Source organism: Kitasatospora sp. NPDC029312 (assembly GCF_055569215.1).
Genome location: NZ_JBVHXY010000007.1, coordinates 1 through 113516, shown reverse-complemented (window position 1 = coordinate 113516; position 113516 = coordinate 1). Strand labels below are relative to the sequence as shown.

At 73.0% G+C, this 113516-nt stretch carries 94 protein-coding genes, 2 tRNA genes, 1 rRNA gene, 1 other RNA gene, 2 pseudogenes and 1 riboswitch (1 of these 101 running past the window's edge); of the genes and pseudogenes, 29 read left to right on the top strand and 71 right to left on the bottom strand.

Translation table 11 applies throughout. The features are described from left to right. From ACZ4WV_RS08745 to ACZ4WV_RS08730, 4 genes are all read right to left on the bottom strand, one after another. Positions 1-789 carry the 5' portion of a DUF445 domain-containing protein gene (locus ACZ4WV_RS08745; RefSeq protein ID WP_465744401.1) on the bottom strand. Its footprint begins 582 nt before the window's first position, so the window shows 789 of its 1371 coding nt (coding positions 1-789); the start codon lies at positions 787-789; its stop codon lies off the left edge, out of view. A 62-nt stretch (positions 790-851) separates the two neighbouring features. Then, on the bottom strand, positions 852-1811 hold the full coding sequence (locus tag ACZ4WV_RS08740) for an ABC transporter ATP-binding protein (protein ID WP_465744229.1): 960 nt from the start codon (positions 1809-1811) through the stop codon (positions 852-854). An 86-nt stretch (positions 1812-1897) separates the two neighbouring features. Continuing rightward, a complete protein-coding gene (locus ACZ4WV_RS08735; RefSeq protein ID WP_465744227.1) occupies positions 1898-2725 on the bottom strand; it encodes an ABC transporter permease in 828 nt (275 codons plus the stop codon). Beyond that, a complete protein-coding gene (locus tag ACZ4WV_RS08730; protein WP_465744225.1) occupies positions 2718-3575 on the bottom strand; it encodes an ABC transporter permease in 858 nt (285 codons plus the stop codon). Before ACZ4WV_RS08730 ends, ACZ4WV_RS08735 begins: the two co-directional genes overlap by 8 nt. Before the next feature lie 283 nt (positions 3576-3858). Between ACZ4WV_RS08730 and ACZ4WV_RS08725 the strand changes: the two genes are divergently transcribed. Continuing rightward, positions 3859-6186 carry a transglycosylase domain-containing protein gene (locus ACZ4WV_RS08725; protein WP_465744223.1) on the top strand — a complete coding sequence of 776 codons (2328 nt, stop codon included), beginning with the start codon at positions 3859-3861 and terminating at the stop codon, positions 6184-6186. A 1-nt stretch (position 6187) separates the two neighbouring features. Here ACZ4WV_RS08725 and ACZ4WV_RS08720 read toward each other — a convergent pair whose 3' ends face one another. The 3 genes from ACZ4WV_RS08720 to ACZ4WV_RS08710 all read right to left on the bottom strand — a co-directional run bounded on the left by ACZ4WV_RS08720 (position 6188) and on the right by ACZ4WV_RS08710 (position 8307). Continuing rightward, positions 6188-7369 (bottom strand): winged helix DNA-binding domain-containing protein, encoded by a 1182-nt coding sequence (locus tag ACZ4WV_RS08720; RefSeq protein ID WP_465744221.1) that lies wholly within the window; start codon positions 7367-7369, stop codon positions 6188-6190. Positions 7370-7477: 108 nt separating this feature from the next. Continuing rightward, positions 7478-7780, bottom strand: a complete 303-nt coding sequence (locus ACZ4WV_RS08715; RefSeq protein ID WP_196952357.1) for a GroES family chaperonin — start codon at positions 7778-7780, stop codon at positions 7478-7480. 185 nt (positions 7781-7965) lie between these two features. Next, complete coding sequence (locus ACZ4WV_RS08710) at positions 7966-8307, bottom strand: DUF3618 domain-containing protein (RefSeq protein ID WP_465744219.1); 342 nt, start codon at positions 8305-8307, stop codon at positions 7966-7968. Between the two features lie 164 nt (positions 8308-8471). On the opposite strand from ACZ4WV_RS08710, the gene bcp reads away from it, so the two are divergent. Together bcp and ACZ4WV_RS08700 are read left to right on the top strand one after the other, a co-directional pair. Then, positions 8472-8945 (top strand): thioredoxin-dependent thiol peroxidase, encoded by a 474-nt coding sequence (bcp, locus tag ACZ4WV_RS08705; protein ID WP_465744217.1) that lies wholly within the window; start codon positions 8472-8474, stop codon positions 8943-8945. A 203-nt stretch (positions 8946-9148) separates the two neighbouring features. After that, a tRNA-Leu gene (locus tag ACZ4WV_RS08700) sits at positions 9149-9230 on the top strand. Between the two features lie 63 nt (positions 9231-9293). On the opposite strand, the gene rdgB is transcribed toward ACZ4WV_RS08700, so the two are convergent. From rdgB to ACZ4WV_RS08680, 4 genes and pseudogenes are all read right to left on the bottom strand, one after another. Beyond that, positions 9294-9899 (bottom strand): RdgB/HAM1 family non-canonical purine NTP pyrophosphatase, encoded by a 606-nt coding sequence (rdgB, locus tag ACZ4WV_RS08695; protein WP_465744215.1) that lies wholly within the window; start codon positions 9897-9899, stop codon positions 9294-9296. A 30-nt stretch (positions 9900-9929) separates the two neighbouring features. Beyond that, the gene (locus ACZ4WV_RS08690) at positions 9930-10319 is read right to left on the bottom strand and encodes a hypothetical protein (RefSeq protein WP_465744213.1); all 390 of its coding nucleotides are present in this window, start codon (positions 10317-10319) and stop codon (positions 9930-9932) included. Between the two features lie 199 nt (positions 10320-10518). Next, positions 10519-11244, bottom strand: coding sequence for a ribonuclease PH (gene rph / locus ACZ4WV_RS08685; protein WP_465744211.1), 726 nt, complete (start codon positions 11242-11244; stop codon positions 10519-10521). A 107-nt stretch (positions 11245-11351) separates the two neighbouring features. Then, positions 11352-11609 (bottom strand): annotated as a pseudogene (locus ACZ4WV_RS08680) (PTS sugar transporter subunit IIB); the annotation flags it as partial. A gap of 375 nt (positions 11610-11984) precedes the next feature. Here ACZ4WV_RS08680 and ACZ4WV_RS08675 point away from each other — a divergent pair. Both ACZ4WV_RS08675 and ACZ4WV_RS08670 read left to right on the top strand, forming a co-directional pair. Continuing rightward, positions 11985-13274, top strand: coding sequence for a PTS transporter subunit EIIC (locus ACZ4WV_RS08675; RefSeq protein WP_465744209.1), 1290 nt, complete (start codon positions 11985-11987; stop codon positions 13272-13274). A 542-nt stretch (positions 13275-13816) separates the two neighbouring features. After that, a complete protein-coding gene (locus ACZ4WV_RS08670) occupies positions 13817-15094 on the top strand; it encodes a PTS transporter subunit EIIC (protein WP_465744207.1) in 1278 nt (425 codons plus the stop codon). A gap of 114 nt (positions 15095-15208) precedes the next feature. Here the strand turns inward: ACZ4WV_RS08670 and ACZ4WV_RS08665 are convergent, their stop codons facing one another. Then, positions 15209-15955: an MBL fold metallo-hydrolase gene (locus tag ACZ4WV_RS08665; RefSeq protein ID WP_465744205.1), complete on the bottom strand. Its 747-nt coding sequence runs from the start codon at positions 15953-15955 to the stop codon at positions 15209-15211. Positions 15956-16176: 221 nt separating this feature from the next. Beyond that, a complete protein-coding gene (locus tag ACZ4WV_RS08660; RefSeq protein WP_465744203.1) occupies positions 16177-16365 on the bottom strand; it encodes a MerR family transcriptional regulator in 189 nt (62 codons plus the stop codon). A gap of 215 nt (positions 16366-16580) precedes the next feature. Here ACZ4WV_RS08660 and ACZ4WV_RS08655 point away from each other — a divergent pair, with 215 nt between their 5' ends. Then, a complete protein-coding gene (locus ACZ4WV_RS08655; protein ID WP_465744201.1) occupies positions 16581-17048 on the top strand; it encodes a type II toxin-antitoxin system PemK/MazF family toxin in 468 nt (155 codons plus the stop codon). 32 nt (positions 17049-17080) lie between these two features. Here ACZ4WV_RS08655 and ACZ4WV_RS08650 read toward each other — a convergent pair whose 3' ends face one another. The 7 genes from ACZ4WV_RS08650 to clpS all read right to left on the bottom strand — a co-directional run bounded on the left by ACZ4WV_RS08650 (position 17081) and on the right by clpS (position 22041). Beyond that, on the bottom strand, positions 17081-18049 hold the full coding sequence (locus ACZ4WV_RS08650; RefSeq protein WP_465744200.1) for a PLP-dependent cysteine synthase family protein: 969 nt from the start codon (positions 18047-18049) through the stop codon (positions 17081-17083). A 70-nt stretch (positions 18050-18119) separates the two neighbouring features. Further along, positions 18120-18398: a MoaD/ThiS family protein gene (locus ACZ4WV_RS08645; protein WP_465744198.1), complete on the bottom strand. Its 279-nt coding sequence runs from the start codon at positions 18396-18398 to the stop codon at positions 18120-18122. A gap of 121 nt (positions 18399-18519) precedes the next feature. After that, a complete protein-coding gene (locus tag ACZ4WV_RS08640) occupies positions 18520-18639 on the bottom strand; it encodes a putative leader peptide (RefSeq protein WP_317621128.1) in 120 nt (39 codons plus the stop codon). A 149-nt stretch (positions 18640-18788) separates the two neighbouring features. Next, entirely contained in the window at positions 18789-19220 is a 432-nt protein-coding gene (locus ACZ4WV_RS08635; RefSeq protein WP_465744196.1) for a M67 family metallopeptidase, read from the bottom strand. Positions 19221-19320: 100 nt separating this feature from the next. Continuing rightward, positions 19321-20763 (bottom strand): amino acid permease, encoded by a 1443-nt coding sequence (locus ACZ4WV_RS08630; protein ID WP_465744194.1) that lies wholly within the window; start codon positions 20761-20763, stop codon positions 19321-19323. 270 nt (positions 20764-21033) lie between these two features. Next, positions 21034-21606: a DUF2017 domain-containing protein gene (locus ACZ4WV_RS08625; RefSeq protein ID WP_465744192.1), complete on the bottom strand. Its 573-nt coding sequence runs from the start codon at positions 21604-21606 to the stop codon at positions 21034-21036. Between the two features lie 141 nt (positions 21607-21747). After that, on the bottom strand, positions 21748-22041 hold the full coding sequence (gene clpS / locus ACZ4WV_RS08620; protein WP_363434112.1) for an ATP-dependent Clp protease adapter ClpS: 294 nt from the start codon (positions 22039-22041) through the stop codon (positions 21748-21750). 141 nt (positions 22042-22182) lie between these two features. Here clpS and ACZ4WV_RS08615 point away from each other — a divergent pair, with 141 nt between their 5' ends. Continuing rightward, positions 22183-23499, top strand: coding sequence for a nicotinate phosphoribosyltransferase (locus ACZ4WV_RS08615; protein WP_465744187.1), 1317 nt, complete (start codon positions 22183-22185; stop codon positions 23497-23499). Positions 23500-23698: 199 nt separating this feature from the next. After that, the gene (locus tag ACZ4WV_RS08610; RefSeq protein WP_465744185.1) at positions 23699-24289 is read left to right on the top strand and encodes an isochorismatase family protein; all 591 of its coding nucleotides are present in this window, start codon (positions 23699-23701) and stop codon (positions 24287-24289) included. A 98-nt stretch (positions 24290-24387) separates the two neighbouring features. Here ACZ4WV_RS08610 and ACZ4WV_RS08605 read toward each other — a convergent pair whose 3' ends face one another. Then, complete coding sequence (locus ACZ4WV_RS08605; protein ID WP_465744183.1) at positions 24388-25392, bottom strand: hypothetical protein; 1005 nt, start codon at positions 25390-25392, stop codon at positions 24388-24390. A 256-nt stretch (positions 25393-25648) separates the two neighbouring features. Here ACZ4WV_RS08605 and ACZ4WV_RS08600 point away from each other — a divergent pair, with 256 nt between their 5' ends. Next, positions 25649-26389 carry a hypothetical protein gene (locus ACZ4WV_RS08600; protein ID WP_465744182.1) on the top strand — a complete coding sequence of 247 codons (741 nt, stop codon included), beginning with the start codon at positions 25649-25651 and terminating at the stop codon, positions 26387-26389. A gap of 541 nt (positions 26390-26930) precedes the next feature. Next, positions 26931-27374: an RNA polymerase sigma factor gene (locus tag ACZ4WV_RS08595; protein ID WP_465744180.1), complete on the top strand. Its 444-nt coding sequence runs from the start codon at positions 26931-26933 to the stop codon at positions 27372-27374. A gap of 21 nt (positions 27375-27395) precedes the next feature. Here the strand turns inward: ACZ4WV_RS08595 and ACZ4WV_RS08590 are convergent, their stop codons facing one another. The 5 genes from ACZ4WV_RS08590 to ACZ4WV_RS08570 all read right to left on the bottom strand — a co-directional run bounded on the left by ACZ4WV_RS08590 (position 27396) and on the right by ACZ4WV_RS08570 (position 32064). Beyond that, the gene (locus ACZ4WV_RS08590) at positions 27396-27962 is read right to left on the bottom strand and encodes a DinB family protein (RefSeq protein WP_465744178.1); all 567 of its coding nucleotides are present in this window, start codon (positions 27960-27962) and stop codon (positions 27396-27398) included. A gap of 130 nt (positions 27963-28092) precedes the next feature. After that, positions 28093-29355, bottom strand: coding sequence for a type VII secretion-associated serine protease mycosin (gene mycP, locus ACZ4WV_RS08585; RefSeq protein ID WP_465744176.1), 1263 nt, complete (start codon positions 29353-29355; stop codon positions 28093-28095). 85 nt (positions 29356-29440) lie between these two features. After that, on the bottom strand, positions 29441-30790 hold the full coding sequence (locus ACZ4WV_RS08580; protein ID WP_465744174.1) for a WXG100 family type VII secretion target: 1350 nt from the start codon (positions 30788-30790) through the stop codon (positions 29441-29443). A 36-nt stretch (positions 30791-30826) separates the two neighbouring features. Continuing rightward, positions 30827-31267: a hypothetical protein gene (locus ACZ4WV_RS08575; protein WP_465744172.1), complete on the bottom strand. Its 441-nt coding sequence runs from the start codon at positions 31265-31267 to the stop codon at positions 30827-30829. Between the two features lie 98 nt (positions 31268-31365). After that, positions 31366-32064, bottom strand: a complete 699-nt coding sequence (locus tag ACZ4WV_RS08570; protein ID WP_465744170.1) for an endonuclease V — start codon at positions 32062-32064, stop codon at positions 31366-31368. A 200-nt stretch (positions 32065-32264) separates the two neighbouring features. Here ACZ4WV_RS08570 and ACZ4WV_RS08565 point away from each other — a divergent pair, with 200 nt between their 5' ends. Beyond that, entirely contained in the window at positions 32265-32513 is a 249-nt protein-coding gene (locus ACZ4WV_RS08565) for a hypothetical protein (protein WP_465744168.1), read from the top strand. A gap of 31 nt (positions 32514-32544) precedes the next feature. On the opposite strand, the gene ACZ4WV_RS08560 is transcribed toward ACZ4WV_RS08565, so the two are convergent. Both ACZ4WV_RS08560 and ACZ4WV_RS08555 read right to left on the bottom strand, forming a co-directional pair. Continuing rightward, positions 32545-33270, bottom strand: a complete 726-nt coding sequence (locus tag ACZ4WV_RS08560; RefSeq protein ID WP_465744166.1) for an RDD family protein — start codon at positions 33268-33270, stop codon at positions 32545-32547. Between the two features lie 88 nt (positions 33271-33358). Then, on the bottom strand, positions 33359-34972 hold the full coding sequence (locus ACZ4WV_RS08555; RefSeq protein WP_465744164.1) for an RDD family protein: 1614 nt from the start codon (positions 34970-34972) through the stop codon (positions 33359-33361). 445 nt (positions 34973-35417) lie between these two features. On the opposite strand from ACZ4WV_RS08555, the gene ACZ4WV_RS08550 reads away from it, so the two are divergent. Continuing rightward, on the top strand, positions 35418-35834 hold the full coding sequence (locus ACZ4WV_RS08550) for an SsgA family sporulation/cell division regulator (RefSeq protein ID WP_465744162.1): 417 nt from the start codon (positions 35418-35420) through the stop codon (positions 35832-35834). A gap of 98 nt (positions 35835-35932) precedes the next feature. Here ACZ4WV_RS08550 and ACZ4WV_RS08545 read toward each other — a convergent pair whose 3' ends face one another. The 4 genes from ACZ4WV_RS08545 to ACZ4WV_RS08530 form a co-directional block, all read right to left on the bottom strand. Next, positions 35933-37336, bottom strand: a complete 1404-nt coding sequence (locus tag ACZ4WV_RS08545) for a glycosyltransferase 87 family protein (protein ID WP_465744160.1) — start codon at positions 37334-37336, stop codon at positions 35933-35935. Positions 37337-37540: 204 nt separating this feature from the next. Then, on the bottom strand, positions 37541-39142 hold the full coding sequence (locus ACZ4WV_RS08540; protein ID WP_465744158.1) for a glycoside hydrolase family 18 protein: 1602 nt from the start codon (positions 39140-39142) through the stop codon (positions 37541-37543). 208 nt (positions 39143-39350) lie between these two features. Next, positions 39351-40760: a sensor histidine kinase gene (locus tag ACZ4WV_RS08535; RefSeq protein WP_465744399.1), complete on the bottom strand. Its 1410-nt coding sequence runs from the start codon at positions 40758-40760 to the stop codon at positions 39351-39353. A gap of 17 nt (positions 40761-40777) precedes the next feature. Continuing rightward, entirely contained in the window at positions 40778-41482 is a 705-nt protein-coding gene (locus ACZ4WV_RS08530) for a response regulator transcription factor (protein WP_465744156.1), read from the bottom strand. Between the two features lie 144 nt (positions 41483-41626). Here ACZ4WV_RS08530 and ACZ4WV_RS08525 point away from each other — a divergent pair, with 144 nt between their 5' ends. Together ACZ4WV_RS08525 and ACZ4WV_RS08520 are read left to right on the top strand one after the other, a co-directional pair. Then, positions 41627-42172, top strand: coding sequence for a hypothetical protein (locus tag ACZ4WV_RS08525; protein ID WP_465744154.1), 546 nt, complete (start codon positions 41627-41629; stop codon positions 42170-42172). Positions 42173-42338: 166 nt separating this feature from the next. After that, positions 42339-42896 carry an Lrp/AsnC family transcriptional regulator gene (locus tag ACZ4WV_RS08520; protein ID WP_465744152.1) on the top strand — a complete coding sequence of 186 codons (558 nt, stop codon included), beginning with the start codon at positions 42339-42341 and terminating at the stop codon, positions 42894-42896. A gap of 36 nt (positions 42897-42932) precedes the next feature. Here the strand turns inward: ACZ4WV_RS08520 and ACZ4WV_RS08515 are convergent, their stop codons facing one another. The 3 genes from ACZ4WV_RS08515 to ACZ4WV_RS08505 all read right to left on the bottom strand — a co-directional run bounded on the left by ACZ4WV_RS08515 (position 42933) and on the right by ACZ4WV_RS08505 (position 46696). Next, entirely contained in the window at positions 42933-43739 is an 807-nt protein-coding gene (locus tag ACZ4WV_RS08515; RefSeq protein WP_465744151.1) for a S16 family serine protease, read from the bottom strand. Between the two features lie 77 nt (positions 43740-43816). Further along, complete coding sequence (locus tag ACZ4WV_RS08510; protein WP_465744149.1) at positions 43817-44467, bottom strand: IclR family transcriptional regulator; 651 nt, start codon at positions 44465-44467, stop codon at positions 43817-43819. A gap of 396 nt (positions 44468-44863) precedes the next feature. Next, positions 44864-46696 carry a DEAD/DEAH box helicase gene (locus tag ACZ4WV_RS08505; RefSeq protein WP_465744397.1) on the bottom strand — a complete coding sequence of 611 codons (1833 nt, stop codon included), beginning with the start codon at positions 46694-46696 and terminating at the stop codon, positions 44864-44866. A gap of 288 nt (positions 46697-46984) precedes the next feature. Between ACZ4WV_RS08505 and ACZ4WV_RS08500 the strand changes: the two genes are divergently transcribed. After that, entirely contained in the window at positions 46985-47413 is a 429-nt protein-coding gene (locus tag ACZ4WV_RS08500; protein ID WP_465744147.1) for an SsgA family sporulation/cell division regulator, read from the top strand. A 117-nt stretch (positions 47414-47530) separates the two neighbouring features. Here ACZ4WV_RS08500 and ACZ4WV_RS08495 read toward each other — a convergent pair whose 3' ends face one another. From ACZ4WV_RS08495 to ACZ4WV_RS08485, 3 genes are read right to left on the bottom strand one after another with little or no spacing between them, the layout of a single operon-like run. Further along, positions 47531-50164 carry a bifunctional lysylphosphatidylglycerol flippase/synthetase MprF gene (locus ACZ4WV_RS08495; RefSeq protein ID WP_465744145.1) on the bottom strand — a complete coding sequence of 878 codons (2634 nt, stop codon included), beginning with the start codon at positions 50162-50164 and terminating at the stop codon, positions 47531-47533. After that, positions 50161-51477: an alpha/beta hydrolase gene (locus ACZ4WV_RS08490; protein ID WP_465744143.1), complete on the bottom strand. Its 1317-nt coding sequence runs from the start codon at positions 51475-51477 to the stop codon at positions 50161-50163. The genes ACZ4WV_RS08495 and ACZ4WV_RS08490 overlap by 4 nt, the downstream gene beginning before the upstream one ends. Next, entirely contained in the window at positions 51474-52112 is a 639-nt protein-coding gene (locus ACZ4WV_RS08485; RefSeq protein ID WP_465744141.1) for a class F sortase, read from the bottom strand. The genes ACZ4WV_RS08490 and ACZ4WV_RS08485 overlap by 4 nt, the downstream gene beginning before the upstream one ends. Before the next feature lie 427 nt (positions 52113-52539). On the opposite strand from ACZ4WV_RS08485, the gene ACZ4WV_RS08480 reads away from it, so the two are divergent. Beyond that, positions 52540-53892 carry a polysaccharide deacetylase family protein gene (locus ACZ4WV_RS08480; RefSeq protein ID WP_465744139.1) on the top strand — a complete coding sequence of 451 codons (1353 nt, stop codon included), beginning with the start codon at positions 52540-52542 and terminating at the stop codon, positions 53890-53892. 3 nt (positions 53893-53895) lie between these two features. On the opposite strand, the gene ACZ4WV_RS08475 is transcribed toward ACZ4WV_RS08480, so the two are convergent. Then, entirely contained in the window at positions 53896-55332 is a 1437-nt protein-coding gene (locus tag ACZ4WV_RS08475) for an MFS transporter (RefSeq protein WP_465744137.1), read from the bottom strand. 94 nt (positions 55333-55426) lie between these two features. Next, positions 55427-55741 carry a DMT family transporter gene (locus ACZ4WV_RS08470; protein WP_465744135.1) on the bottom strand — a complete coding sequence of 105 codons (315 nt, stop codon included), beginning with the start codon at positions 55739-55741 and terminating at the stop codon, positions 55427-55429. Positions 55742-55785: 44 nt separating this feature from the next. Continuing rightward, positions 55786-55852: riboswitch (guanidine-III (ykkC-III) riboswitch) on the bottom strand. Positions 55853-55935: 83 nt separating this feature from the next. On the opposite strand from ACZ4WV_RS08470, the gene ACZ4WV_RS08465 reads away from it, so the two are divergent. Then, positions 55936-56007, top strand: a tRNA-Cys gene (locus ACZ4WV_RS08465). A gap of 65 nt (positions 56008-56072) precedes the next feature. On the opposite strand, the gene ACZ4WV_RS08460 is transcribed toward ACZ4WV_RS08465, so the two are convergent. The 6 genes and pseudogenes from ACZ4WV_RS08460 to ACZ4WV_RS08435 all read right to left on the bottom strand — a co-directional run bounded on the left by ACZ4WV_RS08460 (position 56073) and on the right by ACZ4WV_RS08435 (position 63467). Further along, the gene (locus ACZ4WV_RS08460; RefSeq protein ID WP_465744133.1) at positions 56073-58400 is read right to left on the bottom strand and encodes a xanthine dehydrogenase family protein molybdopterin-binding subunit; all 2328 of its coding nucleotides are present in this window, start codon (positions 58398-58400) and stop codon (positions 56073-56075) included. A gap of 557 nt (positions 58401-58957) precedes the next feature. Continuing rightward, positions 58958-59518, bottom strand: a pseudogene (locus tag ACZ4WV_RS08455) ((2Fe-2S)-binding protein); the annotation flags it as partial. Positions 59519-59589: 71 nt separating this feature from the next. Continuing rightward, positions 59590-60456: an FAD binding domain-containing protein gene (locus ACZ4WV_RS08450; protein WP_465744395.1), complete on the bottom strand. Its 867-nt coding sequence runs from the start codon at positions 60454-60456 to the stop codon at positions 59590-59592. A 330-nt stretch (positions 60457-60786) separates the two neighbouring features. Then, complete coding sequence (locus tag ACZ4WV_RS08445; RefSeq protein ID WP_465744131.1) at positions 60787-62397, bottom strand: beta-N-acetylhexosaminidase; 1611 nt, start codon at positions 62395-62397, stop codon at positions 60787-60789. A 133-nt stretch (positions 62398-62530) separates the two neighbouring features. Continuing rightward, positions 62531-62809, bottom strand: coding sequence for a DUF3039 domain-containing protein (locus ACZ4WV_RS08440; RefSeq protein WP_196947467.1), 279 nt, complete (start codon positions 62807-62809; stop codon positions 62531-62533). A 73-nt stretch (positions 62810-62882) separates the two neighbouring features. After that, positions 62883-63467 carry a YqgE/AlgH family protein gene (locus ACZ4WV_RS08435; protein WP_465744129.1) on the bottom strand — a complete coding sequence of 195 codons (585 nt, stop codon included), beginning with the start codon at positions 63465-63467 and terminating at the stop codon, positions 62883-62885. Between the two features lie 309 nt (positions 63468-63776). Here ACZ4WV_RS08435 and murA point away from each other — a divergent pair, with 309 nt between their 5' ends. Continuing rightward, complete coding sequence (gene murA / locus ACZ4WV_RS08430; RefSeq protein ID WP_030283988.1) at positions 63777-65117, top strand: UDP-N-acetylglucosamine 1-carboxyvinyltransferase; 1341 nt, start codon at positions 63777-63779, stop codon at positions 65115-65117. Between the two features lie 72 nt (positions 65118-65189). Here the strand turns inward: murA and ACZ4WV_RS08425 are convergent, their stop codons facing one another. From ACZ4WV_RS08425 to ftsE, 8 genes are all read right to left on the bottom strand, one after another. Then, entirely contained in the window at positions 65190-65471 is a 282-nt protein-coding gene (locus tag ACZ4WV_RS08425; protein ID WP_030059737.1) for an HU family DNA-binding protein, read from the bottom strand. A 510-nt stretch (positions 65472-65981) separates the two neighbouring features. Continuing rightward, on the bottom strand, positions 65982-67454 hold the full coding sequence (locus ACZ4WV_RS08420) for an NAD-dependent malic enzyme (protein ID WP_465744127.1): 1473 nt from the start codon (positions 67452-67454) through the stop codon (positions 65982-65984). A 366-nt stretch (positions 67455-67820) separates the two neighbouring features. Further along, a complete protein-coding gene (locus tag ACZ4WV_RS08415) occupies positions 67821-70124 on the bottom strand; it encodes a HelD family protein (RefSeq protein WP_465744125.1) in 2304 nt (767 codons plus the stop codon). 153 nt (positions 70125-70277) lie between these two features. Continuing rightward, positions 70278-70660: a transfer-messenger RNA gene (gene ssrA, locus ACZ4WV_RS08410) on the bottom strand. Positions 70661-70746: 86 nt separating this feature from the next. Continuing rightward, positions 70747-71223: an SsrA-binding protein SmpB gene (smpB, locus tag ACZ4WV_RS08405; RefSeq protein WP_465744123.1), complete on the bottom strand. Its 477-nt coding sequence runs from the start codon at positions 71221-71223 to the stop codon at positions 70747-70749. A 108-nt stretch (positions 71224-71331) separates the two neighbouring features. After that, a complete protein-coding gene (locus ACZ4WV_RS08400) occupies positions 71332-72471 on the bottom strand; it encodes a S41 family peptidase (RefSeq protein WP_465744121.1) in 1140 nt (379 codons plus the stop codon). A 112-nt stretch (positions 72472-72583) separates the two neighbouring features. Further along, positions 72584-73495: a permease-like cell division protein FtsX gene (ftsX, locus tag ACZ4WV_RS08395; RefSeq protein WP_465744119.1), complete on the bottom strand. Its 912-nt coding sequence runs from the start codon at positions 73493-73495 to the stop codon at positions 72584-72586. A 77-nt stretch (positions 73496-73572) separates the two neighbouring features. Then, positions 73573-74262 carry a cell division ATP-binding protein FtsE gene (gene ftsE / locus ACZ4WV_RS08390; RefSeq protein WP_465744117.1) on the bottom strand — a complete coding sequence of 230 codons (690 nt, stop codon included), beginning with the start codon at positions 74260-74262 and terminating at the stop codon, positions 73573-73575. A 349-nt stretch (positions 74263-74611) separates the two neighbouring features. Between ftsE and ACZ4WV_RS08385 the strand changes: the two genes are divergently transcribed. Then, positions 74612-74806, top strand: coding sequence for a hypothetical protein (locus ACZ4WV_RS08385; RefSeq protein WP_030059729.1), 195 nt, complete (start codon positions 74612-74614; stop codon positions 74804-74806). A 74-nt stretch (positions 74807-74880) separates the two neighbouring features. Here the strand turns inward: ACZ4WV_RS08385 and prfB are convergent, their stop codons facing one another. The 3 genes from prfB to ACZ4WV_RS08370 form a co-directional block, all read right to left on the bottom strand. Beyond that, positions 74881-75993 carry a peptide chain release factor 2 gene (gene prfB / locus ACZ4WV_RS08380; RefSeq protein ID WP_465744116.1) on the bottom strand — a complete coding sequence of 371 codons (1113 nt, stop codon included), beginning with the start codon at positions 75991-75993 and terminating at the stop codon, positions 74881-74883. Between the two features lie 57 nt (positions 75994-76050). Further along, positions 76051-77304 carry a serine/threonine-protein kinase gene (locus tag ACZ4WV_RS08375; protein WP_465744113.1) on the bottom strand — a complete coding sequence of 418 codons (1254 nt, stop codon included), beginning with the start codon at positions 77302-77304 and terminating at the stop codon, positions 76051-76053. A gap of 206 nt (positions 77305-77510) precedes the next feature. Further along, complete coding sequence (locus ACZ4WV_RS08370) at positions 77511-79370, bottom strand: serine/threonine-protein kinase (RefSeq protein ID WP_465744111.1); 1860 nt, start codon at positions 79368-79370, stop codon at positions 77511-77513. 437 nt (positions 79371-79807) lie between these two features. Between ACZ4WV_RS08370 and ACZ4WV_RS08365 the strand changes: the two genes are divergently transcribed. Beyond that, positions 79808-82684, top strand: coding sequence for an FtsK/SpoIIIE domain-containing protein (locus ACZ4WV_RS08365; protein WP_465744107.1), 2877 nt, complete (start codon positions 79808-79810; stop codon positions 82682-82684). A 149-nt stretch (positions 82685-82833) separates the two neighbouring features. Here ACZ4WV_RS08365 and ACZ4WV_RS08360 read toward each other — a convergent pair whose 3' ends face one another. The 5 genes from ACZ4WV_RS08360 to ACZ4WV_RS08340 form a co-directional block, all read right to left on the bottom strand. Further along, positions 82834-87780: an NAD-glutamate dehydrogenase gene (locus ACZ4WV_RS08360; protein ID WP_465744105.1), complete on the bottom strand. Its 4947-nt coding sequence runs from the start codon at positions 87778-87780 to the stop codon at positions 82834-82836. Between the two features lie 285 nt (positions 87781-88065). Next, positions 88066-89691 carry an L-glutamate gamma-semialdehyde dehydrogenase gene (gene pruA, locus ACZ4WV_RS08355; RefSeq protein WP_465744393.1) on the bottom strand — a complete coding sequence of 542 codons (1626 nt, stop codon included), beginning with the start codon at positions 89689-89691 and terminating at the stop codon, positions 88066-88068. Between the two features lie 146 nt (positions 89692-89837). Then, the gene (locus ACZ4WV_RS08350) at positions 89838-90494 is read right to left on the bottom strand and encodes an HAD family hydrolase (protein ID WP_465744103.1); all 657 of its coding nucleotides are present in this window, start codon (positions 90492-90494) and stop codon (positions 89838-89840) included. 51 nt (positions 90495-90545) lie between these two features. Continuing rightward, positions 90546-91055: a DUF6912 family protein gene (locus ACZ4WV_RS08345; protein WP_465744101.1), complete on the bottom strand. Its 510-nt coding sequence runs from the start codon at positions 91053-91055 to the stop codon at positions 90546-90548. Between the two features lie 164 nt (positions 91056-91219). After that, on the bottom strand, positions 91220-92359 hold the full coding sequence (locus ACZ4WV_RS08340) for a patatin-like phospholipase family protein (RefSeq protein WP_465744099.1): 1140 nt from the start codon (positions 92357-92359) through the stop codon (positions 91220-91222). Between the two features lie 324 nt (positions 92360-92683). Between ACZ4WV_RS08340 and ACZ4WV_RS08335 the strand changes: the two genes are divergently transcribed. After that, positions 92684-93181: an Rv3235 family protein gene (locus ACZ4WV_RS08335; protein ID WP_465744097.1), complete on the top strand. Its 498-nt coding sequence runs from the start codon at positions 92684-92686 to the stop codon at positions 93179-93181. A gap of 86 nt (positions 93182-93267) precedes the next feature. Here ACZ4WV_RS08335 and secA read toward each other — a convergent pair whose 3' ends face one another. Continuing rightward, positions 93268-96030: a preprotein translocase subunit SecA gene (gene secA / locus ACZ4WV_RS08330; protein WP_465744095.1), complete on the bottom strand. Its 2763-nt coding sequence runs from the start codon at positions 96028-96030 to the stop codon at positions 93268-93270. Between the two features lie 206 nt (positions 96031-96236). Between secA and ACZ4WV_RS08325 the strand changes: the two genes are divergently transcribed. Beyond that, positions 96237-96830, top strand: a complete 594-nt coding sequence (locus tag ACZ4WV_RS08325) for a GNAT family N-acetyltransferase (RefSeq protein WP_465744093.1) — start codon at positions 96237-96239, stop codon at positions 96828-96830. A 118-nt stretch (positions 96831-96948) separates the two neighbouring features. Then, positions 96949-98157 carry a winged helix-turn-helix domain-containing protein gene (locus ACZ4WV_RS08320; RefSeq protein ID WP_465744091.1) on the top strand — a complete coding sequence of 403 codons (1209 nt, stop codon included), beginning with the start codon at positions 96949-96951 and terminating at the stop codon, positions 98155-98157. 11 nt (positions 98158-98168) lie between these two features. Here the strand turns inward: ACZ4WV_RS08320 and ACZ4WV_RS08315 are convergent, their stop codons facing one another. After that, on the bottom strand, positions 98169-98927 hold the full coding sequence (locus ACZ4WV_RS08315) for a response regulator (RefSeq protein ID WP_465744089.1): 759 nt from the start codon (positions 98925-98927) through the stop codon (positions 98169-98171). Positions 98928-99225: 298 nt separating this feature from the next. Continuing rightward, on the bottom strand, positions 99226-99921 hold the full coding sequence (gene hpf / locus ACZ4WV_RS08310) for a ribosome hibernation-promoting factor, HPF/YfiA family (protein WP_465744087.1): 696 nt from the start codon (positions 99919-99921) through the stop codon (positions 99226-99228). 367 nt (positions 99922-100288) lie between these two features. On the opposite strand from hpf, the gene ACZ4WV_RS08305 reads away from it, so the two are divergent. After that, positions 100289-101011, top strand: a complete 723-nt coding sequence (locus ACZ4WV_RS08305) for a ComF family protein (protein WP_465744085.1) — start codon at positions 100289-100291, stop codon at positions 101009-101011. A gap of 63 nt (positions 101012-101074) precedes the next feature. Here ACZ4WV_RS08305 and ACZ4WV_RS08300 read toward each other — a convergent pair whose 3' ends face one another. The 3 genes from ACZ4WV_RS08300 to mtrA all read right to left on the bottom strand — a co-directional run bounded on the left by ACZ4WV_RS08300 (position 101075) and on the right by mtrA (position 105693). Beyond that, complete coding sequence (locus tag ACZ4WV_RS08300) at positions 101075-102934, bottom strand: LpqB family beta-propeller domain-containing protein (protein WP_465744082.1); 1860 nt, start codon at positions 102932-102934, stop codon at positions 101075-101077. Next, the gene (gene mtrB, locus ACZ4WV_RS08295) at positions 102909-104891 is read right to left on the bottom strand and encodes an MtrAB system histidine kinase MtrB (protein ID WP_465744391.1); all 1983 of its coding nucleotides are present in this window, start codon (positions 104889-104891) and stop codon (positions 102909-102911) included. Before mtrB ends, ACZ4WV_RS08300 begins: the two co-directional genes overlap by 26 nt. 124 nt (positions 104892-105015) lie before the next feature. Further along, complete coding sequence (gene mtrA, locus ACZ4WV_RS08290; RefSeq protein WP_350746044.1) at positions 105016-105693, bottom strand: MtrAB system response regulator MtrA; 678 nt, start codon at positions 105691-105693, stop codon at positions 105016-105018. A gap of 288 nt (positions 105694-105981) precedes the next feature. On the opposite strand from mtrA, the gene ACZ4WV_RS08285 reads away from it, so the two are divergent. From ACZ4WV_RS08285 to ACZ4WV_RS08265, 5 genes are all read left to right on the top strand, one after another. Continuing rightward, on the top strand, positions 105982-107172 hold the full coding sequence (locus tag ACZ4WV_RS08285; protein WP_465744080.1) for a DUF7847 domain-containing protein: 1191 nt from the start codon (positions 105982-105984) through the stop codon (positions 107170-107172). A gap of 5 nt (positions 107173-107177) precedes the next feature. After that, entirely contained in the window at positions 107178-107906 is a 729-nt protein-coding gene (locus ACZ4WV_RS08280) for a DUF4129 domain-containing protein (protein WP_465744078.1), read from the top strand. Continuing rightward, positions 107903-109123, top strand: coding sequence for a DUF4350 domain-containing protein (locus ACZ4WV_RS08275; RefSeq protein ID WP_465744076.1), 1221 nt, complete (start codon positions 107903-107905; stop codon positions 109121-109123). Before ACZ4WV_RS08280 ends, ACZ4WV_RS08275 begins: the two co-directional genes overlap by 4 nt. A gap of 26 nt (positions 109124-109149) precedes the next feature. Then, positions 109150-110130 (top strand): AAA family ATPase, encoded by a 981-nt coding sequence (locus ACZ4WV_RS08270; RefSeq protein WP_465744389.1) that lies wholly within the window; start codon positions 109150-109152, stop codon positions 110128-110130. A 125-nt stretch (positions 110131-110255) separates the two neighbouring features. Then, positions 110256-111566: a DUF58 domain-containing protein gene (locus ACZ4WV_RS08265; RefSeq protein ID WP_465744074.1), complete on the top strand. Its 1311-nt coding sequence runs from the start codon at positions 110256-110258 to the stop codon at positions 111564-111566. Positions 111567-111615: 49 nt separating this feature from the next. Here ACZ4WV_RS08265 and ACZ4WV_RS08260 read toward each other — a convergent pair whose 3' ends face one another. The 3 genes from ACZ4WV_RS08260 to rrf form a co-directional block, all read right to left on the bottom strand. Next, positions 111616-112761 carry an RNA polymerase sigma factor gene (locus ACZ4WV_RS08260; RefSeq protein WP_465744387.1) on the bottom strand — a complete coding sequence of 382 codons (1146 nt, stop codon included), beginning with the start codon at positions 112759-112761 and terminating at the stop codon, positions 111616-111618. Between the two features lie 8 nt (positions 112762-112769). Beyond that, positions 112770-113177: a YciI family protein gene (locus tag ACZ4WV_RS08255; RefSeq protein WP_465744072.1), complete on the bottom strand. Its 408-nt coding sequence runs from the start codon at positions 113175-113177 to the stop codon at positions 112770-112772. Between the two features lie 256 nt (positions 113178-113433). Further along, positions 113434-113516, bottom strand: a 5S ribosomal RNA gene (rrf, locus tag ACZ4WV_RS08250); the annotation flags it as partial.

Genomic DNA, 113516 nt, shown 5'->3' with positions numbered 1-113516 from the left:
CGGCGTCCAGCCCGGGGTCTTCTGGGTGACCTTCCGGACCACGTCCTCGTGATTGGCGGTCAGCCAGCCGTGCGCCCGCACGGCCACCAGGTCCACCACGCCATGGTGGCCGCCGTCCGCCACCACCTTGCCCAGCATCCGGCCCATCGGCTCGGCCACCGAGGTGGCGGCCGCCCGCCGGGTGACCGCCTCGGCGACCACCGCCCGCACGTCGTCGTCGTGGAGCACCGCGAGCAGCCCGCGCAGCGCCGCCGACGCCTCCTTGGTGACGCGTTCGGCGCTGCCCGGCGCGGCCAGCCACTCCCCCAGCCGGCGGCCGATGCCGAGTGCCGCGAGCCGGCCGCGCACCACGTGGCCGGAGAGGAAGTTCTCGCCGACGAAGTCGCCGAGCGAGCGCCCGAAGGCGTCCTTCTTGGTCGGGATGATGGCGGTGTGCGGGATCGGCAGGCCGAACGGGCGGCGGAACAGCGCCGTCACCGCGAACCAGTCCGCCAGCGCGCCGACCATGCCCGCCTCGGCGGCGGCCGCCAGGTACCCGGCCCAGGCGCCGGCGCCGGCCGCCTTGGCCCAGGTGGAGAGGGCGAAGACCAGGGTCGCGAAGGCCAGCAGGCCGGTCGCGATGGTCTTCATCCGGCGGACGCCGCGTCTCTTCTGCTCGTCGGCCGCGGTGAACCGGACCCCGGGGCCCGTCCCGCTGAAGGCTTCGTCACTCACCCCGCCAGTCTGCCCGTTGCCCTCCCCGGACGGGTGACGAGCCCCGGATGCACGCCCGACGGCGCGCCCGACCAGGCACCCGACAACGCGCCCGACCAGGCGCCCGGGCCGGTTCCGGGGCCGGGCCGCGCCCGCCGCTAGCCGATCGCGACCTTCGCGTACATCCGCGCGATCACGTCCTCGATGGCCGGTTCGCGCACCGACAGGTCCACCAGCGGGTACCGCGCCGCGACCGCCGCCACGATCGGCGCCGCGCTCTCCCGCGCTGGGAAGGCGAGCCACTGCCGCGGCCCGTCGACCTTCACCACCCGCGCCCCGGCCACCTCGATCGGCGGCCGGGCCTCGGCGAGGTCGACCACCAGCGTGCGCTCGCTGCGCCCGGCGGTGTGCAGCCCGTCCAGCCCGCCGTCGTGGACCACCCGGCCGTGGTCGATCACCATCACCCGGCCGCAGAGTTGCTCGATGTCGGTCAGGTCGTGGGTGGTGAGGAGCACCGTGGTGCCCCGGTCGCGGTTGACCTCGCGCAGGAACTCGCGCACCTTCCCCTTGCTGATCACGTCCAGGCCGATGGTCGGTTCGTCCAGGTAGAGCACCTGGGGGTCGTGCAGCAGCGCCGCCGCGAGGTCGCCGCGCATCCGCTGGCCGAGCGAGAGCTGCCGTACGGGGGTGTCCAACAAGCCCGCCAGGTCCAGGAGTTCGACGCAGCGGGCGAGGTTCTCCCGGTACCGCTGGTCGGGGATGCGGTAGATCCGGCGGGCGAGTTCGAAGGAGTCGCGCAGCGGGAGGTCCCACCACAGGGTGGTGCGCTGGCCGAAGACGACGCCGATCCGGCGGGCCAGCGCCACGCGTTCGCGGGCCGGGTCGACCCCGGCGACGCGCAACCGCCCGGCGCTGGGGACGAGGATGCCGGTGAGCATCTTGATGGTGGTCGACTTTCCGGCGCCGTTGGGCCCGATGTAGCCGACGCACTCGCCGGCCTCGACGGTGAAGCTCAGCCCGTCCACCGCGCGCACCTCACGCTTGGTCCGGCTGAACCGGCCGGTGCGGGCCCGCACGGTGAACGTGCGGTGGACGTCCTGCAGTTCGATCAGTGCCATGGTGCTTCCTTCCGGGGGGAGCTACGGCCTTGCGGGCGGTGCGGCCGGGCCGCGGAGGGCGGTGCGGCCGCAGCAGGGCGCGGGGGTCAGCTGCCGGTACCGCGGTAGGCCCGCAGTCCGGCCCGCCAGGCGAGCCCGGCAGCGGTGACGCACAGCGCGGCGGCGATCGGGGAGGCGTACTGGAAGGCGGTGGGCAGGCCGAGCGGGTCGGGCCGGCCGAGGATGTGCAGGGCGGGCAGCCAGTTGACGAAGGCGAGCGGAACGCCGAAGACCGCCCCGGCGACCAGTTCCTTGGCGAAGACGGTCGGCGGGTAGTGCAGCAGGGTCGCGCCGCCGTAGGTGAAGGAGTTCTGGATCTCCTTGGAGTCGCCCCACCAGAACTGGACGGTGGCGCCGCCGACGTAGATCGCGCCGAAGATGACGCTGCCGCACACCAGCAGGACGGGCACCAGCAGCACTCGGTCCCAGGTCCAGGGCACGTCCAGGGCGCCGAGCGACCAGACGAGCACCGCCGTGGCCTGGAGCGGGCGCCCGAGCCGGCGCAGCGTGAAGCGTTCGGCGCACAGCTGGGAGAGCGCGGGTGCCGGCCGGATCAGCATGGTGTCCAGCGTGCCGCTCGTGATCCGCACGCCGAGGCCGTCGGCCGAGCCGACCAGCAGGTTGGCCGTGCCGAGGGCGAAGGCCGCGGTGGCGTAGAGGAAGGCGATCTCCGGGAGGTGCCAGCCGCCGAGTTCGTCGGTGTGCTGGAACATGATCACCAACACCACGAAGTCCAGGGACTGGGTGACCAGACTGGCCACGAGGTTCAGCGCGAAGGAGGCCCGGTAGGCCATCATCGAGCGCATCCACATCCGGGCGCAGAACCACCAGGAGCGCAGGGCCCAGGACGTGCGCGCGGCGAGGGGTTCAGCCACCCTGCACCACCACCCGGCGGGTCGCCAGCCACTGGGCGCCCCGCCCGGCGGCGAGCAGCGCGGCCGCCCAGCCGAGCTGGAAGCCGAGTTCGGGGAGCAGCCCGGTGCCGCTCGCACGCTCCAGGAAGACGTCGGTCGGCACCTTGACCAGCGCCGCCCAGGGCAGCACCCGGCCGACGTCGCCGAGCCAGCCGGGGAAGAGCGCGAGCGGCAGCAGCATGCCGGAGAAGAACATCGAGACCACCAGCATCACCGCGCGCACCCCCTCCGAGTCGTGCAGCCAGAAGCCGGTGATCGAGACCAGGAACCGCAGGCCGAAGCTGACCAGCAGCGCGAGCAGCGCGGAGAGCAGGAAGAACGCCCAGGTCAGCGGCTGCTCGGGCATCCGGGTGCGGAAGACCAGGGCGCCGACCAGCATCGGCACGGTGCCGCGGATCAGTGCCTGAAAGCCGGCCCGGCCGAGGTCGGTGGCCAGCCACCAGCCCTGGAAGTCGACCGGCCGGTAGAGGTCGACGGCGATGTCGCCGGAGCGGAAGCGGTCCTGGACGTCGTCCTGGAAGCCGCCGCCCCACACGGCGAGGGTGACCAGCAGGCCCTGGCTGACCCAGATGTAGGTGACGGCCTGCCCCTGGTCGTAGCCGCCGAGTCCGGGACGGGCCTGCCAGAGGGCGAGGAAGGAGGAGGCGAGGATGATGCCGAAGACGGTGTTGGTGAAGGTGCCGGCCAGGGTGGCGGCCCGGTAGGTGGAGTAGCGGCGGAAGGCGCCGCGGGCCACCGCGGCGTACAGCCCGAGGGCGGAGCCGGCGGCGGCATCGGGGGGCTTCGCAGCCAGGGCGGCCACATTCTGCATATTGTCTCCTTGTCGACAAATACGGGCAGACAGGTGTCCGCACGCGCGCCGACGCACGACCCAGCGGCCCCGACCGGCCGCACCCGGGGGTACCGGGCTCGGACGGGCGGAGCTGCCGAAGTGAGCGCGCTATGCGGTTGGCACCTTTCACCGTACCGACGGCCATCCCCGCCCGCACCCGGATTTCCGACGCACCCCGGGGCGCACGACCCGACGCGCGCAACCGCGCAGTTCAAGCAGCCGACCGCAACTGATCGCACGTCAAATAGCAGATAATCTCGGCATGACCTTGAGCACCCGCCGCCAGGCCAAACGGGCCGCCCGCCGCGAGGCCCGCCGCGCCCTCCCCCTCTGGCGCCGGCTCCTGCCCACCTGGCGGATCACCCTCGGCACCCTCACGGCGCTGCTCCTGCTCGCCGTCGGTGCCTTCGCCGTGCTCTACGTCATCGTCCCGGTGCCCGACCCCAACGCCCACGCCGTCGCCCAGAACAACATCTACCTCTACTCCGACGGCACCACCGAGATCGCCCGCACCGGAGCCGTCAACCGCACCGACGTCACCATCGAGCAGATCCCGCTGCAGACCCAGCAGGCCGTCGTCTCCGCCGAGGACCGCACCTTCTACCAGAACCGCGGCATCGACCTGAAGGGCATGCTCCGCGCCGGCTGGAACACCCTGCTCGGCAAGGGCATGCAGGGCGGCTCCACCATCACCCAGCAGTACGTCAAGAACTACTACCTCACCCAGGACCAGACCTTCGAACGCAAGGGCCGCGAACTCTTCATCGCCCTCAAGGTCGACCAGCAGCGCGACAAGAAGGACATCCTCGCCGGCTACCTCAACAGCAGCTACTTCGGCCGCGGCGCCTATGGCATCCAGAGCGCCGCCCACGCCTACTACGGCGAGGACGTCTCCCGGCTCACCCTCGGCCAGGGCGCCTACCTCGCCTCCCTGCTCCAGGCCCCCAGCCTCTACGACGTCAAGACCGCCACCCCCGCCAACCGCGAGAAAGCCCTCGCCCGCTGGAACTACACCCTCGACGGCATGGTCCAACTCGGCTTCCTCACCACCGCCGACCGCGCCGCCACCACCTTCCCCGAACCGACCGACCCCCAGCCCGCCACCGGTCTCGCCGGCCAGGCCGGCTACCTCGTCGGTGTCGCCGACGACTACCTCATCTCCTCCGGCACCATCGACGCCCCCACCCTCAAAGCCGGCGGCTGGCGGATCACCACCACCTTCGAGAAGCCCAAGCAGGACGCCCTCGCCCAAGCCGTCCAGGACGAACTCACCGACGAACTCGACCCCAAGGCCCGCCCCACCACCGACACCGACGTCCGCGTCGCCGGCGCCTCCGTCGACCCCGCCACCGGCCGCGTCCTCGCGGTCTACGGCGGCCCCGACTACGCCAAGCAGCCCTACAACGACGCCCTGCGCCAGGACAACCAGATCGGCTCCACCTTCAAACCGATCGACCTCGCCGCCGGCCTGATCGCCCAACACACCGCCGACGGCCGCCCCATCACCACCGAAACCCGCTACGACGGCACCAGCGAACGCCCCGTCACCGGCGGCCCCACCCGCTACGCACCGCCCAACGAGGACGACGTCAACTACGGCAACATCACCCTCCGCTACGCCATGGTCAAGTCCGTCAACTCCGTGTACGCCCAGGAAGGCGTCGACGCCGGACTCGCCCGCGTCCGCGAGACCGCCGTCAAACTCGGCATCCCCGACAGCGTCCGGGGCATGGACCCCGCCAACACCTCCATGACCCTCGGCACCGCCACCCCCAGCGCCCTCGACCTGGCCGGCGCCTACTCCACCTTCGCCAACCACGGCGAAGCCCACACCCCCTGGTCCGTCCTCAAACTCGAACGCGTCAACCCCGGCGGCGCCGTCGACGTCCCCAAGACGCCCGACCACAAGGCCACCACCGCCATGGACCGCACCATCGCCGACACCGTCACCGACGTGCTCCGCGACGTCGTCAGCCCCCGCGGCACCGGCGCCGCAGCCCTCGACCTCGGCCGCCCCGCCGCCGGCAAGACCGGCACCACCGACTCCAACCTCTCCGCCTGGTTCGCCGGCTTCACCCCCGAACTCACCACCACCATCGGCCTGTTCCGGGAGAACCCGAAGACCCACGCCAAGGAGCCGCTGTCCGGCACCGCCGGCCTCACCCGGGTCAACGGCGGCGCCTTCCCCACCAAGATCTGGACCACCTACATGACCGCCGCCCTGAACGGCAGCCCCACCCGGCAGTTCGACCTGCAGACCGGCCACGGCACCCCGGACACCGGCACCTGGACCGCCACCGCCGCCCCCAGCAGTACCGCCCCCAGCCCCGGCGCCACCCCCACCAACGGCGACACGCCCAGTGGCGCGGCCACCGCACCCACCACCCGCCCCCAGTCCCCCAGCACACCCGCCGCCACCGACGCCCCCGAACCCCGCCCGGCCGGCCCCAGCCCCCAGGACCCCCAACCCACCCCCAGCCAGGAGCAACCCTCCCCCGCCGCCCGGCCCACCCAGACCCGACCGCCCCGGCCCACCACCCAGCCCACCACCGCCGGCCCCACCGACCCCGCCACGGCGCCCGCCGGGTGAGCTACACCCCCGCCGCCAACTCCCGCTCCAGCGGCGTACGGAAGCGCGGTGTCACCCGCACGCCCCCCAGCCAACCCGCCAACCGCCGCGCCGCCGCCGCGACGGCCCGCTCGGCGTCCACCCCGACGTCCCGGAACAGCCGCCACACCAGCTCACCGTCCGCCCGCTGCGCCCAGCCGCCCACCACCTCACCGCACCACCACACCGTCGGCCCGGCATTGCCCGCCCGGTCGAACAGCGCCGGCACGTCCTCCGGCCGCAGGTACCAGTCCCGCCCGCGCCAGCCCATCACCGCCGGATCCAGGGCCGGCAGCAGCGCCGCCCAGGGCTCGGGCGACGCGACCGCCCCGGCGTCCCCCGGCAGCACCAGCGCGGCCGAACCGTCCGCCAGCGCCACGTCCAGCGCCCCGACGTCCGCCAGCGCCCTCCGGACGTCCCCCAGAGTCCAGCCCGTCCACCACTTCACGTCCTCGACCGTCCCCGGCCCGTACGCCGCCAGCCAGCGCCGCACCACCTCCGCCTTCGCCTCCCGCACCGGCACGTCCGGCCACTGCGGCACCGGCGCCCAGGGATAGCTGCTGCTCAGCCAGGAGCCGCGCGGACGGCAGCGGCGGACGTGCCCGTCCGAGGCCAGCAGCCGCAGCAGCCGACTGCCCACGCTCTGCCGGTTCTCGTACGGCTTGCCCGCCGCCATCAGCATGGTCTCGCCCAACTGCGGGACGTCCTCGGCCAGTTGCCTGGTCGTCGCCTCACCGCGGCGCGCCAGCGCGGCCAGCACCTCGCGCTCCGTGGCCGCCAGCCGCGCCGCGTCCCAGCCCTCGGCGTGGTCCCGCAGGTGCTTGAGCAGCGTCGCCCGCTCCTTCAGCGCGATCGCCCGGGCCGCCCCCGAACTCACGTACGGGGCGAAGTCCTCCGTCACCGCGAAGATCGTCCGCCGCATCGACAGCAGCTTCACCAGCGTGACGTCCTCGTACAGCGCCCGGTCCACCTCGGCCGCCGAGGGCTCGGCCAACCGCGCGCACGCCGACAGGTACACCGTGGCCGCGTCCGTCGCGTGCAACCCGACCACCGCGTCGGCCACGTCCTCCACCCGCGCCGCCCGGACCGATGGCACCAACAACTGCCGCCACCCCAGCCGGGCCCGCCGCTCCGCATCACCGATCACCGGCACCGCCTTGGTCATGCCCGGACCCTAGCGCCCGCCACCGACGAACCGGCCCATCTGCGGACCGGCTCTACCCGGGGGCCGGCTCCGCCGCGGACGGCAGCAGGCCCGGCGGGCCGGACGGCCTCAGAGGTACAGCCCGGTCGAGCCCTCCGTGTCGCCGAAGCGCGTCGCGGCCACCGCGTGCAGGTCACGCTCGCGCAGCAGCACGTACGTCGCGCCCCGCACCTCGACCTCCAGCTTGTCCTCGGGGTCGTACAGCACCCGGTCACCCGGCTCCACCGAACGCACGCTCTGGCCGACCGCGACGGCCTCCGCCCAGGTGCACCTCTTACTCAGCTCGGCGGTCGCCGGGATCAGGATGCCGCCGGTCGAGCGGCGCTCACCCTCACTGCCCTCCGTGCGCACCAGCACGCGGTCGTGCAGCATCCGGATCGGCAGCTTCTCGCCCAGCCGGTCGTGCCGCGCGGGCTCGGTGTCGTGCTCGGAGCGGGTCGGTTCGTCGTTCGTACTCACGACCCCGAAGGTACCGCCCCCGGGCGCGGCGCGTGACGCCAGCCCGGCATGCGGAAGGCCCGGCCGCCATGGGCGCCCGGCCTCTCCACCACCACCGCTCAGTCCTTGCGGCGCTTGCGCGCGGAGGCGATCAGCAGCACCACGCCCAGGCCGACCAGCGCGGCCGGGACGACCCGCTCCTTGCGCGGCTGCCCCTTCTCGTCCACGAACTGCGCCCGGGCCTTCTCCACCAGACCGTTCGCGGCCACGTACGCCCGGGCCGCCTTCTCCTCGACGGTGGCCATCGCGCGGGCCTTGACCTGGGCGGAGATGGTGCTCGGGTGGACGCGCACGGCCAGCTCGTCCAGGGTCCCCGCCAGCCGGTCGCGGGTGCGCTCGATGTCCGCCTCGATCTGGGCGGTCGTCCGCCCCGGCTTGTCCTTCGTGCTCGCCTCGCCCACTCGGGCCACCCCATTCACTTGCCGATGTAGTCCTGGTCGTCCTGTGCGACCGCCCCAGTTTGTCAGCTGGCGAGCACCGCCGCGCGGCCCCACCCACCAACGGAGGTAAGTTTGCCGTGGTACGACCGCCCGCCCCAGCCGCACGCACCAGGAGAGTCCACCCCATGACTGAGCGTCTCCAGCCCGGCGACACCGCGCCCGCCTTCAGTCTGTCCGACGCCGACGGCAACCAGGTCTCGCTCGCCGACCACCTGGGCCGCAAGGTCATCGTCTACTTCTACCCCAAGGCCCTCACCCCGGGGTGCACCAAGCAGGCCTGCGACTTCACCGACAACCTGGACGTCCTGGCGGGCGCCGGCTACGACGTCATCGGCATCTCCCCGGACCAGCCGGCGAAGCTCGGCGCGTTCCGCGAGACCGAGAACCTGAAGGTCACGCTGCTGTCCGACCCGGACCACACCGTCCTCGAGGCGTACGGCGCCTACGGCGAGAAGCAGAACTACGGCCGCACCTACCAGGGCGTGATCCGCTCCACCGTGATCGTCGACGAGCAGGGCAAGGTCGAGCGCGCCCTGTACAACGTGAAGGCCACCGGCCACGTCGCCAAGCTGCTGCGCGACCTCAAGGTCGAAGCCTGAGCCTCTACCCACCGAGAGCGCGAAGCGCGGTGGCGGCACACCCCGACGGTCAGCCCTGCAATCTCCGAGAGGGCTACCCGAACTGTCATGCCGTCACGTCGATCCACCGCCGAAGGGAAGAGGCGGTCGCGGCATCCGGTGACCGGCGAAACAGAGGTGCCGGCCGTTCCGCGCGCCCAGTAACATGTTGGCCAGCAGGACAGGCGGCCGTGGCGCAGAGGCGACGCAGACGGTTTAGGTCCGTTGGCCCGTGAGGGCTTGAGGGTTCGAATCCCTTCGGCCGCACAGAGAAATTCTTCAAAACAAAGGGCCCGACCGGTTTGATTCCGGTCGGGCCCTTCGTCCTTCTCAGCCGATGAGCTCCTTCACCACCGGCGCCAGGGCCCGGAAGGCCTGGCCGCGGTGGCTGATGGCGTTCTTCTCGTCCGCCGTCAGCTCGGCGCAGGTGCGGGTCTCGCCGAGGGGCTGGAGGATCGGGTCGTAGCCGAAGCCGTTGGTGCCGGCCGGGGTGGTGCGCAGGGTGCCGAGGAGGCGGCCCTCGACGACGCGCTCGGTGCCGTCGGGCAGGGCGAGGGCGGCGGCGCAGAAGAAGTGGGCGCCGCGGTGCGGTTCGGCGATGTCGGAGAGCTGGGCGAGCAGCAGGTCGAGGTTGGCGCGGTCGTCGCCGTGCTTGCCGGACCAGCGGGCGGAGAAGATGCCGGGCGCGCCGTTCAGCACGTCGACGCAGAGGCCGGAGTCGTCGGCGATCGCGGGCAGGCCGGTGGCGGTGGCCAGGGCGTTGGCCTTGAGCAGGGCGTTCTCGGCGAAGGTGACGCCGGTCTCGGGGACGTCGGGGATCTCGGGATAGGCGTCGGCGCCGACGAGTTCGACGTCGAGGTCGGCGTCGGCGAGGATGGCGCGCAGCTCGGCGACCTTGTGCTGGTTGCGGGTGGCGAGGATCAGGCGGGTGGACATATCGCCCACCTTATCCAGGGCCCGGAGGGGTCAGCCGGTGCAGACGGAGGTGAGGTTGCCCGCGGCGTCGCCGAGCGGCTTGAGGTCGGGGGCTTCCTTGCGGTCGACGGCCTGCTGGACCTTGTCGGTCTGTTTCTGCAGGTCGCTCACGGCTTTGGCGACGTCGGTGTTCTTGGAGTTCTTCCCGACCTGGTCGAGGTCGCCCTTGAGCTTCTGGAGCGCCTTCCCGGCGGCGGCCGAGTCGTTGCTGGCGTTGTCGTACGCCTGGGTGAGGTCGGCGAGGTCACCGGTGATCTTCACGGCGGTGTTGCCGCAGTCGATCGCCTTCTGGGCGGCGGAGCAGCTCACCATGCTGAGCGGGAGGATCGCGATGAGTCCGGCCACGGCGAGGGCGGCGGGGCGGGCGACGCTCGACGGCATCCGGTCCTCCTGGGTGGGCGCGGGTTCCGTGGGAGGGACGCGCGTGGCGGGGTGCGCGGTTCCCGCAGCGGGTGGTGCTGCGGGAACCGTACGGTCTGCGGGCCCGCCTGTACAGCGGGCTGCTCCGGGTGCGCGTCGCGCGGCGCGTCCGTGAGGATCGACGGCCGTGGGGCCGCGCCGGTTCAGCCCTGAGGGGGGTTCAGCCTTCAAGGGCCTTGCGCTGGATGGCGTCCAGCTCCGCGCAGCCGAGGGTGCCGAGGTCGAGCAGCCGGTCGAGCAGGTCGCGGTCGAAGGGGGCGCCTTCGGCGGTGCCCTGGACCTCGACGAAGCGGCCGTCGGAGGTGCAGACGATGTTCATGTCGGTCTCGGCGCGCACGTCCTCCTCGTACTGGAGGTCGAGCATCGGGACGCCGTCGATGATGCCGACGCTGACGGCGCTGACGCCGCCGGTGATGGGCTGGCCCTTGGCGCGGAGCAGTTTGCGTTCGCGGGCCCAGGAGACGGCGTCGACCAGGGCGACGTAGGCGCCGGTGATCGCGGCGGTGCGGGTGCCGCCGTCGGCCTGGAGGACATCGCAGTCGAGGACGATGGTGTTCTCGGCGAGGGCGCGGTGGTCGATGACGGCGCGCAGCGAGCGGCCGATGAGCCGGCTGATCTCGTGGGTGCGGCCGCCGATGCGGCCCTTGACGGCTTCGCGGTCGCCGCGGGTGTTGGTGGCGCGCGGGAGCATGGAGTATTCGGCGGTGACCCAGCCTTCGCCGCTGCCCTTGCGCCAGCGCGGGACGCCTTCGGTGACGCTGGCGGTGCAGAGCACCTTGGTGTCGCCGTAGGAGATGAGGACGGAGCCTTCGGCGTGCTTGCTCCAGCCCCGCTCGATGGTGATGGGGCGGAGCTGTTCGGGGGTGCGGCCGTCGATGCGTGACATAGGCACTGAGCGTAGTCGCTCGGGGTGCGGGTTCCGGATGTGCCTCGGCCCGCCGTCCTCCTGTGCGGGCCGGCGGGCCGGGAGTGGGTGAGCCCGGGTGGCTCAGCTCACATCATGTCCTCGATGTCGGCGGCGATGGGGTCGGCGTCGGTGCCGATGACGACCTGGATGGCGGTGCCCATCTTGACGACGCCGTGGGCGCCGGCGGCCTTGAGGGCGGCCTCGTCGACGAGGGTGGCGTCCTTGACTTCGGTGCGCAGGCGGGTGATGCAGCCCTCGACCTCTTCGATGTTCTCGATGCCGCCCAGACCGGCGACGATCTTCTCAGCCTTGCTGGCCATCTGCTTCTCTCCCTCTGTTTCCGGCTCGTCGGCGGCTCCGCCGGGTGCCGTCCTGCGCTGTGCTGGGGCCTCGACCGTTCGGGTGGTGAGGTCCGTCCGGTGGCTGACGCGGGTTCAGCTGTCCTCGTGCTGCCGGGCAGCGCGACAAGCATGACCCGAGCTCGTCCGGTATGCCACGTTAGACCACTTTTGGACCATTCCGGCGCGCGGGCTCCCGACCGCCGTCCGAGGATGACGATCAGCGGGGCCAGCGTCCCGGTGTGCGGCCTGCGACCCATGTGGTCTACACCAATATATGTGTACTCCGATGAACGCAGGAAGGACCCGGGGGGTTCCTGAATCCCGCCCGAGGGTCCCGCACAGGGCCTCCCGACGGCAACTGCTCCCGGAGGGCGGATGATGAGTTCGGCCGGAGCCACGGCCCCGCGGACCACGTGGTGGCACACCTTCTACGGCGGCATGCAGAAGATGGGCCGGTCGCTGCAACTGCCGGTCGCGGTGCTGCCGGCGGCCGGCATCCTGAACCGGCTCGGCCAGCCGGACGTCTTCGGCAAGGACGGCCTGGGCTGGAACAACGTCGCCAAGGTCTTCGCGGCGGCCGGCGGCGCCCTGCTCGACTCCTCGCTGGGCCTGCCGATGCTGTTCTGCATCGGGGTGGCGATCGGCATGGCCAAGAAGGCGGACGGCTCGACGGCCCTGGCGGCGGTGGTCGGCTTCCTCGTCTACTACAAGGTCCTGCACGCCTTCCCGGAGAGCTGCAAGCCGCCGACGGTGCTGGTCAGCGACCAGTGCGTGGACTACTCCTCGGCGAAGGCGGCCAACGCGACCTACCAGAACCCGGGGGTGCTCGGCGGCATCCTGCTCGGTCTGATGTCGGCCTGGCTGTGGGTGCGGTTCCACCGCACCAAGCTGGTCGACTGGCTGGGCTTCTTCAACGGCCGCCGACTGGTCCCGATGATCACCGCGCTGGTCGGGATGCTGCTCGCCGTGCTCGCGGTGTGGGCGTGGCCGCCGATCGGCCGCGGCCTGAACGACTTCTCGCAGAACCTCGCCGATCTCGGCGCGGGGGGCGCCGGCATCTTCGGCGTCTTCAACCGCGCACTGCTGCTGATCGGCATGCACCAGTTGCTGAACACCTTCGTCTGGTTCCAGTTCGGCGAGTTCACCAAGGCCGATGCCACCGTCGTGCACGGCGATATCCCGCGATTCCTGGCGGGGGACCCGACGGCCGGCCAGTTCCAGACCGGTTTCTTCCCCATCATGATGTTCGCGCTGCCCGCCGCCGCGCTCGCGATCGCCCACTCGGCCAAGCCGCACCGCCGCAAGGAGATCTACGGGCTGATGCTCTCGGTCGCCCTGACCTCCTTCGTCACCGGTGTCACCGAGCCGATCGAGTACTCGTTCGCCTACATCGCCCCGGCCCTGTACGGCGTGCACGCGCTGCTGACCGGCGCCTCGATGGCGATCACCTGGGGGCTCGGGGTGCACGACGGCTTCAGCTTCTCGGCCGGCCTGATCGACTACGTGATCAACTGGGGGCTGGCCACCAAGCCGTGGCTGATCCTGATCATCGGGCCCTGCTTCGCCGTGGTGTACTACGCGCTCTTCCGGTTCATCATCGTGAAATTCGACCTGAAAACCCCGGGCCGCGAGGAGGAGACCGAGGTGGAGGACGTCACCAAAGCCTGATTCCGACCGCCCGGACATCGCCCGCGAATGCCCTCGGACCCGCCGGTCCGGGGGCATTCGGCATTTCGGGAAAGGAGGGAATTCGCCACTCGGCGGCGGCCGGGCGGGTAATTCGGCCGCGATCCGGCCGGCCGGGCGCCGCCCCGCGCCGCGACGAGGCCGGGCCGACCGGGAGTAGGGATGCCGCATCGGGGCGGGGTCTGCGACGCCCCGGTCACTCTCAGCAGCCACGGCGCACGCCCCGGAGCGGCGGCCTCGCCTCGCACGACCTCCGGAGACCCGCCCGGCCGGGCGCCGCACGGCGGCGGCGCTTTTTGTTGCGCAAATAGCCAAAATCAGAATCGCAACTGAAATCATGATCGTCGTTCCGCGACTAGGTTTCGATTTCATAGCGCTTCCCGGCACCGGCGCTTTCCGGGGTTCCCCGGCTTGTCCGCCCGTGCTACAAAACTGGTCTACACCACACGTGGTGTAGACCAGTTCGCGGTTCGGCCCCCGTGCCTCCCCCCGACCGACCGCCATGCCGTTAGGAACCCACCCCCATGAGTCAGTCCGCGCAGGCACCGGCGCCCGCCACGGCACCGGCCACGCCAAGCCCCGCCAAGAAGTTCGGCCAGAACCTCCTCCAGGGTCTGCAGAAGATCGGTCGCAGCCTCCAGCTGCCGATCGCCGTGCTGCCCGCCGCCGGTCTGCTGATGCGCCTCGGCCAGGACGACGTGTTCGGCAAGGACGGCCTCGGCTGGGACAAGGTCGCTGCGGTCTTCAACACCGCGGGCAGCGGGGTCTTCGACAACCTGCCGCTGCTGTTCGCGGTGGGCATCGCGATCGGCTTCGCCAAGAAGGCGGACGGCTCCACCGCCCTCGCCGCACTGGTCGGCTTCCTGGTCTACAAGAACGTCCTCACCGCGTTCCCGATCACCGAGGGTCACATCGACGCCGGCAAGTGGGTCGCCCCGACGTACCAGAACCCGGGCGTGCTCGGTGGCATCGTGATCGGCCTGCTGGCCGCGGTGCTGTGGCAGAAGTACCACCGCACCAAGCTGGTCGACTGGCTGGGCTTCTTCAACGGCCGCCGTCTGGTGCCGATCCTGATGGCCTTCGTGGGCACCGGCGTCGGCGTGCTCTTCGCCCTGACCTGGGGCCCGGTCGGCGACGCGATCAAGAGCCTGAACGACACCCTGATCGGCGCGGGCGCGTTCGGCGCGGGCGCCTTCGGCCTGGTCAACCGCGGCCTGCTGCCGGTCGGCATGCACCAGTTCGTGAACTCCTACGCCTGGTTCCAGACCGGTGACCTCACCAAGGCCGACGGCACCATCGTGCACGGCGACATCCCGCGCTTCTTCGCCGGCGACCCGACCGCCGGGCAGTTCATGTCGGGCTTCTTCCCGATCATGATGTTCGCGCTGCCCGCCGCCGCGCTGGCCATCGCCCACGCCGCCAAGCCGCACCGCCGCAAGGCCGTCACCGGCATGATGCTCTCGCTGGCCCTGACCTCCTTCGTCACCGGTGTCACCGAGCCGATCGAGTTCGCCTTCGTCTTCATCGCCCCCGCGCTCTACGTCATCCACGCGGTGCTCACCGCCGCCTCGATGACCATCACCTGGGCCCTCGGCGTGCACGACGGCTTCACCTTCTCCGGCGGCCTGATCGACTACGCGCTGGCCTGGAGCAAGGCCACCGACCCGTGGATGATCATCCCGATCGGTCTGGTCTTCGCGGCGCTGTACTACTTCCTGTTCCGCTTCGCGATCACCAGGTTCGACTTCAAGACTCCGGGTCGCGAGGACGACGACGAGATCGAGGACGTGACCAAGGCCTGACGGCCCCTGCGTCCCGCCTACTCCGAAGGCCCCGCCCGCCCGCTGTTCCCCCAGCGGCCGGGCGGGGCCTCGCGCGTGCCCGGGGGCTCCGGCCGCCGGAACCGAGCGGGCCGGTCAGATCTCGTAGACGGCGCCCGCCCGGGCCACTTCCACCGGGCCGGCGTACGCGGCGGCGGCGTCGCGGCGGTTGCGCTCGGCGTCGGTCCACGGCGGGATGTGGGTGAGGACGAGCCGGCCGGCCCGGGCGGCGGTGGCGTGCTCGCCGGCCTCCCGGCCGTTGAGGTGGACGGCCTGGTAGGTGTCGCGGCCGTCCAGGTACGCGGCCTCGCAGAGGAAGAGATCGGTGTCGCGGGCGAGTTCCACCAGTTCGGGACTCTCGCCGGTGTCGCCGGAGTAGACCAGCGACCGGCCGCCGTGCTCCAGCCGGAAGGCGAAGGTGTCGACGGGGTGGTTGACCCGGACGGCGGAGATCCGGAAGGGGCCGAGCTCGAAGCTGCCGGGGGTGATGGTGCGGAACTCGAACACCTCCTTCATCCCGGGGTTCTCCGGCATGTCGTACGCGCGGGCGAGCCGCTCGGCGGTGCCCGCCGGGCCGTACACGGGCAGCAGGTCGGGGCAGCCCCCGGCCCGGTAGTTGCGGGCGACCCAGTAGGCGCACAGGTCGACGCAGTGGTCCGCGTGCAGGTGGCTGAGCAGGACGGCGTCGATCTCGTAGAGGCTGGTGTACTTCTGCAGGGCGCCGAGCGCGCCGTTGCCGAGGTCCATCACGACCCGGTAGCCGTCGGCCTCGACCAGGTAGCTGGAACAGGGCGAGTCGGCGGACGGGAAGCTCCCCGAGCACCCCACCACGGTCAGTTTCATCCGAGCCCCTCCGCCCCGACACGTCCTGGCTGCTGCTGGAAAACGGCTTCGAAAACAGCATGGAAAACAGCATGAAAACGGCAGGCCGGGCCGGTGGGCCGGCCGGGGGCACTGCGTTGGTGTGTCGAGGGTAAGGGCGGACCGGCACTTTGCCCCCGTCCCCGTGCCGGGCTGTGGCTGGAATCACCCAGAACGCCGGGGCGGGGGACGGGGGGCGCGGATCAGCGGTGCCGGGGACGGTTGCGGGCCCAGCTGCGAATGGTGTCGGGGTACCAGCGGGGGTGTCCGCTGCCGTCGGTGGCGTCCGGGTCGGGCAGCAGGCCGTGACGGCGGTAGTTGCGGACGGTCTCGGGCTGGACGTTGATGTGCCGGGCGATCTCGGCGTACGACCAGAGTTCGGTTCTGCTCACGAGGGCACCTCCGGGGGGACGGGGGCGGACGGTCGTGAGGGCAGCCTTTCCGGGCGGCACCGGCTCTTCGCGACGGAACGGGCACCGTGGCGGATCCGTGACGAACCGGGAGCAACGTACGGACAAATGCTCAAGTGTCACAGCCGTCACGGTGGTGGCGTTCACCACCCGCCCGGTACGGTTCGCCGCGTGGGCGAGCGGAGCGAGGTGGGCGCATGAGCGGCATGACGGGAATCTGGCCGGTCCTGGCGGTGGCGGCGTTCGCCGTGCTGACGGCGGTGGTGGCGGCGGTGCTGGTGAGGCGCACCCGCCCCGCCCCCCGCCCGGCCGGGCCGACCGGCCCGCGGCCGCGGCCGAGCACCAGGGCCCGCCCGGAGCCGCAGGAGATCTGGTGGGCGGAGGTGCCGTTCGAGGACGGCCCCGGCGCCAAGGACCGCCCGTGCCTGGTGCTGCGGGTGCAGGGGCGGACGGCCACCGTCGCGAAGATCACCAGCAAGCATCACGCCGAGCGCCCGGGCGTGCTGCCGCTGCCGCCCGGTTCGGTGGGCGACCGGCAGGGCCGGACCAGTTGGCTGGAGACCGACGAACTGCGCGAGGTGCCGCTGTCGGCCTTCCGCCGGCGGGCCGGCACGGTGGACCGGCAGGTCTGGGCCCGGGCGCAGCGGGCGTTCCAGAACGGCTGAGGCCCGCCCGGCGGGATGTCGCCGGGTCGGAGTCAGGCCCAGAGCTGGCCGTGCAGCGCCTCGACCGCCGCCTCGGTGGACTCGGCGGTGTAGATGCCGGTGGACAGGTACTTCCAGCCGCCGTCGGCGACCACGAAGACGATGTCCGCTCGTTCCCCGGCGGCCGCGGCCTTGCGGCCGACGCCGATCGCGGCGTGCAGGATGGCGCCGGTGGAGACACCCGCGAAGATGCCTTCCTGCTGCAGGAGTTCGCGGGTGCGGCGGACGGCGTCCGCGGAGCCGACGGAGAAGCGGGTGGTGAGCACCTCGGCGTCGTACAGTTCGGGGACGAAGCCCTCGTCGAGGTTGCGCAGCCCGTACACCAGGTCGTCGTAGCGCGGTTCGGCGGCGACGATGCTGACGCCGGCGACCTTCTCGCGCAGGAAGCGGCCGACGCCCATCAGGGTGCCGGTGGTGCCGAGGCCGGCGACGAAGTGGGTGACGGTCGGTAGGTCGGCGAGGATCTCGGGGCCGGTGGTGGCGTAGTGGGCGCCCGCGTTGTCGGGGTTGCCGTACTGGTAGAGCATGACCCAGTCGGGGTGCTGGGCGGCGGTCTCCTTGGCGATCCGCACGGCGGTGTTGGAGCCGCCGGCGGCTGGGGAGGAGATGATCTCGGCGCCCCACATGCGGAGGAGTTCGCGCCGTTCCTCGCTGGTGTTCTCGGGCATCACGCAGACCATCCGGTAGCCCTTGAGCTTGGCGGCCATGGCGAGGGAGATGCCGGTGTTGCCGCTGGTGGGCTCGAGGATGGTGCAGCCCGGGGTGAGCCGTCCGTCGGCCTCGGCGCGCTCGATCATGTGCAGGGCCGGGCGGTCCTTGATCGAGCCGGTGGGGTTGCGGTCCTCCAGCTTGGCCCAGAGGCTCACCAGGCCGTCGGCGTTGCCGGGGACGGCGGCGGACAGCCGCGGCAGGCGCACCAGCGGGGTGTTGCCGACGGCTTCGAGCGGGCTGTCGTAACGCAAGGGGGCCTCCGGCCACGGCGGTGGGGTGAGCAGGGCGGCTCCCCCACCCCGGGGTGAGGGAGCCGGGCAGTCAGTGGGCGCCGCCGGCCACGGCGGGGAGGATGGTGACGCTGTCGCCGTCGGCGACGGCGGTGGAGATGCCCTCCAGGAACCGGACGTCCTCGTCGTTGAGGTAGACGTTGACGAAGCGGCGCAGTTCGCCGCCCTCGAGGAGGCGGGCGGCGATGCCCGGGTGGCGGGCGTCGAGGTCGGTGAAGAGTTCCCCGAGGTTGCTGCCGTTGCCCTCGACGGCCTTGGCGCCGTCGGTGTAGGTGCGGAGGATGGTCGGGATGCGGACCTCGATGGCCATGGGTGCGCTCCTGTGCGAGTCGTGTGGGTGGGTGGGCCGCAGCGGGCGCGGCAGGGCGGGCAGTGCCCGGGGCTCGGCGTCGCCGGTCCGGCGGCGGGCCCGGGGTGGGGCGAGGCGGCTCTCAGCGCGAGCGCGCGGGCGTGCCGGGACAGATCGCGCCGGCGTGCCGGCACAGGTCGATGTGCAGGCGCGCCACGAGGCGGGTGCCCGGGGCCTGGTTGCTCACATCGACGGAACGCATGGGCTCATCGTATAGATTCCCGGGCCCGCTCCGACATGCCCGTCTCGGGATCCGGATGTTCCGGTATCCGATGCTGAGATGCTTCGGAGACGGCACGGGCCCGCCGACCACGCGCGGGGGTCGGCGGGCCTCGTCCGGGGGGGTGGCGGTCAGGCCGGGTAGACCTCGACGACCTGGACGTCTTCCTCCGTGATCTCGCCGTCCACGATGCGGAACGACCGGAACTGGTAGGGGTCGTCCTCCCCGTTGCCGTCGGCGGTGGACACCAGCACGTAGTGGGCGAACGGCTCGGAGGCGTAGCTCACGTCGGTGCGCGAGGGGTAGGCCTCGGTGGCGGTGTGCGAGTGGTAGACGACGACGGGCTCCTCGTCACGGTCGTCCATCTCGCGGTAGAGCTTGAGCAGGTCGCCCGAGTCGAACTCGTAGAAGGTGGGCGAGCGGGCGGCGTTGAGCATCGGGATGAACCGCTCGGGGCGGCCGCTGCCGGCCGGTCCGGCGACCACGCCGCAGGCCTCGTCCGGGTGGTCGGCGCGGGCGTGGGCCACGATCCGGTCACGCAGTTCTCGGGTGATGGTCAGCATGCGGTCAGGATGCCATGCCCCGGCGGCTGTCCGCCGGGGCGTCCGATGCCCGGTCACCGGGCGTCCGCCACCCGGTCGCGGGGCGGCGGACGGGGTCCGGTCAGGCGTTGTCGGCGGCGTGCACGTGGTCGTGCGGGAGGGTGTGGACGGCCTGCGGGTTGCGGCGCTTGAGCAGCTGGTAGCCGATCACCAGCACCAGGGCCCAGCCGGGGAAGACGTACAGCGAGATCCGGTTGTCCTCGTCGAGGCCGATCAGCACCACGACCAGGACGAGGAAGGCGAGCGCGGCCCAGCTGACCCAGGCGCCGCCGGGCGCCTTGAAGGTGGGCGCGGGCAGGTGGCCCTCCTTCCAGGCCCTGCGGTAGCGGATCTGGGAGATCAGGATCATCGCCCAGGTCCACAGGCCGCAGACCGTGGCGACCGAGGTGATGTACTCGAACGCCCGTGCCGGCACGAGGTAGTTGAGGACCACGCCGGCGCCCATCAGCAGGCAGGACAGGGTGATCGCGAAGGCCGGGGTGCGTCGGCTGTTGAGCTTGGTGAGCTGCCCGGGGGCCTGGCCGCGCAGGGCGAGGTCGCGCAGCATGCGGCCGGTGGAGTACATCCCGGAGTTGCAGGAGGAGAGCGCGGCGGTGAGCACCACGAAGTTGATGATGCCGGCCGCCGCCGGGATGCCGATCTTGCCGAAGGCGGCGACGAACGGGCTGACGCCGGGCTGGAACTCCCGCCAGGGCACGAGCGAGAGGATGACCACCAGGGCGCCGATGTAGAACAGCGCGATGCGCCAGGGCAGGGTGTTGATGGCGCGCGGCAGCGTCTTCTCGGGGTTCTCGCTCTCGCCGGCGGTGACGCCGACGAGTTCGACGCCCAGGTAGGCGAACATGACGATCTGCAGGGTCATCACGGTGGCGCCGATGCCCTTGGGGAAGAAGCCGCCGTCCTGCCACAGGTGGGTGATCGACGCGGTGTCGCCGGCCTTGCTGAACCCGAGGGTCAGGACGCCGATGCCGATCAGGATCATGCCGATGATGGCGGTGACCTTGACCATGGAGAACCAGAACTCGATCTCGCCGAACAGCTTCACCGAGATCAGGTTGGCCGCGTAGAGGATGACCAGGAAGGTCAGCGCGCTGGCCCACTGCGGGATGTCCGGCGCCCAGAACTTGACGTACACGGCGGCGGCGGTGGTCTCCGCCATGCCCGTGACGACCCAGAACAGCCAGTACGTCCAGCCGGTGACGTAACCGGCGAAGGGGCCGAGGAACTCCCGGGCGTACTCGGCGAAGCTGCCGGAGACCGGGCGGTAGGTGAGCAGCTCACCCAGGGCCCGCATGATCACGAAGATCACCAGGCCGGCCACGGCGTAGGAGAGGATCAGGCTCGGCCCCGACTTGGAGATCGCGGTGCCGGCGCCGAGGAAGAGGCCGGTGCCGATCGCGCCGCCGATCGCGATCATCTGGATCTGGCGGCTGCCGAGTCCCCGCTCGTAGCCCTCCTCGTCCGGTTTCGCGTCGACCACCTGGTCGTATATCTGCTCGGCCATGGTCACCGTCCTGGTGGGTCGTGGGTGGGGAGAAGTCGTACCACGCAGGCTCCGGATAGCGGTGTTCATCTGAGCGATATTTGAGCATGACCTGATAGGGTTCGCCCGATTTGGACAGAAATATTCCGGTTGATCGTCCGCATGCTGGACATAGCGGTCAGGACTTGCCCGAAAGCGGGCAAGATCGCCCGGAACGGCGAACGGAACGGGGTCACTCCCGGCCCGTGGCGGAACGGGCCGCCGTCAGTCGGTGGCGGCACGGGGCCGCCGTCAGTCGGTGATCGCCTCGAGCAGCGACTCCTGGAGCGCGCCCAGCCACAGGTAGGCCATCACCAGCGGCTTGCGCTCGTCCCCGTCCGGCAGCTCGTAGAGGCCACGCTCGTCCTCCTCGGTGACCTCCAGCCACACTCCGAGGGTCAGCCGCAGGTCGTTCAGCGCTCCCAGCCAGCGCGGGCACTCCGCGGCGGGCAGCTTGAGCACCCCGGAGTCGCCGAGGCCGTCCAGCGTCCGCACCACCTGCAGCGCGTCGTCCCGCTTGCGGGCCCGCAGGTCGAGCTCGGTGTAGCGGCGGAACTCGTTGGAGGCGGCCAGCGCTTCGGCGTCGTCCGGCTTCGCCGGATCACCGTAGGCGTTCGGGAACAGCCGGGCCAGCGCCGGATCGGCCGGGGCCTCGGACGGCCCCTCGGCGAACAGCGCGGCCAGCGGGTCACCCCCGTCGCCGCCCGGGCCGGGCCCGATCAGCTCCAGCATCTGCACTTCCAGCGAGCGCAGGATGGAGGCCTCCACCTCGTCCAGCGCGATCGCCGCGCCGCCATCGCCGGTGCTCTCGAACAACCCAGCCATCTGTATCGGTCAGCCCGTCTTCGTCGTCTTCGGCCGCGCCGCCGGGCCGGCGGGCGGTCAGTCGTATGGGTGCCGGGGGGCACCGGGTGCGCCCGGAACCCCCGGCCCGGCGCGCCCGGCCCAAGTGCGCCCGGCGCGTGCTCAGTCGTGCTGGAGCGTCGCCCACAGGCCGTAGCCGTGCATCGCCTGGACGTCGCGTTCCATCTCCTCGCGGGAGCCGCTGGAGACCACCGCCCGGCCCTTGGTGTGCACGTCCATCATCAGCTTCCGCGCCTTGTCCTTCGGGTAGCCGAAGTAGGCCTGGAAGACGTACTGGACGTAGCTCATGAGGTTGACCGGATCGTTGTGCACGATCGTCACCCAGGGCGTGTCCGGCTCGGCCACCGGTTGTCCTTCGACCTCCGGGCGCTCGATCTCCACGGGCGCGACACTCACCGCCGGGCCTCCTCGTTGCACACTCGTCCGTGAACCCTCAAGGCCCATGCTGCCATCCGGGCGACACCCGGGCGATTCCGGCCCCAGGTCGCGTCGCGAGAAATCGTCACTCTGACGCTAAGTGGTAGTAGCATCATCCTCATGGACGCCACTTCAGGGCGCGCGGCCGGGTCGACCGCGCTCCTCACCGACCGCTACGAGCTCACCATGCTGCAGGCCGCCCTGCGCAGCGGGGCCGCGCACCGCCGCTCCGTCTTCGAGGTCTTCACCCGCCGCCTGCCCGCCGGCCGCCGCTACGGCGTGATGGCCGGCACCGGCCGGGTGCTGGACGCCGTCGAGAACTTCCGCTTCAGCACCACCCAACTGGACTGGCTGGCCGACCAGGGCGTGGTCGAGGACGACACCCTGCGCTACCTCGCCGACTACCGCTTCCGCGGCGATATCCACGGCTACCCCGAGGGCGAGGTCTACTTCCCCGGCTCCCCGGTGCTCACCGTCGAGGGCAGCTTCGCCGAGACGGTCATCCTGGAGACGGTGATCCTCTCGATCCTCAACTTCGACTCCGCCGTCGCGGCCGCCGCCTCCCGGATGACCGCCGCCTCCGGAGCCCGTCCGGTGATCGAGCTGGGCGCCCGCCGGGCCCACGAGCAGGCCGCCGTCGCCGCCGCGCGCGCCGCGTACGTGGCCGGTTTCGCCGCCACCTCCGACCTGGAGGCCGGCTTCCAGTACGGCATCCCGACCACCGGCACCTCCGCCCACGCCTTCACCCTGGTGCACGACAGCGAACGGGACGCCTTCCAGGCGCAGATCGCCTCGATGGGCAAGGGCACCACGCTGCTGATCGACACCTTCGACCTGCGCGAGGCCGTGCGCACCGCGGTCGAGGTGGCCGGTCCCGAGCTGGGCGCCGTCCGGATCGACTCGGGCGACCTCGTCCTGGCGGCCCACCGGGTCCGCCGGCAGCTGGACGAGCTCGGCGCCCGGCAGACCCGGATCATCGTCACCTCGGACCTGGACGAGTACGCGATCGCCGCACTGGCCGCCGCCCCGGTGGACGGTTACGGCGTCGGCACCAGCCTGGTCACCGGCAGCGGGCACCCCACCTGCGCGATGGTCTACAAGCTCGTCGCCCGGGCCGGGACGCAGGACGGCCCGCTGGTGCCGGTGGCCAAGCGAGCGGCCGGCGGCAAGACCAGCATCGGCGGACGCAAGTGGGCCGCCCGCCGGCCCGACGCCGAGGGCGTGGCCGAGGCCGAGGTGATCGGCACCGGCGCCGTCCCGGAGGCACTGCGGCCGCACCTGGTGCAGGTGCCGCTGGTGCTCGGCGGCGAGACCGTCGGCCGCGAGCCGCTCAGCGCGGCCCGGGAGCGCCACATCAGGGCCCGGGCCGCCCTGCCCTTGTCGGCCACCCAGCTCTCCAAGGGCGACCCGGTCATCCCCACCGAGCTGATCGACTGACCCGACCGGCGGGCCGGGTCCGCGCGGACCGGCGGTCGGCCCACAGGCCTTCCGCCTCCGCGCGGCACTCCCTAGAGTCAGCCGTGGAACAGTCAGCCGTGGAAGAGTCAGCCGTAGAGTTCCGCCGGAGTCCTCCAGAGCCGCCGAGGGCCCCCACCACCGGGGCGCACCGCCCCCACCACATCCGAGGATGCGAGCCATGCACCGGGCACTGATCGTCGTCGACGTGCAGAACGACTTCTGCGAGGGCGGCAGCCTGGCCGTCGCCGGCGGCGCCGAGGTGGCCGCCGCCATCACCGATCTGATCGCCGAGTCCTCCCCCGGCTACCAGCACATCCTCGCCACCCGGGACCACCACATCGACCCGGGCGAGCACTTCTCCGCCGACCCGGACTACGTCTCCAGTTGGCCCGTCCACTGCGTGGCCGGCACCGAGGGCGTGGGCTTCCACCCCAATTTCGCACCCGCGGTGATCTCCGGCGCGGTCGAGGCGGTGTTCGACAAGGGCGCCCACTCGGCGGCCTACAGCGGCTTCGAAGGGCTGGACGAGAACGGCCGCGGCCTGGTCGAGTGGCTGCGCGAGCGGCAGGTGGACGAGGTCGACGTGGTCGGCATCGCCACGGACCACTGCGTCCGGGCCACCGCCCTGGACGCCGCGCGGGCCGGCTTCACCACCCGGGTGCTGCTCGACCTCACCGCCGGGGTGGCCCCGGCGACCACCGCCGCCGTGCTGGACGAGCTGCGCGCGGCCGGGGTCGAGCTGGTCGGGACTCCGGTGGTCCGCCCGTGAGCCCCGCCCCTGGCCCGCCCGTGCGTGCGGTGACCACGTCAGCAGCAGTGACGATGGACAGGCGGTGACGGCGTAAGTGCGGTGACCGCGGGCGGCGTTCAGACCACCAGCAGCTCCACCACGTCCGTCCCGCCGACCCGGTAGGCCTCGCGCAGCTCGCCCCCGACCGCCTCCGGGTCCGCGGCCAGCCGGGCGCCGGACACGTACACCACCCGGATGCCCAGGTACTCCATCCGGTGCTGGCCTCCGCGCACCCAGGCGGCCTCCCCCTCGCTGACGCAGCGCAGGTCCGAGTCCACCTCCACCGCGACGCCGCGCTCCGGCCAGTAGAGGTCCGGTACGGCGATGTAGGTGCCGCCGCGCATCCGCAGTTCGGGGGCGGTCAGCGGGGTCGGCAGCAGCCACTCGTCCACCAGCCGGTCGACCTGTTCCAGTACGAAGTCCCGCTCGGCGGCGAGGAGTTCGTCCAGCGCGGCACGCACCCTCGGCTCGGCGGTCAGCCCGGAGTCCACCAGCTCGACCGCCAACTCCCGGACGGTGCAGCGGTTCTCCGGGCGACAGACGGCCTCCCGCAGCACCTCGCGCACCGGCGCCGTGGCGGCCGGGTCGACGGTCCACTCGCGCAGCGCGTCGGCGACCGCCCGGGCCACCGGCGCGCAGGCCAGCCCGTGCACCGAGCGGGCCACCAACTCCCGCTCGGTGCGCCGGATCCGCACCTCGCCGGCGTCCTTGAGCCGGCGCTGGCGCGGCACCAGGACGTCCACTCCGGTCACCGCCGGCAGCCGGGGCACGGCGGTGAAGCCGTACAGGGCCAGCGCGGCCGCGCCGGTGATCACGGCGCCCTCGCGGCGGCCCTCCTCCCGGCCGTTCTGCGCCGCGTACAGCAGCGCGGCCCACATCCGCTGCTCCGGGGTGGGCTCGCCGGACTGCAGCAGGTAGACCCGGGGCAGCAGCCGCTGCCAGGGGCCGCCCCGGCGGCAGTGCTCGGTGACGACCCGGGTCGGCACACCCCGGGCCCGCAGCTGGCTCGCGGTGACGACGTTCTGCTGACGCTTCGCCAACTCCTCGAGCGAGGGCGGCGGCAAGGGGATCCGATAACTCATGCGGACACCATCCCCAACCACCCGGGCCCGCGAGTCGCAGCCTGACGCACTGTTACCCAACCGTCGCGAAACTGGGACCAGCCTGCACTAAAGTCCCCATACCATCACTCATTTGGAGTAAAGGACGTTCATACGCCTATCGGATCTGATCAAAAATGATCGCCGACCTGGTCGTCTGACCCAGAGTGATCAAAGGCATACGGCGAGGGACCCGCCAAGCGTCAAACCCACCCCCGCGATTGCCTAGGCTTACGTCATGTCACGTGACGAGACCGCCGGCCTCCGCGCGGCCCAGCTCCGCCTCGGCCGTCTGCCCGGATACGTCCGCCGCCCGGACCCGGCGCGCCGCAGCGGCGAGAAGGGCCATACGTACAAGAAGGGCTGGGAGGTCCGCTTCACCGCCCGCAGCGAGGCGGAGATAGCCGAGATCCGCGACCTGGTGGTCGCCGCCGGATTCGCACCGGCCAGACCCTTCTTCAAGGGACACCAGCTGATCCAGCCGGTCTACGGGATGGCTGCCGTGCAGGCCTATCTGGCCGCTAGACAGGCGGCCGAGGAACACGCGGAGCGGATCGCGCTCGGCCGGCGCCGACGCGCGGCGGGGGCGCACGCAGGGGCGGCACACGCCGGTACGGCGCACGTGGGCGGGGCGCACTCCGGTACCGCGCACGCGGGTGGCGTGCACCCCGCCGACGGGCACGGGGCCGGCGGGCATCCGACGTGCACCTCCGGTGGTCCCGGCGGTCCCGTCGGTTCCGGCGGACTCGGCGGTTCCGGCGGACTCGGCGGTTCCGGCGGACTCGGCGGTTCGGGCAGCCACGGCGGTCACGGCGGTCACGGCGCTCACGGCGCTCACCGGTGCGAGCGCGAGGACACCACCGCGGCGGCCGCCCAGCTCGCCCGGCGGCGCACCGTCGAGGCCTTCCCCGGCCAGGTCGAACGCGGCAACACCGCCGACGACCGGTTCACGCCCTCGGAAGTCCGCACCAACTCCTGACCGGGCGGCCCCGCGCCGCCCAGCCCCGCGCCCCGGTCGCCGCAGGCCTCCGGGGCGCGATCGCCGAACCCCCTCCTCCCGGCCGCGCCGGACCGCTCCCGCCCGGCCCCACCCCTTGCCCGCCCAGCCCGACCCGCCCGGATGCAAACCCCCCGCCGTGAGTGCGGTTGCGTGGATGGTTGTGCGGGCGCCGCTTCGCGCCGTGGGCGTGGACGCCAGCCCCGCCAGGCCCTACGGTGGCACCTCAACTGCCCTGCGGCACCAGCCCCGCCACGCCGTCTGACCAGCCGAGACACGCTCCCGCCTACGCCCCTCCGCAGCACTGCGCAGCACTCCCCGGCCCGACCCTCGACCGGCCCCGGCCCGACCTTCGACCGGCAGTACCACCCCCGACCCGCACCGGCTCGCGCCGGAACCGGTCGACCGGCGACGGGTTCCGGGCATTCCATCAGATTGGTCACCCAGCGCACCGAGGGCCTACCGTAGAGTGAGCACAGATGATCGACCGTCATAAACCCATCTCCCCTTCCGGGAAGACGAGATGACCAACCGTCATACGAGCGCCGCCGAGCATCCCCCCGAGCCCGGCGAACCGGAGGACGTGCCACTGGAATTCGCGGCCTTCTGCGAACTCCACCGCCCCCGGTACCTCAGCTACGCCCGGGTGTGGCTGACCGAGCACGGCGACGCGGCCACCGCCGTGCAACAGGCGTTCGCCGAAATCGCCGTGCACTGGCGGGACTTGCTGACCAGTCCCAACCCCACCGCGCTCGCCTGGCAGATCCTGCGCAGCACCGTCGCCGACCGCAGTCGGCAGGCCACCGCCGTCGCCCCGGACCGCCACCCCGCCGACGACGACCTGGCGATCCTGCACTACGTCGTCGGCCTCGCCGCACCCGAGATCGCCGACGTCATCGGCACCGACACCGCCAGCGTGGCCGGGCGCCTGCGGCGCACCATGCTGCGCGAGGCCTCCGGCTGGTGAGCCGGCCCTCCCCCGCCGACCTCAGACCCGCTCGCCCGTCACGTCGTACAGGTGGTGCACCGGGTCGTGGATCAGGTACCGGGCGAAGGACTCGACCGTGAACCGCGCTCCGTCACTGCGGTTCCCGGTCCGCCGCCACTGCCCGCCCGTGACCGCCTCGAACGCCGCCGCCAGCGCCTCGGCGGCCTCCGCCAGCTCCCCGGCCACCGTCTGCGGCCGCTGCTCCCCGTAGCGTTCGGCCACCGCCGTCTCGTCCTGGTCCCAGTTGGGGAACAGCGGATCGTCCTGGTCCAGCATCAGGTTCAACCGGACGAGGAACAGCCGGAAGACGTCCCGGACGTGGCAGGCGTACTCCAGGTCCGACCACACCTCCGGGGACGGACGGCGACGCAGCCCCTCCCCACTCCCCGCCAGGACCGCCAGCCAGCGGTCCGCGTTGGCCCGCACCATCGCGGCGACATCCGTGGGGACGACCCGGGGGGTGTCCAATCCGCAGTCGGTACAGGGCCGTTCCAGCACCCACGTCCAGTCCTTGTCGTCCGGGACGATGGCGTCGGCGGGGCTCGGGGCGTACTCAGAAGTGGTCATGGGCCCAGCATCGCCGCCGGGATCGCCCGCCCACCAGCGGCATGGGCGCCAGCCGCCGCCGAAATCCTGCCAGCGACGGCCGTCGCCGAATAGGCCGGCCGGGCCCGCTACGCGACGACCGGCCCACCAGTCACTGACCGGGGCCGCCGTGCGGGGGCTGCTGCGGCCATGGTGCGGAAGCAGCAGCCGCCCGCCTCCGCCGCCGGGCCACCAGCACCGCGGCCACCGACGCACCGAGCACCACGACACCGGCGGTCGCCGCACCGAGGATCAGGCCGGTGTCGTCACTGCCACCGCCACCGTCCCCCTCGGGGACCACCGGCTGCACCGAGGGCTGGTCCGTCGCGTCGCCGCCGTCGTCGGCCGGCGGGGCACCCTTGGACTCCGGCCGCTTCACCAGCGGGTTCTCCCTGGGCCCGTCGTCCACCGCCGGGTTGGCCTCCAGCGCCTTCGCGGGCGCTACGGTCCCGTAGCCGTAGTGGTTGTTGGGGACGACCGTCCCGTTGGCCGGAGGGGTGGCGGTCTTGATCATCCGGTTGATCACCTGCCCGGCGGACAGGCTGGGGTACTTGGAGCGGATGAGCGCGGCGGTGGCGGAGACGTAGGCGGTGGCGTCGGAGGTGCCGCTTCCGGATCCGTAGCTCGTCGGGGACTTGGCCGTGGCGCGGTAGATGTCCGTCCCGGGCGCGACGAGCGTGGTCTCGGGACCTGGCGTGGAACGGTCCCACACACTGCCCCTGGAGTCCACGGCGCCTACTGCCACCACGCCCGGAAAGGCTGCCGGGTACCCGACGCCGTCCGGGTCGTCGCCGGAGTTACCGGCACCGGCCACGAGCACCACGTCCTTTGACACCGCATAGTTGACAGCCTTTCGTAGTTCCGTGTCGAGGCGGAAGCTTCCTCCCAAGGAGACGTTGACGACCCGAGAACCGTGATCCGCCGCGAAGCGGATCGCGTCGGCGAAGCCGGTCTGTTGAGGTGCGGAATCATCGCCTTTGGTGCCCACCTTCACCGGCAGGATTTTCGCCTTGGGCGCCAAGCCCATCACCCCGGCTTGTGTCCCGTGACCATGCCCCGCGATCAGGCTCGCCATCCCGGTGCCATGGCCGTCGGAGTCCACGCGACCATCCGTGTTGCCCCCGGAGAAGTCGGCCCCTGGAAGCACCTGTCCGGTCAGATCCTGGTGATCTTGGTTCACCCCGGTGTCGATCACGCCGACGACCACCCCGTCGCCCTGGCTTACGGGCCAAACCGTGGCTTCGGCCTCGAACGTTTTCAGAGCCCACTGATGGTCCCTGATCTGGTCGGCCGAGGCCGCCGGCGCGGCGACACTCCAAATCAGCATCCCGACGGCTAGGGCCGCCGTACCACGCGCCAACGGGCGGCTCGTCAAACCCGGTCACCCCACTCAGCGAGGCATCCCGCAGATCACCGGCCTGCGGGATGCGATCAGATCACCCGTCCGTAATGGACCGGCCTCATTCCACCACGTTCGGGTTGGTCGGCTTGTCCGACGCCCAGGTTTCCTCGTTCTCGACGAGGTAGTCCGGTCGCCCTCCGTCCCTTCCTCGGCCCTTCTCGCGGCGACGCGTCTCACCCGTCGGGATCACGGGTGCCATGGCGCCCGTGCCACGGATCTCGGGTTCGGCAGCCATCCGGTTCCGAGCACCCAGCCCGGATCCGCCCTCCGTGAAGGCCTGTTTGCCGCGCGTTCCGGCACTGGGCACCCCGCGGCCGCCGGCCCCGATCCCCGGGGCCTCACCGGCACTGACGGCTCTGCCTCCGCGCGGGCCCGCACCCTCCACCGGCTCCACGCCACCGGGCGAATACTTGCCGAATCCGGGTTTGCTCTGTCCGAAGCCGGGCCCCACCGGGGTCATTTGCACGGTCGGCCCCGACGGACTGACGGCCGTCTGCCCGCCGCCGGCGATCGGCCCGCTCGCAGGTCCCGTGGGCGAGATGGTGTTCAAACCGGACGTCTGAGTCCCGGAGGTGACGGGGTTCGGCACACTTCCGGTCGGACGGGCCACCGGAGTGCCTGAAATGCCCGTATCCGGGCCACGGCCCGTCGTGGCCGATGGCTTCGAAGGCGCCTGTGCGGTGCCGCCCTTGATGCCCGAGTCGGTCGGAACGGGCGTGCTACTCGACGCGGAGCGAGCAGCCATCGATTGTGCGGAGGCCTTCGGACGCTGTGGAGGGGGGCCAGATGCTCCCGCGGCCCCGATCGACGTGCCCGACACCACCGCAAACGCCGCCGCCGCTCCGTTCAGGTCCTGCGATCCGACATCATGGACGTCATCGATCGTGCCCGGCTTCGCCGTCGGCGGCTTGGCGTTCAGCGGTGGCGGAGCCTTCAACGCCGGTGTCGCGATGCGGTAGTGCATCGCCAGCGTCTGCATGATGGCCGCCGCTTCGGCCTTCTTCCGGTCGGCGATCGGGATGTGCTCGTCGTCGGTGCTGAGGACGTCGCCGACGGTGTCCTTGAGCTTGTCCCAGTTGCCGGGTTCCTCCGGCATGTCGTGTTTGGCCTTGGCCATGGCCTCGGACATGTTGTGGAGGGTGTTGGCCGCGTCGTTGGCGTAGGCGGCGGCCTCGTTGATGCTGGCGGCGAGGTTGAGCATGCGGGTGTGGAAGGCGTTGCTGGTGGGGCCCTCCCAGGAGGTGGCCGCGTCGGTGCTGGCCTTGGTGAGGGTCTTGCGGATCTCCTTGAGGGTGGTCGCCGCCTTGCGCCAGGGGTCGCCGGCGGCCATCACCGCGCCGGGGTCGAGGGCCTGCACCATCGTGCGGAGCTGGGCGTGGCTGTACTTGGTGAAGTCGGTGTAGACCACGGGTGGTTCCCCTCCGTTCGGGTCGCGGGCGGTGGGCTAGCGGGTGGCGTTGCCGCGGACGGACGGGACCTGGTTGGCGTCGTAGGCGGCCCGGCTGGTGGCGGACGGGTCGGCGACCGACCAGCCGTCGTCCGCGAGCTTGAGCTTCTTGGCCACGTGCTGGTCGTGTTCCTCGTAGTTGGTCGCGGTGAGTTCGGCGCTCTTCTGGGCCTCGTCGACGGCGCTCTGGAGCTGGTTGAGCACGTCGCGCAGCGCGTCCCGCATGGTGCTGTAGCGGCTGTGGATCTCGGTGGCCTCGGCGAAGGTGCCGAAGGCCGCCTTGCCGATGCCGCTGTTCCCGTGGGCGTTGGTGCCGTTGGCGTCCTTCTCGAACGCCTTGAGCAGCAGCCGCACTTGGCCGGCGAAGGTGCGGAGCTGTTCGACCTCGACCCGGTAGCCCTGCCCGTTGCCGCCGGTCGAGCCGGTTCCTGATCCCACGTCGGCGCCTCCCCCGTGCGTCCGTTCCCCTGTGGCGGGGCCGGGGCCCCGGTGCCTCATGTCTAACACACGGGGCCCGAATGCCGCCGGGGGCACGGTCAGTTCGAGGGCGTCCGGGTGTGCAGGGCCTCGGCCAGGGCGCGGCGGCAGAGAGAGTCGGCGTGCCGGGTGGTCTCGGGCTGCCGGTAGCGGCGGGCGAGGTCGAGGGTGGTGCGGACGGCGGTGTCGAGGCCGATGCGGTGGCCGACCGAGACGTAGACGGGTTTCACGCCGGCGCGGGTGCGCACCGCGCGGCCGACCTCCTCGCCGGTGGCGGGGTCGGTGAGCGGGGTCCAGGAGCCGCGTTCGGCGTCCGGTTCGCGGTGGTCGAAGGTGAAGGGGGTCTTGGCGACGCCGAGGGTGCGCAGTCCGGTGAGGACGCCGAGGTGGCTGGCGAGGCCGAGGCGGCGCGGGTGGGCGAGGCCGTAGCCGTCGCAGACGACGGTGTCGGGCGTGCGGGTGAGGGCGGCGAGGGCGTCGAGGACGGCGGGGAGTTCGCGGAAGGCGAGCAGTCCGGGGACGTAGGGGAAGGCGATCCGGCCGACAGCGGTGGCCTCTTCGACGACGTCCAGGGTGTCGCGGTCGAGCAGGACGGCCGCGGCGACGACGAGGTCGTGGTCGTCGTCGTACGCGACGTCGACTCCGGCGATCAGCCGGTCCTCGGGCCCGTCGTCGTCGGTCCGGACGAGCGGCCGGAGTCGTTCCTGTTCGGCGAGCGCCTGGGCCTCGGTGGTCGGCCAGTCGGCGGGGATGGGCACAGTCGGTTCCCCCGGTCTGCTTGGTGTGGGCGGCTCCCACCGTACCGAGGGGTCCGGACGACCCCGGGTGAGCCTGTGCGCCCCCTGTGCCCCCGGGCCTTGCGGGTTAGCCTGGCCTCAACGAACTCCCTTGCCGGACAGGCCCCTTGGAACCGGCACCGCTTGCGCCCGTTTCCCCCGACGTGCGAAGGACTCCCGCCATGCCGCGTCCGTCCGCTGCCCGGCTCTGCCTCGGCTCGTTCACCGTCGTCGCCACCACGGTGGTCCTGCTGGCCGTCTCGGGCGCCTCGGGCGTCCTGGAGATCGCGGCGCTGGTGGCGTTCGCGCTGGTGCTCGGCACCGCGGTGGCGGTGTTCCCGCCGTCCGCCTCCGTCCGCTCGTCGGCCGCGGCCGACGGGTCCGGGGCCTCCCCTGCCGGAACCGGACGCACGTACGCCCGGCAGCGCTGATCCGCCGCCGGGCGTCGTCCCGTCGCCGCGCTCAGAGCTCGGTGGTGACCACCACGGTCTTCGCGGCCTTGTCGTGGATGCACTGCCGGTAGGGCTTGTCGAAGACGCCGAACATTCCGTCGATGAGCCACCATAGGCCGGCGCAGCAGAGCACGGCCGGGAGGATGTAGACGGCGGCCCGGGTCCAGGCGGCGGACTGGGTGGGCGAGTTCCCGTCGATCAGCATGGCGACGCGGATCTTCATCGCCTTCTTGCCGAGGGTCTGGCCGTCCCGGCTGAGCATCAGGGCCTCGTAGATGAGGTAGAGGGCGCAGCCGAGCCAGAACGCGCTGGTGGAGCCCTCGCGGGTGGAGAGGTCGACGAAGGGGCCGACGACGAGCACGCCGATGGCCTGCAGGATGACGTAGTCGATGAGCCGGGCGACGATCCGCCTGGGCCAGGTGCCGATCGGCGGCATTCCGGGAACGGGCCCGGCGCCGGGGGTGCCGTACGCGCCGGGGCCGTAGCCGGGCGGGGCCTGACCGTACGGCGGCTGGTCGTGGGGCGGCCGGCCGTACGGGTTCTGGCCGTAGCCCGAGCCGCCGTAGGTGCCCTGGTACGCGCCGGGGCCCTCGGTCGGGGCGCCGGGCGGGGTGTCGGAGGGGGTCGGGCCCGGCGGTTCGCCTTCCGGCGCGCCGCCGGGGTTCGGGGGCTGCTTGTCGAAGGAGGGCTTACCGCCCCCCTCCGGCTGGGGGCCTGAGGGGTCGTGGGTGCTCATTCCCCGAGTAGAACATCGCCCATTCTCAACGCTCAGGACATTTTGTCCGTTTTGTTGCCAGCGGGTCGGTAAAGGCTGGGGGCGCCGCTCACGCACGGACCACCCGGGTCCGGGCCGCCCGGTCCTGCCAGCCGCGCCGCGCCGGGCGGTCGAACACCGGCCACACCAGGCCGAGCAGCAGCACCAGTCCGAGCTGTCTGACGGCCCATCGCACCAGCGAACGGCCGAGGCTCAGCCTGGACCTGCCGGGCTGGGCGGCGTCCACGACCCGGATCCGGGCCAGCCGCTTGCCGAAGGTCTGACCGGTGCGGGCGATCGGCAGCACCTCGTAGAGCAGGCCGGCGAACACCAGGATGCCGAGCAGGACGGCCAGCTTGCCCACCACCACGTCGTCCACCAGCCAGACCTGGACCTCGCGGCGGGCGAGGAAGCTGGCCATCTTGGCCTGGTCCAGCTTCTGCTGGATGTGGTCGGCCACCGAGCGGCCGAGCGGGATGCCGGCGGCGACGGCGACCACCAGCAGCACCCCGGTGTCCACCGCCCGCGCCGCCAGCCGGCGTCCCAGCCCGGCCGGCACCGCGGAGGCGGCCGGGGCGGCGGGGCCGGGCCGACGGCGGACGGCGGTCTCCCGGGCCGGCCGCACGGCGGTCTCCCGAGCCGGCCGCACGGCGGGCAGCGGAGCGCCGGAGGCGCGCGCCGGGGTAGGCGCGGAAGCCGACCCGGACACGGCAGCGGGGGCGGCGACCGGCACGCGAGCGTCCCGCCCGGCAGCGGGCACGACCTCCGGTTCGGCCTCGGCGCCCCCGACGCCCTGCGCGCCGACGTCCTGCCCCCCGGCAGTCGGCGCACCGGCCACCGGTTCGACCTCGTCCGCGACGTCCGGCGCCGGCTCCCGCTCCCCCTCGACCGCCGGCAGCGACACCGCGGCCGCAGTCGCAGCCCCCGGCGCCTCCCGCATCGTCACCGCCACGGCGGGCGCGATCGCGGCGGCCACCTCGACGGCAACCGCAGCGTGCTCGACCTCCGCGCGCCCCTCCTCCGCCTCAAGCGCCCCCGGAAGCACCCCCCAGGAGACCCAGCGCGGCGACCCGCCGGTCTCCATCAGGCCCCGCTGCTCCCGTGGATCGGCCTGCCAGCCGGTCCCTCCGGGCGCCTCCTCCCCGCTGGCCTCGACGGTGCGGAACACCGGGCCGCCGATCACCTCGGCCACCCGCGGCCCGACCACGAAGGAGGCCCCGCCCGTGGTCTGGTCGAGGTAGACCGGCCCGGTGTCACCGGAGGTCCCGGAGAACCCGGACGAGGGCCCGGACGAGGGCGACGACCCGGCCGAGGGCGCCGGCGACGAGGAGACCGGAGGCAACGGCGACGGCGAGTGCGAGCGGGCCTGCGGCACCGGCACCACGGGGGGCGACACCACCTGCGGCCCGGCCGGGCCGGAGCTGAGGCCGGCGCCAGGGCCGGGGTTGGAAGCGGCGCCAGGGCCGGGGTTGGGCCCGGGACCGGCGCCGGGCCCGGGCCGCCGGGTGGCGAACCGGGGCGGTTCCAGCACCTCGCCCTCGGCGGGCGCGGGGCGGCTGGTGCCCGGCACCCAGGCCGAGCCGCCCCAGTACCGGACGAAGCCCGGGATGGAGGGGTCGGGGTAGTAGCCCGGCTCGGGTGCGACGGCCGGGTCGCCGTCGGCGGCGATGGGGCGGTCCGCCATGGGGGTCTCCTCTCCTGCCAGGTCTCGACGGGGCCGATGGGGGTCGGCACGGTCGGAACGGATCGGAACTGGTCTCGACGCGCAAGGTCTCGACGCAAGTCGCAAGTCACAAGCCGCTGCGGCGCGCCCGCGCACGCACCGGGCGGTCGGCGCGCGAGTGGGGGCGCCGACGAGGGGCGGACAGTCGCCGAGCAGTCACAAAGGGTAGTGCCTCGGCGGGGTGCCGACGGAAAGTTGGTGATTCGCCGGACAGCGGCGGGCCGCCCGAGGTAAGGAAACCGGCGCGCGACGTGGCTTCACGCGCCGCATTCCCGCCCGTTCACGCCCCCTCCCGGAACTTCCCGAAGAAATCCAGGAAACGTGTGTAAGAGCCGGTGTGGACCGCCCTCTCAAAGGTCAAGGGCCCGGAACCGGGCACGAACCGAAGCCAGAGAGGAAGACGATCATGGACCGCCCCATCAGCGTCGTGGAGCACGAGCTGGAGCTCAACCTGGTGCTCTCCCCCGAGCACAGCGTCCCCGTCCAGGCCCGGCTGACCTACGGCAGCCACGACCCGTACGCCGTGTACATCACCTTCCACCTGGACAGCGGTTCCCCGGTGACCTGGGTGTTCGCCCGCGAGCTGCTGGTGGAGGGCACCTTCCGCCCGTGCGGCCAGGGCGACGTGCGGATCTGGCCGACCCGCTCCGGCCGGCGCAGCGTGCTCTGCCTGGCGCTGAGCTCGCCCGCCGGGGACGCACTGCTGGAGGCGCCGCTGCCGGCCGTGGCGGCCTGGCTGGAGCGGGCGCACCGGCTCGTCCCGCCGGGCAGCGAGCTGGCCGCCCTGGACATGGACGGCTCGCTCGCCGAGCTGCTCGCGTAGGCGTGCGCCGCAGCGTGCACTGGCACGTCCACGAGGCACACCGGCGCCTGCAGGAGGAGCGCGACCAGGAGCAGAGGAGCAGCGGCGCCCTCGCCGGCTCAGCGGGCCGCGGGGGCCTGCTGACGACCGCGGGTGGCGTCGGGTCCGCCGCCGCCGTTGCGCTGTCCGGGGAGCCGGACGAGGGGAGCGCCGGCGGAGCGTCGCCGGGCCCTTATCCGGATGGCGGCGGCGAGCAGGAAGCAGAGTCCGACCCACGGATAGATCGAGGTGGGCAGCTGGCGCAGCGGTGACATGTGGAGGACGGCGGCGCCGAGCGGCTTCGCGGCCCACATCGCGAAGGACGCGAAGGCCAGGGCGGTGGCCCAGAACGCCGCTCGCCAGCGCAGCCTGCGCACGCCCGCCGGGCGGGCGTGCTCGACGGAGGCCTCGGCGGCGAGCAGGATCAGTACGGGTACGCACCAGACCCAGTGGTGGGTCCAGCTGATCGGCGAGATCAGCACGGCGGTGATGGCGGCGCAGCAGACGCCCCAGGCCTCGGAGCGGGGCAGCCAGCGGCCGCTGCGGGCGGCCCAGGCGGCGACGGCGAGGCCGCCCAGCGCGACCAGGCCGGCGCCGGCGGTGGCCGCGAGGCCGGGGTCGGCGGTGTGCAGCAGGCGGGCGAAGGCGCCGCGCAGCGACTGGTTGTCGACGATCTCGGTCTTGCCGACCCGGGAGGAGTCGTAGAGGTACTCGGTCCAGAAGCCCCAGGTGGCGTCGGGCAGGAGGAACGCACCGATCAGGAAGGTGCCGAGGAAGGTGAGGCCGGCCGTGAAGGCGGCCCGGACGCGCCCGGTGATGAGCAGGTAGACGGCGAACAGGCCGGGAGTGAGCTTGATGCCGGCGGCGATGCCGATCGCGATGCCCTTGCTGCGGTGTGCGTCCGAACGGGTGAGGTCCCAGAGGATCAGGCAGGCGAGCGCGAGGTTGATCTGGCCGTAGCGGAGCGTGGTGAACACGGGTTCGAGCCAGACGCCGAGGCCGGTCACCAGGACCACGCCGATCGGCCGCAGCTCGCGGCGCGGCCAGCCCACCAGCTTGAACGAGAGGTGGGCGAGCAGGGCGAGCAGCCCAAGGTTGCCGACAGTGATCGCCACCCGGAGGACGGCGATCGGGAACCAGGTGGTCGGGACGAACAGCATCGCCGCGAAGGGCGGGTACGTCGCGGGCAGGTTCCACTCGGTGACGCGCAGCGCGTACAGGTCGGTGCCGTTCGCGACGGCGGCGCCCTCCGCCCGGTAGACGATCATGTCCACCATCGAGGTGTGGACGAAGTGGCGGACCACCCCGTACGCGACCAGCGACAGCAGGGCCACGGCCGAGGCGGCCAGCATCGGACGGCGGGGCGCCTCGCGCAGTGCGCGCACCGGGGCGCCGAGCGCGGACCGCAGCCGGTCGGAGAGCGGGGCGGGCGAGGGATCGGGCACGGTCCGCACCGGGCTTCGCTCGTCTTGCACCGCTGTCACTTGTCCACTCCGTCCACCGCTCGGCCAACCAGCGACGATACCGGATGGTGTCGAACGCGGCCTGGCCACGATTGACTACACAGCGTCACAAACCCGGCCTGAGCTGGGAACGGTGACACCCCGGCCGTCCGTGCTCGGCTGCGGACTGAGCACGGACGGCCGGGGCGGAACGGGGGCCCGGAAGGCCCGGCGGACGTCAGCCGGTCAGCCGGTGTAGCCGCCGAGGGTCCGGGTGAACTCCAGCGGCTGCTGGACGACGCTGCTGCACGTGGCGTCGGCGTAGCCCTTGGCCCCGCCCTCGCAGGCCTTGTCCCGGGTGCCGGACCACATGGCCAGCCAAGCGAGGTGCTTGGTCCTCGCGAAGTCGGCGAGCTGCTTGGCGTCGGCCACGGTGAAGACCTCACTCGCGACGTCGTTGACGCCGATCATCGGGGTGACCGCGACCTTGCGCCAGGCGGACGCTTCGTCCAGCCCCAGCACGCTCTTGACCTGGGCCTGGGTGGCGGTGGCCGCGGCGATCGCGTAGGCGCCCATCCGGCCCTGCGGGTTGGGGGCGACGCCGTCGCCGAAGTCCATCGCCATGATGTTGACGGCGCCGATCGCGACGCCGTTGGCCTTGGCGTCGGCGACGAGGTTGACGCCGTCCTGGGTGAGGCCGGAGGGCAGCGCGGGCAGCGTGAAGGACACGTCGAGGGCCTTGCCCTTGGCGGCGGCGTTCCGCTGGAGCCGGGCGACGGCCTGGGCGCGCCGGGTGTTGGCGGCGGCGTTGGCGATCGCGCCGCCCTCGACGTCGAAGTCGAGCTTGGTGATGCCGTAGGCGTCGACGACCTGCTGGTACGCGGCGGTCAGGTCGGTGGTCGATCCGCAGGCGAGGGCCAGCTCGCTGCCGTTGGCGCCGCCGAAGGAGACCCGGACGTCACCGCCGGCCGCCCGCAGCGCGCCGATCTGCGCGGCCACCGCGTCGGCGGACAGGTCGCTCACGCCGCCCCACTTGGGCGAGCAGCCGCCGCCGGAGACCACGAAGGCGAGGGTGAAGTCCTTCACGCCGGTGGCCTTGGCGGTGGCGACCAGGTCGTAGGGCGGGTAGAGGGACGTGTCCACGTACGGGGCGAAGCCGGCCCCGGCGCCGACCGGCGGGACGGGCACACCGGTCACCGTGGGGGTGGCGGTCGGGGTGGGCACCGGCACCGGGGTGGTCGGCTTCGCGGTGGCGGTCGGGGTGGCGGTCGTGGGCTTGGCGGTGGCGCTCGCCGAAGCCGTGGCCGACGGGGCGGCCGTGGCCGACGCCGAAGCCGTGGGAGCCGCCGTGCCGGTGGCCGTGGGGCGGCCCGAGGGCGTGGGTGCGCCGCCGTCACCCGCCCGGCAGGAGGTGTCGTTGATCAGACAGTTGGCCGGCTCCGCCTGGGCCGCGCCCGACCCCTGGGCGACGAAGCCGACCACCACGCTCTTGCCCGGCTCCAGCCGCCTGCTCCAGGACTCCGGCTTGACGGTGACGTGCTGCCCGGCGGCGGTGAAGGTGGCGTTCCAGAGCGAGTCGATCCGCGCCCCGGCCGGCAGGTCGAAGCTGAGCGTCCAGTCCTCGATCGGGCTGCCGGCCGGGTTGGTGACCAGGTACTGCCCGGTGTAGCCGGAGTCCCAGCTGCTGGTCCGGCTGTAGACGGCGCCCAGCGAGGCGGCGCTGGCCGAGGAGGCGAGTGCCACGACCCCGCCCGCGACCACGGCGACGGCGAGTGCGCCGGCCGCGATGACGGCGCCCTTTCGGCTGCGCCTGCGGTGGCCGGTACGGCGGGTGGGCTGGGTGGTCATTGCGCGCTACCTCCGGGTGCGTTCGCCGGTCGGGTGACCGGCGCGACCCGACGCTAGCGGCGCCGGAGGGCCCCGAGCGGGCGGCTGAGCCAGGGGTAGAACTCCCTTAAGCCGCAGTTAAGGAACCGGTCCGGCAGGGGGACCCGGCCTGGTCTGGAGGGATGGCAGCCAATAGACCCGGCTGGGGAACGGGCCCCGACGCCCCCCGCTACTTCTGGAACAGCAGACCCCGCGACCGCCGCCGCCCGGCCCGCGCGGCGGTCGCCTCCACCGGCCGGGTGCGCAGCCGCAGCCTGGTCTCCGCGCCCCCGAGCACGGCGGAGCGGCCGAGCGCCAGGTCTCCGCCGGTGGACTCGGCGAGCTTGCGGACGATGTCCAGGCCGAGGCCGGTGGAGCCCTCGCCGCCGTGGCCCTCGCCGCGTTTGAGGGCGGCGGCCGGGTCGCTGTAGCCGGGTCCGGCGTCCCCGACCAGCACGATCACCGAGGAGTCGGTGGCCAGCACGTCCACCGAGAAGGCGGTGCCGACGGCGGTGTGCCGGAACACGTTGCCGAGCAGCGCGTCGACGACGGCAGCCAGGTCCGCGCGTTGGACGGGCACCGGCGCGGCCTGCTCGGCACCGGCCAGCTGCCAGCGCCGGCCCTCGTCCTCGGCCAGGGCGGACCAGAAGGAGACGCGTTCGCGGATCACCTCGGCGGCGTCGCAGCCGACCGCGACGGCGGGTGCGTCCTCGGGGGCGCGGCGGGCGGAGCGGATGATCTGGTCGACCTCGCGCTCCAGCTGGGCCACCGCGTAGCGGGTGGCGTCGGCCGCGTCGCCGTTGCCGAGGGAGGCGGCGTTGAGCCGCAGCACGGTCAGCGGGGTGCGCAGCCGGTGCGACAGGTCGGCGGCCAACTCCCGTTCGGAGGCTAGCAGTTGGACGACGCGGTCGGCCATGGCGTTGAACGCCTGGGCGGCCTCGCGCAGTTCCTCGGGGCTGCCGTCGGCCTGCTTGCCGGTCACCGGCACCCGGACCGCGAGGTTCCCGGTGCCGAGCGAGCGGGCCGCGGCGGCGAGCCGACGGGCGGAGGCGACGATCCGGCCGCCCATCCGGTCGGCGACCAGCACCGCGATGGCGACCAGGCCGAGCGCCACTGCGGAGAGCACCAGCCAGGCGGTGGCGACGCCCCTGGTGAGGTCGCTCTCGGCCACGAACACCTCGATCACGGCGGTGCGCCCGGTGTCCACCGCGACCGGTTGGAGCAGGGCGTAGCCGCCGGGCACCGCGACGGTGAAGGAGCGGCCCTGGCCGCCGGCGGTGGCCACGTCGCCGAGGGCCGCGCGCCCCTCGCCGATGGTGGGGCCGTCCGGTCCGCCGCCGGTCGGCACCCCGGTGGGGACGGGAAGGTGCACCGCCATCCGCCCCTGCGCGCCCGCGTCGGTGCTGGCCAGCGCCCGGTTGACGGCGTCCTGGTCGGTGGTGATGGCGAGCGCTGGGCCGAGTGCGGCGGCCTGCCGTTCGGCGGCGGTGAACGCCCGATCCCGGGCGGTCTGCTGGACCATCAGCCCGAGCGGGATGAGGAAGGCCAGTGCGACCATGGTGGTCCCGGCCACGGCGGCCTTGATCATGGCCCAGCGCAGCGAGTGCGCGAACCGCTTCACGTCCGGCGCTCCCCGGGCCCGTCGACGGCCTCCAGCCGGACCCCGACGCCCCGGACGGTGTGCAGGTAGCGGGGGTTGGAGGCGGTCTCGCCGAGCTTGCGGCGCAGCCAGGAGAGGTGGACGTCGATGGTCTGGTCGCCGCCGTAGGTCTGCCGCCAGACCTCGGCGAGGATCTCCTTGCGCGGCACCACCACGCCGGGCCGGGCGGCCAGGAAGGCCAGCAGGTCGAACTCGCGCCGGGTCAGGTCGAGCGGCCGCCCGTCCAGGACGGCCTCGCGCCGCTGGACGTCGATGGCGAGCCCGCCGACCCGCAGCACCTGGGCGACGGGTGCGGCGGCGCTGCCGAGCCGGCGCAGCACGGCGGTCATCCGGGCGCTCAGGTGCTCCCCGGAGAAAGGTTTCACCAGGTAGTCGTCCGCCCCGTCGTTGAGTAGCCGGACGATCTCGGCCTCGTCGTCCCGGGCGGTGGAGATGATCACCGGGACGTTGGTCAGCCCCCGGATCATCTTGAGCGCCTCACTGCCGTCCAGGTCGGGCAGGCCGAGGTCCAGGATCACCAGGTCGCAGCCGACCTGGGCGACCTCCCGCAGCGCCTCCAGGGCCGTGCCCACACTGCGGACCGCGTGACCGGTGTCGGTCAGGTGGCGGATGAGGGCGGAGCGTACGAAGGGGTCGTCCTCGACCACGAGCACTGTTGCCATGGCCCTGCACGGTACGCCATCGACGGGCAGTGGTCTGTACCTCGGGGGCCGGGTCCGGACGGCCTGCGGACATTGTGCAACTGCCCTGCCGAATACGGGGGGTGTCCGCCGGGCGGCGCGGGAGTACGGCAGGATGTGCGGACGATGCGGAACGGACTGGTACAGCTCGGCGCCTGGGCGGCGGCCACCGGGGCGGCGGTGGCGCTGTCCTGGTTCGGTGTGCACGCGGTGCTGACCGGCGCCGCGTTCGAGCAGCCCGCGGCGCTGCCCCTGCCCTCCCCGAAGGCCGACGGCACGCCGTACACCGCGCCCGCCGCGACCGCCGCACCGGAACAGCCGCCCACGGCCGCCCAGGACGGGCCCCCGCCCACGTCGGCCGCCCCGACCGCCACCGCCACCCGCCCGCCGGCCGTCACCACGGCCACCCCGCCACCGTCCCGACGGCCTTCGCCGACCGCCACCGCGACCTCCACGGTGAGGAGCGTCCCCGTCCCCGGCGGCCGGGTCGCACTGGACGTCCGCGCCGACGAGGCCTCGCTGGTCTCCGCCACCCCCGACCCGGGCTGGCAGATGCAGGTGTGGAACGGCCCCCAGTGGCTGCGGGTGGACTTCACCAGGGACAACCAGGCCAACTCGGTGTTCGTGTACTGGAACGGCCACCCGCCGGTCGTGGAGACGGCGATCCGCTGAGGCCGCCGCACCCGGCCCGGTCGACCACCACGTGCCGGGTGCCGGGTGCCGGGTGCCACCGGAGCGACCGCCGCGCGGCCGTACCGTCCCTCCTGGTCAAGCCGCGCCCCTGGGCGGGAGAATCGGCCGCACCGCAGTACGCGATACCCACCGGAGAGGAGCCGCGATGCCCCCCGCCCACTCCCCGAGCGCCCCCGGTTCACCCGGGTCCCCGGCCGCCCAGGGCGGGTCCGCTCCCCCGCCGGGCGGCGGGAACGACGCGATCGACGCCCTGGACGGCCGGCTGATCCGGCTGCTGGCGGAGGAGCCGCGGATCGGCGTGCTGGAGTGCTCCCGGCGGCTGCAGGTCGCCCGGGGCACCGTCCAGGCCCGGCTGGACCGGCTGCAGGCCAAGGGCGTCATCGGCGGGTTCGGCCCGGAGGTGGACCCGGCGGCGATCGGCTACCCGGTGACGGCCTTCGCCACCCTGGAGATCTCCCAGGGCCAGGGCGCCGACGTGCGGGCGCACCTGGCAGGCGTGCCGGAGGTGCTGGAGCTGCACACCATCACCGGCATCGGGGACATGCTGGTGCGGATCGTGGCCCGCTCCAACGCCGATCTGCAGCGGGTGATCGACCGGGTGGTGGGTTTCGACGGGATCGTCCGCTCGTCCACCGCGATCGTGCTGGAGAACCCGGTGCCGTACCGGATCCTGCCGCTGGTGGACCAGGCGGCCGCCGAGTAGGGCGGTCGGCCTCCGCAGAGCCGCCCGCCCCCTCCGTCAGCAGCTGGGGACGGCGCCGCCGCTCCTGAGCGCCTCCAGGGCGGAGACCGATTCGGCGAGCGTGCCGACGGGCACCAGCCGCAGTGTCTTGGGCGTGTTCACCTTGGCGTCCGAGCACTCGTCCTTGGGCAGCAGGAAGACCGTCGCGCCGTCCCGGGCGGCGGCCTGGGTCTTCAGCGGGACGCCGCCGACCGGACCGACGTTGCCGTCCTTGTCGATGGTGCCGGTGCCCGCGATCCTGAGCCCTCCGGTGAGGTCGCCTCCCTTGCCGTCGCCGGCCAGCTTGTCGACGATGCCCAGCGCCAGCATCTGGCCGGCGCTCGGGCCGCCCACGGCGCCCAGGTCGACCTTGACCTTCACCTGGGCCGGCGAGAGGTGGAGGTAGCCGAGCGCCGCGGCGGTGGCGCTGTCCTGCGACTCCGACATCTGGAGGGCCGTCTCCTGGTCGGCCTTGGCCGGGTCGCTCTGCGGGTACACCGTCTCGGTCGGGCGGACGGCCTCCTTGGAGTCGAACCAGGCCTGCAGCGCGCGCCGGAAGGTGGTCCGCTGCCCGGCGTTGGTGGCCGTGATGGTGACCATCCGCAGCTCGCCCTCGGTGGTGCGCAGCGGCGCCCCGGTGATGGTCAGCACCGGGCGGTTCTCGTACGTGCCGAGGGTGTCCGCGGTCAGGCCCGGCCAGGTGAGGGTGTACGGCAGCGGGACGAAGGCGGCCACGCCGAACAGCGCGGCGACCAGCACCCCGCAGATCGCGAGCACGCGGGTCCGCGGGGAGGAGAGGGCCTTGGGCAGCTTGGTGTCGGACACAAGGGGAATCCAAACACACCCGGCGCCGCTCTGTGCTGAGCCCGCCCTCCTGCCGTCGCCGCGGGCGGGCGCGGGCGCTACCTCAGGGCGTCGGCGACCTCGGTGGCCGCCTCCACCACCCGGGGGCCCACCCGCTCCGGCACCAGGCCGTTCAGCATCACCACGCCGACGCTGCCCTCGATGCCGCTCAGTCCGAGCAGCGCGGCGGCGGCCCCGCTGGCGCCGGACTGCTCCTCCGCACGGGTGACGATGAAGCCCTGCTCCGGTCGGCGCTGGCTGGGGAAGCCGCGGGCCTCCAGGATCGCCCGGCCGGCCGCGCTCTCGGTGAGCGGGTGGCGCAGGCCCGTCCGGTAGGCGACGTGGAAGTCCGTCCAGCTCGGCTCGACCACGGCGACGGCCAGCGCCTCGTTGCCGTCCACCAGGGTGAGGTGGGCGGTGGCGCCGAGGTCCTCGGCGAGGCTGCGCAGCGCCGGCAGCGCGGCTTCGCGCAGCAGCGGGTGCACCCGGTGGGCCAGCCGCAGCACGCCGAGGCCCACCCGGGCGCGGCCGCCGATGTCGCGGCGGACCAGGCCGTGCTGCTCGAGGGTGGCGAGCAGCCGGTAGACGACGGTGCGGTTGACGGCCAGCCGGGCGGCCAGCTCGGTGACGGTCAGCCCGCGCTCGGAGTCGGCGAGGAGCTTGAGGACGCGGACACCGCGGTCAAGCGTCTGGGAGGTCTCGGCAGTCACGACGGACAATCCTTTCCGCGGCGCTCGCGGGGCGGGCGGCGCCGGTCCAAGGTCGGTGTCGCGCGCAGGTGGGGGTGGCCGCGCTCGGACCGGGCGGTGTCGTCCTTGACGGCCGCGCGGTCCTGCGGAGCCCGTCCCGCGGGGGTTACCCGGCGGAAGAGCGTGGGGGAAAGGTAGTGAAGGAAATGTCGTGGCGGAAGTGGTTGTCCAAAATTCGGGCGTGATCGTCACCGTCACCGCCCGGAATTCCGGACAAAGTCCCGCAATTCACCGGCCGTACCAGGGCACGGGTTCGACTGCGGTCCGATCTCCGGACACACCGGGGCAGAGACGCCGGGGCAGCGAGGCCGGGCCGGGCGGGCCGGCCGGGGAAGGGGCCCGCCGCCTGCCGGACCGTTACTTCGCCCACTCCCGGATCCGGGCGATCCGCGCCTTCAGCTGGTTGGCGGTGGCCTGCGCGGTGAGCGGGCCACCGCACTGGCGGCGCAGCTCGTTGTGGATGGTGCCGTGCGGCTGACTGGTGCGGTGGTGCCAGGCGGCCACCAGCGCGTTCAACTCCTTGCGCAGCTCGCGCAGCTCCTGGTGGGTGACGACCGGCCGCTGCTCGGCCGGCAGCTCCAGCAGGTCGGCCTCCTCGGCGGGCTTGGTCTTGCTGCGCTGGATCTGGCGGTGCTGACGCTTCTGCAGCAGCATCTGCACCTGGTCCGGCTCCAGCAGGCCCGGGATGCCGAGGTAGTCGTCCTCCTCCTCGCTGCCCGGGTGGGCCTGCATGCCGAATTCCATGGCGTTGTAGAGCACCCGGTCGAAGACGGCGTCGGAGCCCAGCGCCTCGTACGAGAACTCCTCGCCGCCCGCGCCGTCCGGCCCGTCGTTGGCCCGCTCGGCCTCGGCGAGCAGCCGGTCCTCCTCGTCGAAGAGGCCGTCGCCCTCCTTCTTCGGCCGGTCCAGCACGTGGTCGCGCTGGAGCTCCATCTCGTTGGCGAAGCCCAGCAGCATCGGGATGGTCGGCAGGAACACCGAGGCCGTCTCGCCGCGCTTGCGGGCGCGCACGAAGCGGCCGACGGCCTGGGCGAAGAACAGCGGGGTGGAGATCGAGGTCGCGTACACGCCGACGCACAGCCGGGGCACGTCGACGCCCTCGGACACCATGCGGACGGCGACCATCCAGCGCGAGGTCCCGGCCGAGTAGTCGGAGATCCGCTGCGAGGCCTCGGCCTCGTCGGAGAGCACCAGGGTGACCTTCTCGCCGCTGATCTCGCGCAGCATCTTGGCGTAGGCCCGGGCCACCGTCTGGTCGGTGGCGATCACCAGCCCGCCGGCGTCCGGGATCGCCTTGCGGACCTCGGTCAGGCGGCGGTCGGCGGCCTGCAGCACGGCCGGGATCCACTCGCCATGCGGGGACAGCGCGGTGCGCCAGGCCTGGGCGATCAGGTCCTTGGTCATCGGCTCGCCGAGCCGGGCCTCCAGCTCGTCGCCGGACTTGGTGCGCCAGCGCATGTTGCCGCTGTAGCTGAGGAAGATCACCGGGCGCACGACGTGGTCGGCGAGCGCGTTGCCGTAGCCGTAGGTGTAGTCGGCGACGGACTTGCGGATGCCGTCGCCGCCGGCCTCGTAGGAGACGAACGGGATCGGGTTGGTGTCCGAACGGAACGGCGTACCGGTCAGCGCCAGCCGGCGGGTGGCCGGCTCGAAGGCCTCGAAGCAGGCCTCGCCCCAGGACTTGGAGTCACCGGCGTGGTGGATCTCGTCCATGATCACGAGGGTCTTCCGGGACTCGGTCCGGTTGCGGTGCAGCATCGGGTTGACCCCGACGCCGGCGTAGGTGATCGCGATCCCGTGGTACTCCCGGGACAGCGGTCCGGAGGAGTACGCCGGGTCCAGCTTGATGCCTATCCTTGCGGCGGCCTCGGCCCACTGCTTCTTCAGGTGCTCGGTCGGGGCGACCACCGTCACCTGCTGCACCAGGTGGTTGTGCAGCAGGTACGAGGCCAGGGTGAGCGCGAAGGTGGTCTTGCCTGCGCCGGGGGTGGCGACCGCGAGGAAGTCGCGCGGCTGGGTCTCGATGTACTTGTCCAGCGCAGCCTGCTGCCAGGCCCGCAGCTTGCCCGCGGTGCCCCACGGGGCGCGGCCGGGGAAGGCCGGGGAGAGGTGGTGGGAGGCGGCGGGCGCGGCATGGCCGGCGGCCCGGACGGGCGCCTCGGTCTCCGGTACGTCGGAGAACAGCGGCATCGAGGAGGCGGCGGCAGTACTCACGGTCTCCGAGGGGGATCATCGCAGGTCAGAGGCGGTTTTATGGCCTTGTCCCGCGGTCGGGCGGCGATCGGACAACCCGCCCAGCCTACCGGCCCCGGCGCCGTTCGGGCGCTGCGACCCGGGCCCGGCCGAGGGCTGGACGGCCGGAAACCGACGTGATGCGGATCACGCGGACGGCCCAACCGAAAGCGCGTAATCGGACGCCGTCCCACCGCTCTCACAGGTGTGAGGCCGCCCCACCGCCACCACCCGAAGGGACCCGCCGTGCACCACCGCGTCGAGGAGACCGTCCACGCCCACCTGATCCTCTCCGCGCACCGCTGCGCCCGGCTGCGGGTGGTGCTGTCCTACCTGCCGGAGGACCCGTTCGCGGTCCGGATGGCCTTCCCCGCCGAGTTCTCGCTGGACGACCCCGAGGACGGCGGGGAAGCCGAGGACATCGTCTGGGTCTTCGCCCGTCAGCTGCTCTCGGCCGGACTGGAGCTGCCCGCCGGCGTCGGCGACGTCCACCTCCGGCCCGCGCCCGGCCGGCGCACCATGGTCGAACTGCGGGCCCCGGAGGGCACCGCGCTGCTCCGGTTCGACACCGCCGACCTGCGGCGCTTCCTGGGACGCAGCCGGCTGCTCGTCGCCGAGGGCGAGGAGCACCTGCACCTGGACGCCGACCGTGCGCTCGCCCAGCTGCTCGACTGAGCGCCGGGGTCACCCGCTCGCCCGCAGGGCGCGGCGGCGCCCGGCAGCCGGGTCAGCCGGGTCAGCCCGTTCAGCCGTTCTCGGTTCAGCCCTTCAGCCGTTGAGCCGTTCAGCCGTTCAGCCCGTCAGCTTGCGCATCAGCCGCACGCCCTGGGCGGGCGTCAGGTGCGGCAGGTAGGCCTTGCCGATCGCCCGGGTGATGCCGGGCAGCGCGGCCGGGTCCGGGTAGGCCATGTACAACGGCCGGTACTCCGGCTGGAACTTCGCCTTGAACGCGAGCAGCGAGCGGAAGCCGTACACCGGCTCCAGCACCTTGCCCATCCCGTCCAGCATCCGCTGCAGCCCGGTGGGCTCCTCGTCCTGCCCGGTGCGGGCCAGCGGCGCGCCCGACAGCGACAGGAAGCGCGCGCCCTCGCCCTGGAAGCCGAGCGCGGCCGAGGCGATCAGGAACTCGTTGACGCCGCGGAAGCCCTCCGAGCGGCGCCGCATGAAGTCCAGCGTCCAGCCCACCGGCACGCCGTTCTCGTACACCGGCATCCAGCTGGTCAGCCCGTGCACCGTCCGCTGCTCGTCCACCGCGATCAGCACCCGCACGTCCGGGTCGTCCAGCTCCTCCAGCCCGCCGAGCGTGAAGCCCATCTCGGGCAGGCCCTTCTCGGAGACCCACTCCTCGGAGATCGCCCGGATCTGGTCGCGCAGTCCGATCGGCGCCTCCGGGTACGCCCACCACTCCGCGGTGATGCCCTGCTTGCCGGCCTTGTTGAAGGCGGTGCGGATGTCCTGCCACTTGCGGCCGGTGAAGGCCAGCTCGGGCAGCGGCACCACGGTGTCCTCGGCGACCTGCACCGAACGCCAGCCCAGTTGGGCGGCGGCGGCCCTGGTCTCGGCGGAGACGCTGTAGAAGCAGGGCGTCCAGCCCCGGGCGTCGCAGTGACGGGCGAAGCCGGCCACCGCGCCGGCCCGCGCGTCCGGGGCTCCGAACGGGTCCCCGGTGGTCAGTGCCACGGTGCCCACCAGCCGGTAGGCGACGGCGGCCCGGCCGTGCTCGTCGAACCAGAAGTGGTTGCCGTCCCAGGTGGTGATGAAGGACAGCGTCCCGCCGCCGTGCGCGGTGAGCAGCGCCCGGGCCCGGGCGGCCGCCGCCGCGTCGGTGTGCAGCACCGGCCGGCGGAAGACCGTCAGCAGCGCGCCGAGCGCGACCACCCAGAACGCCAGCCCGCAGTACGTCTCCAGGAACAGCGCCACCGGCCCGACCGCTATCGGGTAGTCCGGCGTCAGGTCGTTGTAAGCGGGCGGCAGGAACTGGGCCGGCAGGCCGTGCACCAGTCGGCGGACGGTCGCCCCGGGCTCGAACTGCCCGGCCACCAGCCGCCCCAGCCCCACGTACGCGGCCGAGCAGACCAGCGCGGCCCCGCCGACCACCCCGGCCAGCCGGCGCACCGCCCGGCCGGACAGCCGCACCCGGAACCGCTGCCGGGTGGCCAGCAGCAGGCCGGTGGTCAGCAGCGGCAGCAGCATCGCCTCGACGAAGTACTGCACCACGTCCCCGCTGACCGGTCCGGCGTCCAGGTACAGCCAGGCCAGCAGCGCCACCCAGAGCAGTTCCGCGCCGACGGTGATCCGCCAGGCGAACCGCAGGCCCCGGCGCAGGCCCCCGGCGAGCACCAGCAGCAGCGCCGGGAACAGCGCGGCCATCAGCCGCCCCGGGGTGTCGAAGATCCGCTCCACGGCGTGCGCCCGGGCGCATTCGTGCGCCGACACCGCGCAGAAGTCCGCCACCTCGTCCGGGCTGAGCCGGTGCGAGAAGTACAGCTCGGAGAAGGTGTTGAACGGCCCGCTGGCGTTGTCGTACAGCGAGGCGATCAGCGGCCCGCAGGCGGCAGCGACCAGGCACAGCGCGACCAGCACCCGGGTCTCGGTGTGCGAGGAGCGGTGGCTGCGCAGGTACGGCCGGCCGCGGCTCAGCAGCGCGCCGACGGCCAGCCCGACCAGCGCGGCGCAGCACCGCTGGACGCTCTGCAGGTGGCCCACGTACAGCGTCATGACCAGCGGGACGAGCAGTACCAGCAGGTGCAGCCGGCGGCGCCACAGCACGGTGAGCCGGTAGCCGAGCACCCCGGCCAGGGCGAAGAGCCCGACGCCGGGTCCGACCGCGATCTGGTCGGCCACCGAGGCGGTCCACTGCTCCCCCGCCGCGGAGCCGACCTCGATCAGCGCCGCGCCCAGCAGGGTGCCGACGACCTGCCCGCCGACCAGCACCCCGAGGGTGCGCAGCCGGCCGAGCCGCCGTTCGGCCGCCGGGCCGACCAGGAGCAGCAGCAGGCTGGTGAACACGTACGCACCGATTCCCGAGCACCACAGCAGTGAGCTGACCGGCGTCCACCAGCGGCCCTCGGCGAGGGTGGGCAGGCCGACGCCCGCCTGGCCGAGCAGCCGCCGGGACGGCCCGGCGGACAGGCTCCCGGTGGCCGCGCCGAGCGCCCAGAGCCCGGCCAGCAGCGCCAGGCTCAGCGGCGCCGCCCGCAGCCGGCCCCCGAGCACCCGGGCCGCCCGCCGCACCCGCTGCGGCCGCGGCTCGGCCGTCCGCGTGACGGGGGCGAGGTCGGCGCCCGGCCCGCGCTCGGCGGCGGGCGGTCGCGGGGCGGCCGGGACCGCTGCGGCCGCTGGAGCCGCTGCGGCTGTGCGCGCCACCGGAGCCGCTGCGGCCGGGGGCGTCGTTGAAGCCGCCGGGGCCGCCAGGGTGCGGCTCACCGGATCAGTCCGCTCTGTCGGGCGAGCCAGGGCAGGTTCTGCTCGAAGGCCTGCCGGAACACCACCCAGCTGTGCCAACCGGGGATGGTCTGGAAGCCGACCTTCATCCCGGCCGCCTGCGCCGCCGCGTACATCTTCTCCTGCCCCGGCCGGTACCACGGGTCGTCGGCGCCGACCACGAACATGCCGGCGGTGTCGGGGAACTGCTGACGGGTCATGAGGTGCATCGGGTCCACGGCGTCGAACGCGTTCTCGTCGCCGTCGAAGGCCTTGGCCACCGTCTCCCCGTGGCTGCCCAGGGTCGGCTCGTCCTGGCCGGAGATGTCCAGGAAGGTGCCGTACACGTCGGGCGCGTTGAGGGCCAGCTGGATCGAGCAGGTCCCGCCGAGCGAGACCCCGCCGATGGCGAGCGACTTGCGGCCGGTGGCGGTCTGCAGGTTGCGGTGGATCCAGTCCGGGATGTCGACGGCGAGGTACGTCTGCGACTTGGCGATCCGCGAGTCCATGCAGAGCGGGTTGGAGAACTGGCCGCCGGTTTCGTCGGCGACCACCACGATCGGGGCCAGGCCCTGGTGTTCGGCGGCGAAGTCGTCCAGGGTGTTCCGGAGGGCGCCGGAGTTGACCCAGTCCTCGGGGGCCCCGGGCTGGCCGGGCAGCAGCACCACGACCGGCAGCAGCGGCCGGGGGTTGGCCCGGTAGGCGGGCGGCAGGTAGACGTATCCCGTCCGGGCGGAGAAGCCGGAGGCAGTCCCGGGGATGGTCACGGTGGAGAGGGTGCCCTTGGCGGGCAGGCCGGGCGGGGCGTGCCAGGTCTCGGAGAGGGGGCGGTCGGGCGCGCCCTGCACGACGGCGGCCGCACGGCCCCTGGTCAGCTCGTCGGTCGGCGGGGCCAGCATGGACCGGGCGGTCGGGTACTGGTCGAAGCCCCGGTTGATCTGCGAGGCGGCCATCACCACCACCAGGGCGACGCCGCCGACCGCCAGCAGTCGGCGGCGGTTGGACAGCAGGGACGCCCGGAAGCAGAGCAGGGATATGCCGAACAGCGCGACGGCTATCCAGCGCATCACGAAGTCCGGGGTGCCCTCCGGGAAGGGACGCCACCAGCTGTCGACGGCGACCTTCACCAGAGCGGTCAGCGCGCCGCCCGCCAGCAGGGCGCCCAGCATCCGCGGGGCGCGCCAGCGCTCGTGCCGGGACAAGGCCAGCAGGGCGAACGCCCCCCAGCCGGCGGCGAGCACGGCGTACGGGATCGGGCCGTGGGTGAGCGGCCAGTCGATCGGGTTCCAGCGGGAGGCGAGGGTGATGGTGGTCATGCGGCTTTCCCCGGCGCGGTGGTGTCGGCCAGGAAGCCGTAGGCGACGACGTTGCCCTCGTAGCCGTGTTCCTCGCTGTAGGCGCCCCCGCAGGTGATCACCCGCAGTTGCGCGTCGGCGGCCTGGCGGTACACCCGGTCGTCCGGGAAGTCCTTTCGGTCGTGCACTTCGATGGCGTACAGCTGGTAGACGGCGGTGGCGCCGTCGGCGCGGGCGATCTCGACGCGGTCTCCGCGGTGGAGCGCTCCCAGGTGGTAGAAGACGGCCGGACCGGCCTTGTTGTCGACGTGCCCCGCCAGGATGGCGGTTCCGCGCTGGCCCGGGGCGGCACCGCCGCGGTACCAGCCAGCGAGGTTGCGGTCGGCCTCGGGCGGGGTCTGCAGGTGGCCGTCCCGGTCCAGGCCGAGCTCGGTGACGGGGGCGTCCAGGCGGACGGCGGGGATGCGGATCCGGGTCGGGGCGGAGGGGCCGAGCGGGGGGACGACGGAGACCGGCGCGAAGCCGGACAGTGACTGCCCCGCCGCCGGGGCGGGCGGTAGCACCGGTGCGCCGCCGCCGTGCAGCAGCCAGGCGCCGAACACCAGCGCGGTGCCCGCCGCCAGAGTGCCCGGCCAGGGGCTCCTGCTGTGCTGCACGCCCACGGGCGCTCCCCTCTGCCGACCGGAATCCCGCTTCCTGGGAGTTTCCTGGGAACTCATTCAATCGGATCGGACCCTACCGGCACGTCCCCATGACGGTCGTATTCGCACCCGCCGATCGGCAGGGTCGGGAGGCCCCTCCCTGCGCCGGGTGCGGGCCCGGGCACCGTCCGTGACGGGAGCCCTCCGCGTGCGGGCACCGCAGGAACTGCCCGTCGAACAGCTCGACGAGTCGACCCAGCAGTTCGGTTGCGTCAATCGGGCGATCGATTCCGACCGTTCGCTGTGCCTCTCCGACCGTTTCCGCCCACATGCCATGCTGACCCGACCAGCAAGCCCAGCCGAGTGGGTTCTATCGCTCCTCCAGCCCGACCGGACTTCCGCACGCCGTACGCCTGCTGAACGCCTCATGAACGGAGTGACCATGGACGCTCTCACCCGCCGCAGCCTGTTGGCCGCCGGAGCGGCCACCGCCGCCACCCTCGCGGCCGGCTGCGGCAGCGACCGGTCCGGCGGCGGGGAGCACGTGACGGGCGGCGCCCCCGCCGGCCCGACCGGCGGAGGGCAGAGCGCCGTCCCGGCCCCGGTGCCGCAGAAGCCGCAGGTCGTCCTGATCGGCGACGGCTCGACCTCCGACACCGGTGCCCAGCCGCACCAGCCCGTCCCCGAGCGGCTGCAGCCCGGCCAGCGCCCGCCGCAGTTCGTGGTCTTCTCCTGGGACGGCGCCGGCGAGCTCGACAACGGCCTGTTCGGCCGCTTCCGCCGGCTGGCCCGGGAGCACAACGCCTCGATGACCTTCTTCCTCAGCGGGCTCTACCTGCTGCCGGAGTCCAAGAAGGACCAGTACCGCCCGCCGCAGCACAAGGTCGGCGCCTCCGAGATCGGCTACCTGAGCGACCAGCACATCCACGACACCCTGGAGAACGTGCACGCCGCCTGGCTCGAGGGCCACGAGATCGGCACCCACTTCAACGGCCACTTCTGCGGCCCCACCGGCGTCGGCAAGTGGTCCCCCGAGGAGTGGGACAGCGAGATCCAGCAGGCGATGGACTTCGTGATGAACTGGCGCACCAACACCGGCTTCACCGACCTGCCGGCGCTGCCCTTCGACTACCGCAAGGAGCTGATCGGCAGCCGCACCCCCTGCCTGGAGGGCCAGCGCAACCTGCTGCCCACCGCGGTCAAGCGCGGCTGGCGCTACGACAGCAGCGGCAACGGCACCCAGGTGTGGCCGCAGAAGATCCAGGGCGGCGCGCTGTGGGACCTCCCGCTGCAGTCCATCCCCTTCCCCGGGCACACCTTCCAGGTGCTGTCGATGGACTACAACATCATGTTCAACCAGTGCGGCCCCAACACCAAGGCCGATCCGTCGCTCTACCCGGGCTTCCAGGCCCAGGCCCGGGACGCCTACCTGATGGGCTTCGACCGCACCTACAACAGCAACCGGGCGCCGTACATCATCGGCAACCACTTCGAGGAGTGGAACGGCGGCATCTACATGAACGCCGTCGAGGACGTGCTCAAGGCCATCGCGGACAAGCCCGAGGTGCGGCTGGTCTCCTTCCGCCAGCTGGTGGACTGGCTCGACGCCCAGGACCCCGCGGTGCTGCGCAAGCTGCAGGGCCTCGCCCCCGGCCAGGCCCCGGCCGGCGGCTGGGAGAACTTCCTCGGCACCCCCGCGGCGCCGCCGGAGCCCTCCCCCACCGCCGCCGCTGCCGCCACCGCTGCCGCCACTGCCACTGCCACTGCTGCCGCCACGGCCAGCGCCGTCGGCTGACCGTCAGGACCGGGTACGCACCCGGCCGGAGAGCAGCGTCCCCAGCAGCGCCACCCCGGCCATCACCAACAGGATCACCGCGAAGGCGGCGGGCGAGCCGGCGGCGGCGCCGTCGTGGGCGGCGGCGAGCGAGCCGCCGCCCAGCGCCGCGAACAGCACCCCGGCCAGGCCGGTCAGCAGCACGTTGCCCAGCGCATCGCTCATCTGCAGGGCGGCAGAGTTGGCCCCGGCGTCCTGCGGGGCGGACAGCTTCATCATCAGCACGCTGATGGTCGCGACCGCCAGGCCCATCCCGATCCCGCCGACGGCCCAGGCCACCGAGGCCACCCAGGCGGGCACCGCGGGGATCAGTACCAGGGCGGCGCCGGCGATCGCCACCGCGGTCAGCGCGAGGCCGACCCGGATCATCGCCTCGCGGTGGCGCTCGGCCCCCGGCCGCCCCTGCAGCCAGGAGCCCAGGGCCCAGGTGAGCCCGCCGCTGGTCAGGGTCAGCCCGGACAGCGTCGGCGAGAGGTCGCGCTGGGTGGTCATCATCAGCGGCACGAAGGCCTCGGCCCCGAGGAACGCCCCGGCCGCCAGCCCGCGCAGCAGGATGACCGTCGGCAGCCCGCGCCCGGCCCGCAGGGTCCGCGGGGGCAGCAGGCCGAGGACGGCCGGCACCAGCAGCGCCGCCCCGGCGATCCCGGGGACCAGCCCGACCAGGTCGCGGCGCTGGCCCGCGTACTGCAGCAGTCCGGCGCCGACCGCGGCCATCGCGGCCAGCAGGGTGCGGCGACGGTCGAAGTCCGCGCCCCTGGGCACCGGGTGCTCCCGCTCGGAACGGGTCAGCGCGGGGCCCATCACGGCCAGCGGCAGCAGGAGCAGCACCGGCACCGCCAGGAACACCCAGCGCCACCCGAGGTGCTGGGTGACGGCCCCGGAGACCAGCGGCCCGACGATCGAGGGCAGCACCCAGGCGGAGGAGAACGCCGCGAACACCGCCGGCCGCAGCCGCTCCGGATAGGCCCGGCCGACCACCACGTACAGCGCGACGATCACCAGCCCGCCGCCCAGGCCCTGGATCGCCCGCCCGGCCACGAACACCCACATGCCGGGCGCCGTCCCGGCCACCACCAGTCCGGCGCCGAAGACGGCGATGCCGGTGAACAGCGGCCGCAGCGGCCCGCGCCGGTCGCACCACTGCCCGGAGACGACCAGCGCGAACAGCGTGGTGGTGAAGTAGCCGGAGAAGGCGAAGGCGTACAGCCCGAGGCCGTCCAGTTGGCGGGCCGCGGTCGGCATCGCGGTGTTGACGGCCGTCGCCTCGAAGGCGATCACCAGGACCACCGACACGATCCCCAGCGTCAGCGCGCGATAGGGGCCACTGAGGACCCCGCCACCGGAGTCGGTTCCGTCGGGTATCGAGGCCGGGTCGACGGAGGTGGAGGAGGCAGTGGTCATGGGTGCCATGGTAAGAGCCGACCGCCGCTATGGCTCCTGACCCGAGTCGGTGATCGACTCCGTCCGCGGGCCTAGGACCAGCGAACAGGCCGGCTCAGTGCAGCACCTTGAGCCCCACCACCCCGGCGACGATCAGCAGCAGACAGCCGATCCGGGCCATGGTCACCGCGTCCCCGAGGACGGCCATGCCGTACAGCGCGGTGCCGACCGCGCCGATGCCGACCCACACGGCGTAGCCGGTGCCGATCGGGATGGTGCGCATCGCGTACGCCAGGCCGCCCATGCTGAGCAGCAGGGCGACGCCGAACACCAGGGTGGGAACGAGGCGGGAGAAGCCCTTGGACGATTCCAGGGCCACCGCCCACACGGTCTCCAGGAGACCCGAGACGATCAGAACGAGCCAAGCCATGACGGCCGTACCTCCGCAGTCCACAGCGGCCGGATCGCCGCTGAACTGCGTCGTCTTGTCGTCACCGGGTACGACGCGCTCGTCCGGAGTGGCGGAGAATTCAGCCACCGCTTTCGAAGGTAGCACGCATTGCCATACAGAATTTACAAAACTTCATTGACCCCGGTCGTGCGCCCCGCCATCCTGAATTCACTGGCCGTGTGCCCGAGTGGCTCAGGGGACCGTCTGCAAAGCGGTGTACGCGGGTTCGATTCCCGCCACGGCCTCGACGAAAAGGGAATTGCCGGTCGACCGGGAAAGTCGACCGGCAATTCTTTTTCCCGTTTTCCGGTCAGGCCGTGACCGCGTCCTCCGCCCGGATCGGCAGCCGGCCGACCGGCAGTCCGGTGGCGGCCCGGACGGCGGCGGCGACGGCCGCCGGGGCGACCACCGCGGGCACCGCGCTGACCGCCTTGGCGCCGAAGGTCGCGACGACGTCCCGCTCCTCCAGCAGTGCGGCGATCCGCACCTCCGGGGTGTCCAGCGAGGTGGGCAGCCGGTAGCCGGTCAGCGAGGGGTTGCCCAGCACTCCGCCCGAGGTCTGGAGGTCCTCCATCAGCGCCAGGCCCACGCCCTGGGCCACGCCGGCCTCGATCCGGTCCTCGATCTGGCGCGGGTTCAGCGCCCGGCCGACGTCCTGGGCCACCGTCATCTCGACCACCCGGACGGCGCCCAGCTCGATGTCCACGTCCACCACCGCGCGCATCGCGCAGAAGGAGATGGAGACGAAGGCGTCGCCCTGCCCGGACTCGTCCAGCGGCTCGGTCGGATGGGGGCGGCACTGCGCGGTCGCCCAGAGCTCCTTGCCCTCCAGCGCCTCGGCGACCGGCATGCCCAGCACCCCGTCGTACGAGGTGATCTTGCCATCGGCGATCTGCAGCAGTTCCGCGGACATCCCGAAGTTGGCCGCGATCGGCTGCAGCAGCTGGTGACGGACCATCAGGGCGGCCCGCTCGACCGCGCCGCCGGAGACCCAGGTGTGCCGGCCCCGGGCCGAGGGCCCGGCGATCGACTGGTCGCTGTCGGCCGGGGCGATGTAGACCTCGCTGACGCCCAGCACCGTCTGCACGATCTGCCGGGCCAGCGTGGCGAAGCCCTGCCCGGCGTCGACGGCCGCGCAGATCACCGTGGCGTGGTCACCGCTGACCCGCACGGTGGCGGTGGAGACCTCGTCCTCGCCCTCGGCGCCCAGCATGTGCACCATGCCGACGGCGTAGCCGATGCCGCGGCGCACCGCGGAAGGGTCCCCGGCGCCGCCGGGCCCGCCGGGCAGCAGCCACTCGGCGTCCGGATCGTCCACCGGCAGGGCGGGCAGCGGCTCGGCCGCCACCGCGTCCAGCAGCGCCTTCACCGGCGCCGGGCAGGTGACGGCCTGTCCGGTGGGCAGCGGGTCGCCGGTGGACATCGCGTTGCGGCGGCGGATCTCCACCGGGTCCACGCCCACCCGGGCGGCCAGCTGGTCCAGCTGCGATTCGTACGCGAAGCAGGCCTGCAGCGCGCCCTCGCCGCGCATCCGTCCGGCCGGTGGGTTGTTGGTGCGCACCGCCCAGGCGTCCACGAACACGTTCGGGCAGACGTACGGGCCGACCGAGAAGGCCGTCGCGGCGGCCAGCGCCTCGGCGGAGACGTCCGCGTAGGCGCCGCCGTCCAGCAGGATCTGCGCCTCGACCTTCACCAGCGTGCCGTCGGCGTCGGCGTGGTGGCGGTAGCGCAGCAGCGCGGGGTGGCGCGAGGTGTGGGTGTGGAAGGACTCCTCGCGGGTCAGCGTCATCTTCACCGGGCGGCCGGTGCGCAGCGCCAGCAGGGCGAGGGTGACCTGGAAGGAGAGGTCCTCGCGGTCGGTGGTGGCGCCGGGCACGCCGGTGACCACCAGCCGGACCCGGTCCGGCTCCAGGCCCAGGCAGGCGGCGGTGCGGTCGCGGTCGCCGTGCGGGTCGGTGGAGGACAGGTGCAGCTCGACCCCGCCGTCCGGGCGCGGTACGGCCAGCCCGGCTTCGGCGCCGAGCGGGGCCGGGTCCTGCCGGCCGACCTGGTAGAGGCCCTCGACGATGATCTCGCCGACCGCCTCCGGGTCCCCGGTGCGCAGCGGCAGGTGGCGGAAGAGGTTGCCGTCCGGGTGCAACGGCGGCGCGGTGAAGGACTGCTCGGGGTCGGTCACCGCCTCCAGGGGCTCGTAGTCGACCGCGATCAGACCGACCGCCAGCCGGGCGGTGTCCGGGTGGTCGGCGGCCACCGCGGCGATCGGCTCGCCGTGGTGGCGCACCACGCCGGAGGCCAGCACCGGCCGGTCGGCGACGATCGGGCCGGCCGGGGCACCGTCCGGGGCGCCGTCCGGGCCGGGCGGCAGGTCGGCGGCGGTGACCACCGCGTGCACCCCGGGCAGGGCCAGCGCGGCCGAGGTGTCGATGCCGCGGATCCGGGCGTGCGGGTGCGGGGAGCGCAGCACCGCGCCCCACAGCAGCCCCTCGGCCCAGAGGTCGGCCGCGTACGGGTAGATGCCGAGCGCCTTGGGCAGCGCGTCACTGCGCAACGGTGAGCTGCCCAGGCCGAACGGCTCCGGTGCGCCGCCCTCGCCGCCGTCCTGCTGGAGTGCTGCGCCGATGTCGGTAGGCGACGTCATGATGCGTGGTCGTCCTCGGGGAGGCGGATGCCGTGGGCGGGGGTGGCGGTGTACGGGGCGCCGGCCGGGGCACCGCCCTCGACCGGGGCGCCGTGCGGGTCGGCGTACGGGGTGCCGTGCGGGGGGGTGCCCTCGTACCCGGTGCCGGGCAGCGCGGTGCCGTGCGCGGGGGTGGACTCGTAGACCGGGGCGTCGTAGCCGGTGTCGTAGCCGTCGTAGCCGGTGTCATGGCCGCTGCCGTAGCCGTGCTGCGGCTGGTGGCCGTCCGGGTAGCCGGCCGGCACGTAGGTGCCGTGCGCGGGGGTGGCCTGGTAGGGCTGCTCGGGGTAGGCCTGCGGCGGGTAGTAGACGTGATCGCCGGTGGCCTGGGCGGGGATGCCGGGGTGCGTCGCGGTCGGCGCGGAGGTGTCGTAGACGCCGGGGTCGTAGCCGCCGTCGGCGTACCCGGGGTCGACCGGGGCGGGCACGGGAGCCGGCTCGCCGGGCGACTGGGGGACGTGCTCGATCCAGGCGTCGGCGTCGGTGTAGACCGGCGGCTCGACGGCCGGCTCCGGCTCCCCGGCGGCGGGCTGACCGGCCGGCACCTCGGCGGAGGCCTCGGCGGCCGGCTGCTCGGCCGCGGCGGCCTCCTCCGCTTCCTCGGCCTCCAGCGCGCGGGCGTCGGCGACGGTCTGGACGGCGGCCAGGACGCCGCGGTAGCCGGTGCAACGGCACAGGTTGCCGCACAGCGCCTGCCGGGCCTCCACCTCGGTCGGCCGGTGGTTGCGCTGGAGCAGGTCGTGCACGGCCATCGCCATGCCGGGGGTGCAGTAGCCGCACTGGACGGCTCCGGAGGCGGCCAGTGCCTGCTGGACGTCGCTCGCGCCGCCGCCGGCCGACAGGCCCTCGACGGTGTTGATCTCGCTGTCCGCGGCCAGCGCGGCGGGCACCAGGCAGCCGGCCACCAGCTGGCCGTCCACCTGCACCGAGCAGGCGCCGCACTCGCCCTGCTCGCAGCCGTCCTTGGCGCCGGCCAGGCCGAGCCGCTCACGCAGCACGTAGAGCAGGCTCTCGCCGATCCACGCGTCGGTGACGGGCCGTTCGAAACCATTGACCCGCAGCGTGTAGGAGGCGCACGGGCGCAGCTCACGGGTGACCTGCGGAGTGAGGCCGAGCGGGTCGGCGTCGAGGGTCTCGATGGGGTCTGTCGTCACTTCAGCGCCCTTCCCAGTGCCCTTCGGGCCAGCACCGATACGGTACGCCGCAGCCGAACGGCGGCCGCGGTCGGCCCCTCGGTCACGGCCTCCCAGGCGCCCTCGGCGCCGTAGTTGTCGGGGACGCAGGCGGCGGCCACGTACTCGCCGAAGGCGGCGGTGGCGGCCGGGTCGATCTCCCGGCCGCCGTCCCAGTCGATGCAGCCGGCCACCCAGGCCTCGGCCTCCATCGGACGCAGCGGCACCGGGGCGACGGCCCCGACAGCGCAGCGCACGGCGCGGCGGGCCGGGTCCAGGACGAGGGCGACGGAGGCGGTGGCGCGGTCCGGGCCGCTGCGGCCGGTGGCCTTGAGGAAAACCTGCGGCGCGTGCAGCAGCGGCACCCGCACCCAGGTGAGCAGTTCGCCGGGGCGCACCGGGTCCAGGCCGGTGAGCAGGTGACTGACCGGCACCTCGCGGCTGCCGCCGGCCCGGGCGAGGGTGACGACGGCCTCCAGCGCGGCGAGCACCGGGAGGGTGTCGCCGGCCGGGGCGGCGGTGACGATGTTGCCGCCGAGGGTGCCGACGTTGCGGACCTGCGGCGGCCCGGCGGTGCGGGCGGCGTCGGCGAGCGCGGGGATGAGCGCGGCGAAGTCGGGCCGGTCCATCCGGGCGTGGGTGAGGCCGGCGCCGAGGACGGCGGTGCCGCCGTCCTCGTAGCGCCAGCCGCGCAGTTCGGTGATCCGGCCGAGGCCGACCAGGGCTGCGGGGCGCAGCCGGCCGGCGTTGACGGCCTCCATGAGGTCGGTGGCTCCGGCCACCGGTACCGCGGCCGGGGCGGCGGCCAGCGCGTCGACGGCCTCGTCGAGCGAGGCCGGCAGCATGATCGTCCGGTTCACCTGGGTCCCACCGTGCTCCACTTGCTCATCGATCGCCTGCCGCCGCGGCTGGGCCGTCCTGTCCGCATCAGCAGCCCGGCCTGGCCCGTAGGGTACGGGCGATCGGGCCGGGTTGGGCAACTCTGGCACACAATGCTCGATGATCATTTCGGGACCGGTGAACGGGGCTGCCCGATTGGGACCGAAACCGGGCGGTATCTGCCCCGACCCGAACAGAGCCTGGACAGATGTTCATCTGTTCTTGACGTCAGGTGACCGTCCATAAGTTCCCGCGAGCCCGCCCGACCACCGCCGGAACGCCCGGCGGCGGGCCGGTCAGCGCACCGGCGGCGGTCCGTCGATCGGCCGGCCGGCCACCCCGGGCCGGCGCTGCCAGGGGAGCGGGCCACCGGCCGGGCGGTACTCGACGCCGAGCGCGTCCAGCACTCCGAGGTGCCCGGCCAGCCGCTGCTCGAAGCCCGTGAAGTCGCGCTCGGCCGGCTCGGCGGGCAGGTCGGACCAGGCGACCTCGGCGAAGGCGACCAGCCGGGGGAAGGCACGGTAGTCGAGGTCCCGGGCGCTGTCCGCGAACTCGCTCCACAGGTTCGCCTGGGTGCCGATGACGTGCCGGGCCGCGGCCCCGTCCAGCTGCGGCGGCACGGGCTCGAAGCGGTAGACGTCCTCCAGCGTGCGCACGAAGCCGACCGGGATCGGCTCGTCCGGCCCGTCGGCCTGCCGGTGGTCGAGGTAGACGTGCTGCTCCGGGCACATCACCACGTCGTGCCCGGCCTCGGCGGCGGCGATCCCGCCGCCGAAGCCCCGCCAGGAGGACACCGCCGCACCGGGAGCCAGCCCGCCCTCCAGGATCTCGTCCCAGCCGATCAGCCGACGGCCGCGTTCGGCCAGCCAGCGGTCGAAGTGCCGGATCAGGTGGCTCTGCAGCTCGTCCTCGTTGGCCAGGCCCAGCTCGCGGATCCGGGCCTGGGCGGCGGCGCTGTCCTTCCACTGCTCCTTGGGGCACTCGTCGCCGCCGAGGTGGACGAACTCGGAGGGGAAGAGTTCCAGGACCTCCTCCAGCACGCCCTCGAAGAAGCGCAGGGTCCCCTCGGAGGCGTTGAGCACGTTGGGGCTCACCCCCCAGTCGGTCCACACCCCGAGCGCGGCGGTGTCCACCACGTCGATGTTGCCGAGCTCGGGGTAGGCGGCGACGGCGGCCTGGGTGTGCCCGGGCAGGTCGATCTCCGGGACGACGGTGATCCCGCGCGCGGCCGCGTAGGCGACGATCTCGCGCAGGTCGTCCTGGGTGTAGTAGCCGCCGTGCGGGCGGTCGTCGCGGCGCTGACCGGTCCGGTAGCCGACCATCGAGCGCTCCCGCCAGGCGCCGCGTTCGGTCAGCCTCGGGTAGCGCTTGATCTCGACCCGCCAGCCCTGGTCGTCGGTCAGGTGCAGGTGCAGCACGTTGAGCTTGTGCGCGGCCAGCAGGTCGACGAAGCGCAGCAGGTCGGACTTGGGCAGGAAGTGTCGGGCGACGTCCAGCAGCACACCTCGCCAGCCGAACCGGGGGGCGTCCACGATGTCGACGCCGGGCAGCACCCAGCCCTCGCGGCGCAGCGGCGCGCGCCGGTAGGCGTCCGCCCCGAGCAGCCGCCGCAGCGTCTGGCCGGCCCACAGGGCACCGGCCGGGCCGCCCGCGGCGAGCAGGGCGTGGCCGGGGCGCACCGTGATCCGGTACGCCTCGGCGGCCAGCGCGTCGTCCAGGACCAGTTCGACGCCCGCGCCCGGCCGGCCCGGGCCGAACGGCAGCCCGGTCGCGGCGGACAGCGTGCCGCGCAGCCAGCGCTCGGCGTCGGCCAGGCCCGGCGGCGCGGTCAGCGTGGTGGCGGCGTCCAGCGGAAAGTCCTCGCCCGGACGGCGGACGGCACTCGACGGTGCGGGGATGAGGTCCATTCCGACATCCTGCCCGCCCTGGAGCGATTGGCGTAGACCATTGCGGAAACGCTGCCATCCAAAACCGCGTTCCGCCCGCGGCCGGCGGCCACCTGCCGTCGCCGGCTACGCGTGGTCGGCTACGTATCGCCGGCTACTTGTCGTCCCCGTCGCCGCCCTGCGGCTTGCCGATGCCGTCGTAGATCTCCTTGCACATCGGGCAGACCGGGTACTTCTTCGGGTCGCGCCCGGGCACCCACACCTTGCCGCAGAGCGCGACCACCGGGGATCCGGAGAGCGCGCTCTCCATGATCTTGTCCTTCTGGACGTAGTGCGCGAAGCGCTCGTGGTCGCCGTCCCCGTGGGACACCTGCGGGACGGGCTCGACCAGGGTGCCGGTGCCGAGGCCGCGCTCGGGCTCAAGAGTGCTCATAGGAGACAAGTCTATGGGCGCCCGCGGAAACCGGGCCAGTGTCGCGCGGGCGAGCGCTGCGGCCGGGCGGGGTTCAGTTCAGCGTCGGGTCGTCCGGGTAGGTCGCCAGCAGCGCCAGCGGCCCGCGCTGGCGGCGCAGCACCGAACGCCACAGCCGCTCCGGCTCGGGGCTGGAGACGTCACCCGGCTCGCAGTCCACCAGGTACCAGGCGCCGGTCTCCAGCTCGGCCTCCAGCTGGCCCGGGGACCAGCCGGCGTACCCGGCGAAGATCCGCAGGCTCCCCAGCTCGCCGGCCAGCACCTCGGGCGGCGCCTCCAGGTCCACCAGGCCGATCGCGCCGTGCACCCGCCGCCAGCCCAGCGGCTCGCCACCGTCCGGCTCCCCCGGCGCGACGGCCAGGCCCAGCGCCGAGTCCAGTGCCACCGGGCCGCCCTGGAAGACCACCGCGGGCTGCCCGACGAGTCTGCTCCAGCCGTCCAGTACGCTGCCCACCTCGACCGGCGTGGGCCGGTTGAGGACCACACCGAGCGCCCCCTCGGCGTCGTGGTCGAGGAGGAGCACCACCGCTCTGGCGAAGTTCGGGTCGGTGAGCAGGGGCGTCGCGACGAGCAGACGGCCGGTGTGCGACCGGCCTCCGTGCGAATGGGCCGCCGTCATGCCTCACATGATCCCGCAGAACTGCACCGGCCGGACACCGCAACACTCGAAACCCCGCCACGCCGGAGCGACACCCGTACGGCCGTATCGGCGGGCGGGAGCGGCCCCGGAGAGAGCACCATCACGGGAGAGGCTCACGGGAACCACCGGCACGCCCACTACCATCTACGGATGGTGGACGCCCCTCTACGGTGCCGACTCGGATTCTCCGGGGGCCCGAACGCGCCCGTACGCCCGTACCACCGGTCCAAACCGCGGCTCCGGACCGGAGCCCGTCCCACTCCTCTGGCACCCCGGATTGCGAGAACGATGACCGACGACGTCCTGCTGGTCCACGGCGGAAACCCGCTCGAAGGCGAGATCCGCGTCCGCGGTGCGAAGAACCTGGTCCCCAAGGCCATGGTCGCCGCCCTCCTCGGCCAGGGCCCCAGCAGACTGCGCAACGTCCCGGACATCCGCGACGTCAAGGTGGTCCGCGGCCTGCTGCAGCTGCACGGCGTGACGGTGCGCACCGGTGACGAGGACGGCGAGCTGATCCTCGACCCGTCGCACGTCGAGAGCGCCAATGTCGCCGACATCGACGCGCACGCCGGCTCCTCGCGGATCCCGATCCTGTTCTGCGGCCCGCTGCTGCACCGCCTCGGCCACGCCTTCATCCCGGGCCTGGGGGGCTGCGACATCGGCGGCCGCCCGGTCGACTTCCACTTCGAGGTGCTGCGCCAGTTCGGCGCCACCATCGAGAAGCACCCGCAGGGCACCTACCTGGTCGCCCCGCAGCGGCTGCGCGGCACCAAGATCGAGCTGCCCTACCCGTCCGTCGGCGCGACCGAGCAGGTGCTGCTCACCGCCGTCCTCGCGGAGGGCGTCACCGAGCTGCGCAACGCGGCCATCGAGCCGGAGATCGTCGACCTGATCTGCGTGCTGCAGAAGATGGGCGCGATCATCACGCTGGGCACCGACCGCACCATCCTGATCACCGGTGTGGACGAGCTGGGCGGCTACACCCACCGCGCCCTGCCGGACCGCCTGGAGGCCGCCTCCTGGGCCTGCGCGGCGCTCGCCACCAAGGGCGACATCTACGTCCGCGGCGCCCGCCAGCTGGAGATGATGACCTTCCTGAACACCTTCCGGAAGGTCGGCGGCGCCTTCGAGGTGGACGACGAGGGCATCCGCTTCTGGCACCCGGGCGGCGAGCTCAAGGCGATCGCCCTGGAGACCGACGTGCACCCGGGCTTCCAGACCGACTGGCAGCAGCCGCTGGTGGTCGCGCTGACCCAGGCCACCGGGCTGTCCATCGTCCACGAGACGGTGTACGAGTCCCGCCTCGGCTTCACCGGCGCGCTCAACCAGATGGGTGCGCACATCCAGCTCTACCGGGAGTGCCTGGGCGGCACGCCGTGCCGTTTCGGCGCGCGCAACTTCCTGCACTCCGCCGTCGTCTCCGGCCCGTCCAAGCTGATCGGCGCCGAGCTGGTCATCCCGGACCTGCGCGGCGGCTTCTCGTACCTGATCGCGGCGCTGGCGGCCGAGGGCACCTCGACCGTGCACGGCATCGACCTGATCAACCGCGGCTACGAGAACTTCATGGAGAAGCTGCGCGACCTGGGCGCCCATGTGGAGCTGCCCAGCGAGCAGCTGGTCGACGCCTGACCGGCGGCCCGTACGGCGAGAGGCCGGGCTCCCCAGTGGGGAGCCCGGCCTCTCGGGCGTTCAAGGGGTGGTTCAGGCGCCCTTGGCGGCTTCCTTCAGCTTGGAGCCGGCGCTCACCTTGGCGCTGTAGCCGGCCGCGATCTGGATCGGCTCGCCGGTCTGCGGGTTGCGGGCGGTGCGGGCAGCGCGGTGGGTGCGCTCGAAGGTCAGGAAACCGGGAATGGTGACCTTCTCGTCGCCCTTGGCGACGACCTCGCCGACGATCTCGGCGAAGGCGGCCAGAACGGCGTCGGCGTCCTTGCGGGTCACCTCGGCGCGCTCGGACAGCGCGGCCACCAGCTCACTGCGGTTCATGTGTACTCCTGTGGTCTGTTCGCTTGCGGTGTGCGGGGGCCCATCGGTGCTCCCACCGGGGGGCACCCGGATGGGCCGCAGGTCCGCACACTGTGCTCGTGCAGGCAATGCGTGGTCGCAGGCCGGGTCCGTACCCGATGCCGCGCGCCGGAGCCGTCGAATGGCCCGCCCGCCCGCCTGGGAACGAATCCTGCCCCGACCGGCCCCGAGAAAGCCAATCGGGCCCCGGCAGGGCCACCCGAACGACGCCCGCCCGTTGGAGGTGTGACGCTCCGTCGGCTCCGGCGGACCGGGAGCGGGCGGCGGTCGGGACGACTCGCCGGAAGACCAGGGGGACGTTCCGTACTTGTCGGACACGCCTGCCCCGTGCAGGGCTACCGTACGCCCTAGGCACGACAAGCCCAAACACGCCCCTCGCCCTTGTGTCGCAAGGGTTCGGGGCGGGCTTGAGCCAGTATGACCGCTAATCGGACATTTGACCGATCGGCGACACCTCGCCGGGCCGGGCGGTCAGAGCTTGACGACGGGGAAGGCGGAGGTGTCGAGGGTGCCCACGATGCCCGGGGTCGGGCGGGACGGCGCCCGGTCCTCCTGGACTCCGGCCAGGGCCGCGTCGCGCACCGCGGCGGCGACGGTCTTGGCGACGTCCTTGTGGAAGACGCTCGGGATGATGTAGTTGGCGTTCAGCTCGTCGTCGCCGACGGTGGTGGCCAGCGCCCGGGCGGCGGCGATCATCATCTCGGTGTTGACGGTCCGGCTCTGGGCGTCCAGCAGGCCGCGGAAGACACCCGGGAAGACCAGCACGTTGTTGATCTGGTTCGGGAAGTCGCTGCGGCCGGTGGCGACCACGGCGGCGGTCTGGCGCGCGATGTTCGGGTCGACCTCCGGGTCCGGGTTGGCCAGCGCGAAGACGATCGCGTCCTCGGCCATGGTGGCCAGGTCGTCGCCGTCCAGGACGTTCGGGGCCGAGACGCCGATGAAGACGTCGGCGCCCGTCACGGCCTCCTTGAGGCTCCCGGTGCGGCCCGAGCGGTTGGTGTGCTCGGCGATCCAGCGCAGGCTGTCGTTGAGGTCCTCACGGCCCTGGTGGACCACACCGTGCACGTCCGCCACGGTGGCGTGCTCGACACCGGCGGCCATCAGCAGCTTCAGGATCGCGGTGCCGGCGGCGCCGGCGCCCGACATCACCACGCGGATGTCGCCGATCTCCTTGCCGACCACCTTCAGCGCGTTGGTGAGGGCGGCCAGCACCACGATCGCGGTGCCGTGCTGGTCGTCGTGGAAGACCGGGATGTCCAGCGCCTCGCGCAGCCGGGCCTCGATCTCGAAGCAGCGCGGCGCGGAGATGTCCTCCAGGTTGATGCCGGCGAAGCCGGGCGCGATCGCCTTGACGATGGCGACGATCTCGTCGGTGTCCTGGGTGTCCAGGCAGATCGGCCAGGCGTCGATCCCGGCAAAGCGCTTGAACAGGGCCGCCTTGCCCTCCATGACGGGCAGCGCGGCCGCCGGGCCGATGTTGCCCAGACCCAGTACCGCGGAGCCGTCGGTGACCACCGCGACGCTGTTGCGCTTGATGGTGAGGCGGCGGGCGTCCTCCGGGTTCTCGGCGATCGCCATGCAGACCCGGGCGACACCCGGGGTGTAGATCATCGAGAGGTCGTCACGGTTGCGGATCGGCAGCTTCGAGGACATCTCGATCTTGCCGCCGAGGTGCATCAGGAAGGTGCGGTCCGAGACCTTGCCGATCGACACGCCGTCGATCGCCCGGAGCTTCTCGACGATCTCCTCGCCGTGGGCGACCGAGGAAGCCGCCACGGTCACGTCGATCCGCAGCGCCTCCAGACCGGACGCGGTGACGTCGAGACCGGTGACCGATCCGCCGGAGGACTCCACGGCCGTGGTGATCGCGCTGACCGCGTTGCCGCGGGCCGGGACCTCCAGCCGCACCGTGATCGAGTTGGAGACACTGGGCACCGTCGCCATCGACGCTTCCTTCTTCCGTCTGTCCCGCAGGCTCAACATTTTGTTGAAGGCATCGCCTGCGCATGCTAGACCTCGATCGTCGCACCTTCCAAGGGGTAGCCAGAAATAACGTTCATTGAGTGTGTGGATCCGACAATTCCGGGCCGCCGCCGGAGGTCTCCGGCGTCCACTCCTTGCCTCTCCGGGCCGATGCGTTACATTGGACGGGACACCGGCTCGATCCAAGCCCCCGGGCCCAACCTTCGTCCCTTCGAGGGACCACTTGCCGCGAGGCGAGCATGGCGGGTCGGTGTCGTCAACGTCTGAAGGCCCCTCACCGACGGTGGGGGGCCTTCCTGCTGGTCCGGGCCGGGCGGCCCGGACCGGTCAGCCGTGCAGCAGCGCGGGCACTCCGTCCGCGTCCGGCAGGTCGTCCGGACCGGACAGCACGGTCAACCGCTGGGTCGCCCGGGTCAGCGCCACGTACAGCACCCGCAGGCCGGCCTCCGACTCGCCGGCGATGCCGGTCGGATCGGCCACCACCGTCGCGTCGTACTCCAGTCCCTTGGCCTCCAGGCTGCCCAGCGCCACCACGCGTTCGCCCAGATCCTCGGCCCAGCCCGCCGCCTCGGCCCGGCGGTCCATCGGCACCACGATCGCCACGGTGCCGTCCACCTCGTCCAGCAGCCGCTCCAGCTCCGCCCTGGCGGCCTTGCCGAAGGCCTCCGGCGACGGATCGGTGACGGCCGCGAAGCGCGGCTCCACACCGACCCGGCGCACCGCGCTCGGCGAGGGGGTGCCCGGGGCGGCCAGCGCCAGCACCTTGGCCGCGACCTCGGCGATCTCGGCGGGGTTGCGGTAGTTGACGGTCAGCGTGAAACGGCGGCGCGGCTTGCCGGCCAGCACCTCGTCCAGCGCGGCCTGGGCCTCCTGCGGGAACGGCCAGGACGACTGCGCGGGGTCGCCCACGATCGTCCAGGTGGCCATCCGGGCCCGGCGGCCGATCATCCGCCACTGCATCGGGGTGAGGTCCTGCGCCTCGTCCACGATGACGTGGGCGTACTCCGTGCGCTCGACCGGACGGCGGTCCCGCTGGCGGGCGCTGCGGTCGGCGAAGGTGGTGACCTCCTCCAGGCCGCTGAGCAGGTCCACCGCGTCCACCTCGCGCACCTTGGGCCGGGTCGGCTCGCCGAGCAGCACCTGCAGCTCGTCCACCAGCGCCACGTCGTGCGCGGACAGCGCGCCCTCGCCCGCCGGGGTCAGGTGGCGCCAGGAGGCCGCCAGCAGCCTCGCCTCGTCCGGGTTGACGGCGCGGCGCGCGATCCGGTTGGTGTGGCGGCTCTGCTTGAGGGTGCCGAGCACCCGGCGCGGGGTCAGCGACGGCCACCAGGCGTCCAGGAAGTCCAGGAACGCCGCCTCGTCCGAGACGTACTCGTCGAAGGACTCCTTCTCCTCCTGGCGCTGCTCGCGGGCGTAGTGGTCGGCGGGCCTGGGCAGGTGCCTGGTCGCCCCCTGCCACAGGGCGTCCAGCAGCAGCCGACGGGCGCGCGGGCGCAGCAGGTTCAGCGGGGTGCCGCCGGAGCCCACGACGTTGCCGCGCACGGCCTTCAGCCGGCCCGCGTCCAGCTTCAGCACCTCGCCGCGGGCGACCACCTTGAGCTCCTGCGGGGCGCCCAGCTCCAGCGCCGCCCGGGCGGCCCGGCGCAGCAACTGCACCATCCGGGCCGAGCCCTTGACCCGGGCCGCCTCCGGGGTGTCGTAGGTGCCGGCCTCGATGCCGTCCACCAGCGAGCCGACCGCGCGGATGGCGACCTGCCCCTCCTCCCCGAGCGAGGGCAGCACGCCCTCGGTGTAGGAGACCAGCAGCGGGGTCGGCGAGACCACCAGGATGCCGCCGGCGTAGCGGCGGCGGTCCTGGTAGAGCAGGTAGGCGGCGCGATGCAGGGCGACGGCGGTCTTGCCGGTGCCGGGGCCGCCGGTGACGAGGGTGGCGCCCGCCGCGGCGGCGCGGATCACCTCGTCCTGCTCCTTCTGGATCGAGGAGACGATGTCGCGCATCGAGTGGCTGCGGGCACGGCCGAGCGAGGCCATCAGCGCTCCGTCGCCGACCACGGCCAGCTCCCGGCCGTCCAGGGTGGGGGTGAGGTCGGGGCGCAGCAGGTCGTCCTCGACGCCGATCACCTTGCGGCCCTTGGAGCGGATCACCCGGCGGCGGATGACCCGGCCCGGCTCGACCGGGGTGGCGCGGTAGAACGGCGCGGCGGCGGGGGCCCGCCAGTCGATCACCAGCGGGCCGTACTCGGCGTCCAGCACGCCCAGGCGGCCGATGTGGAGTGTCTCGGCGACGGCCGGATCGGCCGGGTCGAGCGGGGTGTCGGACGGGATGCCGTGCTCCTCCGGGGCGTCCGCCCGCTGGAGGTCGATCCGGCCGAACAGGAAGTCCTCGAACTCACTGTTGAGTCGCTGGAGGTGGGCCCCGGCCCGGTAGACCTGGGCGTCGCGCTCGGCGAGCGCGCCGGGAGTGCCGACCTGGACCCGCTTGGCGGCGTCCTCCAGGATGTACTCGGCTTCGGCGAGCTTCTCCTCCAACCGGTGGTAGACGGTGTCGAGGTGCTGCTGCTCACCGGCGATCTCGCGCTCGCGGACGCTCTCGTGGTCGGCGGTGGGGGTGGTGTCCGTGTTGCTCTGCATGGCCTCGGGGGTTGCGACGGAATCCGGCTCCGGAAAACGAGCGGACGGATGATCCTACGCCCGGGCGCGCGGCCGCGCCTCACCGGGAGTGCGGAAAATCCGAAGGCCGTCCACCGCTCGGAGCGGTGGACGGCCTTCGGTGTGAACATGGGGTGGTGGAGATGCCGGGAATCGAACCCGGGTCCAGTGGAGTTAATTCAGGGCTTCTCCGAGCGCAGTCCGCTGTGCTTTTCTCGGCCCTGGCGGTCACGCGGACAAGCCGCCAACAGGCCCAGCTGCTGTTTGATTTCCCATCCGCCCTCGCAGCCCGGGCGGACGGTTGAGTTCCCTAGATTATGCCAGGGTCCGGGTCGGGAACTCCCCGGTCTGACACCCAAGCGCTATCGCTGCTTAATTAGGCAGCGAGAGCGAACTGCTGGGAATCGCGCTTAGAGTTGGCGATTATTTTTTTGCGACACGTGGTTAACGAGATCATTGCCGCGTTCCTCGGCTCGCTTCCCCTGTTTCAACATCCCCTGTCGAAACCGATCATCCCCATGTTTTTTTGAGAAACAGCTCGGACGTTGACCGTCCGTGGTGCTTGCGCCATAGTACGCGAGGCGACGGGCGAGGGTCCAGCGGATTAACGCTGGCGTCGCCGGGCCGCCGCCACCGCGCGGGCCGTCTCGCGGGTGTCCTGCTTCTCGCGCAGCGTCTGGCGCTTGTCGTACAACTTCTTGCCGACCGCGAGTGCCAGCTCGAGCTTGACCCGGCCGTCCTTGAAGTACAGCGAGAGCGGGACCAGGGTGTGACCGGCGTCCCGGACCTTGGTCTCGATCTTGCGGATCTCCATCTTGTGCAGCAGCAGCTTGCGCTTGCGCCGGGCCGCGTGGTTGGTCCAGGTCCCCTGGGTGTACTCGGGGATGAAGACGTTGTCGATCCACGCCTCGTGGTTCTGGATGTAGGCGTAGCCGTCGACCAGGTTGGCCCGCCCCTCGCGCAGCGACTTCACCTCGGTGCCGGTGAGCACGAGGCCGCACTCGTAGGTGTCGAGGATCGTGTACTCGTGTCGCGCCTTCTTGTTCTGCGCGATCAGCTTCTGTCCGGTTTCCTTTGCCATAGCGCGGTCATTCTCGCATCCCGGCGGCCGGTCGGGCAGCTGCTTTAGCGCCGGCACCGGTGCTCCGGGCGCCGGAGCGGGTGTTCCGGCGCCCGGAGCACCGGTGGGCTAGGCCCGGGTCCCGAGCCCGGCGAGGACGCGCAGGGCGAGCGCGTCGGCGTCCTGGCCGGCGGCGGCCGGAACGTCCGGGGTGAGGCCGGTGCCGTCCAGCGAGCGGCCGGCCGGGGTGTAGTAGCGGCCGACGGTCAGCTCCAGCACGGCGCCGTCGGCGAGCCTGCTGGGCTGCTGGACGGTGCCCTTGCCGAAGGTCCGGGAACCCACCACCACGGCGCGGCTGCGGTCCTGGAGGGCGCCGGCGAGCAGCTCGGCGGCGCTCATCGTGCCGCCGTCCACCAGCACCACCAGCGGGGTTCGCTCGTCCCCGCCCGGCGGCGCGGTCAATTCCCGCTTCCCGCCGCGCTCCTGGTACGAGCCGACCGCCCCGCCGTCCAGGAAGACCCCGGCGGTGCCGACCGCCTCGTCCACCAACCCGCCGGAGTTGCCGCGCAGATCGAGCACCACGCCGGCGTGCGGGGCGCGCAGGGCGGCCCGCACCTGCTCGGCCACGCCGCTGGTGAAGGCGTGGACGGTGATCCGCAGGTCCCCCTTGTCCAGCCGTTCGGCGCTGACCTGCCGGCTGTCCAGCAGCACGCGCCGCAGCCTCAGTTCGCGCACCGGCCCGTCGCCCCGCCGGACGGCCAGGGTCACCTCGGAGCCGGCCCTGCGCTCGCCGCCCTGCCCGCGCAGCCGGGCGACCACCTCGGTGACGGGCAGGTGGTCGGCCTGGTCCCCGTCGATCCGCAGCAGCCGGTCGCCGGGGGCGATCCCGGCCTCGGCGGCCGGGCCGGACGGGGTGACCTGGGACACCGCGGTGACGCCGTCCTCGCCCCGGCCGACCGAGAGGCCGACGCCCGGGTAGCGGCCGTCCAGGCCCTGGCTGAACTCGGCGTACTCCTGGGCGCTGTAGTACGCGCCCCAGCGGTCGCCGCCGGCCGCGAGCAGGTGCTCGGCCTGCTGCTCGGACAGCACGGTGCCGGCCGGGTCCGAGGGGAGCCCGGCGGACCCGGCCGGGGCGAGGTCGGCGGAGGCCCGGTGCGGGGGCGCGCTCGGGTCGCCCCAGGCACCGGTGGCGGCGCCGGCGATCAGCACGGCACCGAACACCAGGCTGAGGGCGGCCACCTGACGTGCCCTGCGCGGAGTTTGCAGCATGGCACCGGAGTGTAGACACCGCACCGCGCGCGGCGGGCCGGAACGGGGACCGCGGAACGGCGACGGCCCCGGACGGCGCAGTGCCGTCCGGGGCCGAAGGATCCGCCGGGGGTCAGACCTTGAGGTACTTGCGCAGCGTGAAGAACGCCGCGATGCCTGCCATGCCCATCCCCACCACGATCAGCAGCGGGATCACCGCGAGCACCGAGCTCAGCCCGATGAAGTGGATGAACTGCACCCGGTCGGCCAGCCAGTGCTGGACGAAGAAGTGCCCGCCGAGCAGCAGGCCCGAGGCCATCACCGCGCCGAGCAGCGCGGCGAACGCGGCCTCGGCGATGAACGGCATCTGGACGTAGAAGTTCGAGGCGCCCACCAGGCGCATGATGCCGGTCTCGCGCCGCCTGCTGAACGCCGACACCCGGACGGTGTTGACGATCAGCAGCAACGCGACGAAGAGCATCAGCACCATGATCACGAAAGCCGCCGTCTGGAGGCCGTTGAGCAGGCCGAACAGGTTCTCCAGGATCTTCCGCTGGTCCTCGACCGACTTGACGCCGGGCTTGCCGGCGAAGGCGCTCTGGATGACGTCGTACTTGGTCGGGTCGTTGAGCTTGACCCGCCAGGACTGCGGCATGGCGTCCGCGCCAAGCACGGAGATGAGCGGGTTGTCCGGGTTCATCTCCTTCCAGTGCTTGTACGCGTCGGCGGAGCTCTCGTAGGTCGAGGACTGGACCACCGAACTCATCTTGTCCAACTGGTCCTTGATGTCCCGGACCTGCTGGTCGGTGGCCGCACCCTTGTCACACTGCGGCGAGTTCCGGGCGTCCGCCTTGGTGCAGAAGTAGATGCTCACCTCGACCTTGTCGTACCAGTACCCCTTCATGGAGTTCACCTGGTCGCGGACCAGGAGCGAGGAACCGGCGAGGGCGAGGGAGAGCGCGACACTGACCACGACCGCGATGGTCATGGTCAGATTGCGTCGGAGACCCACACCGATCTCCGACAGGACGAACTGGGCACGCATGCGGGAAACAACTCCAGGGTCGGTACTGCTCGGTCTGGCGGGTCGGGCCGGCGGCCCCACGGGTCAGCGCTGGTGGGTCAGTGCTGGTATCCGTAGACGCCGCGGGCCTGGTCGCGGACGAGCAGCCCCTTGTCGAGCTCGATGACTCGCTTGCGCATCTGGTCGACGATGGCCTGGTCGTGGGTCGCCATCAGCACCGTGGTGCCGGTGCGGTTGATGCGGTCGAGCAGCTTCATGATGCCGACCGAGTTCTGCGGGTCGAGGTTACCGGTGGGCTCGTCCGCGATGAGCAGCATCGGACGGTTCACGAAGGCCCGGGCGATCGCCACGCGCTGCTGCTCACCACCGGAGAGCTCACCGGGCATGCGGTCCTCCTTGCCGCCCAGACCGACCAGCTCCAGCACCTCGGGCACCACCTTGGCGATGGCGCCCTTCGGCTTGCCGATCACCTCGAGGGCGAAGGCGACGTTCTGCGAGACCGTCTTGTTCGGCAGCAGGCGGAAGTCCTGGAAGACGGTGCCCAGCTGGCGGCGCATGTGCGGCACCTTCCAGTTGGACAGCTTGCCGAGGTCCTTGCCCAGGACGTGCACCGAACCGGTGCTGGGACGTTCCTCGCGCAGGCACAGGCGCAGGAAGGTGGACTTGCCCGAGCCGGACGAGCCGACCAGGAAGACGAACTCACCCTTCTCGATCTCCAGCGAGACGTTGTCCAGGGCGGGACGGTTCTGCTTGGGATAGGTCTTGGAGACGTTGTCGAATCTGATCACGGCTGCATCACGGAGGCCATCCTAGGCGGCGCCAGTCCTCGGTCGGTCCACCCCGGAGGCCCGGTCCGGGGGCGGGCGAAGGGAGCGCGGAGGGCCGCTCCCGGTCTGGGACCATACGCGAATCGGCGGCCGGCCCGCAGGGGCAGCCCAGGACGGCGGACGGAAACTGGGGGACAATGTCCGGTTATGCCCCGAATATCGCGGGCCATCTCACAGCCCGGGAGCCGGAACCGCCAGAACCTGGCAGAGTGGAGGAGGCGACCGCGTTCGGCCGCCCCCCCGTACAGGGCAGGAAAAGGAACCAAGGCCCCGTCCGGTGCGTTGGCTGTAGCAGCGAGGAGGAGATCGCATGACGTGCGACCATCTGGTGTGCGCCAACTGCAACGGCCGCGTCAGCGACGGGCGTTGCCCGGTGTGCCGCGCCAACCGGGCCCGGCTGCAGGAGCAGCAGGGGCCGTTCGCCGCGCTCTCCCCCGCAATGCTGCTGGCCCTGCTGGCAGGCCTGCTCGCGGTGGCACTGATCGCGCGGCAGGCGCTGGCCTAGGCCCCGATCCACTGAGAACGGAGAAGGCCCCCGACCGCTGCGGTCGGGGGCCTTCTCCGTGAGTGTCCGGTCGCTTACTCCGCGCTGGTCTCGCGCTGCTTGCGCCAGCGGATCCCCGCCTCGATGAAGCCGTCGATGTCGCCGTCCAGCACGGCCTGCGGGTTGCCGGCCTCGTACGCGGTGCGGACGTCCTTGACCATCTGGTACGGGTGCAGCACGTAGGAGCGCATCTGGTTGCCCCAGGAGCTGCCGCTGTCCTTCAGCGCGTCCATCGCCGCCTTCTCCTCCTGGCGGCGCCGCTCGAGCAGCTTGGCCTGGAGGACGTTCATCGCGGACGCCTTGTTCTGGATCTGCGAGCGCTCGTTCTGGCAGGAGACCACGATGCCGGTCGGGAGGTGGGTGATGCGCACCGCCGAGTCGGTGGTGTTGACGCCCTGGCCGCCGGGGCCGGAGGCGCGGTACACGTCCACCCGCAGTTCGCCCTCGTCGATGTCGACGTGGTCGGACTGCTCGACGACCGGGAGCACCTCGACCCCGGCGAAGGAGGTCTGTCGACGGCCCTGGTTGTCGAACGGCGAGATGCGGACCAGACGGTGGGTGCCCTGTTCGACCGAGAGGGTGCCGTAGGCGTACGGCGCCTTCACGGTGAAGGTCGCGGACTTGATGCCGGCCTCTTCGGCGTACGAGGTGTCGTACACCTCGGTCGGGTACCCGTGCCGCTCGGCCCAGCGCAGGTACATGCGCATCAGCTGCTCGGCGAAGTCGGCGGCGTCGACGCCACCGGCCTCGGCGCGGATGTTGATCAGCGCCTCGCGGGCGTCGTACTCGCCGGACAGGAGGGTGCGGACCTCCAGCTCCTCGACGGCCTTCTGCAGCGAGACGAGCTCGGCTTCGGCCTCGGCGCGGGCGTCCGCGTCGTTCTCGGACTCGGCCAGCTCGAACATCACGCCCAGGTCGTCGATGCGGCCGCGCAGGCCCTCGACGCGGCGCAGTTCGCCCTGGAGGAAGGAGAGCCGGCTGGTCACCTTCTGCGCGTTCGCGACGTCGTCCCACAGGGTGGGGGCGGCTGCCTCCTCCTCCAGGACCGCGATGTCGGCCCGGATCTTGTCCAGGTCGAGGACGGCCTCGATCGACCCCATGGTCGTATCGAGGTTCTTGAGCTCTTCGGAAGGATCGACGGCTGCCACGCCCCCAGCGTAATGGTTCCGGGGGTGGTCATGACGACACCCCCGGTTCCACCGGGGCTACGGCGCCCGCGGGGCGGTGCCGTGCACGGCCGGGCGGGCCGGGTGGCCGCCGGGCGGCTCGGTGGCCGCGAAGGCCGTCCAGGCCGCGGCGGCGCCCGCCAGCAGCAGGACGGTGGCCAGCAGCACGGCCAGCAGCCGGCGGCGGCGCAGCAGGGCCTGGCGGTCCCGGCGGTGGCCCGGGGCGGCGCGCTGGGCGCGGGACTCGGCGGCGTACGCGGCCAGCTCCTCGGCCGAGGGGCGGCGCAGGCTGGTGTGGGTGTCGCGGGTGGAGTCGGGGGCGACGCCGGGCACCAGCGGCACGGCCGGGCCGCGGCGGCGCTTGTGGATGCCCGGGCCGGCGTCCACCTCGGCGTAGACGGCCTCGCCGGGGCTCAGCTGCTCCTCGGCCGGGGCGCGGCCCTGGGAGGGCACCGCCAGCGCCGGCAGTCCGGCCAGCGAGGGCAGCTGCTCGCGCAGCCGGGCCGCCAGCTCGGCGGCGCGCAGCCGGGAGGCGGGGGCCTTGGCCAGGCACTCGGAGATGATCCGCCACAGCCCGTCCGGCAGTCCGGGGATCGGCGGCACCTGCTCGGTGACGTGCCGGCGCAGCACCGCGCCGGTGTGGCCGCCGCCGAACGGCGTGAAGCCGGCCAGCAGTTCGTACAGCACGGTGGCGAGGGCGTAGATGTCGACGGCGGCGCGCGGCTCCAGGCCCTCGATGATCTCGGGGGCGAGGTAGTCGGGGGTGCCGATGATCCGGGTGGCCCGGGTCCGGCGCGGGGCGTCGACCAGTCGGGCCACCCCGAAGTCGGTGAGCTTGGCACGCGGGGCGCCGCCGGGGCCGGGGGCGGCGGCGAGGTCGAGCAGGACGTTCTCCGGCTTGACGTCGCGGTGGACGATCCCGGCGGCGTGCGCGGCGGCCAGGCCGTCGGCGACGTCGGCGATGATCGAGGCGGCGGTCTGCGGCGGGAGGGCGCCGTCCCGCTCGAGCCGGGAGCGCAGGTCGGTGCCCTGGACCAGTTCCATCACCAGGGCGAGGTCGCTGCCGTCCACCACCATGTCGCGCACGCCGACCACCCGGGGGTGGTCGAGGCTGGTCAGCGCGGTGCGCTCCTGGACGAAGCGGCCGACCAGCACCTGGTCGGCGGCGAGGTCCTCGCGCAGCAGCTTGACCGCCACCGGGCCGTCCGGCCCCTCACCGAGCCAGACCGTCCCGGCCGAACCCCGGCCGATCACCTGGTGGACGGTGTACCGGCTGCCGATCTTGCGTGCCAATGCTGCTCCGTGGGCGGCGCGGGAGCGCTCCGGGGGTCCGGGCGCGCTCGGTGGGGCGGGACAACAGCGACCAACCTACGCGCCCCGGCCCCCTGTGCGGGCCGCCTGACGGCTCGGGGCGGGACTCCGGGGCGGGAAATCTGGTGAATTGTCGACAAAGCGTCAATCCTGTGTCCCCGGCGGCTATTCGCGGCTACCTTCCGCGGCTACTTGCCGATGACGTTGTCCACCCAGTCCCGCGCCGAGTCGAACCAGCCCACGACGTTGTCCCAGTAGTGCGGCAGCGGCGTGAAGTTCCACAGCGCCACGGCCGCCAGGGCCAGCACCAGCAGCACCATCAGACAGCCCTTGAGGCAGCCGAGCCCCGGGATGTACATCCGGTTGCGACTGCGCGGACGCCGCTCGCGCGGCGGCGCGGGCTCGCGGCGGGGCGGCGCGGGCGGCTCCTCCCGGCGGCGCGGGGGCTCCTCCCGGTACTGGGGCGCGGGCGGCTCCGTGCGGCGCGAGGCCGGGGCGGGCGGGGGCGGGGGGTAGCCGCCCTGCGGCCGGCCGTAGCCGGACGGGGGCTGCCGGTACCCGCCCTGCGCGCCGGGGGCGCCCTGGCCGTTCCCGTTCTGGCCGCCCTGGCCGTTCTGTCCGCGGTGGCCGGCCTGGTAGGGCGGCGGGGCGACCGGCGGGCGCTGGGCGTAGCCGGGCTGCGGCGGGCCCTGGCGGCGCTGGTCCGGGTGGTACCCGCCGGGCGGCTGCGGCTGGTAGCCGGCCGCGCCCGGGCCCGCCTGGTAGGGCGGCGGGGCGGTCTGCGGGTCCTCGAAGTCCTCCGGGCCGAAGTAGCCGACCTGGGTCTGCTGGTTGCGGTCGCGCGCCGCGCGCAGCTGGGTCTGCCACGGGTGCGGCGCCTCCTCCTGCGGCGCGGGGGGCGCCGCGGGCGGGGGCGGGGGCACGGCGGTGGGCGGCATCACCTGGGTGCGGTCCTGGCCGCCGTACGGGGCCGGGGGCGCCGGCTGGGTGCCCATCACCCGGGTCGCCCCGGCCGGGTCGTGCTGGGGGCCGTCCGGGGACGGCGGCAGCACCTGGGTGCGGTCCTCGGTGCCCGCCGGGGCGCCGGGGACGGCGGTGGGCACGGCCGACGCGGTGCCGGGGACGGTGGTCGGCTGCGGGTCGGGCAGCAGCAGGGCGGCGACCGCCAGCGCCTCGTCCACCGCCGCCGGGGCGGCGTGCACGCCCACCCCGGCCGCGACCACCCGCAGGGCGCGGGCCAGCGAGGTGGCGCTCGGCCGCTGGGCCGGGTCCTTGCGCAGGCAGCGCTCGATCACCGTCCACAGCGGCTCGGGCATCGTGCTGGGCCGCTGCGGCTCCTGGGCCAGGTGGGCCTGGAGCACGGCCAGGGCGCTGTCGCCCTGGAACGGCTGGCGGCCGGTGACCAGCTCGTACAGCATGATCCCGGCGCCGTAGACGTCCACCGCGGAGGTCTGCGGGCGGCCCTCGGCCGACTCGGGGGCGACGTACGCGGGGGTGCCGACGAACTCGTGGGTGCGGGTGACGCCCGGGGAGTCGGCGAGCCGGGCGATGCCGAAGTCGGTCAGCATCGGGTGCATCCGCTCGGCGCCGTCCACCAGGGTGGAGGCGAGCAGCACGTTGGCCGGCTTGAGGTCCCGGTGGACGATCCCGTCCGCGTGGCTGGCCGCCAGCGCGTCCGCGACCTGGGCCATCAGCAGCGCGCCCGCGATCGGACTGAACGGACCGTTGGCGCGCAGGTAGCGGGCCAGGTCCGGGCCCTCCACCAGGTCCATCACCAGGGCCAGCAGCTCGCCCTCGACCACCAGGTCGCGGACCCGGACGATGTTCGGGTGGGTCAGCCGCAGCAGCAGCGAGCGCTCGCGCAGGAAGCGCATCACGACGTCCGGGTCGGCCGCCAGTTCCTCGCGCAGCACCTTGATCGCCACCTGCTGCCCGGGCGCGCTGCCCGGCACCTGGGCGTCCGGGCGCACCTGGCCACGCCAGACCGTCCCGGTGGCACCCCGGCCCAGGGTCTCCTCAAGCAGATACTTGCTGCCGACTGGCCGCACCTGTCGCACTCCTCGCCGTGCCGCCCGCGCGGGGCGCTCCTCCGCCGGTGCGGTGAGCCTGCCGGGCCCGTGTTTGCGGCCACTCTAACGGTGTCCGTTCAGGATTTCGGGGTGACCGGCGGGCCGTCGAGCAGGGTTGGGGGACATCCCCTAGGGGACCGCCCGGAGCGGCCCGGAAGGGCTGGTCGGAGCCGCTCGCCGGGGCCCGTCGCGAAGCCCTCACGGGGGCGGTTGACCTGACTCCCCGTCGCCTCCACCATGGCGATGATCGCAAGATCGTCAAATCCGGTACCGTGCGCGGACTGTCCGCACCGGATGGCAGGATGGACACTCGCCACTCGTGTGGCCCAAAGGGTCGCCGCGACCGCCCGGTGCGACGCGACGACACCGGGCAGCGGTACCAGGCATCACACCAGCAGAAGGGACCCGCGGGCGAGATGCAGATCCGGCTGACCGTCCTCCGACCGCGCAGCGGCCCGGCCGCCGCCGGCTCCGCCATCCCCTACGTGGACGTGCTGGTCACCGCGCCCGTCGGCACCGCGCTCGGCGCCATCGCCGGCGCGCTCGCCGGTGCCGTCGGCGTGCGCGGGCCGCGGGCCGCCACCCACGTGCACCTGTACGCCGGGGCGCACCGGGTGGACGAGCACACCCTGCTCGGCCACCCCCCGCTGCTGGACGGCGCCGTCCTCAGCCTCAACGAGCCCGATCCGACCGCCGACGACACCGACGACACCCCCGCCGCCGCCGAGCTGCGGGTGGTCGGCGGCCCGGACGCCGGTGGCGTGCACCGGCTGCACGGCCGGGAGATCCGGATCGGCCGCTCCGGCGAGGCCGACGTCCCGCTCGACGACCCGGACGTCTCCCGGCTGCACCTCGCCCTGCACCTCGGCGAGGACGGCCGGATCACCGTCCGCGACCTCGGCTCCACCAACGGCACCACCCTGGACGGCCGGATCGTCCCGCCCGGCCCGGCCGAGGCCGCCGCCCCGCTGGAGCCGGGCGCCCTGCTGCGGATCGGCGAGTCCACCCTGCAGGTCCTCGACCCCGCCGATGAGCCCACCCGCGCCGCCCTGCCCGACGGCAACGGCCACCTCCAGCTCTCCGCCCCCGGCCCGGTCCGGCCCGCACCGCCCGTCGTCGAACCGCCCACCGCCCCCGAGCCCGCCCAGGCCCGCGGCCGCGGCCTGTTCTCGCTGCTGCCCGGCCGCGCCGCCGAACCGCCCGAGGAGAGCGCGGAACGCCACCACACCGCGGTACGGCTGCGCCAGGCCGCCGCCCAGCGCGACCGCTGGCCCGACCTCGCCACCGTGCTGCTCAACGCCCTCGGCCCCGGCCCCCGGCTCTGGGAGCGCGGCCCCGGCCACCCCGACGCGCTCACCCTGCGGCTGGGCACCGCCGACCGCCCCGGCGGCCCCGGCACCGCGCCCGGCACCATGCTCCCCGCCGTCCCCGTCACCCTCGACCTGCAGACCGCCGGCAGCCTCGGCCTCAGCGGGCCCCGCGAACGCCTCGACGCGCTCACCCGGGCCGTCGTCGCCCAGCTCGCCGCCCTGCACCCGCCGAGCGGGCTGAGTCTGGTCGTGGTCGACGCCGACCCGGGCCGCGCCCGCGAGGAGCGCGTCGACACCTGGGCCTGGGCCCTGTGGCTGCCCCACCTGCGCCCCGCCGACGGCCAGGGCTGCCGGCTGCTGCTCGGCCTCGACGACGAGCAGGCCACCGCCCGGCTGACCGAACTCACCACCCGCCTCAGCGGCCCGACCGGCCTCGGCGGCCACCCCGCCACCGTCGTCGTGGTGGACGGCCGCCCGGCCACCGAGGCCGCCCGGCACGCCCTCGACCTGCTGCTGCGCCAGGGCCCGGCGGTCGGCATCTTCCCGATCTGCCTCGCCGAGCAGCCCGAGCTGCTCCCCCGCGGCCTCGGCGCCACCGCGCTGATCACCGGGGAGGTCGGCACCCACCTCTCCATCGACCGCCCGGTCGCCCGCGGTCGGGAGACCCTGCACGAGGTCTCGCTGGACGCGGTCTCCGACGTCTGGGCCGAACGGCTGGCCCGCGCCCTCGCTCCGCTGCGGGAGGCCGCCCCGACCGCCCGGGGCCCGCTGCCGGACGCGCTGCGGCTGCTCGACCTGCTCCAGCTCGACACCGTCACCCCGGCCAAGCTGTCCGCCCGGTGGGCCGCCCACGCCGGCGGCATCGGCGCGGCCACCGCGCTGCTCGGCACCACCCGGGACGAGCTGTGCACCCTCGACCTGGCCGACCCCGAGCTCTCCCTCCCCTCCCCCGACCCGGGCGGCCCGCACCTGCTGATCGGCGGTGCGCGCGGATCCGGCAAGACCGAGCTGCTGCGCACCCTGGTCGCCTCGCTCGCCGTCTCCGAGCGGCCCGAGCGCCTGACCGTCACCCTCATCGAGGGCCGGGCCGACACGGACGGCCAGGACGGACTGGACGGCTGCACCGAGCTGCCGCACGTCATCGGGCGGGTCAACGCCGCCGCCGACCCGCGCGCCGCGCTGCTCGCGGCGGAGGCGCTGGAGGACGAACTCGCCCTGCGGGAACGGCTCTTCGACGGGCTGGACTTCGCCTCCTGGCACGCGGCCCGCATCTTGGACGGGCACGGCCTGGAGGGACACGGTCTGGAGGGGCACGGCCTGAGCGGGCAAGGGCTGAGCGCGCAGGGCCTGAAGGCGGACCGGCCACAGGTCCCGGTGCCCGCCACCGTCGGCGCCGGCTCGACCGGCGGCCCGCGGATCATCCCGCCGCGCGGCGCCTCCGACGCCCGGCCCGCCGCCCCCACCGGGCCGGACCCGGCCCCGGCCCGACTGGTCGTCGTCGTCGACGACTACGACGCCCTGCTCTCCCCCACCTCCCCGGCCGGCCGCCCGCTGGCCCGGGCGCTCGCCGCCGTCGCCCGGCGCGGCGGACCGCTCGGCATCCACCTCGCGGTGGCCACCGGCCGTCCGGAGGAGAGCGCCGGCACGGAGGTCGACGAGTCCGCCCTGCTCCGGATCGCCCTGCGCACCGAGGACCCGGCCGACTCCGACCTGCTGATCCACCTGGGCGACGCGGCCGCCCTCCCCGAGGACACCCCAGGGCGCGGCTACCTGCGCCGCCCCGACGGCGGCGTCACCGCCTTCCAGACCGCCCGGATCAGCGGCCGCATCCCCCGCACCGCGACCCTGCGCCCCACCGTGGTCGCGATAGACCCCCTCCAGCTCGGCGCCCCGCCCGCCCGCCGCCCGGTCCGCGAACTCGGCAACGGCCCCACCGACCTCGCCCTGCTCGCCAGCGCCCTCCAACGCGCAGCCTCCCGCTGACGCGGCACCGAAGCGCCGCCTCGCGCTGACGCGGCACCGCAAGCCGGTGGGGCCCGCGCCCGAGGACGCGGGCCCGGGTTCCCGGCCGCCACGTGAACGCGGAAGGGGCCCGCGTCCGAAGACGCGGGCCCCTTCCTGACAGCCCTCCGTCAGCGCATCGAGCCGGTGCGGAGCAGGGTGCGGATGACGCGCATCGCGACCGAGAGGCTGGACAGCTCGTAGTTGTCCGAACCCCTTATGTCGTCGAGGGTGCTCTTGGCGCGGTTCAGCAGGGTGGAGTTGAGGTCCGCCCAGGCGTTGTAGCGCTCCTCCGGGGTGGCGCCCTCGGGGCCGCAGGCGAGGATGTCGGCGGTCAGCGCCGCGTGCGCCGCGAAGAGGTCCTCGCGGATCGCGGCCCGGGCCATCGAGGACCAGCGGTCGGTGCGGGGCAGGTCGATGATGCGGTCGAGCAGGTGCGAGATCTGCAGGCGGTCGCCCAGGTCGTAGTACAGCTCGGCGACCTCGGCGACGTCCTTGCCGGAGCGGTCCGCGACCTCGGTGATGTCCAGGGTCGGGAAGACCGAGGAGAGGCCGGCGATCCGGGTGGCCAGGTCCTCCGGCACCCCGGCGGAGGCGAGTTCGTTGTGGACGGACTCGAACCAGGTCAGGTCCTCGCCGCGCAGCGGCTTGGGCAGCGAGCCCCAGACCTGGTTGACCCGGTCGTGGAAGAACTCGATGGTGCCGGCGATGTCGAGCGGCTGGCGGCGGTTGTTGAGCATCCACCGGGTGGCGCGCTCGACCAGGCGGCGCGAGTGCAGCCGCATCTTGGTCTGGGTCCGGGCCGGGACCTTGTTGTCCAGGCCCTCGATCTCGTCCCAGATCTGCTCGAGGCCGAAGACGGCCCGCGCGGCGGCGTGCGTCCGGGCGATCTCCTCGTACGTCGCGCCGGTCTCCTCCTTCAGGCGGAAGGCGAAGGTGCAGCCACCGCGGTTGATCGTGTCGTTGACGATCAGCGTGGTGATGATCTCGCGGCGCAGCGCGTGGTTCTCGATCGCGTCGGCGAACTTCGCCCGCAGCGCGCTCGGGAAGTACTGGTGCAGCGCGGTGCGGAAGTACGGGTCGTCGGGCAGGTCGGTGGCGAGCAGCTCGTCGGCCAGGATGATCTTGGTGTAGGCGAGCAGGACGGACATCTCGGGCTGGGAGAGCCCGCGGCCGCTCTGCTGGCGCTCGCGGATCTGCCGCTCGGTGGGCAGGAACTCCAGGCCCCGGTCGAGCCGGCCGGCCGCCTCGAAGCGGTTGATCATCCGCGCGTGGACGTTGACCATGCTGTGCGCCTGGGCGACGGCGTTGGCCAGCACCACGTTCTGCGCGTAGTTGTTGCGCAGCACCAGGTGGCCGACCTCGTCGGTCATCTCGGCGAGCAGGGTGTTGCGCTGCTTGACCGTCATGTCGCCCTCGGCGACCACCTGGTTGAGCAGGATCTTGATGTTGACCTCGTGGTCCGAGGTGTCCACGCCGGCCGAGTTGTCGATGGCGTCGGTGTTGATCCAGCCGCCGGTGCCCTCGGGACCGCCGGAGGCGGCGTACTCGATGCGGCCGAGCTGGGTGCAGCCGAGGTTGCCGCCCTCGCCGATGACCCGGGCGCGGACCTGCTCGCCGTTGACGCGGATGGGGTCGTTGGCCTTGTCGCCGACCTCGGCGTTGGTCTCGCCGGAGGCCTTGACGTAGGTGCCGATGCCGCCGTTCCAGAACAGGTCGACGGGCGCCTGGAGGATCGCCTTCATCAGCTCGGCCGGGGTCAGCCGGCTCTCCTGGACGCCCAGGGCGGCCCGGACCTGCACGCTGAGCTGGATCGACTTGGCGCTGCGCGGGAAGACCCCGCCGCCGGCCGAGATCAGCGACTTGTCGTAGTCGTCCCAGGAGCTGCGGGGCAGCTCGAAGAGTCGGCGGCGCTCGGCGTACGAGACGGCCGCGTCCGGGTTCGGGTCGAGGAAGATGTGGCGGTGGTCGAACGCGGCGATCAGCCGGATGTGCTCGCTGAGCAGCATGCCGTTGCCGAAGACGTCGCCGGACATGTCGCCGATGCCGATGACGGTGAAGTCCTCGGTCTGGGTGTCGACGCCGAGTTCACGGAAGTTGCGCTTGACCGACTCCCAGGCGCCGCGGGCGGTGATTCCCATGCCCTTGTGGTCGTAGCCGGCCGAGCCGCCGGAGGCGAAGGCGTCACCCAGCCAGAAGCCGTACGACTCCGCGACGCCGTTGGCGATGTCGGAGAAGGTCGCGGTGCCCTTGTCGGCGGCGACGACCAGGTAGGTGTCGTCCTCGTCGTGGCGGACCACGTCGGCGGGGTGGACGACCGCGCCGGCCACCAGGTTGTCGGTGATGTCCAGCAGCGCCGAGATGAAGGTCTTGTAGGACGAGATGCCCTCGGCCAGCCAGGCGTCGCGGTCCACCGACGGGTCCGGCAGCTGCTTGGCGACGAAGCCGCCCTTGGCGCCGACCGGGACGATCACGGTGTTCTTGACCATCTGGGCCTTGACCAGGCCGAGGATCTCGGTGCGGAAGTCCTCGCGCCGGTCGGACCAGCGCAGACCGCCGCGGGCGACCTTGCCGAAGCGCAGGTGCACGCCCTCGACCTGCGGCGAGTACACCCAGATCTCGAAGGCCGGGCGCGGGGCCGGCAGGTCCGGGATGGCCTTCGGGTCGAACTTCATCGACACGTAGGAGTGCCACTCGCCGGAGGCGTCGTGCTGGAAGAAGTTGGTCCGCAGGGTGGCCTTGATGAGGTGCAGGAAGGAGCGCAGGATGCGGTCCTCGTCCAGCGAGACGACCTCGTCGAGCGCGCCGGCCAGCTCCTCCAGGATGCCCTCGGTCAGCTCGGCGGCGCCCAGCTGGTGGCTCGGGCTCAGCCGGGCCTCGAACAGGTTGACCAGCAGGCGGGTGGTGTGGGTGTTGTTGCGGAGCGCGTCCTCCATGTAGTCCTGGGAGAACGTGGAGCCCGCCTGGCGCAGGTACTTGGCGTACGCGCGCAGCACCATCGCCTGGCGCCAGGTCAGCCCGGCGGTCAGGACCAGCTCGTTGAAGCCGTCGTTCTCGGCGTTGCCGGTCCAGGTGGCGGCGAAGGTGTCCTGGAAGCGCTCGCGGGCCTCGTCGGTGAGGTCGGTGGCCTGGCGCAGCTTCAGGCCGAAGTCGTACACCCACGCGGTGGTGCCGTCGGAGCGGCGCAGCGCGTACGGGTGCTCGTCCAGCACCTCGACGCCCAGGCGCTGGAGCACCGGCAGGACCTCGGTGAGCGAGATCGGGCCGCCGACCCGGTAGATCTTGAAGCGGCGCTCGTCGTCGCCGGCGCCGACGGGCTGGTACAGGTTCAGGCGGAAGTCGCCGTCGCCGTGCAGCGCCTCGATCTGCTTGATGTCGGCGACGGCGGTGCGCGGCGGGAAGTCGGCGCGGTAGCCGTCGGGGAAGGCGTTGGCGTATTTGTGGCCGAGCTCGGCGGCCTTCTCCTCGCCCAGTTCGAGGTGCAGCTGGTCGTGGAAGCCGTCCATCCAGAACCGGGCGGCCTCGGCCAGGCGGTTCTCGATCCGCTCGATGTCGGTGTCGGTGAGCCGGGGCAGCTCGGTGCCCGGGGCGACCCGGACCACGAAGTGCAGGCGGGTCAGCACCGACTCGGTGGCGTACACCGTGTAGTCGATGGTGGCGCCGTTCAGCTCTTCCTTGAGGATGTCGGTGAGCAGCAGCCGGATGCGCGTGGTGTAGCGGTCGCGCGGCAGGTAGATGAAGGCGGAGAAGTAGCGCCCGTACTCGTCCTGGCGCAGGAAGAGCCGCAGCTTACGGCGCTCCTGCAGGTAGAGCACGCTGGTGGCGATGGAGAGCAGTTCGGCGGCCGAGGTCTGGAAGATCTCGTCGCGCGGGAAGGTCTCCATGATCTGCAGCAGGTCGCGGCCGTCGTGGCTCTCGCTGGAGAAGCCGGAGCTGTCCAGGACCTCCTGGACCTTGCGGCGCACGACCGGGATGCGGGTGACCGACTCGGTGTAGGCCGCGGAGGAGAACAGGCCGAGGAAGCGGCGCTCGCCGATCGGCTCGCCGGCCGCGTTGAACTTCTTGACGCCGACGTAGTCCAGGTAGGACGGGCGGTGCACGGTGGCGCGGCTGTTGGCCTTGGTCAGGACGAGGAGCTTCTTCTCGTGGGCCTTGGCGCGCACCGGCGCGGAGAGGCGGCCGAAGGCGTCGGAGACCGCGTGGTGGCTGTCGTCGTGGCCGTGCGGGTCGGCGCGCAGGATGCCGAGGCCGGTCCCGGCGACGGCCTTGAGGACCTCCTCGCCCTCGTGCTCGACCAGGTCGTACTCGCGGTAGCCGAGGAAGGTGAAGTGGTCGTCGGCGAGCCAGCGCATCAGCTCCCAGGCCTCGCCGACCTCCTGCTCGGCCAGGCCCGTCGGGGGCTCCTCGGCCAGCTCGTCGGCCAGGCGCAGCGCGCTCTCGCGCATCTTGGTCCAGTCCTCGACGACCTCGCGGACGTCGCCGAGCACCCGGCGCAGGTTGGTCTCGATGGAGCGCAGGTCCTCGCGGTCGGTCTCGCGGTCGATCTCGATGTGCATCCACGACTCGACGCTCGCGTCGGCGGGCCACTCGGCGCCGGCGGCCTGGCTGCGGGAGCAGGCGTCGACGTCCAGGATCTCCAGCAGCTTGCCGGTGATGTCACGGCGGACCACCAGCTGGGGGTGGATGACGATGTGGATCGCGCGGTCCTGGCGGGACAGCTCGTTGGTGACCGAGTCGACGAGGAAGGGCATGTCGTCGGTGACGACCTCGACGACGGTGTGGCCGCAGGACCAGCCGTTCTCCTCGACCGAGGGGGTGTGGACCCGCACCTCGGCGGTGCCCTGGGGGCGCTTGAGGCCCAGGCGGTAGTGGGAGGCGGCCGCCCCGTAGACGTCGACCGGGTCGAGGTCGACCAGGTCCTCGGGCGCGGTGTGGAGGTAGTAGTGGTGCAGGTACGCGGTCAGAGCACCGTTGCTCAGACCCTCCCCCGGCGCCGCTCCCCCTACCTGGCTGTTCTCAGCGGCTGCGGCTGCCTTCTTGAGCAGTTCGGCCTTGGCTGCGTCCAGCTTGGTCTGCATGACTTCTTGGCTCCTGTCGCGCGCCGTTGCGTGACTCGGTGGTGTGTGGATGTACACCGACGGGTCACCGCAATCCTGCCGCACCATCCGACTGAAAGGGGCTCATGGCACGCATGAAGCGCCCTCCCAGCGGGTAGGACGCCTCATTCGTCCTGCAAGCCACCCGACGACGCCAGCCAGCCTAACCGGATCATTCGAAGGTGCACAGGGACAGGTAGGCGCAAACTCCCAGGATGTCGGGTCCGTCCTGGACACCATGTCCAATCCGGAGCCTCATGTTCACTCTCAGCCCATGTGCGGATATCCGTGCTGGGTCGGGGGTACAAAAGTCTCCTTGATGGCGCGGGCCGAGGTCCAGCGCAACAGGTTCTGGGCGGCGCCCGCCTTGTCGTTGGTGCCGGAGGCCCGGGAGCCGCCGAAGGGCTGCTGACCGACGACCGCGCCGGTGGGTTTGTCGTTGATGTAGAAGTTTCCGGCGGTGAAGCGCAGTTCCTCCACGGCCTGGGCGATGGCGTAACGATCCTGCGCGATCACCGAGCCGGTCAGGCCGTACGGAGCCCCGACGTCGATCCGCCCGAGCACGTCCTCCCAACGGGAGTCCTCGTAGACGTGGACCGCGAGGATGGGTCCGAAGTACTCGGTGCGGAAGATCTCGCCCCGGTGGTCGGAGGAGACCAGGACGGTCGGACGCACGAACCAGCCGATCGCGTCGTCGTACTGGCCGCCGGCCGCCAGCTCGACGGTGGGGTCGGCCTTGGCCCGCTCGATGGCGGTGCGGTTCTTCTCGAAGGCCCGGGCGTCGATCAGCGCGCCCATGAAGTTGGACAGGTCGGTGACGTCGCCCACGGTGAGCGCGTCCACCTCGGCCAGGAAGTCGTCCTTGAGCCGCAGCCAGAGGCTGCGCGGCAGGTAGGCGCGGGAGAGCGCCGAGCACTTCTGGCCCTGGTACTCGAAGGCTCCGCGGATCAGGGCGGTCTTGAGGATCCCCGGGTCGGCCGAGGGGTGGGCCAGCAGGAAGTCCTTCCCGCCGGTCTCGCCGACGATCCGCGGGTAGGTGCGGTAGCCGCCGATGTTCGCGCCGATGGTCTGCCAGAGCGACTGGAAGGTGGCCGTGGAGCCGGTGAAGTGCAGCCCGGCCAGCGCCGGGTCGGCCAGCGCCACCGGGGAGACCTGCTGGCCGTCGCCGGTGACCAGGTTGATCACCCCTGGCGGCAGGCCGGCCGCCTCCAGCAGGCGCATCAGGTGGTGGGCGGCCAGCGCCTGGGTCGGCGCGGGCTTCCACACCACCGTGTTGCCCATCAGCGCGGGGGCGGTGGGCAGGTTCCCGGCGATCGCGGTGAAGTTGAACGGGGTGACCGCGTAGACGAAGCCCTCCAGCGGCCGGTGGTCGACCCGGTTCCACACGCCCGGGGAGGAGACCGGCTGGTCGGCCAGGATCCGCCGGGCGAAGTGGACGTTGAACCGCCAGAAGTCGATCAGCTCGCAGGCGGAGTCAATCTCGGCCTGCTGCACCGTCTTGGACTGGCCGAGCATGGTGGCCGCGTTGAGCGTCTCCCGCCACGGCCCGGCCAGCAGGTCGGCGGCGCGCAGGAAGACCGCCGCCCGGTCGTCGAAGGACAGCGAGCGCCACTGCCGGCCGGCGGCCAGCGCCGCGTCCACCGCCGCCCGGGCGTCCTCCCGGGTCGCGTTGCCGAGCACGCCCAGCTTGGCCGCGTGGTGGTGCGGCTGGACGACGTCGATCCGCTCGCCGCCGCCGAAGCGCTGCTCACCGCCGATGGTCATCGGCAACGGGATCTGCTCAGCGGCCAGTTCGTCCAGCCGCCGGACCAGCCGCTCGCGCTCCGGGCTGCCGGGCGCGTACGACTGCACCGGCTCGTTGACCGGGGTCGGCACCTCGGTGACTGCGTCGATGGACATGGCGGCTCCGTCTCCTGCTGGCTCGGCTGGTGTCAGTCCAGCCTGACCACGGCGGGGCGGATCCGCCCGTCCGGACACGCCAACGGCGGACGTGGCGCCCACCACGTCGGTGGATTCTCAGGGCGGCCGCTACCGGGGTCTCAGCCCGCCATCCGGCCCGCCAGCTCGACCGCCTCGGCCAGGCTGTCCACCACCGGAACCCCGAGCGGCTCCAGCTTCTCCCGGGCGTGCGAGCCGCCGGTGTAGAGCACCGCGTGGGCGCCCGCGGCCAGCGCCGCCAGGGCGTCGTCCGCGGCGTCGCCGATCAGCACCGTACGGGCCGGGTCCACCTGCTCGCCGAGCGCGGCCAGGTGGCGGACCAGGTGCTCCGCCTTCTGCCCGCCGGCCGGACCGCTCCGGCCGTCCACCCGCAGGAAGTAACCGCCCAGGCCGAAGGTGTCGACCAGCGGCACCAGCTTGTCGTGCACGTACATCGACAAGAGGGACTGGCTGTGCCCGGCCGCCCTCCAGCCGTCCATCAGCTCGCGCGCGCCCTCGGTCAGCCCGCAGGCCGCGCTCAGCTCGCGGTAGCGGTCGTGGAAGGCGTCGTCCAGCTTGAGCCACTCCTCCACGGAGGGCTCCCGGCCGAGCAGCCGCTGGTAGAAGCGCGGGATCGGGATCTCGTACTGCTCGCGGTACTCCTGCAGGCTCATCGGACCGACGCCGATGGTCGCGAAGGCGGCGTTGCTCGCCCCGAGCACCGCTTCCATGTCGTGGAAGAGGGTGCCGTTCCAGTCCCAAACGATGTGAGTGCGCACGGGGTCAAACGGTAACCCGGACGGACGACACGCCGGTAGGAGCGGGGTCACTCAGGCCAGCAGCGAGGGGATCTCCTGGGTCGCGTACCAGAGCAGGTCGTGGTCCTCGGCGCCGTCCACGGTGAACTGGGCGTCCTGGTCGCCCGCGTCGGCCGCGGCCACCGCCGCGACCGCGGCCGCGACGTCCGTGACCACCTCGTCGTCGGCGACGTCCGCGTGCACCGCGGCGGCCTTGGCGAGCCTCACCGGGCCGGAGAGCACCACCCGGCCCAGCGAGGCCTGGTCCTGGTACTCGTCGCCGGGGAAGGGCTTCACGGCCGAGTCGGCCACGTCCAGCGCCACCACGACCCGGCGGCGCGGGGCCTGCGGGTCGGTGGCCAGCAGCCGCAGCGAGGACTGCGCGGCCCGGTTCAGCGCCGCGTACTCCAGCTCCTCCAGGTCGTCGCTGACGTACCACTCGCGCAGCGCGGGCGTCACGGCGTACGCCACGGACTGGTCCAGGGCACCGCCCTCGTGTGCCGCCGCCAGGCCGGTCAGGGTGGTGGGCACGTACACGCGCATCGGTGGCACTCTCCGGTTCGTCCAGCGGGCTTCGTCCAGCGGCACAGCTTGCCTAGCGCCCCAAGAATAAGCTCCGCCGGGGCCGCGGCGATCTCCCCGCGCTCCGGTCTCCGACCCCCCGGTCTCCACACCCCACTCCGGCTCCGCCCTCGGCACCGCTCTGATCAGCGCGCGGCCCCCAGGGCCTCCCGGCCGGTCCGCAGGCCGCTCTCCAGCACCTCGCCCCGGCGGGTCGGGTCCATCATGTTCGGGCCCATGACCACCAGGTCGGCGAGGGTGGGCGCGAGCAGCCGCACCCGCACGCCCTCGGCCCGCAGCAGTGCGGCCTCGCGCAGGAGCTGCCGGGTGACGGACCGGCGGTAGCGGCTGACCAGCTGGGCCAGCACACCGCGCGGGCGGTCCCGGGTCCGCCAGTCGCGCAGCGCCTCCGAGGTGCCCCGCCGGACGGAGCGCTCGACGCGCGGATCCAGCCGCAGGGCCATCGGGGCGAGCACGTACACCTCGTCCAGGCCCCGGCCGAGCATCAGGTCGGCGTTGGTCGCGGACCAGCAGCCGCCGTCCACGTACGCCGACCCGTTCAGCCGTACGGGCACGAACCAGCCCGGGATCGCACAGGAGGCCATCACCGCGTCGGCGACCGCCACGGCCGGGGCGCCCGGGTCGCCGAAGACCACCCGACGGCCACTGCCGTAGTCCACCGCGGCCACCCGCAGCGGCGCGGCGGCCGCGCTCGGCTCCGCCGCCCCGGCGGCCGGCCAACCACCCGGGCCGAGCAGACCGCGTACCAGTTCGCCGACCGGCGCCAGCGAGCCCCGGCCGTGCGGCGCCATCGCCGACACCATGGTCAGCAGCGGGTACTCGCGCGGGTGCCGGACTGCGTCCCGGAGCAGGCCCGGCGAGCCGATCCCGGCCCGGGGGCGCGGCGGCAGCGCGCCGCCGACCGCCGTGTCGTAGTCGAAGGCGACCGCGGCCAGCGGGCCCTCGGTGATCGGCAGACCGCGCTGGTGGTCGCGCAACTGCTCGGGGCGCACCCCGCCGGCCAGCATCGCGGCCAGGATCGCCCCGGCCGAGGTGCCGAGCAGGACGTCCGCCCGGCCCGGCTGCGTCCCAGTGGCCTCCTCGACGGCGCACAGCGCGCCGACCGTCCAGGCCGCGCCGAGCATCCCGCCACCGCCCAGCACCAGGCCGCGCCTGGGCGCGCCCCCGTCCCCGGCGCCCCCGTCCGTCGCGGTCGCGGCCGCTGTGGTCGAGGCCGCCGCGGTCGAGGCCGCCGCGCTCGGTGAGGTGCTTCCGGCTGTCGTCATCCCGGCCGCCCGTCGTCGTCGGGAACGGGTCAGGCTCCGATGGTGCGCACGGACGGCCGTACGGCGCAACGGGAAGGTGCGGCCGGGGCGACCACCCGGTCCGCCGACCGGGGCGTCCCCTTTCGGACCCCACGGTGTGCCCCCGGGCGTCAACCGGTGAGCCGCCGCAGGGGCCGCCGGGCCCGTCGCCGCATTGGTCGATTCCCCCGGATAGGTGAACTTCGCGCCGGGTTACGGGCGCCCCGGAAACGCGTTGCCGAGCGGCACGCGGCGCCGCCAGCCTGGACCCGTCCGTACCCGCACCACCCTCACCGGGAGCCCCGCGTGACCGCCCACCTCAGCACCCACCTCAGCGCCCACCCGACCGGCCACTCCGCCGACCACCGGACCGCCCGCCCGCACCGTCGCGTCCGTGCCTCCGGCGGCTGCGACCCGGCCGGGCGCCGGCCTCGCCGACCGCGCGCCGTCTGCACCGGCACCGCCGTCCCGCCCGAGCACGACCCCCGGGCGCTCGCCGCCCGCTTCGCCCACCAGCTGGTGGAGGTGCTCACCGGCGCCCGGCCCTCCGGCCAGCTGATGCGGCACACCAGCCTGGACGGCTACGGGCAGCTCGCCTCACTGGTCCGGGCCGGGGCACTGCGCCGCGGCGGCCCCGCCGACCGGCCCCGGCTCGGCCCGGTGCACGACCGGTCGCCCTCGCCCGATGCCGTCGAGGCCTGCGTCCGGGTCGACCTCGGACGCCGGCACCACATGGTGGCCTTCCGGCTGGAGCAGCGCGGCCCGGCCGGGCAGTGGCAGTGCACCGCCGTGGAAGCCCGATGACGGCGACCGCGCACTGCGGGGGAACGGCGCAGGGCGCCGCTCCCTGGTGGGTGCGGCGCCCTGGGCGGCGTCCTCGCGGAGCGGGCTCAGACCTTGCGGCGGCGGCCCTTGGCGGCCTTGGCGGCCTTGCGGCGCTCCGCGCGGGTCAGCCGGTCGCCCTCGTCCTCCGGCGCCAGGTCCTCGAAGTCGCCCTCGATCACACCGCCGCCGATCTCGTCCGAGGGAGCCGTGTAGTGCAGCCGCTGCGGCTTCGGGGCCTCCAGGCCCTTCGCCTTGATCTCCGGGCGGGCGGCGTCCTTCTCCAGCTTGTCGAGCACCACCTGGGCGTCCTCGACCGGGACCTCCTCGACCTGCTGCTCGACCTGGACCTCCAGGTTGAACAGGTAGCCGACGGACTCCTCCTTGATGCCCTCCATCATCGCGGTGAACATGTCGAAGCCCTCGCGCTGGTACTCGACCAGTGGGTCGCGCTGCGCCATGGCCCGCAGGCCGATGCCCTCCTGGAGGTAGTCCATCTCGTAGAGGTGCTCGCGCCAGCGGCGGTCCAGCACCGACAGGACGACCCGGCGCTCCAGCTCGCGCATGATCTCCGAGCCGAGCTGGTCCTCGCGGGCGCCGTACTGGGCCTGAATGTCCTCCTGGATGGCCTTGGTCAGGAACTCGGGGGTCAGCCCGGCGCTGCCGCCGGCCTCCTCCTCCAGCTCCTCCAGGTCGAGGGTGATCGGGTAGAGCTGCTTGAGCGCGGACCAGAGCTTGTCCAGGTCCCAGTCGTCCTCGAAGCCCTCGCTGGTGGCCGCCTTGACGTAGGCCTCGACGGTGTCGTCCATGAAGTGGCCGACCTGCTCCTGCAGGTCCTCGCCCTCCAGCACGCGGCGGCGCTCGCCGTAGATGACCTCGCGCTGCCGGTTGAGCACCTCGTCGTACTTGAGGACGTTCTTGCGGATCTCGAAGTTCTGCTGCTCGACCTGGGTCTGCGCGGAGGCGATCGCGCGGGTGACCATCTTGGACTCGATCGGCACGTCCTCGGGCACGTTGGCCATCGAGAGCACGCGCTCGACCATGCCGGCCTTGAACAGGCGCATCAGGTCGTCGCCCAGCGACAGGTAGAAGCGGGACTCGCCCGGGTCGCCCTGCCGGCCGGAACGGCCGCGCAGCTGGTTGTCGATCCGGCGGGACTCGTGCCGCTCGGTGCCGAGGACGTAGAGGCCGCCGGCCTCCTTGACCTCGTCCTGCTCGGCCTTGACCGAGGCCTTGGCCTTCTCCAGCGCGGCCGGGAAGGCGGCCTCGTACTCCTCCGGGGTGTCCGTCGGGGTGATGCCGCGCTGCGCCAGCTCGGCGGCGGCCAGGTGGTCGGCGTTGCCGCCCAGCATGATGTCGGTACCACGACCGGCCATGTTGGTGGCGACGGTGACGGCGCCCTTGCGGCCGGCCTGCGCGACGATCTGCGCCTCGCGCTCGTGGTGCTTGGCGTTCAGCACCTCGTGCGGGATGCCGCGCTTGCGCAGCTCCTGCGACAGGTACTCGGACTTCTCGACCGACACGGTGCCGACCAGCACCGGCTGGCCCTTCTCGTGCTTCTCGGCGATGTCCTCGACCACGGCGGCGAACTTGGCGGGCTCCGACTTGTAGATCAGGTCGGGCTGGTCGATGCGCAGCGGCGGCTTGTTGGTCGGGATCGGCACGACGCCGAGCTTGTAGATCTGGTGGAACTCGGCGGCCTCGGTGGTGCCGGTACCGGTCATGCCCGCGAGCTTGTCGTACAGGCGGAAGAAGTTCTGCAGGGTGATGGTGGCCAGGGTCTGGTTCTCGTTCTGGACCTCCACCCCCTCCTTGGCCTCGATCGCCTGGTGCATGCCCTCGTTGTAGCGGCGGCCGGCCAGGATGCGGCCGGTGTGCTCGTCGACGATCATGACTTCGTCGTTCATGACGACGTAGTCCTTGTCCTTCTTGTACAGCTCCTTGGCCTTGATGGCGTTGTTCAGGAAGCCGACGAGCGGGGTGTTCACCGACTCGTAGAGGTTGTCGATGCCGAGGTAGTCCTCGACCCGGGTGACGCCCTCCTCCAGGATGCCGACGGTGCGCTTCTTCTCGTCGACCTCGTAGTCGCGGTCGATCTTCAGGCGCATCACCAGCTTGGCGAAGTCGGCGTACCACTTGGTCGCCTGGTCGGCCGGGCCGGAGATGATCAGCGGCGTGCGGGCCTCGTCGATGAGGATCGAGTCGACCTCGTCGACGACGGCGAAGTTGTGGCCGCGCTGGACGAGTTCGTCCTTCGACCAGGCCATGTTGTCGCGCAGGTAGTCGAAGCCGAACTCGTTGTTCGTGCCGTACGTGATGTCCATCGCGTACTGGCGCTTGCGCTCGGCGGGCGTCATGCTGCCCAGGATCACCCCGACTTCGAGGCCGAGGAAGCGGTGCACCCGGCCCATCCACTCCGAGTCGCGCTCGGCGAGGTAGTCGTTGACGGTGATCAGGTGGACGCCCTTGCCGGTCAGCGCGTTCAGGTACGCGGGCAGGGTGCCGACGAGGGTCTTGCCCTCACCGGTGCGCATCTCGGCGACGTAGCCGAGGTGCAGGGCCGCGCCGCCCATCAGCTGGACGTCGTAGTGCCGCTGGCCGAGCACGCGCTTGGCGGCCTCCCGGACGGTGGCGAACGCCTCGGGGAGGATGTCGTCCAGGGTCTCGCCGTCGACGAGCCGCTGCTTGTACTCGTCGGTCAGCGCACGCAGCTCGGCGTCGGTGAGGTTGACGAAGTCCTCTTCGATGGAGTTGACCTGGGCAGCAATCCGCTGCAGCTTGCGAAGGATCTTGCCTTCGCCGGCGCGCAGGATCTTGTCGAAGACGGACACTTGAGCGGGCTCCTTGCCTGTATTGGCACTGGACGACTGCACGGCGGGTCCACCCCACCGCACGGGCCATCGTATGCGAGGAGTCCAACGCGCCGGGAGGTGCGTCAGCACCGTATTCCCGTGTCACCCGCCCGAGCACATGAACCGATAGCACCGTCCACCGGGACAAAACGGTCGAGCCGGCCGGGAGTTGGCCGCATATTCGGATGCCCGCGTTCCTCATTCGGCGAAATAATCCGCCCACGGAAGAACGTCGCCGAGGACTGCCCACCCTCGCCACCGACCGCCTGCTCCTGCGGGCCCCGCAGGAGTCCGACATCGACGCGATCTTCGCGGCCTGCCAGGACGAGGAGATCCAGCGCTGGACGGTCGTGCCGATCCCCTACCGGCGCGAGGACGCGGAATTCTTCGTCCGCACCCTGGCCCCCGAGGGCCTGTCCAAGGACAGCGAGTTCATCTGGTGCGTGGTCGAGCGCGACACCGGGCGGCTGGTCGGCACCCAGGCGGTCGTCCGCTTCGCCGCCGACCCGGGCACCGCCTCGGTCGGTTGGTGGACGGCCGATGAGCAGCGCGGCCGCGGCTACACCGTCGAGGCGGCCCGCGCGGTCGCCCGCTGGGCGCTCACCGACCTCGGCCTGCGGCGGCTCCAGTGGCTCGCCTACGTCGGCAACGACGGCTCGCGCGCGGTCGCCGAGCGGGTCGGCTACCGCTTCGAGGGCACCCTGCGCTCCTACGCGGACCAGCGCGGAGTGTTCCGTGACTGCTGGGTCGCCTCGCTCCTCCCGTCCGACCTGGACTGAACGGGCGCGGCGCCGGCGGGCGGGGCCGGGCCGGGCCGGCGGCCGGGCGAGGCTGACCGGCACCGGTCCGAGAACCGGGCCGGGCCCGTTGTCGGTGTCCCGGACTACGCTCGCCGGCATGACCGCCGCAGCTCCCACTCCCGCCCCCGTCACCGTCCTGGGCGCCGACGAGGCCCGTCGGATCGCCCTGCGCGCCCAGGGTCTGCTGGGCGCGCCGGACCGCCGGGCCGGGGTGCGCGGGGTGCTGCGGCACCTGGGTGCCGTCCAGCTGGACACCATCTCGGTGCTGGCCCGCTCCCACGAGCTGGTGCCGTACGCCCGGCTCGGCCCGGTCGGCCGCCCGGCCGTCGAGGCGGCGTACTGGGGCGCGGGCACGAGCTTCGAGTACTGGTCGCACGCAGCCTGCATCCTGCCGATCGAGGAGTGGCCGCTGTTCGCCTTCCGGCGCCGCCGCTACCGCGACCGCGGCCACCTCTGGGGCCACCAGGTCTCGCCCGAGACGTACCGCGCCGTGCTCGACAAGCTGCGCGCCGAGGGGCCGTCGACCTCCACCGAGCTCGGCGGGGCGAAGCGGACCGCCGAGTGGTGGGACTGGTCCGATACCAAGATCGCGGTCGAACGGGCGCTGGCCTTCGGCGACGTGGTCTGCACCGAGCGCCGGAGCTGGAAGCGCGTCTACGCGCTGGCCGAACAGGCCGTCCCCGAGGCCCTGTTCGGCCAGGACCGGTCCGACCGCGAGTGCGTGCGCACCCTGATCGCCCAGGCCGGCGCCGCGCTCGGCGTGGCCACCCGGGCCGACCTGCTGGACTACCACCGGCTGCGCGGCGAGGAGTTGGACCCGGTGCTCGCGGACAGCGGGCTGGTCCCGGTCGCGGTGGCCGGCTGGGGCCCGGACGGCGGCACGGCCGCCGCCTGGGCCGATCCGGCCGCACTGGACCCGGCCCCGCGCGGTCGCCACCGCACCACGCTGCTCTCGCCGTTCGACTCGCTGATCTGGGACCGCGCCCGCACCGAGCGGATCTTCGGCATGACGCACCGGCTGGAGGCCTACACGCCCAAGCACAAGCGGGTGCACGGCTACTTCGCGATGCCGCTGCTGAGCGGCGGCCGGCTGGTCGGCCGGGTCGACCCGGCGCGGGAGGGGCGCACCCTGGTCGCCCGCCAGGTCTCGCTGGCCGACGACCGGGCGTCCGGCGCCCGGCACCTCGGGGCGCTGGCCACCGCGCTGCGCGAGGCCGCCGCCTGGGTCGGCTGCGACACCGTGCGGGTCGAGGCGCTGCCCGACGAGCGGCTGCGCCCGGCCCTGGAGAAGCTGCTCGCCGACTGACGGCCCCCGGCTCACCCTATTTCGAGGATCTTCTCCCGCATCGCGTACACCACGGCCTCCATCCTGGAGTGCAGTTGGAGCTTCTCCAGGATGTTGCGCACGTGGTTCTTCACGGTGTTCTCGCTGATGAACAGCTCCTTGGCGATCTCCCGGTTGTTCATCCCGGTCGCCACCAGCTTGAGCACCTCCAGCTCCCGGTCGGTGAGCCGGGGCGCGGGCACCAGGTCACGGTCGTCGGAGCGGCGCTGGATCATCGACTTGAACTCGGTGAGCAGTTTGGAGGCCATCGACGGGCTGATCTGCGACTGCCCGTCGGCGACCGCGCGGATCGCGGTGGCGACCTCGTCGGTGGAGATCTCCTTGAGCAGGTAGCCGGTGGCCCCCGCCTTGATCGCCTCGTAGAGGTCGGCCTCCTCGTCGCTTATCGTCAGCATGATGATCTTGGTGCTGGGTGCCACGTCCTTGATCGCCGTGCAGGCCTCGATCCCGCTGCGGCGCGGCATCCGGACATCCATGAGGATGATGTCGGGCAGCAGGTCGGCGGCCTTCAGCACCGCCTCGGCACCGTCCCCGGCCTCGCCGACGACCTTGATGTCCGGCTCCTCCGCGAGCACGATCTCCAGCCCCCGACGGAACAGCGCGTGGTCGTCCACCACCAGCACGCGGATCGGCTCACCCCGGTGCGGCGCGTACGCGGGCTCCTCGTCCGGGCCCTGCGGCAGTCTGGCGCCAGGCCCCCCAGCGGGCCCCAGCCCGAAGTGATCCCCCATCCGCTCCTCCCCCTTCGCGGGTCGTCGTGCGCCAATCATTCCACGCTCCGCCGCCGCGGCGGTCACCCTCCGCCGCCGATTCGCCCGCTTCGGGTGACCCCTCGACCCCAGGGCGTCGGAGCACCGTTCGAACCCGTCCCGCCGCGCCACCCGTCGCACTGCGGCGGCCGTGCCCCCGCGCCCGCTCCGGATCGCGGTCCGGCCCGCGATCCGGACCGCCGTGAAACGCCCGTGACCCCGGCGGCCGCTGCCGCCGGGGTCACCACCGCGTCACTGCTCGGACGGTCGGTCCTCGTCGTCAGTCCTCGTCGTCGGACCGACCGATCGCGCCGCCCGCGCCGCTGGCCACACCGGCCGCCATGTCGGGCTGCACGTGGATGACACCGTAGTGGTAGCCGTGCCGGCGGTACACGACGCTCGGCAGGCCGCTGTCCTTCTCCACGAAGAGGTAGAAGTCGTGGCCGACCAGCTCCATCTCGTAGAGCGCCTGGTCCAGCGCCATGGGGGCGGCCGAGTGCGTCTTCTCCCGGACCACCAGCGGGCCTTCGCCCTCCACTTCCAGGGATCCCATCATGGTCTTGCGGACGGCTCCGTTGGCCTCGCCCTCCGTCGCGGTCGTCGACGGCAGCGCGGCCAGGGCCGCAGTCGCCTCGGCGACGCTGATGGGGGTGCGGCCGTTCGCGCCGCCCTTGTGCACCCGACGCCGGTCCGCGGACTTGCGCAGCTGCGCGTCGAGCTTCGCCGAGGCCAGGTCGAGCGCCGCGTACGGGTCGGCGGCGGCGGCTTCGGCCCGGATGACCGGACCACGGCTACGAAGAGTGATCTCCACGCGGTCGCACCGGTCGGCCTGCCGCGGGTTGTGCTCCTTGGACACCTCGACGTCGAGGCTGATCACCTTGCCGTCGAACTTCTGGACCTTCTCCAGCTTCTCGGCCACGTGCTCGCGGAACCTCTTGGGCACCTCGGTCTTGCGGCCCTTGACGACGATGTCCACGCAGAACTCCGATCCCTCGTGCTGACGCCGATCCGGGTGCTACCGGACCGGACTGAGCTCCAGCTGGACCAGCCCATCCACTGCCGGCCCCCCGCCCCGCCGCCAGCGGCGGGAACGTCTGGCCCTCATCTCACTTCCTCCCCATCAGGGACGGTTGAAACCCCCTGGAGCCTTATCGAACACCTCACGGAGGGTTTTCGCCTCCCCAGGCGAAAGGATGGCCGGAAGCCGACACTGTGGGCGGGCGGTCAACTGTTGCACCCTGTCTACCCTCCTGCGGGTGAAGTAGCGGTAAATACCTGGACAACGCCCCCCATACGGCGCATCCTTTGCTGACTCTCCGTGCCTGCCGCCGCCAGGAGCAGCCGTGCCCCCGTCGCCCACGCCCGCCCGTCCGCCCTCCGCCCGCACGCCCTTCGCCCACGCACTGTCGGGGCTGTTGGACGTCCTCCTCCCCGCCGACTGCGCGGGCTGCGGCACCGAGCGGACCCAGCTCTGCCCGGCCTGCCGGCACACGCTGGCCACCGCCCGGCCCGGCCCGACCCTGCTGCCGTGGGCACACGCCGCCGCCCCCTACACCGACCCGGTCCGGCAGTTGCTGCTGGCGCACAAGGAACGCGGCGCGCTGCGGCTGGTCGGCCCGCTCGGCGAGGCACTCGGACGGGCGGTGCGCTCCGCGCTGGGGGCCAGGGCCGGGGCCGCGCCGCTGCTGCTGGTCCCGATGCCCTCGACCCGCGCGGCGGTCCGTGCCCGCGGCCACGACCCGACGCTGCGGCTGGCCGGGGCCGCCGCCCGCTCGCTGCGCCGGGCCGGCCTGGACGCCCGGGCCGCGCCGCTGCTGCGGCACGCCCGTCCGGTCGCCGACCAGACCGGGCTGAACGCGGCCGAGCGGCGGCGCAACCTGCACGGCGCGCTCACCGTCCTGCCGCGCGCCCGGCGCGGCCTGGCCGGCCGTCAGCCAGTGCTGGTGGACGACCTGGTGACCACTGGGGCGAGCCTCGCCGAGGCCGCCAGGGCGCTGGCCGACGCCGGTCTGCCGGCCCGGGCGGCCGCCACGGTCGCGGCCACCGCGGTGCGGCCGGGCGGCTGACCAACCGGGGCGCGCCGGATCCCGCGTCAGCCGGCGTGGGAACCGCAAGCCGGGGCGGACCCGTCAGCCCGCGTAGAAGAAGGAGCGGGCCCGGTCCAGCAGCTGGGCCTCCCGCCACTGGTTGTTGACCAGCCGGTAGACCTTGCCCTCGGCCACCGCGAGCACCGGCGGCGCCGGCACCAGGCTGTCCCCCCGGGACTCGGCGGCCGAGACGCTCAGCATGCCGAGGCCGCCCTGCAGCTGACTGTCCGTGCTCTGCGAGCCGTCGGTGCTGATGTAGTACAGCTGCTTGGGGCGGTCGGCCTCGTTGCCGAGGACCAGCAGTTGGTCGCTCTCCGCCCAGGACACCGAGGCCACGTCGGTGAGCGAGGGCGCCGCCCGGCGCAGTCCGGTGATCCTCGCGGTCGGCGCGGCCGGCGTTCCGCCGTGCACCACCAGGCCGAACATCAGTGAACTGGTCGCGACACCGGGGGACTTGACCACCAGGGCGATCCGGGTGCCGTCCGAGGAGATCCGCAGCGCCTGCACCGTCTGCCCGGTCAGCCCGTCGACCGGCACGGTGTACGACTTGTTGCCGCGGACCATGACCACCCGGGGGCCCTGCGGATTGCGGTCCACCACCCACAGGTCGCCGCGGCCGTCCCAGCTCGGCGAGGCGAGGCCGTCGTCCTTGCCGTCGGTCTTCATCGGTGAGGTGAGCACCGGCTCGGGCATCGCCACGGTGCTGTCCGACAGCGCCACCGAGTAGAGCTGGTGGCCGTCCGCGCTGACCGCGGCGGCCCAGGCGCCGTCCCGGCTGACCGCGACGGCGCCCGGCTGGGCGGCCGGGCTCGGCTGCGGCTTGCCGAGCACGCCGTGCACCGGATCCCCGGTGCGGCCGTCGTCCGTCGCCATCAGGACGCCGTTGTCGGAGCGCTGGTAGTACTGGACGGACGTCTGGGCGGTCAGGGCACCCGGGCCGGTGGGCGGCGCGTCGGTGCGGCTGGCCGTGCAGGAGCCGCGTTGGCCCTTCAGCTCCAGCCGCTCGACCTGTCCCTTGCCCTGGTCGGCGAGGGTGTAGAAGAGCTGGGTGGCCATCCGGCGGCAGGCCGTCGGCTCGCCGAGGTCCGCGGCACCGAGCTGCACGTGGGCGGTCCGGCCGTCGTCGATGCCGACCTTGTCGACGGAGGCACCGGCCGGGAAGGCCGTCCGGACCACCGGCGAGAGCCAGTCCGAGGGCCCGGCGACCAGCGCCTTGGCGGCCGCGGTCAGCGGGTCTATCCGGCGTCGCAGGTAGATCGGGTCGGCGACCAGCACCTCCTGGCCGCCGTTGCCGGCGGACGGGTCCGGTGCGGTGTAGAAGTAGCGCTCGACCTGCCGGAAGCTGTTCCGGAAGTTGGTCTCGTTCATGATCACGCCGGGCGGCAGCTTGTCGATGCGCCACTCGCCGTCCTTCTCCCGCACGAAGGTGAAGTCGGAGGAGGCGTTGTTGTTCGGTCCCGCGACCGGCAGGTACGAGTGCTTCGCGTCGACCGTGGCGACCATCTGCCCGGTCACCGTCTCGGAGGTCGTGGTGTCGGCGTCGGAGACCGGCTGACCGGGCTCCTTGATGGTCGTGCTGGCGAGCACCTGGATGCTCGCCTCCGGGTTCCAGCTCGCGGCGGCGCTGTCGGTGAGGTACTTGCGCGCGGTGTCGTACCCCTCGTCGGCGGTCACCGCGTCCAGGAAGCCGGTCAGCAGCTCCCGCGGCTTGGCGCCCTTGCCGGGCGCCACCGGGTAGACCCTGGCCTGCAGGTTCTTGTCGGCCGACCCCTGGGAGAGCTCCACCTTGGTGATGCCGCCGGAGTCCGGCATGGCCGCGCAGCCGCTCGCCACCAGGGCACCGAGCACCGCGCCGGCCACCGCCGTGAGCCGTGGCTCAGTCCTGCTGCTCGTCCTTCGCACGCTGCGACCCCTCCAGGTCCGTCCCGCCCGTCATGTCCGGCTCCGCCGTCCGTTGTGCCACCGACGGCCGCCCCGGCGTCGGGTCCACCATGATCTGGGCCCCGGTGACGCCGTAACCGGCCCCCGCGGTCCACACGTCCGAGGGGTCCGAGCGCGGGCCCTCGGGCAGACCGCGCCGGCCCAGCCCGGGGCCGATGTCCAGTACCCCGCCGAGCCCGCTGCCCAGTCCACTGCCGGGCCCCTCCGGCGTCTCGGCCTGCTCCTCGGCGGCCGTCATCGCGGTCGAACCGGCCGGGGCGATGGCCCGCCGGTACGGCGTGCCGTAGGCCCCCAGGCCCCGGTTGTTGCGGGAGTCCTCCGGCTCCAGCCGGAACGGTGCCCGGCTGATCTCGCCGCCGCGGGTGCGCGGCAGGGTCAGCCGGAAGTGCGAGCCGCCGCCGGGCTCGCCCCAGGCCTGGAGCCAGCCGCCGTGCAGGTGGGCGTCCTCGACCGCGATGGACAGGCCGAGGCCGGTGCCGCCGGTGGTGCGCACCCGGGACGGGTCCGCCCGCCAGAAGCGGTGGAACACCCGGGAGGCCTCGCCCGGCTTGAGGCCGATGCCGTAGTCGCGCACGCCGACGGCGACCGCGCCGTCGGCCGAACCCAGCCGGACCACCACGTCGCGGCCCTCGCCGTGCTCCAGCGCGTTGACCACCAGGTTGCGCAGGATGCGCTCGATCCGGCGGGAGTCCACCTCGGCCACCACCGGCTCGCCGTCGCCGCGGATCACGATCGCACTGCCCTTGGCCTGGGCCAGCGGGTCGGCGGCCTCCACCACCCGGCCGACGATCTCGCGCAGGTCGACGGGCTCGGCGTCCAGGATGGCGGCGCCCGCGTCGAAGCGGCTGATCTCCAGCAGGTCGGCCAGCAGCGACTCGAAGCGGTCCAGCTGGCCCTGGAGCAGCTCGGCCGAGCGGGCCGCCATCGGGTCCAGGTCCTCGCGGCTGTCGTAGATCAGGTCGGCGGCCATCCGGACCGTCGTCAGCGGGGTGCGCAGTTCGTGCGAGACGTCCGAGACGAAGCGCCGCTGGACCCGGGACAGCTCCTCCAGCTGCCGGATCTGCGCCTGGAGGGCGTTGGCCATCCGGTTGAAGGACTCGCCGAGACGGGCGATGTCGTCCGTCCCGGTCACCTTCATCCGCTCCTCCAGGTGCCCGTCGGCGAGCCGCTCGGAGATGCCGGCGGCCATCCGCACCGGGGTGACGACCTGGCGCACCACGACCCAGGCGATGCCGCCCATCAGGATCACCACGAACACACCGGCGGTCGCCAGGGTCCCGGTGATCAGGTTGAGGGTGTCGGTCTCCTGGCCGAAGGAGAACACGTAGAACAGCTGGTAGCTGGTGCCGGCCGGGCCGACGAACTGCATGCCGAGGGCGAGGCCGGGCTCGCTCTTGCCGCCGCTCTCGGGCGAGCGGTGGATCCGGGTCGGCTGGTCGAACATCTGGGCGGGCTCGTCGAAGAGCTTGGCCCGCAGGGTGTCCGGGACGCTGCTGGGCTGGATGTCACCGGAGTAGCGCGGCGCGAATCCGGCCGTGTCCGGGACGACGGCACCGGTGCCGGGGGCCATCGCGATCACCGAGTAGACCGTCTGCCCGCTCGCGGCGAGGTCGTTGACCTGCCGCAGCAGCCAGGTGCCGGTCTCCTCGGTGGTCGGGTCGGCGGTGTTGCGCAGCTTGAGGTCGCGGGCCTCGTCGATCTTCTTCTGCTCGACCTGGAAGCCGATCCGGGCCTGGGCGCGGGCAGCGTCGATCTTGGTGTCGAGCAGGCCGGTGCGCACCTGCGCCACCACGACCACGCCCAGCACCAGGACCACCGCGATGGACGCCAGCAGGGACACCGCGACCACGCGCAGCTGGATCGAGCGACGGTACAGCGCGGCCGCCCGGCGCGCGGGGCGGCGGAACTGACGCTTCATCAGGCCGAAGACTCCGGAAGGGCCGCGACGGCGGCGGGTGGTCGAACTCAGCACGTCCCCGCGCACGGCCCCCGTCCCGCCGGTCGCGGTACCCGGCGGGGTGTCGTCGGCCCGGTCGGTCACGTCAGCTGGGTCCGGCCTTGTAGCCGACGCCGCGGACGGTCACCACGATCTCGGGGCGCTCCGGGTCCTTCTCGATCTTGGAGCGCAGTCGCTGGACGTGCACGTTGACCAGCCGGGTGTCCGCCGCGTGGCGGTAGCCCCAGACCTGCTCCAGGAGCACCTCGCGCGTGAACACCTGCCAGGGCTTGCGGGCCAGCGCGACCAGCAGGTCGAACTCCAGCGGGGTCAGCGGGATGCTGCGGCCGTCCCGCTTCACCGAGTGGCCGGCCACGTCGATCACCAGGTCGCCGATGGTCAGCTGCTCGGGGGTGGGCTCCTCGGCGCGGCGGAGCCGGGCACGCACCCGGGCCACCAGCTCCTTGGGCTTGAACGGCTTGGTGACGTAGTCGTCGGCGCCGGACTCCAGGCCCACCACGACGTCGACCGTGTCGGTCTTCGCGGTCAGCATGACGATCGGGACACCGGACTCCGCCCGGATCTGCCGGCACACGTCGATGCCGTCCCGGCCGGGCAGCATCAGGTCGAGCAACACCAAGTCGGGCTTGGTCTCCCGGAACGCGGCTAGCGCCTTGTCCCCGTCGGCGACGAAAAACGGCTCAAAACCCTCACCACGCAACACGATGCCGAGCATCTCGGCCAGTGCGGAGTCGTCATCAACGACGAGGACGCGTCCCTTCATGCGTCCATCTTCTCATTACCGGATTGTGACCTGCCGCACAGCAGTGCCAATGCTCCACAACGGCCAACTCGCCGACCGGTGCATTTCGGCCAAACCAGGCGAATACCCCCCGCCGGAGCCCCTCCGAACGATCTCGAACCAGCCACACGAGCTCCCGGAACGCCCCGATGCCGATCAGCGACCGGATACCCCTGGGGCCTGTCCGGACCCCATGGCACGATGGGCACCGCGCGCGGGCGGAAGATCCGCTCCGGAGTCGCGCCCCTGACGCCCCTCCGAGGAGCAGTGATGACCGACACTCCGGGCTGGGCCTCGCCCAGCTCGTCCGAGCCACCCCGCGACGGCGCCCGGCCCCCGGCCGACGCGCCGGCCGCCGTGCCCGGACCGTCGGCCCCACCGCAGGCCGGCCCCGGCTGGAGCGCCGCCCCCGGACAGCCCGCCTGGGGCGGACACACGGACCACGGCGGGCAGACGGCCCACGGCGGGCAGCCACCCCGCGACCGGAGCCCGTACGGCTGGGGCGCCGCGACCAGCCCCCGGCCCGGGGTCATCCCGCTGCGCCCGCTCGCCGTCGGCGAACTGCTCGACGGGGCCGTCACCACCGTCCGCCGGCACTGGCGCACCGCCCTCACCCTCTCGCTCGGCATCGCCGTGATCGATCAGGCCGGCGCGATCGCCGCCCAGCTGCTGGTCAACGGCAAGACCGGCGCCTCCACCCAGCTGCTCACCCTGCTGGCCCGGCTGCCGATCATGCTGCTGCTCAACGCGTTCGCCACCGCGCTGCTCACCGTGGTGGTCAGCCGGGCCGTCCTCGGCCGGCCGGTGACCGCCGGGGACGCCTGGCGCGACGCCCGCCCGCGGCTGCTGCAGCTGCTCGGGCTCACCGTGCTGACCACCCTGATGAGCTCCGGCGTGCTGCTGCTCGGCTTCGCCCCGCTGTTCGGCTACCAGGCCGGCGGCTCGGGCACGCCCGGGACGGAGGCCCTGCTGGCGTTCGTCGGCCTGCTGACCGTCCCGGTCGCCGTCTGGCTGCTGATCCGCTACAGCCTGGCCGCCCCCGCGCTGATGCTGGAGAAGCAGGGCGTGCGGACGGCGCTGTCGCGCTCGCGGCGACTGGTCCGCGGCTCCTGGTGGCGGATCTTCGGCATCGTGCTGCTGAGCAAGGTGCTGTCCGCGGTGATCGGGATGGTCCTCCTGATACCGGCCCGGTTCATCGGCCTGGTGCTCGGCTTCGGCAGCGTCGACCGTCTGGACGACGGCAACCAGTCCGTCGGCATGCTGGTCGTGGTCGCGATCGCCGGGATCATCGCCTCCGCGCTCACCACCCCGTTCACGGCCGCCGTCGGCGTGCTGGTCTACATCGACCAGCGGATCCGCCGCGAGGCCCTGGACATCGAGCTGACCCGCGCCGCAGGCACGCCCGAGCAGCACGGCACCGGCCGGAACGGCCAGGCCGACCAGAGCTCGGCGAGGCGCTGAGCCGGATGCCCATCTGGGGGGACAGGCTCCTCGCCGCCGGCGCACCGGTCACCGTTCCGCGTGACCCGGCCCGCGACGCCGCCCGCGAGGAGCTGCTGAACGCCGAGTACCACAAGCACGACCCGACCCTCCTGGAGCGGATCACCGACTGGTTCTGGGACCACCTCAACGGCGCGCTCGAAAGCCTCTCCGGCGACGGCACCGACGGCACCACCGGCGTGGTGCTGTTCCTGATCGTCGCCGTGCTGATCGCCGCCGCCCTCTGGTGGCGCCTCGGCGCCCCCAAGCGCTCCGCCCGCACCGCCCTCGGCGTGTACGGCGGCCACGGCCCGCGCAGCGCCGCGCAGCACCGGGCGGACGCCGCCGGGCACGCCGCCGCCGGGCGCTGGGCCGAAGCCGTCCGCGAGCAGATGCGCGCACTCGTCCGCGCCCTGGAGGAACGCACCCTGCTCGACACCCGGCCCGGCCGCACCGCCGACGAGGCCGCCGCCGAGGCCGGCCGCGCCCTGCCCGAGCACGCCGCCGCGCTCACCGCCGCCGCCCGCACCTTCGACGACATCGCCTACGGCGACCGCGCCGCCGACCAGGCCGCGTACCAGCTGCTGCTGGACCTCGACCGCGCCCTGGAACGCGCCCGCCCCGCCCTCGCCCAGGCCGCCGGCCCGGACTCGGCTCCGAACAGCGCCGCGTCCGCCGCCCCGACCAGCGCCCCGACCACGGGAGGAGCGGCATGACCGGCACCGCCCCCGCTCCTGCCGCCGCCGAACGGCCCGCCGCCGGCCCCGCGCCGACCAGCCTCGCCCCCACCGGCCGCGGCCTGCTGCGCCGCGCCCGCTGGTACCTGGCCTTCCTCGCGGCCCTGCTGATCGGCGCCGTCTGCGTCGCCGCCCTCGGCCGGGACCACCGGTACCCGCCGACCGACCCGCGCTCCTACGACTCCGACGGCGCCCACGCCGTGGTCGCGCTCCTCGAACAGCAGGGCCTCAGGACCGACCTCACCACCGACCCCGCGACCACGACCGGCGGCGCCGACACCCTGGTGCTGCCCGAACCCGACCTGCTCGACAAGGCCCAGCTGCGCGCCATCGCCGCCGCCCACCACAGGCGGCTGGTCCTGATCGCCCCCGGCCCGGCCGCCCTCACCGCGCTCGCTCCCGGCATCCGCACCACCGACGAGGACGGCGGCATCCCGTACGCCCCCGTCCGCAGCACCCCGGCGGCCTGCTCACTCACCGAGGCCCTCCGGGCCGGCAGCGCCACGACCGGCGGCATGCTCTACACGAGCGGCAGCCGCGGCGAGGGCTGCTACCCGCGCGGCCACGGCTACCCGCTGGTCAGCACGCCCACCGACTACGGCGACGTCATCGTCCTGGGCAGCGGCAGCTTCCTCGACAACGGCGAACTCGCCAAGGACGGCAACGCCTCACTGGCACTCGGCCTGCTCGGCTCACAGCCCCGCCTCACCTGGCACCTGCCCGACTACGCCGCCCCACTGGCCGAGGGCACCCGTACCAAGACCTTCGACGACTACCTCCCCCAGGCCTGGCACTGGGCCTTCTACCAACTCGCCATCGCCGCCGTGCTGGCCGCGCTCTGGCGCGCCCGGCGGCTCGGCCCGGTGGTCAGCGAGAACCTGCCCGTAGTGGTGCGCGCCGCCGAGACCACCGAGGGCCGCGCCCGGCTCTACCGACGCGCCAAGGCCCGCGGCCGCGCCGCCGAGGCCCTGCGCCGCTCCACCGCCCACAGACTCGCCCCCGCCCTGGGCGTCACCCTCCAGGCCGGCGCGCCCGACCCCGAAGCCCTCTGCGCGGCCGTGGCCGACCGCCTCCCCACACGCCCCGCCGGGGACGTCCGGGCCCTGCTGTACGGCCCGCCCCCGACCGACGACGCCGCGCTGCTGCGGCTCGCCGACGATCTCGACGCCCTCGAAAGGCAGGTACGGAACCCGTGACCGAACAGGCAACCGCCCAGCTCCGCATCGCCCCCGCCACGGCACCCGCTACCCCCGCCACCGACCCCCGCGCGGCGCTGACCGCCCTGCGCACCGAGATCGGCAAGGCCGTGGTCGGCCAGGACGCCGCCGTCACCGGCCTCGTCGTGGCACTGCTCTGCGGCGGCCACGTGCTGCTCGAGGGCGTCCCCGGCGTCGCCAAGACCCTGCTGGTCCGCACCCTGTCCACGGCGCTCAGCCTGGAGACCAAGCGGATCCAGTTCACCCCCGACCTGATGCCCGGCGACGTCACCGGTTCGCTGGTCTACGACGCCCGCACCGCCGAGTTCTCCTTCCAGCCCGGCCCGGTCTTCACCAACCTGCTGCTCGCCGACGAGATCAACCGCACCCCGCCCAAGACCCAGGCCGCCCTGCTGGAGGCCATGGAGGAGCGGCAGGTCACCGTGGACGGCGAACCGCGGCCGCTGCCCGTCCCCTTCCTGGTCGCCGCGACCCAGAACCCGGTCGAGTACGAGGGCACCTACCCACTGCCCGAGGCCCAGCTGGACCGCTTCCTGCTCAAGCTGGTCCTTCCGCTGCCCGACCGCGACCAGGAGTTCCAGGTCCTCTCCCGGCACGCCGCCGGCTTCGACCCCCGCGACCTCGCCGCCGCCGGCGTCCGACCGGTCGCCGGCCCCGAGCACCTCGCGGCCGCCCGCGAGCAGATCGCCGGGCTGACCGTCTCCCCCGAGGTCCTCGCCTACATCGTCGACCTCTGCCGGGCCACCCGGCAGTCCCCGTCGCTGTCCATCGGCGTCTCCCCGCGCGGCGCCACCGCCCTGCTCGCTGCCTCACGCGCCTGGGCCTGGCTGGCCGGACGCGACTACGTCACCCCGGACGACGTGAAGGCGCTCGCCCTGCCCACGCTGCGGCACCGCGTCGCGCTGCGGGCCGAGGCCGAGATGGAGGGCGTCACCGCCGACTCCGTCATCCAGGCCGTCCTGGCGCAGACGCCCGCCCCCCGCTGACCCACCGCCCGTGGACGGCGTCCCGGTCCCCGGCCCACGGGCCGCCGAGACCGGGGTTTTACGACCCACGGGCATACCACCGCACGGGCTTCCGAAATCACGGGCTTCCGAAGGAGCGCATCCGCATGGCCCTCACCGGGCGAACCGCCCTGCTCGCCGCACTCGGCGCGCTCGTCGTGGGCCTGTTGCTGCCCTCCTGGGCCGGAATCGGACTCGTCACCGGCGCGGTCCTGCTCGCCGTCCTGGTCGACCTGGTGCTCGCCGCCCCCGTCCGCAGCCTGCGGATCGCCCGCGGCGGCGACACCACCGTCCGGCTCGGCGAGTCCGCCACCGTCGAACTGACCGTCACCAACCCCGCCGCACGGCCGCTCCGGGCCCTGGTCCGCGACGCCTGGGCCCCCTCCGCGTGGCGCCCGGGCACCGCCGAGACCGCGTCACGGCACGCCCTCACCGTCCCCGCCGGCGAACGCCGCCGGGCGGCCTCCGTCCTCACCCCCAGCCGCCGCGGCGACCACCACGCCCACCGGGTGACGGTCCGTTCCCTCGGCCCGCTCGGCCTGGCCGGCCGCCAGGGCTCCCACCACGTCCCCTGGACGGTCCGCGCCCTGCCGCCGTTCACCAGCCGCAAGCACCTGCCCTCCCGACTTGCCCGGCTGCGCGAACTCGACGGCCGCACCTCCGTGCTGACCCGGGGCCAGGGCACCGAATTCGACTCACTGCGCGAGTACCTGCCCGGCGACGACGTCCGCTCCATCGACTGGCGCGCCACCGCCCGCCGCAACACCGTCGCGGTCCGCACCTGGCGGCCCGAACGCGACCGGCACATCCTCGTCGTCCTCGACACCGGCCGCACCTCGGCCGGCCGGGTCGGCGACGCTCCGCGACTGGACGCCGCCCTCGACGCCGCCCTGCTGCTCACCGCCCTCGCCACCCGCGCCGGAGACCGGGTCGACCTGCTCGCCCACGACGCCCGCAAGCGCGCGGCGGTGATCGGCAGCTCGCCCCACGAGATCCTGCCCGCCTTCACCAACGCGATGGCCGGCCTGGAGCCCGCCCTGCACGAGACCGACATGCGCTCGCTCGTCTCCACGGCCCTCCGGATGGCGCCGCACCGCTCACTGGTCGTCCTGCTCACGGGCCTGGACGCGGCCCCGGTCGAGGACGGTCTGCGCCCGCTGCTGCCGCTGCTCACCAAGCGCCACGAGGTCCTCCTCGCCTCGGTCGCCGACCCGCACCTGGACGTCCTCGCCGCCGGACGCGGCACCCTGGAGGCCGTCTACGGCGCGGCCGCCGCCGAGCAGACCCGCGCCGAGCGGCGCGCCACCGCCGACCGGCTCAGCCGCCACGGCGTCACCGTCCTCGACGCCCCGCCGAGCCGGATCGCCCCGGCGCTGGCGGACGCCTACCTGGCGCTGAAGGCCGCCGGCCGCCTGTGAGTCGACCCGTCGGGGTCGGGCGCCGCCGTCGGGCGCCGCCCAGGACGGGTCAGGCGTCGCGGCGGGCGTTCAACCGGGCGGCCTGCCGCATCAGGTAGTCCCGCTCCGCCAGGTTGGACGCCTTGTGCGCCGCCTCCGCGTACAGTCGGGCCGCCGTGGCCGGATCGCCGTCGCGCTCATAGAGGTACGCCGACACCGCGGTGTAACGGGGCAGCGAACCGTCCACCTCCGCGAGCGCCGCCAGCCCGGCACGTGCCCCGTCGGCCTCGCCCACCGCGACCGCGCGGTTGAGCCGGGCGACCGGGCTGTCGGTCAGCCGCACGAGTTCGTCGTACCACTCCACGATCTGCACCCAGTCGGTCTCCTCGGCCGTGGGCGCATCGGCGTGCAGCGCCGCGATGGCGGCCTGGGCCTGGAACTCGCCCAGCCGGTCGCGAACCAGCGCCGCCTGCAGGATGTCGACGCCCTCGGCGATCAGCGCGGTGTCCCACCGGCGGCGGTCCTGTTCGGCGAGCGGCACCAGGCTTCCGTCCGGCGCGATCCGCCCGGCCCGCCGGGCGTGGTGCAGCAGCATCAGGGCGAGCAGGCCGGCCACCTCGGGGTGGTCGATCGCCGCCGCCAACTGCCGGGTCAACCGGATCGCCTCGGCGGCGAGGTCGACGTCGCCGGAGTACCCCTCGTTGAACACCAGGTACAGGACCCGCAGCACGGTGGCGACATCGCCCGGCTGGTCGAAGCGCACACCGGCCACGGTGCGCTTGGCCCGGCTGATGCGCTGGGCCATGGTCGCCTCCGGGACCAGATAGGCCTGCGCGATCTGGCGGGTGGTCAGTCCACCGATCGCCCGGAGGGTGAGGGCGACGGCGGACGACGGCGTCAACGACGGGTGGGCGCACAGGAAGTAGAGCTGGAGCGTGTCGTCCACCTCGGTCGCGGGACCGGGCGCCGGCTCCTGGTCGAGGAGGTCCTCACGCCGGCGGCGGGCGGTGTCCGCCCGGGTCGCGTCCAGGAACTTGCGCCAGGCGACGGTGACCAGCCAGCCCTTGGGGTCCCTCGGCGGATCGGTCCGCCAAGCGCGCACCGCCTCGATCAAGGCCTCCTGGACGGCGTCCTCGGCCGCCGCGAAGTCTGCTCCGCGGCGGACGAGGACGCCGAGCACGCCCGGGGTGAGGCTCCGGATCAGTGCCTCGTCCATCGGGACGGTCACTCCGTGATGGTGGGCGGGTGCGCCAGGAACGGCCGCAGCTCCAGCCATTCGTGGATCGGCTTCCCGCCGGCCCCGGGGGCCGCCGACAGCTCTCCGGCCAGCTCGACGGCTCGCTCGTAGCTGTCGACGTCGATCACCATCCAGCCGGCGATGAGGTCCTTGGTCTCGGCGAACGGGCCGTCGGTGACCGGCGGACGCCCCTCACCGTCGTACCGGACCCACGTCCCCTCGGGCGCGACCGCCTGGCCGTCGACGAACTCACCGGTCTGCTCCAGCCGCGCCGCGAAGTCCTGCATGTACTTCACGTGCGCCGTGACCTCCTCCGGCGTCCACTGGTCCATCGGCACGCAGTTGACCGCGCTCGGGGCGCCCCGGTAGTGCTTGAGCAGCAGGTACTTGGCCATCGTGCTTCTCCCTCGGTGCTGTTGCGACCCATTGTGGCCGCGTTCACCCCGGGGACGGAGCCGGCCACGGCGTCTCGACATCGCCGGGCAAGATTCTTTCGCCGTAGCTCGTCGTAGCTTTCTCGTAGCTCATCTCAGTCCGGCTCAGCGGCTCAGCGGGTGAGCGGCTCAGCGGGCGACCGAGCCGGAGCCGTCGGTCCCGGAAACGCGAAAAGGCCCCGCCCGGTAACCCGGGCAGGGCCTTTTCAGAAGAATTGTTCGGCGGCGTCCTACTCTCCCACAGGGTCCCCCCTGCAGTACCATCGGCGCTATGAGGCTTAGCTTCCGGGTTCGGAATGT

Excerpts from the sequence above, each read along its gene's own strand:
- bcp (WP_465744217.1), top strand. The coding sequence starts at position 8,472 with ATGACTGAGCGTCTCCAGCCCGGCGACACCGCGCCCGCCTTCAGTCTG.
- ACZ4WV_RS08550 (WP_465744162.1), top strand. The coding sequence starts at position 35,418 with ATGGACCGCCCCATCAGCGTCGTGGAGCACGAGCTGGAGCTCAACCTG.
- ACZ4WV_RS08635 (WP_465744196.1), bottom strand. The coding sequence starts at position 19,220 with ATGCTGACCATCACCCGAGAACTGCGTGACCGGATCGTGGCCCACGCC.
- ACZ4WV_RS08520 (WP_465744152.1), top strand. The coding sequence starts at position 42,339 with ATGCCCCCCGCCCACTCCCCGAGCGCCCCCGGTTCACCCGGGTCCCCG.
- ACZ4WV_RS08630 (WP_465744194.1), bottom strand. The coding sequence starts at position 20,763 with ATGGCCGAGCAGATATACGACCAGGTGGTCGACGCGAAACCGGACGAG.
- ACZ4WV_RS08725 (WP_465744223.1), top strand. The coding sequence starts at position 3,859 with ATGACCTTGAGCACCCGCCGCCAGGCCAAACGGGCCGCCCGCCGCGAG.
- ACZ4WV_RS08275 (WP_465744076.1), top strand. The coding sequence starts at position 107,903 with ATGACCGGCACCGCCCCCGCTCCTGCCGCCGCCGAACGGCCCGCCGCC.
- ACZ4WV_RS08655 (WP_465744201.1), top strand. The coding sequence starts at position 16,581 with ATGAGCGGCATGACGGGAATCTGGCCGGTCCTGGCGGTGGCGGCGTTC.
- ACZ4WV_RS08540 (WP_465744158.1), bottom strand. The coding sequence starts at position 39,142 with ATGACCACCCAGCCCACCCGCCGTACCGGCCACCGCAGGCGCAGCCGA.
- ACZ4WV_RS08400 (WP_465744121.1), bottom strand. The coding sequence starts at position 72,471 with ATGCTGCAAACTCCGCGCAGGGCACGTCAGGTGGCCGCCCTCAGCCTG.
- ACZ4WV_RS08675 (WP_465744209.1), top strand. The coding sequence starts at position 11,985 with ATGAGTTCGGCCGGAGCCACGGCCCCGCGGACCACGTGGTGGCACACC.
- mtrB (WP_465744391.1), bottom strand. The coding sequence starts at position 104,891 with ATGAAGCGTCAGTTCCGCCGCCCCGCGCGCCGGGCGGCCGCGCTGTAC.
- ACZ4WV_RS08360 (WP_465744105.1), bottom strand. The coding sequence starts at position 87,780 with ATGCAGACCAAGCTGGACGCAGCCAAGGCCGAACTGCTCAAGAAGGCA.
- ACZ4WV_RS08440 (WP_196947467.1), bottom strand. The coding sequence starts at position 62,809 with ATGAGCACTCTTGAGCCCGAGCGCGGCCTCGGCACCGGCACCCTGGTC.
- ACZ4WV_RS08505 (WP_465744397.1), bottom strand. The coding sequence starts at position 46,696 with ATGCCGCTGTTCTCCGACGTACCGGAGACCGAGGCGCCCGTCCGGGCC.
- ACZ4WV_RS08425 (WP_030059737.1), bottom strand. The coding sequence starts at position 65,471 with ATGAACCGCAGTGAGCTGGTGGCCGCGCTGTCCGAGCGCGCCGAGGTG.
- ACZ4WV_RS08385 (WP_030059729.1), top strand. The coding sequence starts at position 74,612 with ATGACGTGCGACCATCTGGTGTGCGCCAACTGCAACGGCCGCGTCAGC.
- ACZ4WV_RS08665 (WP_465744205.1), bottom strand. The coding sequence starts at position 15,955 with ATGAAACTGACCGTGGTGGGGTGCTCGGGGAGCTTCCCGTCCGCCGAC.
- ACZ4WV_RS08740 (WP_465744229.1), bottom strand. The coding sequence starts at position 1,811 with ATGGCACTGATCGAACTGCAGGACGTCCACCGCACGTTCACCGTGCGG.
- ACZ4WV_RS08565 (WP_465744168.1), top strand. The coding sequence starts at position 32,265 with ATGCCGCGTCCGTCCGCTGCCCGGCTCTGCCTCGGCTCGTTCACCGTC.
- ACZ4WV_RS08470 (WP_465744135.1), bottom strand. The coding sequence starts at position 55,741 with ATGGCTTGGCTCGTTCTGATCGTCTCGGGTCTCCTGGAGACCGTGTGG.
- rdgB (WP_465744215.1), bottom strand. The coding sequence starts at position 9,899 with ATGTCCACCCGCCTGATCCTCGCCACCCGCAACCAGCACAAGGTCGCC.
- ftsX (WP_465744119.1), bottom strand. The coding sequence starts at position 73,495 with ATGCGTGCCCAGTTCGTCCTGTCGGAGATCGGTGTGGGTCTCCGACGC.
- ACZ4WV_RS08255 (WP_465744072.1), bottom strand. The coding sequence starts at position 113,177 with ATGGCCAAGTACCTGCTGCTCAAGCACTACCGGGGCGCCCCGAGCGCG.
- ACZ4WV_RS08645 (WP_465744198.1), bottom strand. The coding sequence starts at position 18,398 with ATGGCCATCGAGGTCCGCATCCCGACCATCCTCCGCACCTACACCGAC.
- ACZ4WV_RS08475 (WP_465744137.1), bottom strand. The coding sequence starts at position 55,332 with ATGACCACTGCCTCCTCCACCTCCGTCGACCCGGCCTCGATACCCGAC.
- ACZ4WV_RS08315 (WP_465744089.1), bottom strand. The coding sequence starts at position 98,927 with ATGGGGGATCACTTCGGGCTGGGGCCCGCTGGGGGGCCTGGCGCCAGA.
- ACZ4WV_RS08280 (WP_465744078.1), top strand. The coding sequence starts at position 107,178 with ATGCCCATCTGGGGGGACAGGCTCCTCGCCGCCGGCGCACCGGTCACC.
- ACZ4WV_RS08730 (WP_465744225.1), bottom strand. The coding sequence starts at position 3,575 with ATGCAGAATGTGGCCGCCCTGGCTGCGAAGCCCCCCGATGCCGCCGCC.
- ACZ4WV_RS08285 (WP_465744080.1), top strand. The coding sequence starts at position 105,982 with ATGACCGACACTCCGGGCTGGGCCTCGCCCAGCTCGTCCGAGCCACCC.
- ACZ4WV_RS08460 (WP_465744133.1), bottom strand. The coding sequence starts at position 58,400 with ATGACGTCGCCTACCGACATCGGCGCAGCACTCCAGCAGGACGGCGGC.
- ACZ4WV_RS08590 (WP_465744178.1), bottom strand. The coding sequence starts at position 27,962 with ATGACCACTTCTGAGTACGCCCCGAGCCCCGCCGACGCCATCGTCCCG.
- ACZ4WV_RS08615 (WP_465744187.1), top strand. The coding sequence starts at position 22,183 with ATGGACGCCACTTCAGGGCGCGCGGCCGGGTCGACCGCGCTCCTCACC.
- ACZ4WV_RS08480 (WP_465744139.1), top strand. The coding sequence starts at position 52,540 with ATGGACGCTCTCACCCGCCGCAGCCTGTTGGCCGCCGGAGCGGCCACC.
- ACZ4WV_RS08530 (WP_465744156.1), bottom strand. The coding sequence starts at position 41,482 with ATGGCAACAGTGCTCGTGGTCGAGGACGACCCCTTCGTACGCTCCGCC.
- smpB (WP_465744123.1), bottom strand. The coding sequence starts at position 71,223 with ATGGCAAAGGAAACCGGACAGAAGCTGATCGCGCAGAACAAGAAGGCG.
- ACZ4WV_RS08445 (WP_465744131.1), bottom strand. The coding sequence starts at position 62,397 with ATGGACCTCATCCCCGCACCGTCGAGTGCCGTCCGCCGTCCGGGCGAG.
- ACZ4WV_RS08435 (WP_465744129.1), bottom strand. The coding sequence starts at position 63,467 with ATGACGGCGGCCCATTCGCACGGAGGCCGGTCGCACACCGGCCGTCTG.
- ACZ4WV_RS08595 (WP_465744180.1), top strand. The coding sequence starts at position 26,931 with ATGACCAACCGTCATACGAGCGCCGCCGAGCATCCCCCCGAGCCCGGC.
- ACZ4WV_RS08265 (WP_465744074.1), top strand. The coding sequence starts at position 110,256 with ATGGCCCTCACCGGGCGAACCGCCCTGCTCGCCGCACTCGGCGCGCTC.
- ACZ4WV_RS08600 (WP_465744182.1), top strand. The coding sequence starts at position 25,649 with ATGTCACGTGACGAGACCGCCGGCCTCCGCGCGGCCCAGCTCCGCCTC.
- ACZ4WV_RS08260 (WP_465744387.1), bottom strand. The coding sequence starts at position 112,761 with ATGGACGAGGCACTGATCCGGAGCCTCACCCCGGGCGTGCTCGGCGTC.
- ACZ4WV_RS08450 (WP_465744395.1), bottom strand. The coding sequence starts at position 60,456 with ATGCTGCCGGCCTCGCTCGACGAGGCCGTCGACGCGCTGGCCGCCGCC.
- ACZ4WV_RS08320 (WP_465744091.1), top strand. The coding sequence starts at position 96,949 with ATGACCGCCGCAGCTCCCACTCCCGCCCCCGTCACCGTCCTGGGCGCC.
- ACZ4WV_RS08610 (WP_465744185.1), top strand. The coding sequence starts at position 23,699 with ATGCACCGGGCACTGATCGTCGTCGACGTGCAGAACGACTTCTGCGAG.
- mtrA (WP_350746044.1), bottom strand. The coding sequence starts at position 105,693 with ATGAAGGGACGCGTCCTCGTCGTTGATGACGACTCCGCACTGGCCGAG.
- ACZ4WV_RS08340 (WP_465744099.1), bottom strand. The coding sequence starts at position 92,359 with ATGACGACAGCCGGAAGCACCTCACCGAGCGCGGCGGCCTCGACCGCG.
- ACZ4WV_RS08365 (WP_465744107.1), top strand. The coding sequence starts at position 79,808 with ATGCAGATCCGGCTGACCGTCCTCCGACCGCGCAGCGGCCCGGCCGCC.
- ACZ4WV_RS08420 (WP_465744127.1), bottom strand. The coding sequence starts at position 67,454 with ATGGCGACGGTGCCCAGTGTCTCCAACTCGATCACGGTGCGGCTGGAG.
- ACZ4WV_RS08560 (WP_465744166.1), bottom strand. The coding sequence starts at position 33,270 with ATGAGCACCCACGACCCCTCAGGCCCCCAGCCGGAGGGGGGCGGTAAG.
- ACZ4WV_RS08640 (WP_317621128.1), bottom strand. The coding sequence starts at position 18,639 with ATGCGTTCCGTCGATGTGAGCAACCAGGCCCCGGGCACCCGCCTCGTG.
- ACZ4WV_RS08625 (WP_465744192.1), bottom strand. The coding sequence starts at position 21,606 with ATGGCTGGGTTGTTCGAGAGCACCGGCGATGGCGGCGCGGCGATCGCG.
- rph (WP_465744211.1), bottom strand. The coding sequence starts at position 11,244 with ATGTCACGCATCGACGGCCGCACCCCCGAACAGCTCCGCCCCATCACC.
- ACZ4WV_RS08325 (WP_465744093.1), top strand. The coding sequence starts at position 96,237 with ATGCCCGCGTTCCTCATTCGGCGAAATAATCCGCCCACGGAAGAACGT.
- ACZ4WV_RS08605 (WP_465744183.1), bottom strand. The coding sequence starts at position 25,392 with ATGAGTTATCGGATCCCCTTGCCGCCGCCCTCGCTCGAGGAGTTGGCG.
- ACZ4WV_RS08415 (WP_465744125.1), bottom strand. The coding sequence starts at position 70,124 with ATGCAGAGCAACACGGACACCACCCCCACCGCCGACCACGAGAGCGTC.
- ACZ4WV_RS08345 (WP_465744101.1), bottom strand. The coding sequence starts at position 91,055 with ATGCGCGTGTACGTGCCCACCACCCTGACCGGCCTGGCGGCGGCACAC.
- ACZ4WV_RS08525 (WP_465744154.1), top strand. The coding sequence starts at position 41,627 with ATGCGGAACGGACTGGTACAGCTCGGCGCCTGGGCGGCGGCCACCGGG.
- ACZ4WV_RS08555 (WP_465744164.1), bottom strand. The coding sequence starts at position 34,972 with ATGGCGGACCGCCCCATCGCCGCCGACGGCGACCCGGCCGTCGCACCC.
- ACZ4WV_RS08670 (WP_465744207.1), top strand. The coding sequence starts at position 13,817 with ATGAGTCAGTCCGCGCAGGCACCGGCGCCCGCCACGGCACCGGCCACG.
- murA (WP_030283988.1), top strand. The coding sequence starts at position 63,777 with ATGACCGACGACGTCCTGCTGGTCCACGGCGGAAACCCGCTCGAAGGC.
- ACZ4WV_RS08490 (WP_465744143.1), bottom strand. The coding sequence starts at position 51,477 with ATGACCACCATCACCCTCGCCTCCCGCTGGAACCCGATCGACTGGCCG.
- ACZ4WV_RS08715 (WP_196952357.1), bottom strand. The coding sequence starts at position 7,780 with ATGCTGCACGACCGCGTGCTGGTGCGCACGGAGGGCAGTGAGGGTGAG.
- ACZ4WV_RS08720 (WP_465744221.1), bottom strand. The coding sequence starts at position 7,369 with ATGACCAAGGCGGTGCCGGTGATCGGTGATGCGGAGCGGCGGGCCCGG.
- ACZ4WV_RS08690 (WP_465744213.1), bottom strand. The coding sequence starts at position 10,319 with ATGCCGTCGAGCGTCGCCCGCCCCGCCGCCCTCGCCGTGGCCGGACTC.